The sequence below is a fragment of the Methylobacterium ajmalii genome, from assembly GCF_036448855.1.
Lineage (GTDB): Bacteria > Pseudomonadota > Alphaproteobacteria > Rhizobiales > Beijerinckiaceae > Methylobacterium > Methylobacterium ajmalii.
In genome coordinates this window covers 56,028-166,216 of sequence record NZ_JAZFXT010000006.1, presented here as the reverse complement: position 1 = coordinate 166,216, position 110,189 = coordinate 56,028, and the positions used below count along the sequence as shown (strand labels likewise).

Annotated in this window: 110 protein-coding genes, 1 tRNA gene and 1 pseudogene (2 of these 112 cut by a window edge); 47 read left to right on the top strand and 65 right to left on the bottom strand. The window is 72.3% G+C overall.

Annotation, left to right across the window (positions count from 1 at the left end):
- Positions 1 to 2,302 carry the 5' portion of a caspase family protein gene (locus V3T34_RS02460; RefSeq protein WP_305078954.1) on the bottom strand. It extends 173 nt beyond the left edge of the window, so only the first 2,302 of its 2,475 coding nucleotides appear in the window; the start codon lies at positions 2,300 to 2,302; its stop codon lies off the left edge, out of view.
- 172 nt (positions 2,303 to 2,474) lie between these two features.
- Here V3T34_RS02460 and V3T34_RS02455 point away from each other — a divergent pair, with 172 nt between their 5' ends.
- Entirely contained in the window at positions 2,475 to 3,725 is a 1,251-nt protein-coding gene (locus tag V3T34_RS02455) for a NupC/NupG family nucleoside CNT transporter (RefSeq protein WP_060848969.1), read from the top strand.
- A 127-nt stretch (positions 3,726 to 3,852) separates the two neighbouring features.
- On the opposite strand, the gene acmB is transcribed toward V3T34_RS02455, so the two are convergent.
- Positions 3,853 to 5,031, bottom strand: coding sequence for a methyl acetate hydrolase AcmB (gene acmB, locus V3T34_RS02450; protein ID WP_305078953.1), 1,179 nt, complete (start codon positions 5,029 to 5,031; stop codon positions 3,853 to 3,855).
- Positions 5,032 to 5,226: 195 nt separating this feature from the next.
- Here acmB and V3T34_RS02445 point away from each other — a divergent pair, with 195 nt between their 5' ends.
- Positions 5,227 to 6,459, top strand: a complete 1,233-nt coding sequence (locus V3T34_RS02445) for an oxalate decarboxylase family bicupin (RefSeq protein WP_305078952.1) — start codon at positions 5,227 to 5,229, stop codon at positions 6,457 to 6,459.
- 43 nt (positions 6,460 to 6,502) lie between these two features.
- Here V3T34_RS02445 and V3T34_RS02440 read toward each other — a convergent pair whose 3' ends face one another.
- A complete protein-coding gene (locus V3T34_RS02440; protein WP_060848966.1) occupies positions 6,503 to 7,108 on the bottom strand; it encodes a GNAT family N-acetyltransferase in 606 nt (201 codons plus the stop codon).
- Positions 7,108 to 9,453 carry an Orn/Lys/Arg family decarboxylase gene (locus V3T34_RS02435; protein ID WP_060848965.1) on the bottom strand — a complete coding sequence of 782 codons (2,346 nt, stop codon included), beginning with the start codon at positions 9,451 to 9,453 and terminating at the stop codon, positions 7,108 to 7,110. The genes V3T34_RS02440 and V3T34_RS02435 overlap by 1 nt, the downstream gene beginning before the upstream one ends.
- Before the next feature lie 450 nt (positions 9,454 to 9,903).
- Here V3T34_RS02435 and V3T34_RS02430 point away from each other — a divergent pair, with 450 nt between their 5' ends.
- The gene (locus V3T34_RS02430; protein WP_060848964.1) at positions 9,904 to 10,398 is read left to right on the top strand and encodes a Ros/MucR family transcriptional regulator; all 495 of its coding nucleotides are present in this window, start codon (positions 9,904 to 9,906) and stop codon (positions 10,396 to 10,398) included.
- 146 nt (positions 10,399 to 10,544) lie between these two features.
- Here the strand turns inward: V3T34_RS02430 and V3T34_RS02425 are convergent, their stop codons facing one another.
- Both V3T34_RS02425 and V3T34_RS02420 read right to left on the bottom strand, forming a co-directional pair.
- Entirely contained in the window at positions 10,545 to 11,576 is a 1,032-nt protein-coding gene (locus tag V3T34_RS02425; RefSeq protein ID WP_331369092.1) for an AraC family transcriptional regulator, read from the bottom strand.
- A gap of 56 nt (positions 11,577 to 11,632) precedes the next feature.
- Positions 11,633 to 12,931, bottom strand: coding sequence for an MFS transporter (locus tag V3T34_RS02420; RefSeq protein ID WP_060848962.1), 1,299 nt, complete (start codon positions 12,929 to 12,931; stop codon positions 11,633 to 11,635).
- A gap of 334 nt (positions 12,932 to 13,265) precedes the next feature.
- Here V3T34_RS02420 and speB point away from each other — a divergent pair, with 334 nt between their 5' ends.
- The gene (speB, locus tag V3T34_RS02415) at positions 13,266 to 14,309 is read left to right on the top strand and encodes an agmatinase (protein ID WP_305077033.1); all 1,044 of its coding nucleotides are present in this window, start codon (positions 13,266 to 13,268) and stop codon (positions 14,307 to 14,309) included.
- 22 nt (positions 14,310 to 14,331) lie between these two features.
- Here the strand turns inward: speB and V3T34_RS02410 are convergent, their stop codons facing one another.
- A complete protein-coding gene (locus V3T34_RS02410; protein WP_305077032.1) occupies positions 14,332 to 15,267 on the bottom strand; it encodes an SMP-30/gluconolactonase/LRE family protein in 936 nt (311 codons plus the stop codon).
- Between the two features lie 166 nt (positions 15,268 to 15,433).
- Here V3T34_RS02410 and V3T34_RS02405 point away from each other — a divergent pair, with 166 nt between their 5' ends.
- The gene (locus tag V3T34_RS02405) at positions 15,434 to 16,267 is read left to right on the top strand and encodes an NAD-dependent epimerase/dehydratase family protein (protein ID WP_244537618.1); all 834 of its coding nucleotides are present in this window, start codon (positions 15,434 to 15,436) and stop codon (positions 16,265 to 16,267) included.
- Positions 16,268 to 16,598: 331 nt separating this feature from the next.
- Here the strand turns inward: V3T34_RS02405 and puuE are convergent, their stop codons facing one another.
- Positions 16,599 to 18,041 carry an allantoinase PuuE gene (gene puuE / locus V3T34_RS02400; RefSeq protein ID WP_305077031.1) on the bottom strand — a complete coding sequence of 481 codons (1,443 nt, stop codon included), beginning with the start codon at positions 18,039 to 18,041 and terminating at the stop codon, positions 16,599 to 16,601.
- Positions 18,042 to 18,452: 411 nt separating this feature from the next.
- Positions 18,453 to 19,733, bottom strand: coding sequence for a glycosyltransferase family 4 protein (locus tag V3T34_RS02395; RefSeq protein ID WP_305077030.1), 1,281 nt, complete (start codon positions 19,731 to 19,733; stop codon positions 18,453 to 18,455).
- Positions 19,734 to 19,980: 247 nt separating this feature from the next.
- Between V3T34_RS02395 and V3T34_RS02390 the strand changes: the two genes are divergently transcribed.
- The 5 genes from V3T34_RS02390 (at position 19,981) to V3T34_RS02370 (ending at position 27,050) form a co-directional block, all read left to right on the top strand.
- On the top strand, positions 19,981 to 20,301 hold the full coding sequence (locus V3T34_RS02390) for a rhodanese-like domain-containing protein (RefSeq protein ID WP_060848957.1): 321 nt from the start codon (positions 19,981 to 19,983) through the stop codon (positions 20,299 to 20,301).
- A 201-nt stretch (positions 20,302 to 20,502) separates the two neighbouring features.
- Positions 20,503 to 21,636 carry an efflux RND transporter periplasmic adaptor subunit gene (locus V3T34_RS02385; protein WP_091888094.1) on the top strand — a complete coding sequence of 378 codons (1,134 nt, stop codon included), beginning with the start codon at positions 20,503 to 20,505 and terminating at the stop codon, positions 21,634 to 21,636.
- Positions 21,637 to 21,742: 106 nt separating this feature from the next.
- Positions 21,743 to 24,931, top strand: a complete 3,189-nt coding sequence (locus tag V3T34_RS02380; protein ID WP_060848955.1) for an efflux RND transporter permease subunit — start codon at positions 21,743 to 21,745, stop codon at positions 24,929 to 24,931.
- A gap of 142 nt (positions 24,932 to 25,073) precedes the next feature.
- The gene (locus V3T34_RS02375; protein WP_060849607.1) at positions 25,074 to 26,105 is read left to right on the top strand and encodes an SDR family oxidoreductase; all 1,032 of its coding nucleotides are present in this window, start codon (positions 25,074 to 25,076) and stop codon (positions 26,103 to 26,105) included.
- A gap of 81 nt (positions 26,106 to 26,186) precedes the next feature.
- Complete coding sequence (locus tag V3T34_RS02370) at positions 26,187 to 27,050, top strand: MBL fold metallo-hydrolase (protein ID WP_305077029.1); 864 nt, start codon at positions 26,187 to 26,189, stop codon at positions 27,048 to 27,050.
- A 7-nt stretch (positions 27,051 to 27,057) separates the two neighbouring features.
- Here the strand turns inward: V3T34_RS02370 and V3T34_RS02365 are convergent, their stop codons facing one another.
- Both V3T34_RS02365 and V3T34_RS02360 read right to left on the bottom strand, forming a co-directional pair.
- The gene (locus V3T34_RS02365) at positions 27,058 to 28,038 is read right to left on the bottom strand and encodes a ferredoxin reductase domain-containing protein (RefSeq protein WP_060848953.1); all 981 of its coding nucleotides are present in this window, start codon (positions 28,036 to 28,038) and stop codon (positions 27,058 to 27,060) included.
- Between the two features lie 56 nt (positions 28,039 to 28,094).
- Entirely contained in the window at positions 28,095 to 28,448 is a 354-nt protein-coding gene (locus V3T34_RS02360) for a hypothetical protein (RefSeq protein ID WP_305077039.1), read from the bottom strand.
- Between the two features lie 222 nt (positions 28,449 to 28,670).
- Here V3T34_RS02360 and V3T34_RS02355 point away from each other — a divergent pair, with 222 nt between their 5' ends.
- Positions 28,671 to 29,051 carry a response regulator gene (locus V3T34_RS02355; RefSeq protein WP_060848952.1) on the top strand — a complete coding sequence of 127 codons (381 nt, stop codon included), beginning with the start codon at positions 28,671 to 28,673 and terminating at the stop codon, positions 29,049 to 29,051.
- A gap of 326 nt (positions 29,052 to 29,377) precedes the next feature.
- On the opposite strand, the gene V3T34_RS02350 is transcribed toward V3T34_RS02355, so the two are convergent.
- A tRNA-Ser gene (locus tag V3T34_RS02350) sits at positions 29,378 to 29,467 on the bottom strand.
- 320 nt (positions 29,468 to 29,787) lie between these two features.
- On the opposite strand from V3T34_RS02350, the gene V3T34_RS02345 reads away from it, so the two are divergent.
- Positions 29,788 to 30,177: a response regulator gene (locus V3T34_RS02345; protein ID WP_060848942.1), complete on the top strand. Its 390-nt coding sequence runs from the start codon at positions 29,788 to 29,790 to the stop codon at positions 30,175 to 30,177.
- 10 nt (positions 30,178 to 30,187) lie between these two features.
- Here V3T34_RS02345 and V3T34_RS02340 read toward each other — a convergent pair whose 3' ends face one another.
- The 5 genes from V3T34_RS02340 to V3T34_RS02320 form a co-directional block, all read right to left on the bottom strand.
- On the bottom strand, positions 30,188 to 30,409 hold the full coding sequence (locus tag V3T34_RS02340) for a hypothetical protein (protein ID WP_060848941.1): 222 nt from the start codon (positions 30,407 to 30,409) through the stop codon (positions 30,188 to 30,190).
- A gap of 139 nt (positions 30,410 to 30,548) precedes the next feature.
- Positions 30,549 to 30,755, bottom strand: coding sequence for a hypothetical protein (locus V3T34_RS02335; protein ID WP_060848940.1), 207 nt, complete (start codon positions 30,753 to 30,755; stop codon positions 30,549 to 30,551).
- Positions 30,756 to 30,876: 121 nt separating this feature from the next.
- The gene (locus tag V3T34_RS02330) at positions 30,877 to 31,893 is read right to left on the bottom strand and encodes an ABC transporter substrate-binding protein (protein WP_060848939.1); all 1,017 of its coding nucleotides are present in this window, start codon (positions 31,891 to 31,893) and stop codon (positions 30,877 to 30,879) included.
- A gap of 189 nt (positions 31,894 to 32,082) precedes the next feature.
- Entirely contained in the window at positions 32,083 to 32,937 is an 855-nt protein-coding gene (locus V3T34_RS02325; protein WP_244533590.1) for an ABC transporter permease, read from the bottom strand.
- 92 nt (positions 32,938 to 33,029) lie between these two features.
- Positions 33,030 to 33,800 (bottom strand): ABC transporter ATP-binding protein, encoded by a 771-nt coding sequence (locus V3T34_RS02320; protein ID WP_091887611.1) that lies wholly within the window; start codon positions 33,798 to 33,800, stop codon positions 33,030 to 33,032.
- A 141-nt stretch (positions 33,801 to 33,941) separates the two neighbouring features.
- Between V3T34_RS02320 and V3T34_RS02315 the strand changes: the two genes are divergently transcribed.
- From V3T34_RS02315 to V3T34_RS02300, 4 genes are all read left to right on the top strand, one after another.
- Entirely contained in the window at positions 33,942 to 34,619 is a 678-nt protein-coding gene (locus tag V3T34_RS02315; protein WP_305077027.1) for a response regulator transcription factor, read from the top strand.
- A complete protein-coding gene (locus tag V3T34_RS02310; protein ID WP_305077026.1) occupies positions 34,616 to 36,001 on the top strand; it encodes a sensor histidine kinase in 1,386 nt (461 codons plus the stop codon). The genes V3T34_RS02315 and V3T34_RS02310 overlap by 4 nt, the downstream gene beginning before the upstream one ends.
- Positions 35,998 to 37,128, top strand: coding sequence for an ABC transporter substrate-binding protein (locus V3T34_RS02305; protein WP_305077025.1), 1,131 nt, complete (start codon positions 35,998 to 36,000; stop codon positions 37,126 to 37,128). The genes V3T34_RS02310 and V3T34_RS02305 overlap by 4 nt, the downstream gene beginning before the upstream one ends.
- A 114-nt stretch (positions 37,129 to 37,242) precedes the next feature.
- A complete protein-coding gene (locus V3T34_RS02300) occupies positions 37,243 to 37,398 on the top strand; it encodes a hypothetical protein (RefSeq protein ID WP_165602118.1) in 156 nt (51 codons plus the stop codon).
- Positions 37,399 to 37,441: 43 nt separating this feature from the next.
- Here V3T34_RS02300 and V3T34_RS02295 read toward each other — a convergent pair whose 3' ends face one another.
- From V3T34_RS02295 to purM, 3 genes are all read right to left on the bottom strand, one after another.
- On the bottom strand, positions 37,442 to 37,798 hold the full coding sequence (locus V3T34_RS02295) for a VanZ family protein (protein ID WP_305077024.1): 357 nt from the start codon (positions 37,796 to 37,798) through the stop codon (positions 37,442 to 37,444).
- Between the two features lie 172 nt (positions 37,799 to 37,970).
- Positions 37,971 to 38,630: a phosphoribosylglycinamide formyltransferase gene (gene purN, locus V3T34_RS02290; RefSeq protein ID WP_305077023.1), complete on the bottom strand. Its 660-nt coding sequence runs from the start codon at positions 38,628 to 38,630 to the stop codon at positions 37,971 to 37,973.
- Positions 38,627 to 39,703, bottom strand: a complete 1,077-nt coding sequence (gene purM / locus V3T34_RS02285; RefSeq protein ID WP_305077022.1) for a phosphoribosylformylglycinamidine cyclo-ligase — start codon at positions 39,701 to 39,703, stop codon at positions 38,627 to 38,629. Before purM ends, purN begins: the two co-directional genes overlap by 4 nt.
- A 91-nt stretch (positions 39,704 to 39,794) precedes the next feature.
- On the opposite strand from purM, the gene V3T34_RS02280 reads away from it, so the two are divergent.
- Positions 39,795 to 40,376, top strand: a complete 582-nt coding sequence (locus V3T34_RS02280; protein WP_060848931.1) for a CDP-alcohol phosphatidyltransferase family protein — start codon at positions 39,795 to 39,797, stop codon at positions 40,374 to 40,376.
- On the opposite strand, the gene V3T34_RS02275 is transcribed toward V3T34_RS02280, so the two are convergent.
- The 4 genes from V3T34_RS02275 to V3T34_RS02260 form a co-directional block, all read right to left on the bottom strand.
- Positions 40,369 to 40,692 carry a hypothetical protein gene (locus V3T34_RS02275; RefSeq protein ID WP_060849604.1) on the bottom strand — a complete coding sequence of 108 codons (324 nt, stop codon included), beginning with the start codon at positions 40,690 to 40,692 and terminating at the stop codon, positions 40,369 to 40,371. The two genes, V3T34_RS02280 and V3T34_RS02275, sit on opposite strands and share 8 nt — an antisense overlap.
- A 104-nt stretch (positions 40,693 to 40,796) precedes the next feature.
- Positions 40,797 to 41,642 (bottom strand): class I SAM-dependent methyltransferase, encoded by an 846-nt coding sequence (locus tag V3T34_RS02270; RefSeq protein ID WP_305077021.1) that lies wholly within the window; start codon positions 41,640 to 41,642, stop codon positions 40,797 to 40,799.
- Positions 41,639 to 42,703, bottom strand: a complete 1,065-nt coding sequence (locus V3T34_RS02265; RefSeq protein WP_060848929.1) for a lysylphosphatidylglycerol synthase domain-containing protein — start codon at positions 42,701 to 42,703, stop codon at positions 41,639 to 41,641. Before V3T34_RS02265 ends, V3T34_RS02270 begins: the two co-directional genes overlap by 4 nt.
- Positions 42,704 to 42,852: 149 nt before the next feature.
- Complete coding sequence (locus tag V3T34_RS02260; protein WP_305077020.1) at positions 42,853 to 43,740, bottom strand: alpha/beta hydrolase; 888 nt, start codon at positions 43,738 to 43,740, stop codon at positions 42,853 to 42,855.
- A gap of 201 nt (positions 43,741 to 43,941) precedes the next feature.
- Here V3T34_RS02260 and V3T34_RS02255 point away from each other — a divergent pair, with 201 nt between their 5' ends.
- Positions 43,942 to 44,559, top strand: a complete 618-nt coding sequence (locus V3T34_RS02255; RefSeq protein WP_305077019.1) for a GNAT family N-acetyltransferase — start codon at positions 43,942 to 43,944, stop codon at positions 44,557 to 44,559.
- 36 nt (positions 44,560 to 44,595) lie between these two features.
- Here the strand turns inward: V3T34_RS02255 and ppx are convergent, their stop codons facing one another.
- From ppx to V3T34_RS02215, 8 genes are all read right to left on the bottom strand, one after another.
- Entirely contained in the window at positions 44,596 to 46,131 is a 1,536-nt protein-coding gene (ppx, locus tag V3T34_RS02250; RefSeq protein ID WP_060848927.1) for an exopolyphosphatase, read from the bottom strand.
- A gap of 64 nt (positions 46,132 to 46,195) precedes the next feature.
- Positions 46,196 to 48,406 carry an RNA degradosome polyphosphate kinase gene (locus tag V3T34_RS02245; protein WP_244537605.1) on the bottom strand — a complete coding sequence of 737 codons (2,211 nt, stop codon included), beginning with the start codon at positions 48,404 to 48,406 and terminating at the stop codon, positions 46,196 to 46,198.
- Between the two features lie 220 nt (positions 48,407 to 48,626).
- Positions 48,627 to 49,340, bottom strand: coding sequence for a P-loop NTPase family protein (locus V3T34_RS02240; protein ID WP_060848926.1), 714 nt, complete (start codon positions 49,338 to 49,340; stop codon positions 48,627 to 48,629).
- A gap of 23 nt (positions 49,341 to 49,363) precedes the next feature.
- Positions 49,364 to 50,497: an AI-2E family transporter gene (locus V3T34_RS02235; RefSeq protein ID WP_091754112.1), complete on the bottom strand. Its 1,134-nt coding sequence runs from the start codon at positions 50,495 to 50,497 to the stop codon at positions 49,364 to 49,366.
- A gap of 185 nt (positions 50,498 to 50,682) precedes the next feature.
- The gene (locus V3T34_RS02230) at positions 50,683 to 50,955 is read right to left on the bottom strand and encodes a hypothetical protein (protein ID WP_305077018.1); all 273 of its coding nucleotides are present in this window, start codon (positions 50,953 to 50,955) and stop codon (positions 50,683 to 50,685) included.
- 91 nt (positions 50,956 to 51,046) lie between these two features.
- Positions 51,047 to 51,895: a hypothetical protein gene (locus V3T34_RS02225; protein ID WP_305077017.1), complete on the bottom strand. Its 849-nt coding sequence runs from the start codon at positions 51,893 to 51,895 to the stop codon at positions 51,047 to 51,049.
- Positions 51,896 to 52,197: 302 nt separating this feature from the next.
- Positions 52,198 to 52,584, bottom strand: coding sequence for a phasin (locus V3T34_RS02220; RefSeq protein WP_305077016.1), 387 nt, complete (start codon positions 52,582 to 52,584; stop codon positions 52,198 to 52,200).
- Between the two features lie 131 nt (positions 52,585 to 52,715).
- Entirely contained in the window at positions 52,716 to 53,987 is a 1,272-nt protein-coding gene (locus V3T34_RS02215; RefSeq protein WP_305077015.1) for a TadE/TadG family type IV pilus assembly protein, read from the bottom strand.
- A gap of 255 nt (positions 53,988 to 54,242) precedes the next feature.
- Between V3T34_RS02215 and V3T34_RS02210 the strand changes: the two genes are divergently transcribed.
- A complete protein-coding gene (locus V3T34_RS02210; RefSeq protein WP_091887597.1) occupies positions 54,243 to 54,656 on the top strand; it encodes a hypothetical protein in 414 nt (137 codons plus the stop codon).
- A gap of 58 nt (positions 54,657 to 54,714) precedes the next feature.
- On the opposite strand, the gene V3T34_RS02205 is transcribed toward V3T34_RS02210, so the two are convergent.
- From V3T34_RS02205 to V3T34_RS02195, 3 genes are all read right to left on the bottom strand, one after another.
- Positions 54,715 to 55,065 carry a hypothetical protein gene (locus V3T34_RS02205; protein ID WP_305077014.1) on the bottom strand — a complete coding sequence of 117 codons (351 nt, stop codon included), beginning with the start codon at positions 55,063 to 55,065 and terminating at the stop codon, positions 54,715 to 54,717.
- Between the two features lie 242 nt (positions 55,066 to 55,307).
- A complete protein-coding gene (locus V3T34_RS02200; RefSeq protein WP_060848920.1) occupies positions 55,308 to 56,192 on the bottom strand; it encodes an HpcH/HpaI aldolase/citrate lyase family protein in 885 nt (294 codons plus the stop codon).
- A 154-nt stretch (positions 56,193 to 56,346) separates the two neighbouring features.
- Positions 56,347 to 57,237, bottom strand: coding sequence for an N-formylglutamate amidohydrolase (locus V3T34_RS02195; protein ID WP_305077013.1), 891 nt, complete (start codon positions 57,235 to 57,237; stop codon positions 56,347 to 56,349).
- Between the two features lie 215 nt (positions 57,238 to 57,452).
- On the opposite strand from V3T34_RS02195, the gene cpdR reads away from it, so the two are divergent.
- The 4 genes from cpdR (at position 57,453) to V3T34_RS02175 (ending at position 59,703) form a co-directional block, all read left to right on the top strand.
- Entirely contained in the window at positions 57,453 to 57,809 is a 357-nt protein-coding gene (gene cpdR, locus V3T34_RS02190) for a cell cycle two-component system response regulator CpdR (protein WP_048427828.1), read from the top strand.
- Between the two features lie 94 nt (positions 57,810 to 57,903).
- On the top strand, positions 57,904 to 58,161 hold the full coding sequence (grxC, locus tag V3T34_RS02185; protein WP_060848918.1) for a glutaredoxin 3: 258 nt from the start codon (positions 57,904 to 57,906) through the stop codon (positions 58,159 to 58,161).
- 63 nt (positions 58,162 to 58,224) lie between these two features.
- Positions 58,225 to 59,064, top strand: a complete 840-nt coding sequence (locus V3T34_RS02180) for a carbon-nitrogen hydrolase family protein (RefSeq protein WP_305077012.1) — start codon at positions 58,225 to 58,227, stop codon at positions 59,062 to 59,064.
- A 153-nt stretch (positions 59,065 to 59,217) separates the two neighbouring features.
- Entirely contained in the window at positions 59,218 to 59,703 is a 486-nt protein-coding gene (locus V3T34_RS02175) for a DUF1178 family protein (protein WP_305077011.1), read from the top strand.
- Between the two features lie 369 nt (positions 59,704 to 60,072).
- Here V3T34_RS02175 and V3T34_RS02170 read toward each other — a convergent pair whose 3' ends face one another.
- Together V3T34_RS02170 and V3T34_RS02165 are read right to left on the bottom strand one after the other, a co-directional pair.
- A complete protein-coding gene (locus V3T34_RS02170; protein WP_407942642.1) occupies positions 60,073 to 62,292 on the bottom strand; it encodes a cation:proton antiporter domain-containing protein in 2,220 nt (739 codons plus the stop codon).
- A gap of 73 nt (positions 62,293 to 62,365) precedes the next feature.
- Entirely contained in the window at positions 62,366 to 62,662 is a 297-nt protein-coding gene (locus V3T34_RS02165) for a hypothetical protein (RefSeq protein WP_305077009.1), read from the bottom strand.
- A 210-nt stretch (positions 62,663 to 62,872) separates the two neighbouring features.
- Here V3T34_RS02165 and V3T34_RS02160 point away from each other — a divergent pair, with 210 nt between their 5' ends.
- Positions 62,873 to 63,223: a hypothetical protein gene (locus V3T34_RS02160; protein ID WP_305077008.1), complete on the top strand. Its 351-nt coding sequence runs from the start codon at positions 62,873 to 62,875 to the stop codon at positions 63,221 to 63,223.
- A 9-nt stretch (positions 63,224 to 63,232) separates the two neighbouring features.
- Here V3T34_RS02160 and V3T34_RS02155 read toward each other — a convergent pair whose 3' ends face one another.
- Positions 63,233 to 63,757: a disulfide bond formation protein B gene (locus V3T34_RS02155; protein WP_305077006.1), complete on the bottom strand. Its 525-nt coding sequence runs from the start codon at positions 63,755 to 63,757 to the stop codon at positions 63,233 to 63,235.
- A 10-nt stretch (positions 63,758 to 63,767) separates the two neighbouring features.
- Entirely contained in the window at positions 63,768 to 64,349 is a 582-nt protein-coding gene (locus V3T34_RS02150; RefSeq protein ID WP_060848912.1) for a YqaA family protein, read from the bottom strand.
- A gap of 305 nt (positions 64,350 to 64,654) precedes the next feature.
- Here V3T34_RS02150 and V3T34_RS02145 point away from each other — a divergent pair, with 305 nt between their 5' ends.
- The gene (locus V3T34_RS02145; protein ID WP_060848911.1) at positions 64,655 to 64,951 is read left to right on the top strand and encodes a hypothetical protein; all 297 of its coding nucleotides are present in this window, start codon (positions 64,655 to 64,657) and stop codon (positions 64,949 to 64,951) included.
- A gap of 125 nt (positions 64,952 to 65,076) precedes the next feature.
- Here the strand turns inward: V3T34_RS02145 and tyrS are convergent, their stop codons facing one another.
- On the bottom strand, positions 65,077 to 66,351 hold the full coding sequence (gene tyrS, locus V3T34_RS02140; RefSeq protein WP_060848910.1) for a tyrosine--tRNA ligase: 1,275 nt from the start codon (positions 66,349 to 66,351) through the stop codon (positions 65,077 to 65,079).
- Between the two features lie 129 nt (positions 66,352 to 66,480).
- Between tyrS and V3T34_RS02135 the strand changes: the two genes are divergently transcribed.
- From V3T34_RS02135 to trhA, 3 genes are all read left to right on the top strand, one after another.
- Positions 66,481 to 67,620 carry an anhydro-N-acetylmuramic acid kinase gene (locus tag V3T34_RS02135; protein WP_175539984.1) on the top strand — a complete coding sequence of 380 codons (1,140 nt, stop codon included), beginning with the start codon at positions 66,481 to 66,483 and terminating at the stop codon, positions 67,618 to 67,620.
- A gap of 62 nt (positions 67,621 to 67,682) precedes the next feature.
- The gene (locus tag V3T34_RS02130) at positions 67,683 to 68,777 is read left to right on the top strand and encodes a COX15/CtaA family protein (RefSeq protein ID WP_305077005.1); all 1,095 of its coding nucleotides are present in this window, start codon (positions 67,683 to 67,685) and stop codon (positions 68,775 to 68,777) included.
- A 199-nt stretch (positions 68,778 to 68,976) separates the two neighbouring features.
- Positions 68,977 to 69,597, top strand: coding sequence for a PAQR family membrane homeostasis protein TrhA (gene trhA, locus V3T34_RS02125; RefSeq protein WP_305077038.1), 621 nt, complete (start codon positions 68,977 to 68,979; stop codon positions 69,595 to 69,597).
- A gap of 151 nt (positions 69,598 to 69,748) precedes the next feature.
- On the opposite strand, the pseudogene V3T34_RS02120 reads toward trhA, so the two are convergent.
- Positions 69,749 to 70,841 (bottom strand): annotated as a pseudogene (locus tag V3T34_RS02120) (IS630 family transposase).
- 581 nt (positions 70,842 to 71,422) lie between these two features.
- Positions 71,423 to 71,671 (bottom strand): hypothetical protein, encoded by a 249-nt coding sequence (locus V3T34_RS02115; protein WP_048427839.1) that lies wholly within the window; start codon positions 71,669 to 71,671, stop codon positions 71,423 to 71,425.
- Positions 71,672 to 71,857: 186 nt separating this feature from the next.
- Between V3T34_RS02115 and V3T34_RS02110 the strand changes: the two genes are divergently transcribed.
- Entirely contained in the window at positions 71,858 to 72,073 is a 216-nt protein-coding gene (locus tag V3T34_RS02110; RefSeq protein ID WP_060848908.1) for a hypothetical protein, read from the top strand.
- A 31-nt stretch (positions 72,074 to 72,104) separates the two neighbouring features.
- Here the strand turns inward: V3T34_RS02110 and V3T34_RS02105 are convergent, their stop codons facing one another.
- Together V3T34_RS02105 and V3T34_RS02100 are read right to left on the bottom strand one after the other, a co-directional pair.
- Entirely contained in the window at positions 72,105 to 72,590 is a 486-nt protein-coding gene (locus tag V3T34_RS02105; protein WP_060848907.1) for a DUF192 domain-containing protein, read from the bottom strand.
- Between the two features lie 113 nt (positions 72,591 to 72,703).
- On the bottom strand, positions 72,704 to 73,333 hold the full coding sequence (locus V3T34_RS02100; protein WP_060848906.1) for a cold-shock protein: 630 nt from the start codon (positions 73,331 to 73,333) through the stop codon (positions 72,704 to 72,706).
- Positions 73,334 to 73,638: 305 nt separating this feature from the next.
- On the opposite strand from V3T34_RS02100, the gene V3T34_RS02095 reads away from it, so the two are divergent.
- A complete protein-coding gene (locus V3T34_RS02095; protein ID WP_305077037.1) occupies positions 73,639 to 74,628 on the top strand; it encodes a DUF1624 domain-containing protein in 990 nt (329 codons plus the stop codon).
- Positions 74,629 to 74,645: 17 nt separating this feature from the next.
- Here V3T34_RS02095 and efp read toward each other — a convergent pair whose 3' ends face one another.
- Positions 74,646 to 75,215 (bottom strand): elongation factor P, encoded by a 570-nt coding sequence (efp, locus tag V3T34_RS02090; protein ID WP_060848905.1) that lies wholly within the window; start codon positions 75,213 to 75,215, stop codon positions 74,646 to 74,648.
- Between the two features lie 166 nt (positions 75,216 to 75,381).
- Here efp and epmA point away from each other — a divergent pair, with 166 nt between their 5' ends.
- The 5 genes from epmA (at position 75,382) to V3T34_RS02065 (ending at position 79,815) form a co-directional block, all read left to right on the top strand.
- Positions 75,382 to 76,449: an EF-P lysine aminoacylase EpmA gene (gene epmA / locus V3T34_RS02085; RefSeq protein ID WP_091887584.1), complete on the top strand. Its 1,068-nt coding sequence runs from the start codon at positions 75,382 to 75,384 to the stop codon at positions 76,447 to 76,449.
- On the top strand, positions 76,446 to 77,567 hold the full coding sequence (locus V3T34_RS02080) for a lysine-2,3-aminomutase-like protein (RefSeq protein WP_331369091.1): 1,122 nt from the start codon (positions 76,446 to 76,448) through the stop codon (positions 77,565 to 77,567). Before epmA ends, V3T34_RS02080 begins: the two co-directional genes overlap by 4 nt.
- Positions 77,543 to 78,160: a glutathione S-transferase family protein gene (locus V3T34_RS02075; protein ID WP_305077003.1), complete on the top strand. Its 618-nt coding sequence runs from the start codon at positions 77,543 to 77,545 to the stop codon at positions 78,158 to 78,160. The genes V3T34_RS02080 and V3T34_RS02075 overlap by 25 nt, the downstream gene beginning before the upstream one ends.
- A 118-nt stretch (positions 78,161 to 78,278) precedes the next feature.
- Positions 78,279 to 78,983 (top strand): ribonuclease activity regulator RraA, encoded by a 705-nt coding sequence (locus tag V3T34_RS02070; protein WP_060849595.1) that lies wholly within the window; start codon positions 78,279 to 78,281, stop codon positions 78,981 to 78,983.
- A 43-nt stretch (positions 78,984 to 79,026) separates the two neighbouring features.
- On the top strand, positions 79,027 to 79,815 hold the full coding sequence (locus V3T34_RS02065) for a YdcF family protein (RefSeq protein ID WP_305077036.1): 789 nt from the start codon (positions 79,027 to 79,029) through the stop codon (positions 79,813 to 79,815).
- Positions 79,816 to 79,822: 7 nt separating this feature from the next.
- Here V3T34_RS02065 and V3T34_RS02060 read toward each other — a convergent pair whose 3' ends face one another.
- The 4 genes from V3T34_RS02060 to V3T34_RS02045 form a co-directional block, all read right to left on the bottom strand.
- Complete coding sequence (locus tag V3T34_RS02060; protein ID WP_091754059.1) at positions 79,823 to 80,086, bottom strand: DUF3253 domain-containing protein; 264 nt, start codon at positions 80,084 to 80,086, stop codon at positions 79,823 to 79,825.
- Entirely contained in the window at positions 80,076 to 80,783 is a 708-nt protein-coding gene (locus tag V3T34_RS02055; RefSeq protein ID WP_060848901.1) for a DUF599 domain-containing protein, read from the bottom strand. The genes V3T34_RS02060 and V3T34_RS02055 overlap by 11 nt, the downstream gene beginning before the upstream one ends.
- Before the next feature lie 11 nt (positions 80,784 to 80,794).
- Entirely contained in the window at positions 80,795 to 81,082 is a 288-nt protein-coding gene (locus V3T34_RS02050) for an acylphosphatase (RefSeq protein ID WP_305077002.1), read from the bottom strand.
- A 94-nt stretch (positions 81,083 to 81,176) separates the two neighbouring features.
- On the bottom strand, positions 81,177 to 81,584 hold the full coding sequence (locus V3T34_RS02045; protein ID WP_305077001.1) for a hypothetical protein: 408 nt from the start codon (positions 81,582 to 81,584) through the stop codon (positions 81,177 to 81,179).
- Positions 81,585 to 81,787: 203 nt separating this feature from the next.
- Between V3T34_RS02045 and V3T34_RS02040 the strand changes: the two genes are divergently transcribed.
- From V3T34_RS02040 to V3T34_RS02030, 3 genes are read left to right on the top strand one after another with little or no spacing between them, the layout of a single operon-like run.
- Complete coding sequence (locus V3T34_RS02040; protein ID WP_236012488.1) at positions 81,788 to 82,132, top strand: hypothetical protein; 345 nt, start codon at positions 81,788 to 81,790, stop codon at positions 82,130 to 82,132.
- Positions 82,129 to 84,096 (top strand): AAA family ATPase, encoded by a 1,968-nt coding sequence (locus V3T34_RS02035; RefSeq protein WP_305077000.1) that lies wholly within the window; start codon positions 82,129 to 82,131, stop codon positions 84,094 to 84,096. Before V3T34_RS02040 ends, V3T34_RS02035 begins: the two co-directional genes overlap by 4 nt.
- Positions 84,093 to 85,094, top strand: coding sequence for a hypothetical protein (locus V3T34_RS02030; protein ID WP_305076999.1), 1,002 nt, complete (start codon positions 84,093 to 84,095; stop codon positions 85,092 to 85,094). The genes V3T34_RS02035 and V3T34_RS02030 overlap by 4 nt, the downstream gene beginning before the upstream one ends.
- 25 nt (positions 85,095 to 85,119) lie before the next feature.
- Here V3T34_RS02030 and V3T34_RS28525 read toward each other — a convergent pair whose 3' ends face one another.
- On the bottom strand, positions 85,120 to 86,052 hold the full coding sequence (locus tag V3T34_RS28525) for a glyoxalase superfamily protein (RefSeq protein ID WP_407942641.1): 933 nt from the start codon (positions 86,050 to 86,052) through the stop codon (positions 85,120 to 85,122).
- A gap of 13 nt (positions 86,053 to 86,065) precedes the next feature.
- Complete coding sequence (locus V3T34_RS02020; protein WP_305076998.1) at positions 86,066 to 86,746, bottom strand: hypothetical protein; 681 nt, start codon at positions 86,744 to 86,746, stop codon at positions 86,066 to 86,068.
- Positions 86,747 to 87,089: 343 nt separating this feature from the next.
- On the opposite strand from V3T34_RS02020, the gene V3T34_RS02015 reads away from it, so the two are divergent.
- On the top strand, positions 87,090 to 87,830 hold the full coding sequence (locus tag V3T34_RS02015) for a hypothetical protein (protein ID WP_060848894.1): 741 nt from the start codon (positions 87,090 to 87,092) through the stop codon (positions 87,828 to 87,830).
- A 135-nt stretch (positions 87,831 to 87,965) separates the two neighbouring features.
- Here the strand turns inward: V3T34_RS02015 and V3T34_RS02010 are convergent, their stop codons facing one another.
- The 6 genes from V3T34_RS02010 to V3T34_RS01985 form a co-directional block, all read right to left on the bottom strand.
- Positions 87,966 to 88,847: a 3-hydroxybutyryl-CoA dehydrogenase gene (locus tag V3T34_RS02010; protein WP_091754051.1), complete on the bottom strand. Its 882-nt coding sequence runs from the start codon at positions 88,845 to 88,847 to the stop codon at positions 87,966 to 87,968.
- Positions 88,848 to 88,993: 146 nt separating this feature from the next.
- A complete protein-coding gene (locus V3T34_RS02005; protein WP_060848892.1) occupies positions 88,994 to 89,944 on the bottom strand; it encodes an electron transfer flavoprotein subunit alpha/FixB family protein in 951 nt (316 codons plus the stop codon).
- Between the two features lie 40 nt (positions 89,945 to 89,984).
- Positions 89,985 to 90,734, bottom strand: coding sequence for an electron transfer flavoprotein subunit beta/FixA family protein (locus V3T34_RS02000; RefSeq protein ID WP_091754049.1), 750 nt, complete (start codon positions 90,732 to 90,734; stop codon positions 89,985 to 89,987).
- 263 nt (positions 90,735 to 90,997) lie between these two features.
- Positions 90,998 to 91,573 (bottom strand): cob(I)yrinic acid a,c-diamide adenosyltransferase, encoded by a 576-nt coding sequence (locus tag V3T34_RS01995; RefSeq protein ID WP_305076997.1) that lies wholly within the window; start codon positions 91,571 to 91,573, stop codon positions 90,998 to 91,000.
- Between the two features lie 150 nt (positions 91,574 to 91,723).
- Positions 91,724 to 92,314 (bottom strand): acyloxyacyl hydrolase, encoded by a 591-nt coding sequence (locus V3T34_RS01990; RefSeq protein WP_060848890.1) that lies wholly within the window; start codon positions 92,312 to 92,314, stop codon positions 91,724 to 91,726.
- A gap of 135 nt (positions 92,315 to 92,449) precedes the next feature.
- Positions 92,450 to 92,635: a twin transmembrane helix small protein gene (locus tag V3T34_RS01985; RefSeq protein ID WP_060848889.1), complete on the bottom strand. Its 186-nt coding sequence runs from the start codon at positions 92,633 to 92,635 to the stop codon at positions 92,450 to 92,452.
- A 406-nt stretch (positions 92,636 to 93,041) separates the two neighbouring features.
- On the opposite strand from V3T34_RS01985, the gene V3T34_RS01980 reads away from it, so the two are divergent.
- Positions 93,042 to 93,797: an outer membrane protein gene (locus V3T34_RS01980; protein WP_060848888.1), complete on the top strand. Its 756-nt coding sequence runs from the start codon at positions 93,042 to 93,044 to the stop codon at positions 93,795 to 93,797.
- Positions 93,798 to 93,903: 106 nt separating this feature from the next.
- Here V3T34_RS01980 and V3T34_RS01975 read toward each other — a convergent pair whose 3' ends face one another.
- The 4 genes from V3T34_RS01975 to lptM form a co-directional block, all read right to left on the bottom strand.
- Positions 93,904 to 96,522 (bottom strand): TIGR02302 family protein, encoded by a 2,619-nt coding sequence (locus tag V3T34_RS01975; protein WP_305076996.1) that lies wholly within the window; start codon positions 96,520 to 96,522, stop codon positions 93,904 to 93,906.
- A gap of 98 nt (positions 96,523 to 96,620) precedes the next feature.
- The gene (locus tag V3T34_RS01970; RefSeq protein WP_060848879.1) at positions 96,621 to 96,836 is read right to left on the bottom strand and encodes a hypothetical protein; all 216 of its coding nucleotides are present in this window, start codon (positions 96,834 to 96,836) and stop codon (positions 96,621 to 96,623) included.
- An 86-nt stretch (positions 96,837 to 96,922) separates the two neighbouring features.
- Complete coding sequence (lysA, locus tag V3T34_RS01965; protein ID WP_305076995.1) at positions 96,923 to 98,194, bottom strand: diaminopimelate decarboxylase; 1,272 nt, start codon at positions 98,192 to 98,194, stop codon at positions 96,923 to 96,925.
- Positions 98,195 to 98,306: 112 nt separating this feature from the next.
- On the bottom strand, positions 98,307 to 98,657 hold the full coding sequence (lptM, locus tag V3T34_RS01960) for an LPS translocon maturation chaperone LptM (protein WP_060848877.1): 351 nt from the start codon (positions 98,655 to 98,657) through the stop codon (positions 98,307 to 98,309).
- 349 nt (positions 98,658 to 99,006) lie between these two features.
- On the opposite strand from lptM, the gene V3T34_RS01955 reads away from it, so the two are divergent.
- Positions 99,007 to 101,115, top strand: a complete 2,109-nt coding sequence (locus tag V3T34_RS01955; protein WP_060848876.1) for a hybrid sensor histidine kinase/response regulator — start codon at positions 99,007 to 99,009, stop codon at positions 101,113 to 101,115.
- 57 nt (positions 101,116 to 101,172) lie between these two features.
- Here V3T34_RS01955 and V3T34_RS01950 read toward each other — a convergent pair whose 3' ends face one another.
- From V3T34_RS01950 to V3T34_RS01940, 3 genes are all read right to left on the bottom strand, one after another.
- Entirely contained in the window at positions 101,173 to 101,421 is a 249-nt protein-coding gene (locus tag V3T34_RS01950) for a 3',5'-cyclic-nucleotide phosphodiesterase (protein WP_091887559.1), read from the bottom strand.
- A 256-nt stretch (positions 101,422 to 101,677) separates the two neighbouring features.
- Positions 101,678 to 102,577: a hypothetical protein gene (locus tag V3T34_RS01945; RefSeq protein WP_060848874.1), complete on the bottom strand. Its 900-nt coding sequence runs from the start codon at positions 102,575 to 102,577 to the stop codon at positions 101,678 to 101,680.
- 175 nt (positions 102,578 to 102,752) lie between these two features.
- On the bottom strand, positions 102,753 to 103,385 hold the full coding sequence (locus tag V3T34_RS01940) for a DUF1134 domain-containing protein (protein ID WP_091754039.1): 633 nt from the start codon (positions 103,383 to 103,385) through the stop codon (positions 102,753 to 102,755).
- 100 nt (positions 103,386 to 103,485) lie between these two features.
- On the opposite strand from V3T34_RS01940, the gene V3T34_RS01935 reads away from it, so the two are divergent.
- Positions 103,486 to 103,971, top strand: a complete 486-nt coding sequence (locus V3T34_RS01935; protein WP_091887555.1) for a YHS domain-containing (seleno)protein — start codon at positions 103,486 to 103,488, stop codon at positions 103,969 to 103,971.
- 16 nt (positions 103,972 to 103,987) lie between these two features.
- Here V3T34_RS01935 and V3T34_RS01930 read toward each other — a convergent pair whose 3' ends face one another.
- Entirely contained in the window at positions 103,988 to 104,857 is an 870-nt protein-coding gene (locus tag V3T34_RS01930; protein ID WP_305076993.1) for a 3'(2'),5'-bisphosphate nucleotidase CysQ family protein, read from the bottom strand.
- Positions 104,858 to 105,032: 175 nt separating this feature from the next.
- Between V3T34_RS01930 and chpT the strand changes: the two genes are divergently transcribed.
- The 5 genes from chpT to V3T34_RS01905 form a co-directional block, all read left to right on the top strand.
- Positions 105,033 to 105,743, top strand: a complete 711-nt coding sequence (chpT, locus tag V3T34_RS01925; protein ID WP_305076992.1) for a histidine phosphotransferase ChpT — start codon at positions 105,033 to 105,035, stop codon at positions 105,741 to 105,743.
- A gap of 191 nt (positions 105,744 to 105,934) precedes the next feature.
- Entirely contained in the window at positions 105,935 to 108,685 is a 2,751-nt protein-coding gene (locus V3T34_RS01920) for a hybrid sensor histidine kinase/response regulator (protein ID WP_200649663.1), read from the top strand.
- A 78-nt stretch (positions 108,686 to 108,763) separates the two neighbouring features.
- Positions 108,764 to 109,264 carry a chemotaxis protein CheW gene (locus tag V3T34_RS01915; RefSeq protein WP_060848869.1) on the top strand — a complete coding sequence of 167 codons (501 nt, stop codon included), beginning with the start codon at positions 108,764 to 108,766 and terminating at the stop codon, positions 109,262 to 109,264.
- Positions 109,265 to 109,279: 15 nt separating this feature from the next.
- A complete protein-coding gene (locus V3T34_RS01910; protein ID WP_060848868.1) occupies positions 109,280 to 109,645 on the top strand; it encodes a response regulator in 366 nt (121 codons plus the stop codon).
- Between the two features lie 240 nt (positions 109,646 to 109,885).
- A protein-coding gene (locus V3T34_RS01905) for a protein-glutamate methylesterase/protein-glutamine glutaminase (RefSeq protein WP_305076991.1) crosses the window boundary here: on the top strand, positions 109,886 to 110,189 show its 5' portion. 893 nt of this gene lie beyond the right edge of the window; the window shows 304 of its 1,197 coding nt (coding positions 1-304); it begins with the start codon at positions 109,886 to 109,888; the stop codon falls past the right edge of the window.

Here is a 110,189-nt window from a genome sequence, read left to right as displayed (position 1 = left end):
TCTGCTGCTGCTGGCGCTGCATCATCTGCTGCGCCTCGCCCCGCTGGCGCGCCTGGGCCTGGGCTTGAGCCTGCTGGGCCTGCTGGCGGATCGCCTGATCCATCCGCATCCGGCGCAGGGCGTCGTCGGCTTGCGGCTCCCGGCCGGCCGCGCGGGGCGGTTGCGCCATGCGCTGCGGCGCCATGCGCGGCTGGGGCTGGGCGAGCCGGGGCGGCATCGACGGGGGCAGGCCGGCTTGCGGCGGCACGGTGGGTCGCGCCCCGGGCGGCATCCGCTGCGGCTGGGCGCTGCGCAGGGGCTGCACCGGGCGCAGCGGCGTGAGCGGCGGGCGCACGCCCTGTGCCAAGCCGGCTGCAGGCCCCTGAAGCACGCCGGCCGCAGGTCCCTGCGGCGCCCCGGCGGCATTCCCCGGCGGCGGTGTCGTACCGGGGTGGTTCACCGGGGGCCGCGCGCCGGCCTGGGCGCCGGCCCGCCCTGCGGCGGGCGGGATCTGGTTGAGACCCGCCCGGCCGTCGGCCGGGGCGTTGGGCAGTCCCGGTCGTCCGGCGACGGCGGGCAGCGGCGTGCCGCCGGCACCCGGCAGGGCTTGGGCCGGGTTCGGCGCCCCAGGGCGCGGCCCTGCGGCGGGTGCGATCTGCCCGGGCAGGCTCGGCCGCAGGGCAGCTGGGCCGCCAAGAGGACCGGCGAGTGGTGCGGTGGGCGTACCCGGGATCGGGCCGGGAGACGGGTTGTCGCGGCGCGGGATCTGTCCCGGGGCGCCGAGCGGGGCATCCATCTTCCGGGCGAGGGCGGGCGGCAGGGCGACGCGGGCTGCCGCGGCGCCGATCGCCGCGCCCACGGCGGCGCCGGCGACCGGCGCGAGGCCGGTCCCCCCGGGGGGCGCCCCATGGAATTCCGGTCCCGCCGCGACCGGGGCGTGCAGGTTGTGGAACAGCCCCGGGTTCGGCGGGGCCACCACCGCGGGCGGGGCGACCACGTAGGTCGGCACTGGGACGTAGGCGGGCACCGGCAGCAGATAGGCCACGGGCGGCGGCGGGGGCGGGGCCAGATCCACCAGCACGACCGGGCGCGGCGGCAGGAAGACCACGGGCGGCGGCGGAAGGGCGTAGACCGGGTCGTCGAGGACGAGGGCCGGGCGCTCGACGTAGACGATCTCGTCGGGCGGGGGCGGCGGCACGTCGTAGGCGAGGGCCCGGTAATCCGGCGGCGGCGCCAGCGCGGCGGCGAGCGCCGACAGGCGCCGGCGGGCGTCCCAGGCATGCGGCCCGCGGGGATAGCGGCCGAGGTAGGACCAGTAGGCCTCCGGCGTGTCGGCCATGGCGCTGGTGCGCCAGGTCAGGGCCTCGCGCCGCGCCGCGATGATCGCCCGCACGCGCTTGGCCAGCGGATCGCGCGGATAGGCGGCGGCGAACTCCTCGTAGGCCGGCAGGGTGTCGCGGGCGAGGCAGGCGGCGTAGGCCTCCCGCGCGCCGATCTCGCCGAGCGGCTTTCGCGGCGGCTCGAAGCCGGCGAGGGAGGGCGCGCCGGCCTCCCGCTCCAGGAACACGAACGGCGCCTCGATGCGGGAGGCGCTCCACGGCACCTCGGCGCCGCGGGTCGTCTCGGCCACCCGCAGGCGCACCCGCTCGAACAGGGCCGCGGGGGCGAGGCCGCCCTCGCGGATCATCTCGACGAGGGCGAGCGCGTAGGCGCCGTAGGGGCCGGTCTCGGCCGGGCCGACGGTGCCGGGCGCCGCGTTGGTGGCGATCAGGCTGCCGGGCCCGGCCTCCATCAGCGGCAGGCCGCCGGCGAGCGGATCGCCCTTCAGGTGGAACGGCGAGGCCCGCGCGGCGTCCAGCACCACGAAGCGCGCCCTGAGCGGCAGGGCGGCGAGGCGCGAGACGTAATCCGAGATCCGCAACGCCCGCACCGGTACGTCGCTGGCGGTCTCGATCCGCGCGTCGACCGGGGCGAAATAGGCCTCGTTGGCGAGCTGCAGCCCGGAGCCGGAGAGGTAGAGGAACGCCACCGTGTCCGGCCCCGACGCCGCTGCCTTGTCGGTGAAGTCGCGCAGGGTGCGGCGCAGCGACTCCTCGTCGAGGTCGCGGGCGCCGACGACGTCGAACCCCGCCGCCTGCAGCGTCTGGGCGACGAGGCCGGCATCGTTGGCGGCGGTCGCCAGCGCGCCGCCCGGATAGGCGCCGTTGCCGATCACGAGGGCGATGCGCCGCTCGGCGGGCGCGGCCCCCGCCGGCAGGGCGGCGACGAGGCTCGCCAGCGTCGCGAGGGCGATGGCGAGGACGAGGTGGCGGAGCGGCGGCATGGCGTTGCCCTCCCGTGGGTGGCGGGCCGCGTCCTTGCGCGGCGGATCGCATGTGGTCGCCCGTTTTCCGGGCAGGACGAAGGCGCGCCCCATCTCGTCCCCCGGCCCTTGAACCGGCACTGAACGATGCGGCATCACCCTTGCTGCGGCGATTGCCGAAGAGGGAGCCTCGATGCCGGACAGACTGATCCACGCCGCCGCCAGCATCGCGCTGATGATCGCCGTCGCGGTGCTGTTCTCGACCAACCGGCGGGCGATCCGGCCTCGGGTGGTGCTCTCGGCGCTCGCCGTGCAGGTGACGCTCGGCGCCCTGGTGCTGTTCTGGCCCGCCGGCCGCACGGGCCTCGGCGCCGTGGCCGACGCGGTCCAGGCGGTCCTGTCCTACGGCGACAAGGGCGTGGCGTTCCTGTTCGGCGGCCTCGTCGAACCCAAGATGTTCGAATTGTTCGGCGGCGGCGGCTTCGTGCTGGCCCTGCGGGTCCTGCCGCAGATCATCTACGTCTCGGCGCTGATCGCGGTGCTGTACCATTTCGGTGTGATGCAGGCCCTCGCCCGGGGCTTGGGGGCGGCGTTGCAGCGGGTGCTCGGCACGTCGCGCATCGAGACCTTCTCGGCGGTCATCACCATCTTCATCGGCCAGAGCGAGATCGCGGTGGCTTTGCGCCCCTTCCTGGCGCTGCTCACCGGGGCCGAGCTCTTCGCCGTGATGACGAGTGGGGCGGCCTCCACCGCCGGCTCGATCCTCGCCGGCTACGCCGCGCTCGGCGTGCCGATGCCCTACCTGCTCGCCGCCTCGTTCATGGCGATCCCCGGCGGGCTCCTCTACGCCAAGATCCTGGTCCCCTCGACCGAGCCGAGCCGGGTGACGACGATGCAGGTCACCTTCGGCGAGACCCGGGCCGTCAACGTGATCGAGGCAGCCGCCGACGGCACCCAGAAGGGTCTCGCGGTGGCGGCGGCGGTCGGCGCCATGCTGATCGCCTTCGTGGGGCTGATCGCGCTCCTCAACGGTCTCGTCGCCTATGCGGGCGGCCTCGTCGGGATGCCCGGCGCCTCGATCGAGGGCGGGCTCGGCTTCGTGCTCGCGCCGCTCGCCTGGCTCCTCGGCGTGCCGTGGGACCAGGCGATTCTGGTCGGAGGCGCCATCGGCCAGAAGCTCGCCTTCAACGAGTTCCTGGCCTACGCCAACCTGTCGCCGGTCCTGAAGAGCGGCGAGCTCGGGGCCCGGACCACCGCGATCCTGTGCTTCGCGCTGTGCGGCTTCGCCAACCTGTCGTCGATCGCGATCCAGCTCGCGAGCTTCGGCAGCCTGGTCCCCGAGCGCCGCTCCGAGGTCGCGGCCTTCGGCCTGCGGGCGATCCTCGCCGGCACCCTGTCGAACCTGACGAGCGCGGCGATCGCCGGGGTGTTCATCGGGGCGTGAGGGCTTTTGGTTTGCTCCAAAACCCATCCTGTCCCACTGGCGAACCGCATCCTGAGGGTTGGTCGATCTTCGATCGACCAACCCTCAGGATGCGGTCGTGGATGGAAGGATCAGGGTCCGGTAGGATTCAGGACAGGCTCCTGTACACCGCCGTCTCGAACTCCAAGAAGTTCTCGACGGAGGCCGGGTCGGCGAAGGGGAAGAGCTGGGTGCCCCAGAACCCGCCGACCCCCTTGGCCCGGTCGATCCAGAAATACAGGTTGGCGAGGCCCGCCCAGGCGAGCGAGCCGGCGGAGCGCCCGGTCGGCGCCTCCTCGTCGTTGATCATGAAGCTCAGACCCCAGGATTTCGGCATCCCGGGGAAGAACTCGGCATCGTGCGAGAGGTGGCTCTTCACCCCCGGCAGGGCGCGGATCTTGAGATCCGGCCCGAGGCCGTTCGTTGCCGCCATCGCGACCGTCTCGGGGCGTAGAACCGGGCCGTGCGGCCCCGCGCCGTCGTTGAGCCACATCCGGACGAAGCGCAGGTAGTCCTCGGCGGTGGAGTAGAGCCCGTGGCCGCCCATCTCGACCTCGGGGGCCTGCGGCAGCTCGAAGCCGGCGATCTCGGTCGGCGTGCCGTTCGCGCCGCGCTGGTGCATCCGGGCGAGGCGGCTGCGCATCTCCTGGGTCAGCACGAAGCCGGTCGAGTCCATGCCGAGCGGCGCGAAGATCCGCTCCCGCATCACCGCCCCGAGGCGCTCGCCCGCCACCGCCTCGACCACCTGCCCGGCCCAGTCGATGCTGCTGCCGTACTCCCACGACTCGCCGGGATCGAACAGCAGCGGGGTCATCAGCGCGGCGCGGGTGCCGCTGGTGACGGTGGCCTGCTTGCGCGCGCGCAGGAGGCGGGCATAGCGCTCGTTGAAGATGTCGTAGCCGAAGCCTGCGGTGTGCAGGAGCAGCATCCGGGTGGTGACCGGGCGCGCCGGCGGGCGCAGGCGCGGCGTGTCGTCGTCGGACAATCCCTCGAGCACCTGGATCTCGCCCAGGGCCGGCACGTAGGTGGCGGCCGGGGCGTCGAGGTCGAGCCGGCCTTCCTCGGCGAGCTGCAGCACGGCGGTGGCTGTCACCGCCTTGGTGGTGGAGAAGATCGCCATCACCGTGTCGGGGGTCATCGGCGCGTCGGGCGCGCGCAGGCCTGCGGCGCCGGCATAGAGGACCCGCTCCCGGTCGGTCGCCATCGCGACCACGCCGGCGAGCCCGGGGGACCCGGCCACCGCGCGCCGCAGGATCGCGTCGGCCGCGGCCGTCAGATCGTCGCCCATCCGTGTCCTCCCGGCATTCGTCGTTGGGCGGCAGACTATCCCGCCGCCGCCGCCCTGTCAGGCGGGAGCCCGGACCGGCCCGGGATGCCGGCGGCGCAGGCCTGACCCGAGGGAACGTCGCGGCCGGACGCGCGATTGAACCGGCGCCGAGCGGAGGCCTCGAGTCCTTGTTTCCGCCGGAGCAGGAGACCGCCCGTGACCCTCATCTCCCGCCGCGACACCCTGGCCGCCGCGGCCGCCGGCCTCGTCGGCACCGCCGCCACTGCCCAAGCGCAGGCTCCGGCCGCCCCGTCGGGCCCGCAGCCGATCCGCGGCCGGGACGGCGCCGACATCCTCGGACCGGTGAACCCGGCCCGCCAGGCGCAGGAGCCCTTCACCACCCTGCCGCCGAAGACCGACCACGGCACGATGCCGAACCTCAAGTGGTCGTTCACCGACAGCCACATGCGGATCGAGGAGGGCGGCTGGGCCCGCCAGACCACGACCCGCGAATTGCCGATCTCGACCGCGATGGCCGGCGTGAACATGCGGCTCAAGGCCGGCGTCGCCCGCGAGATGCATTGGCATAAGGAGGCCGAGTGGGCCTACATGCTGAAGGGCCGCGCCCGCATCACGGCGGTGGACCAGGCGGGCCGCACCTTCGTGGACGACGTGGGCGAGGGCGACCTCTGGTACTTTCCCTCCGGCATCCCGCACTCGATCCAGGGCCTGCCGGGCGAGGTCGACGGCTGCGAGTTCCTGCTCGTCTTCGACGACGGGCACTTCTCCGAGGATTCGACCTTCCTCATCACCGACTGGCTCGCCCATACCCCGCGCGACATCCTGGCGAAGAATTTCGGGGTGCCGGAATCGGCTTTGGCCGGGCTGCCCGACAAGGAGAAGTACATCTTCCCGGCCCCGATGCCGGGGCCGATCGCTGGCGACAGGACCGGCGGCGCCGGGCCGGTGCCGGAGGGCTTCAGCTACCGGATGCTGGCGCAGGAGCCGATCCGCACCAAGGGCGGCTCGGTCCGCATCACCGACTCCAAGGTATTTCCGGCCTCGAAGACCATCGCGGCGGCCCTGGTCGAGCTCGAGCCCGGGGGCCTGCGCGAGCTGCACTGGCACCCGAACGGCGACGAGTGGCAATACTACCTTTCGGGCGAGGGCCGGATGACGGTGTTCGGCTCCGAATCGAAGGCCCGCACCTTCGACTACCGGGCCGGCGACGTCGGCTACGTGCCCTTCGCCATGGGCCATTACGTCGAGAATACCGGCTCGACGCCGCTGCGCTTCCTCGAGCTGTTCCGCAGCCCGACCTACGCCGACGTGTCGCTGAACCAGTGGATGGCGCTGACCCCGCACGCCCTGGTGCGAGCGCACCTCAACGTCGACGAGACGGTGCTCGCCGGGCTGCCCACCGCCAAGACGCCGGTGGTGAAAGGGTGAGCCCGCGCCGGGACGGGGCGATCGGCCCCGTCCCGGCGGTACGTCATGCCAGCGGCAGCGGCGCCCGCGCGTCCTGCACCACCGCCTCCTGGCGCCAGGTCGAGGGCTGGTCCGACGCGCCGGTGCCGAGCGCGCATTGCACCATCACGCTGTCGGCCCAGCGGCCGTGGCGGTAGGCCACGGCCGGCAGGTGGCCGACGCGCGTGAAGCCGCAGGTCTCGTGCAGACGCAAGGACGCCTCGTTCTCGGCGTCGATGTAGCCGATCATCTGGCGGTAGCCGCCTGCCGCGCAGGCCTCGATCAGCGCCGGCAGCAGGCGCCGGCCGATGCCGGCATGCAGGTGGCCGGCATGGACGTAGATCGAGTGCTTGAGCGTGTAGCGGTAGGCCGGCCGCTTGCGGAACGGCACCGCGTAGGCGTAGCCCGCCACCATCCCGTGGCGCTCGGCCACGAGGTGGGGCAGGCGCTTCGAGCGCATGTTCTTGCGCCGGCGCTTGAGGTCGTCCGGCCGGAGCCGGTCCTCCTCGAAGTCGCCGGTATCGCCGACGCCGTGGCGGATGTGGTGCTCGTAGATGTCGATCATCGCCGCGACGTCCGCATCGGTCGACGGCCGGATCACGATCCCGGGTTGCGTGGGCGCCGAATCCATCAGCGGCCCTCCCGCAGCACGTAGGTGTAGAACCGGATGCGCCCGTCCGGCTCGACCTGGCGGTAGACGCCTTGGATCTCGGCCTCGAAGCCCGGAAACAGGTTGGCGGCGGCCTCGAACATCTTGAAGTAGTCGAGCATGGGCTTTGCCCGCTCGTCGAGCCGCTCGCCCGGCAGCACCGTGCCGATGCCGGGCGGGTAGACCAGCATCAGCGTCGTGGCGATGCGCCCCTCGGCTTCCGCGATCGGCACGAAGTCGACGTTGTTGCGGGTCAGCATCTGGGCCGCGGCCTTCGGCGGCATCACCATCTCGGGCAGGTGCTCGGGCATGAACTGCTTGCGCTGCAGCCCCGAGGTCCCGGCCTGCCGGTGGAAGGCGTGGTAGTCGGCGCAGAGGTCGCGCAGGCGCACGCCGCCGTAGCGCTGCGGCCGGCGCCGGACGAATTCCGGCATCGCCTCCTCCAGGAGCACGTTGTCGTCGTGCAGGCGCTTGAAGGCGACGAGCCCCGAGATCAGCGTGCCGGCCTTTGAGGATTCGACGCCCGGCGTCAGCAGGAAGAGCAGCGAGTTGAGGTCGTTCTTCTCCGGGACGATGCGGTTCTCGCGCAGGTACTGGGCGACGATCGGGGCCGGCACGCCGTGCTCGGTGTACTCGCCGGTCTGCCGGTCGAAGCCGGGGGTCAGCACCGTGAGCTTGTTCGGGTCGGTGATGGCGTAGCCCGGCGCGACATGGGTGAAGCCGTGCCAGCCGGCCCCGGGCTTCAGCTCCCAGTGGCGCGCATCGGAGGCGAGCTCGTCGGTCGGCAGGCTCTCCCACGGCACCTCGGCGCCGCCCGCGCCCGTCGCCGTGTCGGGCACGAAGGGATCGAAGAACCAGCGGCGCTTGGGATCGCGCTCGTTCTCCTCGAACTCCTTGCGGATCGCCCGCACCTTCTTGCGCCACTCGATGCCGAGTCGGATCGTGTCGTCCCACAGGATCATGCCGGAGCGCCCCTTCATCATCTGGGCGCCGACGTCGAGCGAGGCGAAGAGGGGGTAGAACGGCGAGGTCGAGGCGTGGACGAGGAAGCTCTCGTTGAGGCGCCGGTGCTCCACCCGCCGGGTCTGGCCGCGGATATGGCCGTCCTTGGTGTGGATCTGCGAGGCCTGGGAGAAGCTCGCGAGCTGCTTGTGGGTCGATTGCGTGGCGATGATGCCGGGCGAGGTCTCGTCGAGACCCGTCAGCCCCATGGCGTAGCGGCCCTGGAACAGGGGATGGAACTTCATGAAGCCGGCCCAGGCCTCGTCGAACAGGATGTAGTCGCAGAGGTGGCCGATCCTGGCGACGATCTCGCGGGCATCGTAGATCGTGCCGTCATAGGTGCATTGTTCGATGACGGCGACGCGGAACGGCCGCTCCTTGCGCCACGCTTCCTTGTCCTTGACCAGCGGGTTGTCGCGGATCTTCCGGCGGATCTTCTCCTCGTCCAGCGCCTCGTGGAAGATCGGGCCGATCAGCCCGTAGGCGTTGCGGTCGGTCTCCAGGAAGATCGGGATGCCGCCGCCGAGGAACAGCGCGCCGTGATGCGCTGCCTTGTGGTTGTTGCGGTCGAACAGCACCAGGTCGTCCTCGGCCACCAGCGAGGACAGGACGATCTTGTTCGAGGCCGAGGTGCCGTTGAGCACGAAGTAGGTCTTTTCGGCCCCGAAGATCTGGGCCGCTTCCTTCTGCGCCTTGAGGGCCGGGCCCTCGTGGGTCAGGAGGTCGCCGAGATCGAGGACCGAGTTGTCGAGGTCGTCGCGAAAGATCGCCTCGCCCAAGTGCTCGACGAAGATGCGGCCGATCGGCGAGCGGTTGTAGAAGATGCCGCCGTTGTGGCCGGGGCACGTCCAGAGCTGGTTGCCCTTCTCGGCGTAATCGACCAGCGCCCCGAAGAACGGGGTCTTCAGGGTCTCGGCGTATTGCGTCACGCGGCTGACGAGGCCGCGGGCGATGAATTCCGGGGTTTCCTCGGCGAGGAAGATGTAGCCGTCGATGAAGTCGAGCAGCTCGACCGGGATGTCCTCGAGCCGCTTGCGCCGGACCATGATGACGATCGGCATCTCGAGGCCGCGCTTGCGCATCATGTCGATGAGCGCCGCCGCCTTGCCGTCGAGGCCGCGCTTGCCCCAGTCCACCACGAGGCAGCCGACCGCCGCGTCGGTCTGGACTGCGATCGCCGCGTCCTCGACCCGCCGCGCCCGCACCACCTCAAAGCCGCGATGCTCGACCGCCGCCACGATCTGGTTGACGCGCACGCCCTCCAGGTCGTCCGGATCGAAGGCCGGCGTGCACATCAGCACGGTAAAGCGGCGGTGGAAATCCATCGGGCGGGGCTCCTGTCCGTAACGGTATGGCCTGCGTGTCGGCCCCTCTCATGACGTTCCGATGACGGTCCCGGCCCTGCGGCGAATCCGCTCGGCCACCGTCGGCGGCATCCCGGCCCGTCGATGGACGGCCGTACCGCGTCCCGCTGAGCGCAAGCCTGCCATGCACCGGCCAAGCTTGGACCTTCGTCGGGAGGACCCGGCCGCGTCGTGGCCCACCCTGGCCGGATTCCTAGAGTTTGCCGGGGATTAGCCGTCGCCGGGCGCAAGGCTTGGGTGCATCTGCCCCGCGGGATGAAGCCGTTGCGCGACATCATTTCCGGACGATTACAAAAAGCATCTGTGGGTAATTCCGCGCTGACCGTGCGACGGTGGGTTGAAACTGTGGGGGGGTGCCCGATATCGGCACCATGCCCGTTAATCGGGCGCGTAGATTCAGGACGAATATCCGTGTCGCAAGAAAACTTGGTCCATGACGTCGACTTCGTCGCCCTCGCCGCCGACGTCGTGTCGGCCTACGTCGCCAACAACTCGGTTCCGGCCGCCGATCTGGCCGGCCTGATCGGCACCGTGCACACCGCCTTCCTGTCCCTCGGCCAGCCCGTCGCCAAGGAGACCGAGAAGCCGACCCCGCTGATGCCGATCAAGAAGACGGTGACCCCGGACTACCTGATCAGCCTCGAGGACGGGAAGCAGTACAAGTCGCTCAAGCGCCACCTCTCCACCCGCGGCCTCTCCCCCGAGGAGTACCGCCGCAAGTGGGGTCTGCCGCACGATTACCCGATGGTCGCCGCCAACTACGCCGCGCAGCGCTCCGAGCTGGCCAAGAGCATCGGCCTGGGCCGGGGCCGCACCGTCGCGGCGGCCGCCAAGCGCGCCTCGTCGGATGCCGTCGTGACGGCGCCGGTCGCCGACGCGAAGCCGGCCAAGCGCCGCCGCGCCTGAGGCCGCGGGCCGTCCCGTCCGGGACTGTACTCGTTACATCGCCGCGAGACCGCCCGGCAGCTCCGCGCTCCGGGCCGGACCGCGGATCTCGAGGGCGACCGGCGGTGGCCGGTCGCCCTTCGCCTGTCAGGGCACCCCGATTCCGGTCACATCAATTCGCCGTGCCAGGGCATGAAGCCGAGCGGCGGGACGCCGGCCCGAGCGATGTGCGCGAGCCGGAGCGGACCGGCCCGGTCCGGGTCGGCAGGGCCGCGCGCGCCGCGCCGGTACTCCCCGGGCGGCACGCCGAAGGCGTCGCGGAACAGCCGACCGGCATGGCTCGGCGAGGTGAAGCCCGACGCGGTCGCGAGCTCGTCGACGGTGCGGTGCTCGTCGGGGCGCGACAGGGAGCGGCGCAGCTGCGCCACGCGCCGCTGCTGCACGAACCGGGTGACCCCGCCTGCGGGCTCGAACAGGCGGTAGAGCACGCTGCGCGACACCCCGATCCCGGCTGCGACCGTCGCGGCAGAGAGGTCGCGGTCGCCGAGATGCCGGTCGATATAGGCGGTGGCCCGGGCCCGGGCGCGCCCGGCGGCCACCGGAGGCGGGACCGATCCGGCCCGGTCGCGCAGCGAGGCCAGGGTCGCCCCGAGGAGCAGGCACAGCGAATCGGTCGCGACGCCGGCGAGGTGCGGCGTCAGCCCCGCGGCATGGGCGGCGAGCGAGCCAAGGAAATCGATCGACAGCCCCGCGGCGCCCGGGCCGAGCACCAGCCCATGCAGGTCGAGACCGTCGATCACCGCCGGATCGAGGCGGTCGCGGGCGATCGACGCGGTGACGATGTGCGCGCCCTCGGTCCAGGTGCGCTGCGGCCGGGTGAGGTCGAACAGCGCGAGGCTCCCGGCCTCGACCGCCCGGATCGCGCCGGGCACCTCCAGCATCATGCGCCCGGCGAGCACCAGGTGGAGCGTGACGTGGTCGAACCCGTCGCGGGCGACCCGGCGCGGCCCGCGGGCGTGCGATACCCCGGCGAGGCGGCGGTCGAAGACGAGCATGCGCGGCAGCCGGTGGGCGACGACCTCGGTCCGCAACGGGCCCGGCAGGCGATCGACGTCGGTGCCGCTGCTGTAGAGCGCGCGGTACGCCTCGAAGGCATCGTCGGCGGCGGGCATGTCGGGGCCGAGGGTGATCGTGTCCATCGCCGCGCGGGGGGCTCCCTGGTCGGAGCGGACGGGGTGCTTCGGCCCCCGACCTCTCAGCGGCGATCTTCTTCCGTTACGGCCGCCGGTCCGCGGAGGTAGCGCGCACCGAGCAGGAGGGCAATGATCCCGGCCGCATAGGCCGGCAGGCTCGCGGCCAGCAGGGCCTGGCCGAGCCCGGCCTCGCCGAAGACGCGATCGGCCAGGAGCCCGACCAGGGGCGGGCCCAGCCCGAACCCCGCGAGCGTCGTGCAGGCCACGAACGGCGCGGTGACGCGGCCGCGCAGCGCGCGCGGCGTCATGAGCTGCAGCCCCGCCAGCGTCGCGACCGAGCCGATGCCGAGGCCGAAGATCAGGGCGGCCAGCGCCGTCAGCGCGAGCCCGCGATCGTCCGCCAGCCCGACGGTCGCGGCGAGCGGCAGTGTGCCGAGGAGCGCGCCGAGCACCAGCCGCCCGCCGGGCAGGCCGCGCCGGGCCGTGCGGTCGAGGAGGCGCCCGCCCGCGACCTGGCCGAGCGGAGCGGCGACGGCGACGATCGCCCCGAACACCATCCCGGCGGAGGGCAGGGGTAGGCCGAAGCGGCGCACGAGCAGCGTCACCGCCCAGGCGTTGGTGGTCTGCACCACCAGGGTGACGGCGACCCCGGCGACCGCGAGGACGGCGTAGCGCCCGGCATGCCGGGCGAGCCAGGGCGCGAGGGCCTGCCGACGCGCCGGGCGGCCGCCGCCGCGCCCGGGATCGGGCAGGCGCAGGAGAAGGACCGCGAGGACGAGGTTCGGCACGACGCTGAGGGCGAACAGCACCCGCCAGGCCGCGACCGGGGCGCCGGGGCCGAGGGGGACCATCGCCGGCAGCAGGGCGAGGAGCCCGCCGCCGAGCCCCATCGCCGTCGCCCGGCCCAGGGTGGCGCCGGCGACGTAGAGCGAGACGCCCTGACCGATCCGGTCCCGCGGCTGGCGCGCCGCGATGAGCGCCAGGGCGGCCGGGGTGAGGACCGCCTGGCCGAGGCCCAGGGCCGCCCGGCCGAGGACCAGCTCCCCGAGGCCGGTCGCCAGCCCGCAGGCCAGGGAGGCCAGCCCCCAGACCAGGACCCCGGCGGCGATGAGGCGCGGGCGGTGGAGCCGGTCGACCAGGGGTCCGGCCGCCAGCGAGGCGACCGCGTAGGCCGCCACGAAGGCGGTGCCCTGGACGAGTCCGAGCTCGAAGTCGCTCAGGCGCAGGTCGGCCTTGATCGCCGGGGCGACCAGGGCGGCGATGAACCGGTCGGCGAAGGCGAGGAGGTGGGCGCCGGCCAGCAGCCATACGCCGGGCCAGGCCGGCGCGAGGGCGAGGCGCCCGGGGCGGGGACGTCGCATCGGCTCAGGCCCCGGCGGGCGCGGGTCCGGACCCGGCGGCGTGGTTCTCGCCCATGCGTGGCGGCTCTCCGGGCTGGGTGTCGCGCGAAGGCGGGCGCGGCGGCGGGGAAGCGGGCCTCGTCGCAGAAAACGCCGCCGACCGGAAGCCCGTCGGCGAGGCCCCGGCGCGATCGGGGCGGGCTTGCCAGCGCGGCCGGCCTGCGCTTCAGTCGCGCCCGGGCGGCGCGGGCCGAGGGCACGCCGGGCGCGCCGGGGCTCCCTTCGCGGAAGCCGACCCCCCGAGTGCTGCGCCCGGCCGGCGGCGACCGACGGGCCCTTCCTCCCGGATTGTTCCATGGATCAGGCCAAGCTCGCGGCCCTTCGCGCCCGCTACCTCGACGCGACCGGCGGCGACATCGACGACCCGGATTTCGCCAAGGCGGCGCGCCAGCAATTCAGCGAGAGCGACCGGCGCAAGTGGCCGTTCGCCGACGTCGCGACCTTCCTCGACCTGCCCTACCGCCCCGACGCCGCGACGCTGCCCGATTTCGGCGGCCTCGACGTGGCGCTGATCGGCGTGCCGATGGATCTCGGCGTCACCAACCGGGCCGGCGCCCGCCACGGGCCGCGGGCGGTGCGGGCGGTCGAGCGCGTCGGCCCCTACGAGCACGTCCTGCGCATGACCCCGGCCGCCGAGCTGAAGGCGGCCGATATCGGCGACGTGCCGTTCCGCAGCCGCTTCTCCCTCGAGAGTTGCCACGAGGACATCGAGGACTTCTTCGCCACGGTCGTGAAGGCCGGCGTGGTGCCGCTCGCGGTGGGCGGCGACCACTCGATCAGCCGCGCGACGCTGCGCGCGGTCGGCGCGTCGCGCCCGGTCGGCATGATCCACATCGATGCCCATTGCGACACCGGCGGCGTCTACGAGGGCTCGAAGTTCCACCACGGCGGGCCGTTCCGCCAGGCGGTGCTCGACGGCGTGCTCGATCCGGCGCGCACGATCCAGATCGGCATCCGCGGCGGCGCCGAGTACCTGTGGGAGTTCTCCTACGTTTCCGGCATGACCGTGATCCATGCCGAGGAGGTGCCGCAGCTCGGCCTTCCCGCGGTGATCGCCCGGGCCCGCGAGGTCGCGGGCGACGGGCCCACCTACCTCTCCTTCGACGTCGACAGCCTCGATCCGGGCTTCGCCCCGGGCACCGGCACGCCCGAGATGGGCGGGCTCACCCCCCGCGAGGTGCTCGAACTGCTGCGCGGGCTCGCCGGCCTGACCATCGTCGGCGGCGACGTGGTCGAGGTGGCGCCGCAATACGATCCGACCAGCAACACGGCGCAATGCGCCGCGCAGGTGCTGTTCGAGTTGCTGTGCCTGGTGGCGGCGGGGCGGAAGGTCGGTTAGCCGCCCTTCCGCGGGCCGGGGCTCACCCCCCGGCCACGCCCTGCGCATCGACGTAGACCGCATAGAGCGACTGGCTCGCCGCCATGAACAGCCGGTTGCGGTGGCGGCCGCCGAAGCAGAGGTTGGCGCAGCGCTCCGGCAGGCGGATGCGGCCGATCAGCTGTCCTTCGGAGTTGAACACCATCACCCCGTCGAGGGCGTCGTCGCCCATGCCCCAGCCGCACCACAGGTTGCCGTCGGTGTCGCAGCGGAAGCCGTCCGGCGTGCCGGGGCCGGCATCGATGTGGACGCGCTGGTTGCTCAAGTGTGCCCCCGAGACGTCGAAGGCGAGGATGCGGCGGTTCGGCTGCGCCCGCGACTCGACGAGGTAGAGGATCGATTCGTCGGGGGAGAAGCACAGGCCGTTCGGCCCGGCGAGGTCGGTCGCCGCGGCTTCCAGCACCCCCGTGACCGGGTCGAGCCGGTAGACGTTCTGCGGCAGTTCGGGCTCGGCCCGCTCGCCCTCGTAGTTGCCGAGGATGCCGAAGGGCGGGTCGGTGAACCAGACCGCGCCGTCACGGGCCACCACCACGTCGTTGGGCGAGTTGAGGCGCTTGCCCTCGAAACGGTCGGCGAGCACCGTGACGGCGCCGTCGTACTCGGTGCGCGTCACCCGCCGCCCGCCATGCTCGCAGGTGACGAGGCGGCCCTGGCGGTCGCGGGTGTTGCCGTTGGCGAAGTTCGACGGCTTGCGGAAGGCCGAGACCGCGCCGGTCTCCTCGTCGTAGCGCAGGATGCGGTTGTTGGGGATGTCGCTCCACAGGAGGGCGCGCGTATCCCCGAACCAGACCGGGCCCTCGCTCCAGCGGCACCCGGTGGCGAGACGCTCGACCCCGGCGCTGAACACCCGGTAGCGGGCGAAGGACGGATCGATGACCTCGATGGCGGGGTCGGGATACCGGATCGTCGGCGTCCACACGGGGGCGTTCCTCCCTTGTCGTCGTTGTCGGCGCGGACCTTCGCGGGCCGCGGGCGCCGACGCAACCCGCGATCCGCGGCCTCGACGCTCGACGCCGGGCGCGCCCTCCCCGATGATGGCGCCCGAGGTGCCCCGTCCGAAGGGCGCCGGCACGGGAGGAGCGCGTATGGGCGAGGCAACGGGGATGCGGGTCGCGCTGTCGGGAGCGGGCGGGCAGATCGGGGCGGTGCTGCGGCCGCGGCTCCTCGCGGCCGGGATCGTCCTGCGCTCCGGCGGCGGGCCGACGGCGCTGACGCCGCTCTCGGAGGCCGAGACGGTGACGACCGGCGACCTGCGCGACGCCGACGCCGTCGACCGGCTGCTCGAAGGCACCGAGGTCCTGGTCCACATGGCCGGCACCAGCGTCGAGAAGCCTCTGCCGGAGGTGATCGAGAACAACCTCGTCGCGCTGCACGCGATCTATGAAGGGGCGCGGCGCCACGCCTTGCGCCGGGTGGTGTTCGCCAGTTCCAACCACGCCTTCGGGATGCACTCGGTGGAGTCGCGCCTCGATCCCGACGCGCCGTTCCGGCCCGACGGCGCCTACGGCCTGAGCAAGGCCTGGGGCGAGCTGATGGGCCGGATGTACTGGGACCGCCACGGCATCGAGGGGGTGGCGCTGCGCATCGGCAGCGCCCTGCCGCGGCCGACGGAGTTCCGCCACCTCTCGACCTGGCTCGGCCACGACGACCTCGCCCAGCTCGTCCTGCGCAGCATCGCGGCGCCGGTGCCCGGCTACGTCGCGGTCTGGGGCGCCTCGGACAACCCGCGCAGCTACTGGAACAACGCGGACGCCGCCGCGGCGATCGGCTACCGCCCGACCCAATCGGCGGAGGACTGGGCCGAGGAGATCCTAGCGCAGGAGAACCCCCTCGACCCGATCGCCCGCACCCTCCAGGGCGGCAGCTTCACGACGATGGACTACACGCCGCAGGCCGGGCGGCCGAAGCGAGGCACTTAGAGCATTTTCCGACGAAGTGGAAACCGGTTCGTCGCAAAAAATGCGCCAAAACAAAGACTTAGAGAGCTTCGCGATTGCAACGCGATCGTGAGGTGCTCTGGCGCGCTGCGCTCCCCGCGCGTGAACCCTCCTCTATTGGGGGAGGGGGGACCCGGCGCCTGCAGGGGCCGCGCGAGCGAAACGCCGATCGAGGCCTGTCGCAGCTCACGGGGCGCCGAGATCCCGCGCCGCGGTGGAGGGTGTCCGCGCGGCGGCGTGAGGGCGCGGCCGGGCGGCGGTCGAGCAGGTTGTCCCGGAGACGGCAGCCGTCCCCGGGGCGAGGCCGCTCCCGTCAGGCCGTGGCCGAGAAGACGTCCGGCAGCGAGGGCAGCCGCTGGCGCAGGCGCAGGAGCGCGATGGTCTCGATCTCCTGCAGCGCCCGGGCCCGCTCGTCGTCGGCGGAGTTGTCGAGGCGCTCTTCCAGCTGGGCCAGGATCTCGTCCGGGCTCCTGCCCCGCACCGCCATGATGAAGGGGAAGCCGTGGCGGCTGCGGTAGCGCTCGTTGAGATCGAGGAAGCGGGCGCGGCCCTCGGCGTCGAGGGCGTCGAGGCCGGCCGAGGCCTGCTCGGCGCGTGATTCCGGCGCGAGATCGGCCGCCGCCACCCGGCCGGCGAGGTCGGGATGGGCGTGGATCAGGGCGAGCTGCCGGGCCGGCTCGGCCGCCCGCATCACCGCGACCATCGCGGCGTGCAGCCCGTCGGCCGAATCCTGCATCCCCGAGAGCCCGGCGGCATGCGCCCCGTCCGCCACCCAGGGGGAGTGCTCGAACACGTCGCCGAAGCTCTCGACGAACAGGGCGCGGCCCATCCGGCTCGGGGTCAGGCCGGCGGGCGGATGGGTCTTGGTCCAGTGCCGGGCGATGTCGATGCGGCGGGTCACCCACACGTCGTCGTGCGCCGCGACGTGGTCGAGGAAGCGCGCGAGCGCCGCGATGCGGCCCGGCCGGCCGACGAGGCGGCAATGCAGGCCGATCGAGAGCATCCGGGGCGTCTCGGCGCCCTCGGCGTAGAGCACGTCGAAGGAGTCGCGCAGGTAGGCGAAGAACTGGTCGCCGGCGTTGAAGCCCTGCGGGGTGGCGAACCGCATATCGTTGGCGTCCAGCGTGTAGGGCACCACGAGCTGGGGCGCGCGCGGGCCCTCGACCCAGTAGGGCAGGTCGTCGGCGTAGGAATCCGCCGAGTAGAGGAAGCCGCCTTCCTCCATCACCAGCCGCAGCGTGTTCTCCGAGGTCCGGCCCGTGTACCAGCCGAGCGGGCGCTCGCCCGTCGCCTCGGTGTGGATGCGGATCGCCTCGTTCATGTGGGCCTTCTCCTCCTCGTAGGAGAAGTCGCGGTAGTCGATCCACTTGAGGCCGTGGCAGGCGATCTCCCAGCCGGCCTCGCGCATCGCCGCCACCGCGTCCGGGTTGCGCTGGAGCGCGGTGGCGACGCCGTAGACCGTCACCGGCAGGGCGCGCTCGGTGAAGAGCCTGTGCAGGCGCCAGAACCCGACCCGCGAGCCGTACTCGTAGATCGATTCCATGCTCATGTGGCGCTGGCCCGGCCAGGCCTGGGCGCCGACGATCTCCGACAGGAACGCCTCGGACGCCCGGTCGCCGTGCAGCAGGCAGTTCTCGCCGCCCTCCTCGTAGTTGATGACGAACTGCACCGCGATGCGGGCCCCGTCCGGCCATTGCGCGTGCGGCGGGGTGCGGCCGTAGCCGACGAGGTCGCGGGGGTAGGGGGAGTCGGTCATGGGTTCTGCGTCCGGTGGAGGCCGACGCCGCCCCAAGCGGTGCCGGGCCCGGCGTGGGATCTCCTTTCCCGCCGGGTAGCGGCTTCACACGTTGCCTTTGAAGGCCAACCCCTTGTTGATGCGCGCGCTTTCCCCTCCCCCTTGTGGGGAGGGGGCAGGGGTGGGGGTGGTGCCGCGTTCAGCGCGAGGCCTCTCCGGCACCACCCCCACCCCCATGCCCCTCCCCACAAGGGGGAGGGGAGGCGCGCTACCTTCAAAAGGAGAGCACTCGGACGATGTGTGAATACGCTGGCCCACTCGGGAAAGGGGACCCGCGTCCGACCCGGCACCCGGAGGAGCGGGACGGCTTGAGGGCAATCGTGCCGTAACCTTAGCCTTGCGGCAGCCCGGGCGCAAAACCGGGACGGACCGTCACCCCGCCAGCGCCGCCAGCACCGGATCGACCCGGGCGAAGTGGTCGGCCCAGGTCGGCGCCCGGTAGCCCGAAAGGCGTCCCGCCATCTCGCCCCGGAGCCCCGAGCCGGGCGCGGCCAGGTCCTCCACGGCCCGCATCCAGCCCAGGCCGTCGAGGGGATGCAGGAATTCCGCGAACTCCGCCGCGATCTCGCGATGGACCGGGATGTCGGAGGCCACGACCGGCAGGCCGGCGGCGGCGGCCTCCAGCACCGGCAGGCCGTAGCCCTCGGCGAAGGAGGGCATCAGCAGCGCGGTGGCGTGGCCCATCAGCCGGACCAGCCCGGCGGTCGAGAGGCCCGAGGCCTCGGTGACGTGGGCGCGCACCGCCGGGCAGCGCTCGAGGAGGTCGATGACGTTCTCGCTCTCCCAGCCCCGGCGCCCGACGACGACGAGACGCGGCGTCGCCGCTCCGTGGCGCGCGGCGAGCTCGCGCCAGGCCGACAGCAGGGTGATCAGGTTCTTCCTCGGCTCGATCGTGCCGCAGACCAGGAAGAACGGCCGTGCCGGGGGCGGCGAGGGGGCGGCCTGGAACGCCGCCTCGATCCCGAGCGGGCCGACGGTGACAGGCGGCGGCCGCCGCCCGAGCCCCGCGACATGGGCCGAGAACCGCCGGCCCACGTCGGCCGAGTTCACCACGACGGCCTGGGCGTGGCGGGCCACCGTCTCCATCCGCACCCGGTGCCGGTCGGCCTCGCCGTCGCGCCCGTACTCGGGATACTCGATCGGGATCAGGTCGTGGACGAAGAAGACCGGTCGCACGTCCGGCCGGTCGTAGAGCCAGTCGAACCGCGCGGGCTTGTCGAGGCGCAGGTGCGAGGTGTGGAGGTAGAGCGCGTTCAGCGGCAGCGCCTCGGGTCCGGGCGCCCGCAAGGCCGTGAGCCAGGCCTGCAGCTGCCGCTTGCGCCGGTCCCGCGCGCCCTCGGGTGCCGCCGCGCCGGTGCCCGCCCCCGGAACCGGCAGCCCGAGCCGGGCGGCGAGGTCGCGGTAGACCGGGTCGTCGCCGGCCGTCACGTCCTCGGTCCAGGAGGCGGTCGCGCCCTCGACGAGGGCGGTCATCCGCGCCCGGTCGAGGACCTTCGGGCCGAGCGGCGTCGAGACGAGGCCGAAGCGCGGTCCGGCCTGCCCCAGGAGGTGCCGGGCATAGGCGAGGTCGACCCGGTCGATGCCGGTCGGGCTCGCATGGCGCAGGCGGGTGACGAGACGGGTGAGGTCGAAGGCGACGGGATGCGGGCGCATGCGGTCCTGAGGCGGCTCGGCGAAGGTGACGCGGTTGCCCGCGTTCCTATACCTGCGGCGCGGACCCGCCGAATCCACCTTGTGCGGCAGCGCACAAGACGCGCCCCGACGCGTGGATGGTTGCCCTTGCAACCCTGAGCGATGATGATTTATCGCATTCGTCAGCCTCCGGCGCGTCGCGGTGACAAGAGCCGGACGCGGCGGCTATGATCGTGGGTCGGCGGCGTGCCGACGTTCGGGTGAGACCATGGCGATCGTCGATCTGGATCGGGAAGCGGTGAAGAACGGCCTGGCGGACGGCTCCGTCCTGCTCATCGACGTGCGCGAGCCCAACGAGTTCGCCTCGGGCCACATCCCGGGCTCGGTGTCGTTCCCGCTCTCGGATTTCGACCTCGAGCGCCTGCAGGCCTTGATCGCCGCGGACGGCCGCCGGCCGGTCCTGTCCTGCGCCGCGGGCGTGCGCTCGGCGCGGGCGCTGCACTACCTTCAGAGCGAGGGCATCCCCCTCTCGGAGCACTACGTCGGCGGGTTCAAGGACTGGGCCAATGCCGGCGAGACCGTGGAATAGCCGATCCATGGAATAGCCGATTCATCCGCTCCTCGCAGGCATTGCCCGCGAGGGCGGCCGAGACGTTCACGGCCCCGGGAGGGCCGCGCCGGTGCCGGCGCGGTTCCCGTGACGGCCAAGCCCCTCGACGCGGATGCGCTCCGGCCCATCTTCCTGCGCGTCCGGCGGGGCCGCATGCACAAGACGAACGGGAGAACGAGTATGCGCAGGCTGAGGCTGGCGGCGGTGATCCCGGCGCTGCTGCTGCTGGCCGGGGTGCCGGCGCGGGCCCAGGCTCCGGGCGGTCCGCCCCCCACGGTCACGGTCGCCAAGCCCGTGGTCAAGGAGGTGGTGGAGCACGACGACTTCACCGGCCGCTTCAACGCCATCGAGTACGTCGAGGTGCGGGCCCGGGTCACCGGCTACCTGCAGAAGATCCACTTCCAGGACGGCGCCGTGGTGAAGAAGGGCGACCTGCTCTTCACCATCGACCGTCGGCCCTACAAGGCCGCCCTCGACCAGGCGACCGCGGCCCTCGACTCGGCCAAGGCGCGGCTGAACTTCAGCCAGACCGACCTCGAGCGCGCCCAGACGCTGAGCCGGTCGGGCAACATCTCCGAGCAGGTCACCGACCAGCGCCGGCAGAACTCCCAGACCGCCCAGGCCGACGTCGACAACGCCACCGCGGCCCTGCGCCAGGCCCAGCTCAACTACGACTTCACCGAGGTGCGCTCGCCGATCGACGGGCGGATCTCGCAGCGCAACGTCACCGAGGGCAACATCGTCATCACCGACCAGACGATGCTGACCACGATCGTCTCGCTCGATCCGATCTACTTCTCGTTCACGGTCGACGAGCGCTCGTTCCTGGCCTACCAGGGCACGCTCAAGATCGGCATGGGGGCGACCCAGAACGAGCACACGGTGCCGATCCTGGTGGCGCTCACCGGCGAGGCCAAGCCCACCCGCAAGGGCGTGCTCAACTTCGTCGACAACCGGGTCGACGAGGCCACCGGCACGGTGCTCCTGCGCGCCACCGTCGAGAATCCCGACCGCTTCATCAAGCCGGGCCTGTTCGGCATCGTCAGCATGCCGGCCTCGAAGCCCTATCGCGGCGTACTGATCCCCGACGAGGCGATCGGCGCCAACCAGGACAAGCGCCTCGTCTACGTGGTCGGCGAGGACAACGTGGTCCAGCCCCGCAACATCCGCCCCGGACCCAAGATCGACGGCTACCGGGTGGTGCGCGACGGGCTCAAGGGCGACGAGACCATCGTGATCGTCGGCCTGACCCGGGTGCGCCCGGGCGCCAAGATCACGCCCGAGCGCAAGGACCTGCCGCCGGTCCGCGAATAGCCAGCCGCGCCGCCCGCCCCGGGCGGCGCGCCCGTCAGGATGCCACGGCCCCCGCCCGCGCGGGGGCGCCACGCCCGACTAGCCGAAGGGCGCGAGAGGCCCACCGATGCGTTTTGCCCACTTCTTCGTCGACCGGCCGATCTTCGCCTCGGTGACCTCGATCGTCATCCTGATCATCGGCTACGTTTCGTACATCTCGCTGCCGGTCTCGCAATATCCCGAGATCGTGCCGCCGACCGTCGTCGTGCGCGCCTCCTACCCGGGCGCCAACGCCGAGACGGTGGCGGCCACCATCGCGACGCCGATCGAGCAGGAGATCAACGGCGTCGACAACATGCTGTACATGTCGTCGCTGTCGACCAACGACGGCAACATGCAGCTGACCGTCACCTTCGCGCTCGGCACCAACCTCGACATCGCCAACGTGCTGGTCCAGAATCGGCTCTCGGTCGCCCAGCCGCGCCTGCCCGGCGACGTGCGCAACCTCGGCGTCACGGTCCGCAAATCCTCGCCCGACCTGATGATGGTCGTGCACGTGCTCTCGCCCGACGGCACCTTCGACCAGAACTATCTGGCCAACTACATCTATCTTCGCCTGCGCGATCCGCTGCTGCGCCTCAACGGCGTCGGCGACATCACGGTGTTCGGCGGCTCGGAATACGCGCTCAGGCTCTGGCTCGACCCGAACAAGCTCGCCTCCTACCAGCTCTCGACCACCGACGTGATCAACGCGCTGCAGGAGCAGAACGTCCAGGTCGCCTCGGGTGCGCTCGGCGCGCCGCCGGCACCCGCGAGCCAGGCGTTCCAGCTCACGGTCCAGACGCAAGGGCGGTTCCAGGACCCGAGCGAGTTCCGCAAGGTCATCGTCAAGGCGTCCGACGGGCGGCTGGTGCGGGTCTCCGACATCGCCCGGGTCGAACTCGGCCAGAAGGACTACACGACGAAGTCGTTCCTCAACGGCCAGCCGGCGATCGGCATCGGCGTGTTCCAGCGTCCCGGCACCAACGCGCTCGAGGCGGCCGAGCAGGTCCAGGCCTTGATGAAGACGCTGGCCAAGGACTTCCCCCCCGGCCTCGAATTCAAGATCGCCTACAACCCGACCGAGTTCATCGCCGAATCGGTGCACGAGGTCTACAAGACGCTCGGCGAGGCGGTCATCCTCGTCGTCGTCGTCATCCTGATCTTCCTGCAGAGCTGGCGCACCGCGATCATCCCGATCATCGCGATCCCGGTGTCGCTCGTCGGCACCTTCGCGGTGATGGCGCTGCTCGGCTTCTCGCTCAACAACTTGACGCTGTTCGGCCTCGTGCTCGCCATCGGCATCGTCGTCGACGACGCGATCGTGGTGGTGGAGAACGTCGAGCGCAACATGGCCGAGGGGCTCTCCCCCGGCGAGGCCGCCCACAAGACCATGGACGAGGTCGGCGGCGCCGTCGTCGCCATCGCGCTCGTTCTGTCGGCGGTGTTCATCCCGACCGCCTTCATCCCGGGCATCTCGGGCCAGTTCTACCGGCAGTTCGCGCTCACCATCGCGGCCTCGACCATCATCTCGATGTTCAACTCGCTGACGCTGTCGCCGGCGCTCTGCAAGCTGCTGCTGAAGCCCCATTCCGAGCACCACCGGCCGCGGTTCTTCCTCGCCCGGTTCGGGTCGTGGGCGGCCAACACCTTCAACCGCGCCTTCGACGCCACCGCCAACGGCTACGCGGCGGCGATCCGGTTCCTCACCGGGCGGCTGGTGCCGCTGCTCGCCATGCTGCTGCTCTATGCCGGCGTGATCTACGGCGTGCTGCACCTCGTGCGCACCACGCCGACGGGCTTCATCCCGCTCCAGGACCAGGGCTACCTGCTGGTGGTGGTGCAACTGCCGCCGGGCTCGTCGCTCGAGCGCACGACCGCGGTGGTGCAGGAGGTCTCGCGCCGCTCCCTCGACATCGACGGCGTCGGCAACACCGTCGTCATCGCGGGCTTCGACGGCGCGACCTTCACCAACACCACCAACGGCGCGGTGATGTTCCTGCCGCTCAAGCCGTTCAAGGAGCGCCTGGAGAAGGGCCTGACCGCCGGCAAGATCCTCCAGGCCGTGCTCGCCAAGACCGCGCCGATGCAGGAAGCCCGGATCATCGCGATCCCGCCGCCGCCGGTGCGGGGCCTGGGCAATGCCGGCGGCTTCAAGATGCAGGTCCAGAGCCGCGAGGGCTCCGACATCGCCCGGCTACTCCAGGTCTCGGGCGATCTCATCGGCGCGGCCAACCGCGACCCGGCGCTGACCCGCGTCTTCACCACCTTCGGCAACGACACGCCGCAGATCTACCTCGACATCGACCGCACGGTGGCGCGGATGCTGAACGTGCCGCTCGCCAACGTGTTCTCGACGCTCCAAGTCAACCTCGGCGGCGCCTACGTCAACGATTTCAACACCTTCGGCCGCGTCTACCAGGTCCGCGCCCAGGCCGACGCCAAGTACCGGATGGAGAAGTCCGACATCGAGCGGCTGAAGGTCCGCTCCTCCACCGGCGCGCTCGTGCCGATGGGGACGCTCGCCAGCATCCGCGACATCTCGGGCCCCCAGATCGTCCAACGATTCAATCTGTTCTACTCGATTCCCGTGCAGGGCGACGCGAAGCCGGGCATCTCCTCGGGCCAGTCCCTCGACGCGATGGAGAAGCTCGCCCGCCAGACCCTGCCCGACGGCATGAGCTTCGAGTGGACCGACATCGCCTTCCAGGAAAAGGCGGTCGGCAACACGGCGATCTACGTCTTCGCGCTCGGCGTGCTGCTGGTCTTCCTGGTGCTCGCCGCCCAGTACGAATCCTGGGCGCTGCCGCTCTCGATCCTGCTGGTGGTGCCGACCGGCGTGCTCGCGGCCCTGGCGGGCGTGCAGTTCCGGGGCCAGGACAACAACATCCTGACCCAGATCGGCCTCATCGTGCTGATCGGTCTGGCGGCCAAGAACGCGATCCTGATCGTCGAGTTCGCCCACCAGATCGAGGAGAGCGAGCGCCGGGGCCCCGTCGCGGCGGCCGTCGAGGCCTGCCGGCTTCGCCTGCGCCCGATCCTGATGACCGCCTTCGCGTTCATCCTCGGCGTGGTGCCGCTCGCCTTCGCCACCGGCCCGGGCGCCGAGATGCGCCAGGCGCTCGGCACCGCGGTGCTGTTCGGCATGCTGGGTGCCACGATCTTCGGCCTGTTCCTGACCCCGGTCTTCTACGTCGTGATCCGCAACATCCTGATCCGCATCAATCGCTGGCGCGGCGTCGAGGAGCATCCCGGCGAGCCCGAGCCGGCGCGGTGACCGGATCCACGGCCTGACGCGAATCGACGCCCCCGGACGGCACCGTCCGGGGGCGTCGTCGTCTCGGGTGCGGCATCGCCGCCCCCGAACCGCCAGCCCGGCTCCCGCATTGCCGGCCTGATTCGAGGTTCGGGAGGTGCGCGTGGCACGGGTGGCGGTGGTGACGGGCGGTACGGCGGGGATCGGTCTGGCGACCGCCCACGCGTTTGCCAGGGACGGGTGGTCGGTCGGGATCGTCGCCCGCGACGAGGGCCGCCTGCGCGACGCCGAAGCGGCCCTGCGCCGGCACGGCGGCGCGGTCCTGGCGATCTCCGCCGACGTCGCCGACGTGGAGGCGGTGAACGATGCCGCCGACCGGTTCGAGGCCGAGCTCGGGCCGATCGACACCTGGGTCAACAACGCGATGTCGTCGATCGTCGCGCCCGCCCCCGAGATCGCGCCCGAGGAATGGCGGCGGGTGACCGAGACCACCTATCTCAGCCAGGTCTGGGGCACGCTCGCCGCGCTGCGGCACATGCGCGGGCGCAACCGCGGCACCATCGTGCAGGTCAGCTCGGGCCTGGGGCTTCGCGCGATGCCTCTGCAGGTGCCCTACTGCGCCGCCAAGCACGCGGTGACCGGCTTCACCGACGGCCTGCGCTCCGAGTTCCTGCACGAGGGCGTCGAGATCAACCTGACGGTCGTCTACCTGCCGGCGGTGAACACGCCGCAATTCGGCTGGGCCCGCACCCGCACGGGTGCCGAGCAGGACATCCCGGCCCCGGTCTTCGACCCGCGGCTCTGCGCCGACGCGATCCGGTTCGCGGCCGACCATCGCCGCCGCGACATCTATGTCGGCCGCTCGACCATGCAGATGGGCCTGATGCAGGTTGTCTCGCCGGCGCTCTCGGACCGGTTCATGGCGCGCGGCTGGGACGCACAGATCGGCGAGGCGGCCCCGGACAAGCCCGGCAACCTGTTCGCGCCGGCGCCCGGTCCGGCCGCGATCGACGGGAAATTCGCCGACAAGACCACGCCGACCCGCAGCGAGTTCGTCACCGACCGCCAGCGCGACGTCCTCGTCGCCGGTCTCGCGGCGCTCGCCGTCGGGGGCGTGGCGGCCCTCGCCCTCGGGGCCGGGGCGGCGCGCCGCCTCGGGCGCCGTCGTCGCCGGCTCCTGCCGCGGGTGTTCTGACGCGGCGCCCCCGCGTCGACGGTCCGGCGCGCTCGCCCTATCTCCGGCGGCATCCTCCCGCTTCGCCCCGATAGGTCTCGCGTGCCCGGTTACCTGCCCTTCGCGGGCGCCCTCAAGCTTCCCAGCTTCGTCTGCGACAATTGCGGCTTCTGGCAGCGCCACTTCGCGGCGCCGCCGAGCTGCCCGCTATGCCTCGACGCCCGCCACGTCGTGCCCCAGGACGGCTGGCGCTTCCGCGACGTGGCGGAGGCGCAAGGATCGTTCCCGTGCCACTGGGAGGAGGTCGAGGCCGGCGTGTGGAAGTTCTGGAACGAGCCGGTTACCGGCATCGGGCCGAGCGCCTACCTGATCGTCACGCCGGACGGCAACATGGGCTTCGAGGGCTGCCCGGTCTTCAGCGAGGCGGCGCTCGACCACATCGAATCCCTCGGGGGCATGACAATGCTGTCGGCCTCGCACCCGCACAGCTACGGCGCGCTGCCCCAGCTTCAGGACCGCTTCGACCCCGAGCTCTGCCTGCCCGCCGCCGACTTTACCTGGAGCGCGGCGCTCCAGGTGTCCTGGCCGTACGACGACGTATTGGAGCCGCTGCCGGGCCTGACCCTGCATCGCACCGCCGGCCATTTCGACGGCCACGCCGTGCTGCACGACCGCGCCCGCGGCATCGTGTTCTGCGGCGACGCGCTGAAGTTCGAGCTGAACCCGGACAACCCGCGCGAGGCCCTGACCATCTCGGCCCACAAGGCATTCGTGCGCGGCGTGCCGCTCACCCACGCGGAACTCACGCGCTACCGCGACGTCTTCGCGGCGCTCGACTTTCACCAGACCTGGACGCCCTTCGAGCAGGCGGCGAATGTCGGGCGGGCGGAGGTGCTCGCCCTGATCGACGCGATGCTGGCCGGGCGGCCGCACGCCTACCCGGTGCCGGTCTCCGACCTGCGCTGACGGCCAGTCAGAGCCCGAACTGCGCCCCGGTATCCCCCGGGGTGACCAGGCTGCGGGCGCGGCTGCGCGACGGCAGGAAGGGAAGGGCGGCGCAGGTCGCGCCGACGCTGTCGCACAGCCGCTCGACCGCCCGCACGATGTCCGGCGGGCCGGCGACGTGGACCGTGTCGCTGCCGCGCAGGGTCGGCAGGTGGGCGGTCACGGGCCCGTGGCGCACGTCGGCCTGGCCGCGGCGGTCGCGGCTCGCGGCGAGCGTGATCTGCTGCACGCCGGTGGCGCGCAGCCAGTCGAGGCCGGGACGCATGTAGAGGTCGTCGGCATCCGCCGCGCCGGCCACCACCACCATCTCGCGGGCGATCTCGCGGTGGCGCGCCGCCCGGGCGATCGCCCAGATCGGCGCGAAGCCGGTCTCGGCCGAAACCAGGATCAGGCGGCCGGGCCCGGGACGGTACGGGATGCCGCCGGCCGGTCCCTTGATGCGCACGACGTGGCCGGGCTGCACCGCCCCGCCGAGGGCGGGACCGAGCGCGCCGGCGTCGCGGCGCAGGTGGAAGACGAGCTCGTTGAGCTCGGTGTTGCCGTCGATGCGCTGGGTCGGGCAGTAGGGCCGCGCCGGCACCCCCGCGAAGGCGACCTCGACCGCCTGGCCGGGCGCCACGTCGAGATCGCGCGAGACGGTGACCACCACCTCGACCACCGCGCCCGAGAGCGGGGTGACGGACAGCAGCGTGCCGGCGCGCTTCACCGTGCGCAGCACCGCGAGCGGCGAGGGGGCGGGGCCGGGCCGGGTGGCGGCGCCGTCGCCGAGGCGAGGCCTGGCGCGGCTGGTGTTGCGCAGGCGCGGTAGGGCGTCCGGAAGCTGCGCGTCCTGGATCACCCCGTCGCGGCCGGCCGCCACGTTCCGGGGCAAGGCGGCATCGAGGGGCGTGTCGCCGGTCGCCACACGGACGGGCTTGCCGTTGACGACGAGCGAGCAGCGGGGGCTCATGGCCGTCTCCGTGCGACTGCGGGGTCCCGCGATCTCGGGTCGATGAGGGGGGCGCCTCACCGGGAGGCGAACAGCAGGCGCTCGACCAGGGAGGCCCAGCGGTCGCGGTCGGCCCGCAGGTCGTCCTGGATCGTGTCGTCCTGGGCCTGCTGGGTGGTGAGCGCCGCGACCTGCGCCCGCAGCTCGGCGGCCGCCTCGCGCTCGGAGCGGATCACCGCCTTCATCACCTGGTTCTCGGCCTCGAGCTGGGCGACCAGCTCGTCGAGGTCTTCCTCGGGCGCCTCGTCGGGCTCGGGCAGCCGGTAGGGCCGGGGGCCGAGCCAGCCCGGCGGGAGCAGCAGGCGCCGCACCAGATCGAAATCCGGGCTGCCCCGCTCCTGGCCCGCGATGTTCAACGCCGCCTCGCCCATCGCCGACACTCCGCCCCTCGTCCCAGCCGTCCGGACCGCGCCCCGATGGACGCGCCGTTGCCGATCACGGCTCGGCAAACCATGCCGGCAACATGGTTAAGGAGCCTTTAATCCCATGCGTCGCATCCGCCCGATTGACCGGGCCCGGCCTCCGACACACTCTCGCCGCGGATCACGGGGACGGGCACCGATTCGCCCGGCTCCGAACCGACGGAGATCGCGATGCTGGACGGACGACGGGTGCTGATCGTCGAGGACGAGGCGCTGGTCGCCCTGGAGCTGACCGAGATCGTGACCGGCGCGAACGCCCACGCCGTCGGCCCGGCCCGCACCAACCGCGAGGCCCTGGCGCTGATCGACCTCGAGGCGATCGACGTCGCGATCCTCGATCTCAACCTCGCCGACGGCGAGGCTACGCCCACCGCCGAGGGCCTGATCGCCAAGGGCATCCCGGTCCTGATCTGCACCGGCGGCGTGCTGCCGCGCGCGATGCGGCTCCTGTGGCCGGACCTGCCGATGCTGAGAAAACCCCTGAACCCTGAGCGCCTGGTCGAGGCCCTGGGCGCGCTGTGCGGGGAGCTCACCGGGGGCGAGCGGGTCTAGGTGTCTCTCACAAAACTCCCGATCACCGCCTCGGCTTGCTGTGGCAGCGACATTGCGGCGGGAGTTTTGTGAGGTGCACTAAGGGGGAGGGCCGGGGCGGTACCGGGCGATCGGCGTGACGATCGACCCGGACGACGGGATCCAGGGCACGCCGGGTTACGGCGCGTCGAGGCCGTGCCCCCCTGTCCGCCCCACCGATCCACGTCGGCCGGACCCGGGCAAACAATAAGTCTTTTTTGGAAATTGGGCCAGTCAGCGCACAGGCCCGAACTGCGACGGCCTTGGGGACTGATCTGTATTCATGGGGACCGCCCTGGACTGGCGGTTGGCGGAGAGAGAGGGATTCGAACCCTCGATACGGTTGCCCGTATACACGCGTTCCAGGCGTGCGCCTTCAACCACTCGGCCACCTCTCCGGGCCAGATCTGCGGGGCGCTGGGCGCCCGTGCAGGTCGGGTGCCGTCCTCTAGCGGGGCTGGGGCCGCGGCGCAAGCGCGAGATCGTCGGGGCGGCGAATTCCTGTCGGGCCGGGGAGGGGAAGATCGGACGCCGGACGAAGGGCCGCTGCAACCTGTGCAGGGTATCGGCCGTTTCGATCAACGGCCGGCGCGTCCGCGGCGGCCGGCCGAATCGGCCGAGCGACACCAGGAGACAGCCCCCGGACCCCGCGCCCATCCCGGGCGGGCGTCCGGATCGGGCCCGACCGGCAAGGACAGGCGACGTGAGAACGGGCGACATGGGAAACGACACCGTGACTGCCAAGGACGAGCGGCCGGTGGTCCTGGTCGTGGAGGACGAGGCGCTGACGATCATGGATCTCAGCGACGTCCTGGACGCGGCCGGCTACGAGGCGCTGCAATCGGCCTCGGCCGAGCGGGCCCTCGGCCTCCTGACCGCGCGAACCGACATCGTCGCGCTGATCACCGACGTGGAACTGTCCGGCAAGACCGACGGCTTCGACCTCGCCCGCGCGGCCGAGCAGATGCGGCCCGACCTGCCGATCGTCGTCGTCTCGGGGCGCAGCAAGCCGGATCCGGAGCGGATGCCGTCCCATGCCCGCTTCGTCGCCCGGCCCTGCCGCGGCGACGACATCCTCGACGTCCTCAGGACCCTGATGAAGCCCTGAGCGGGCCGCGTCAGGTCGGGGCGACGGCCGGGCCAGGCTGCGGCGGCTCGGCCAGCCAGACCTCGACCGGGGCGCAGGCCGACCCGAAATCGAGGATCAGGTTGCGCAGCCGACGCGCCGGATGGCCCGCCTCGGCGGGCATGTCGACGGTCTCGCCCACGGCCCGCAGGACGCCCTCGATTTTGCATCGACCCAGGGTCAGGCTGACGGGCGTCCCGCTGCAGGTGTCCACGCTTCCTCTCCTCTCACTGTCAACTGGATAACGCAGAGCGGGAGGGCGCGGTCCATCCTCAAGTCGATCACGGTTACGGCTTGGTCACCGGCGTGCACGACTCGCGTGGGCGCACTTCTTGGTTGAATCGCTCCCCGCGTCAGGCGCCGCCGGCCTTGAGGGCGCGCAGGCGCCGAGCCCCCGTCTCGGCCGGGCTGCCGGGCGGGGAGAGGCGGCGCTCGATCGCCTCGAACTGGCGGCCCTGGGCTTTCAGGAGAAGGCGCAGGGCCGCGATGCTGGCCTGGAGATCCCGGGCATCCTCGAGCGGGTCGAGGGTCGGCGAAGCGGTCGTCGCGTGAGTCGGCATGGCCGCCATCACGGGCGGACAGGCTTAACGGTTGGTTAAAAAACCCCGCCGCGCGGTGGCGCGGCAGGGCTCCGTTATGAAAATATTCCGCCATCGCCCGGAGGGGCCGGGACGGCGGGGCTCAGCTCCCGGCGCGCTCGCGCAGGGCCGGGATGAACAGATCCTGCCAGGTGGCGGGCTTGGTCTTCATGATGCCGGCCCGGTTCATGAAGGTGACGAACTCCATGATGCCGTGCGGGGTCGCCGAGAACTTGCTGTCGGGATCCTCCAGGATCTGGGCGACCTCCTGGGGCGACACCTTCACCTTCGAGGCACGGGCGAAGATCTCGGCGGTCTCGGCCTTGTTGGTGGTGATGAAGTCGCAGGCCTCGTCGAGGGCGGCCAGGAAGGCCAGGGTCGTCTTCGGGTTCGCCTCGGTGAAGCGTTTGAGCGCGAACACCACGTCGAGGGTGATGTTGCCGAAGATCTGCGACGCCTTGAGGATCGTGCGCACCTTCGGGTCGGCCCGCTCGACGTTGGTGAAGGGCGGCGAGGCGAAGTGGCCGACGATCTCGGTCCGGCCGGACAGCAGTGCGGCGACCGCCTCGGGGTGGGGCAGGCCGACGGTGCTCGAATCGAGCTTGGTGTAGTTCTCGGGCCCGAACTGCTTGGCCACCGCCATCTGCAGCACCACCGCGGCGAGCGAGGTCTTGATGCCGGGGATCGCGATCTTGTCCTTCGGGGTGAAGTCGGCGAGCGACTTGATCTCCGGCTTGTTGACGTTGAGATCGAGGGCGGTGGCCGACATGCCCGAGACGCCGATCACCTCGGTCTTCGGGCTGCCGCGGCCCTTCGACCACAGCGCCAGGAAGCCCGGCGCGCCGGTGCCGGCGATGTCGAGCGAGCCGGCGATCATCGCGTCGTTGATGACGTTGCCGCCATCCAGCGTCAGCCAGGTCACCTTGACGTCGCCGAGCCCCGCCTTGGCGGCCTGGGACTCGAGGAACTTCTTCTCCTGCATCACGAAGAGCGGCAGGTAGAGGACGCCGTAGCCCTTCGAGATGCGGATCTCCGACACCTCGGCGCGGAGCGGGCCGAGGCCCATCGTGAGCGCCAGGGCGGCGCCGGCGGCGAGGCCGAGGAGCTTGCGTGCGAACATGGGATCCTCCCGTTTTCGTCGTTCTTGCCGTGGTTCTTGCGGGTCGTCTTTGCCCCCCGGACCGCGCCGGGTCCAGGGGGCATGGGCGCGGGAGCATTTTCCGACGGACCGGATGCCGGTTCGTCTTGGAAATTGCGATGAAACAAAGACTTAGAGAGCTTCGCGATTACAAGGCGATCGTGAAGCGCTCTAGTGCTGCATGCCCCAGCGGCGGATTGTCTTCTTCTCGATGTTGGCGAAGATCACGTTCTCGACGAACAGGCCGATCATGATGACGGTGAACAGGCCGGCGAAGACGTTGGTGGTCTCGAGCGCGTTGCGGTTCTCGAAGATGTACCAGCCGAGCCCGCCCGAACCCGAGGAGACGCCGAAGACCAGCTCCGCGGCGATCAGCGTGCGCCAGGCGAAGGCCCAGCCGACCTTGAGGCCGGTGAGGATCGACGGGAAGGCCGCCGGGATCAGGATCGCCCGCACCAGGGACAGGTTGCGCAGGCCGTAGTTCAGCCCGACCATCCGCAGCGTGTTCGAGACCGAGCGGAAGCCCGCATGGGTGTTGAGCGCGATCGCCCACAGCACCGAGTGAACGAGAACGAAGACCACGCTGCCCTGGCCGAGGCCGAACCAGATCAGCGCCAGCGGCAGGAGGGCGATCGCCGGCAGCGGGTTGAACATCGCGGTCAGCGTTTCGAGCAGGTCGGTGCCGATCCGCGAGCCGATGGCCAGCGTGGTGAGCAGGGCGGCCAGCACGATGCCGATGCCGTAGCCGATGGCGAGCGTCTGGAGCGAGACCAGCGCCTTGGTCGGGATCTCGCCGCTCAGGATCGCGGCGGCGAAGGCCTCGACGGTGGCCGAGAAGGTCGGGAACAGCAGCGGGTTGTCGAGCCAGCGGCCGTAGGCCTCCCAGATCACCGCCAGGACCGCCAGGACGGCGGCCTTGCGCAGCCAGCTCTGGCGGTAGGCGAGCTCGGCGAAGGACAGGCGCTGCTCGACGCTGATGGCGCCCGAGGCGGAGGTCTCGCGCACGATCTCGGGCCGCTGCGTCAACAGAGGCGAGGCGAGGGGCGGCGAGGCGAGGGACGGTGAGGAAAGCGGGGCCAGGGTGGCGGTCACGGCGTGTCTCCCGGATCGTGTGATTGTCAGGCGAACAGCATGTCGTTGATGCGGGTCTCGAGGGCGCCCTGCGCGGCGGTGCCGAGCTCCGAGGCCGGCAGGCTGTTGAGCTCGGCCTTGACCTGGCCCGGATGGGGCGATAGCAGCAGGATGCGGGTGCCGACCTTGATCGCCTCCTCGATCGAGTGGGTGACGAACAGCACCGTGAAACGGGTGTCGTCCCACAGGCGCAGGAGCTCGTCCTGCATCTTGCGCCGGGTCAGCGCGTCGAGGGCCGCGAAGGGCTCGTCCATCAGCAGGATGTCGGGCTCCATCGCCATGCCGCGGGCGATGGCCACGCGCTGCTTCATGCCGCCCGACAGCATGTGGGGGAAGGAATCGGCGAACTTCGCCAGGCCGACCTTCTCGATGTAGGACATCGCCCGGTCCATGGCCTCCGTGCCGGTGGCGCGGCCGCTGGCGGTCAGCGCGAAGGCGACGTTCTGCTTGACCGTCTTCCACGGCAGGAGCTGGTCGAATTCCTGGAAGACCATCATCCGGTCGGGGCCGGGTTCGGTGACCTTGCGGCCCTTGAGCTTGATCTCGCCCTCGACCGGGGTCATGTAGCCGCCGATCGCCTTGAGCAGCGTGGACTTGCCGCAGCCCGACGGCCCGAGAAGGATGTAGCGGTCGCCCGGCATCACCTCGAAATCGACCCGGTAGGTCGCGGTGACCAGATGATCGGTCGTCTTGTACTGGAGCGTGACGCCCTCGACCTGGAGCAGCGGCTCGGGAATGATGGTCGGACGTGCGTTCATGGCGGTGCCTCCCCGGATCTTCGTCGCTTGGCCCGGCTTCCTCGCGGCATGCGCTTGGCCGGGCGTTGGAGCGTGGGGTAGGGTCCGAACCTGTCGCCGACCTGACGGATATCTCCACCGGCCCGACGAAGAGGAACTTTTGTGCGCATCCTGCTCGTCGAGGACACGCGGGACGTCGGCGAGGCCATCGCGGTGCGCCTGCGCGGGCTCGGCCACGCGGTCGACTGGGAGGTGGACGGGGAGGCCGGCGACGCGCTGCTCGCGGTCCAGGCCTACGACCTCGTGATCCTCGACGTGAACCTGCCGGGGCTCGACGGCTTCTCGATCCTCAAGCGGCTGCGGGCGCGCCGCGGGCCGGTGCCGGTGCTCGTCCTCACGGCCCGTTCGGAGGTCGACGACCGGGTGGGCGCCCTCGATCTCGGTGCCGACGACTACCTGGTGAAGCCGTTCGACTTCCGCGAACTGGAAGCCCGGGTCCGTGCCCTCCTGCGCCGCAACAGCGGGCACGCCGACAACGCGCTCGTCCTCGGCAACCTGCGCCTCGACCGGGAGGCCCGCGGCGCCAGCGTGGCGGGCGAGGCCCTCGACCTGACGCGGCGCGAATGGACCCTGATCGAGATCCTGGCGGCGCGGCCGGGGCGGATCTTCCCCAAGGGCGAATTGCTGGAGCGGGTCTTCGCCCTCGAGGAGGAATCGAGCGAGAACGCCGTCGAGCAGATCGTGGCGCGGCTGCGCCGCAAGCTCGTCGCCGCCGGGGCCCAGGCGGAGATCCGCACCCTGCGGGGGCTCGGCTACCAGGTCGTCGGCCCGGAGGCATGATCCTGCGCGGCTCCTCGCTGTTTGCCCGCCTCGTCGCGGTGCTGGCCCTGGTGCTCGCGGTCGGCGCCGGGCTGCTCCTCGCCGCTGCCTGGGCCTCGGCGCGGCTCGCCGCCGACGAGGCCTACGACCGGCTCCTCGTCGGAGCGGCGCTCCAGATCGCCGAGACCATCGCCAGCGACGGGCGCGAGATCTCGGTCGATCCGCCGTTCTCGGCCTTCGAGACCCTCGGCCTCAGCCCCCGCGACCGGATCTTCTACAAGGTGGTCGATCCCGCCGACGGCCTGCTCACCGGTGACGCCGACCTCGCGGTGCCGGTGGACCGGGCCCGCCTCGCGGCGGGACCCGTGCTGCTCGACGCCGAGCATCGCGGCCAGGCGGTGCGGGCGGTGGTGGCCGGGCGCTACGTGCCGGACGCCGCGAAGGCGGGCTTCGCCGCCGTGGTGGTGGCCCAGACCCGCGAGGCGCGGAGCGGGCTCGCCCGGGCGCTCACCGTCAAGGCGAGCCTGATGGTGCTGGCGATGAGCGCGCTGGCCCTCGGCGCCGTCGCGGTGGCGGTGCGCGCGGCCCTGCGGCCGCTGCGTGCCATCGAAGGCGTGCTGGCGGCCCGCGGGCCCAACGAACTCCAGCCGCTGGGCCTCGCCGCCCCACGGGAGATCCATCTGCTCGTCGCCTCGATCGACCACTTCATGGGCCGGCTGTCGGGCCATGTCGCGGTGATGAAGCGCTTCATCGCGGATGCGGCGCACCAGATCCGCACGCCGCTGACCGCGCTCTCCGCCCAGCTCGACCTCCTGTCGCGCGAGACCGACGAGGGGCGCCGGCGCGACCAGCTCGCCCGCATCCGCGCGCGTACCGCCGAGCTCGGCCACCTCACCAACCAGCTCCTCAACCACGCCATGGTGATCCACCGCGCCCGCTCCGTCGCCTTCGACCCGGTCGACGTGGCGGGGCTTGCCCGCCGCACCCTGATCGAGGCGGTGCAGCAGCAGCCCGGCGACCGGGCGGTCGATGTCGGCTACGAGGGCCCCGAGGAGGCGGTGACGATCCCGGGCGACGCGATCGCACTGCGCGAGGCTGTGTCGAACCTGATCCACAATGCCTACAAGCACGGCGCCCGCCGCCGGCTCACCGTCCGGGTCGGGCGCGAGCGCGGCCGGGTGCTGCTGGCGGTGGAGGATGACGGGCCCGGCATCCCGAGAGGGGAATGGGCCCGGGTGCGCGAGCCGTTCCGGGCCGCCGCCGGCGGCGCGGTCGGGTCCGGCCTCGGCCTCTCGATCGCCGCCGAGGTCGCCGCGGCCCATGGCGGCGAGATGCGCTTCGAGATCCACTCCGAGCGGGGCTTCTCCGTGGTCCTGTCCCTGCCCGACGGAGCCGAGGCATGATCGGCCGCCTCGCCCGCGCGGTAGTCCCGCTGCTTGCTCCGCTCTTCGCCCTGCTGGCCGCCGGGACGGCGGGAGCCGAGGAGGTGAGCCGCTTTCCGGCGAGCGAGCACGAGCGCACGGTGCTGACGATCCGCGCCGCGGCGGATGCCGACGCGATGGCGCCGCTGATCCGCGACTACCAGCAGCTCTATCCGGACGTGACCGTGGTCTACCACGAATACGTCACTGCCGACCTGTTCGGCGAGGTGGCGGCGGCCTGCGCCGCGGGCCGGGCGGCGCGCGACTACCCCGCAGACGTGGTGATCTCCTCCTCGGTCGACCACCTGATCAAGCTCGCCAACGACGGCTGCGCCCGGGCCCACCGCTCCTTCGAGACCGCCCGCCAGCCCGACTGGGCGGCCTGGCGCGATGAGGTGTTCGGCTTCACCACCGAGCCGGCGGTGATCGCCTACCGGCCCGACCTCGTGCCGCCAGAGGACGTGCCGCACAGCCGCGTCGCCCTCGTCGACCTGCTGCGGCGCAAGCCCGAGGCCTATGCCGGCAGGATCGGCTCCTACGACATCACCCTGTCGGGCATCGGCTACCTGTTCGCCGCCTACGACGCCCGCGCGGCCGCCACCTACGGCCGCCTCGTCGAGGCCTTCGGCCGGGCGGACCTGCGGGTGCGGTGCTGCACCGGCGACCTGATCGCCGACCTCGAGGCCGGGCGGATCGCGATCGGCTACAACCTGCTCGGCTCCTACGTCTACCGGGCGATGCGGCGCGGCGCCCGGATCGGCCTCGTCGTGCCGCGGGACTACACCCTGGTGCTCAGCCGCGCCGTCCTGGTGCCGGTCACCGCCCGGGCGGTGGGCGACGCCTTCGCGTTCGTGGACTACCTGCTGTCGGCCCGCGGCCAGAAGGTCTCGCGCGAGGAGGCGTTCTTCTTCGACCGCACCGGCCCGCTGCCCGCCGGGGTCGAGGGTCCGCCGAGCCTCGCCACCGCCGGCATCCTGCGGCCGATCACCGTCGGGCCGGTGCTGCTCGCGGTGCAGGACCGGGCCAAGCGCGCCCGCTTCCTCGCCGAGTGGCGCCAGTCGATCGGCGCGGAGGCGCCCCGCGGCGGGCCGCGACGGGAGGAGCCGTGACGTTGCCGGCACCGCCCCGAATCGCGCCTCTTCGCGCCCGGGCCGAATCGGCTTAGCATCGTTGCCCGTGATCCGGCCCCGTCACGAGAGGCCGGACATCGGAGGAAGCATCGGATGCAGGACCCGGTTCGCATCACCGTGCGGCCCGATGGCCGCTACACGCTCTATCGCGGCGAGACGCCGCTGATCTTCGGCCTCAGCCGCGACATGGCGTTCAGCCTCGCCGAGAGCTGCGGCGTCGTCATCGAGCGCGCCTACAGCATCAACTGAGCGGAAGGCTCGACGAGCCGCGGCGCCTCCGGGGCGCCGCCCCTCACGCTTCGTCGCGGGGGCTCAGCGGCGGCCAGACCAGGCCGGCGGCGAGAGAGGCCGCGGAGCCGAAGCCGCAGCCGACGACCTTCACCATGAAGTCGGCGATCCGGCCGTGACGGGTCGGCTCGAGGAGCTGGAACGCCTCCAGGGCGCCGGCAGCCGCGATCGTCAGCAGCAGGACCCGCCAGCGGTGGCGCGGATAGCCGACCGCGAACAGGAAGCCGAGGAGCGCGAAGGCGCCGAACCGCTCGACCGAGACCGGCGCGCCGCTGACCGGCCGGTAGCCGATCGGCGCGACGGTCGCGGCCACGATGGCGGCCAGGATCAGCCAGCCGAGAATGCGAGACGCTCGGGACATGGGACGGAAGACCCGTGCGGGCGCGGACGGCCCGGTTAGCGGAAGGACGCGCTGGGCCCGGTGCCGGACCGCCCCGGGCCGCGCAATCCTGGCTCGAAATGGTTACGATCCCGCCCGAGGTGTACGCGTCGCCGTGTCGGGCTAGGCGAGGCGCGGTCGGGCAGGGGCCCGGTCACCGGAGGCTCGGCGCCACCAGCGCGCCCTCGGCGCCACCGCTGCCCGGCGCGAACGCCACCCGGTCGCCGTCGAGGCGGGCCCGCCCGCTCGCCACCAGGGCGAGGGCCGCCGGGTAGAGCCGGTGCTCCTGCACCAGCACCCGGGCGCTCAGGGCGTCCTCGTCGTCGTCGGGCAGCACCGGCACGGCGGCCTGGGCGACGATCGGGCCGGCATCGAGTTCCGGCACCACGAAGTGGACCGTGCAGCCGTGGACCCGCACGCCCGCCGCGAGCGCCTGGGCGTGCGTGTGGGTGCCGCGAAACAGCGGCAGCAGGGAGGGGTGGATGTTGAGCATCCGCCCGGCCCAGGCCTCGACGAACCACGGCGTGAGCACCCGCATGAAGCCGGCGAGCACCAGGAACTCGACGCCGTGCTCGCGCAGGGCCGCGTCGAGCGCCCGCTCGAAGGAGGCCCGGTCGGGATGGGCCCGGTGGTCGACCGCCGCGGTGGCGATCCCTGCCTCCGCCGCCCGGGCGAGGCCCGGCGCGTCGGGCCGGTTCGAGGCGACGAGGACGATTTCGGCCGGGTAGTCTGGCGCGCGTGCGGCCTCGAGCAGCGTCGCCATGTTGGAGCCGCGGCCCGAGATCAGGATGCCGACCTTGGCCCGCGCGCTCATAGGGCGAGGCGCCCCGTATAGGTCACCGGGCTCTCGCCCCGCTCGGTGATCCGCCCGAGGCGGACCGGCGCCTCGCCGGCCGCCTGGAGCGCCTGCTCGACCGCCTCGGCCCGCGCCGGATCGACCACCACCACCATGCCGATGCCGCAGTTGAAGGTGCGCAGCATCTCGGCCTCGGCGACGTTGCCCTCCCGGGCGAGCCAGCCGAAGACCGGGAGCACCCTCACCGCGTCGAGGTCGAGCGCGATGCCGACGCCGTCGGGCAGGACGCGGGGCAGGTTGTCGGGAAAGCCGCCGCCGGTGATGTGGGCGAGCGCCTTGATGGCGCCGTGACCGGTCGCCTTCAACGCCGCCAGAAGCGGCTTGACGTAGATGCGGGTCGGCTCGAGCAAGGCCTCGCCGAGGCTCTTGCCCTGCGCGAACGGCGCGGGCGCGTTGTAGCCGAGCCCGGAGGCCGCCACGATCCGGCGCACCAGCGAGAACCCGTTCGAGTGCACGCCCGAGGAGGGCAGGCCCAGCACCACGTCGCCCGGCGCGATGCCGGCGACCGGCAGGAGCGCGCCGCGCTCGGCGGCGCCGACCGAGAAGCCCGCGAGGTCGTAGTCGGACCCGTCGTAGAGGCCGGGCATCTCGGCGGTCTCGCCGCCGATCAGCGCGCAGCCGGCCTGGCGGCAGCCCTCGGCGATGCCCTTCACGATGTCGGCGCCCACGCCCGGCACCAGCTTGCCGGTGGCGTAGTAGTCGAGGAAGAACAGCGGCTCGGCGCCCTGCACGATGATGTCGTTGACGCACATCGCCACGAGGTCGATGCCGATCGTGGCGTGGCGCCCGGTCTCGATCGCGATCTTCACCTTGGTGCCGACGCCGTCGTTGGCCGCGACCAGGATCGGGTCCTTGAAGCCCGCGGCCTTCAGGTCGAACAGGCCGCCGAAGCCGCCGATCTCCGCATCCGCTCCCGGCCGGCGGGTCGCCCGCACCAGGGGCTTGATCGCCTCGACCATGGCGTTGCCGGCATCGATGTCGACGCCCGCCTCCGCGTAGGTCATCCCGTTCTGGCGCTCGCCCGTCGTCATCCCTCGACCCTTCGCCTCGATCCTTGCCATGCTGCGACCGCTCTTAGCCGCTCTTGCCCGCGACCGCGAGTCGGGGCAGCCGTGAGGAACCATGACGCCGACGAAGAGCCCGTTCCGATCGCTGCCGAACCTGATCACCGCCGCCCGCCTCGCCCTGGTGCCGGTCGTCGTCTGGGCGATCGCCCGCGAGGCCTGGGGCGCGGCGTTCCTGGTCTTCGCGGCCGCGGGGATCTCGGACGGGATCGACGGGTTCCTCGCCCGCCGCTACGCCTTCGCGAGCCGCCTCGGCGCGATCCTCGATCCGCTCGCCGACAAGGCCCTGATGCTCGCCGTGCTGGTCGGCCTGACGCTCGCCGGGCTCGTGCCGGCCTGGTTCCCGGCGGTGCTCGTCGCCCGCGACGCCGTGATGGTGGCGGGGGCCGGTCTCGCCCGGCTCGCCGGACGGTCGCTGGCGAGCCCGCCGCTCCTCGTCGGCAAGCTCAACACCGCCTGCCAGATCGCCTTCCTGGCCTGGCTCCTCGGCAGCCGGGCGCTCGGCATCGCCGCGACGGGGGCGGAGGCGGTCGCGATGCCGGCGCTCGCCGGGCTGTCGGTCGTCTCGGCCCTGGTCCAGGGCGTGCACGCCCTGCGGGGAGGGGACGCCGGTCGGGATCCGGGCGAGCCCCTCAGTTGATGGCGCAGAACCCGGCGCCCGAGCCGAAGACCCGGCCGGTGGTGCACCACGGCTTCGCTGGTGCCGGGCTCGGGGCGGGAGCCGGGGCGGCCACGCGCGGAGCGGGCGGTGCGGTGGTGCCGGTCGTCATCGGTTCCGGCCCATCCGCAGAGGCCGTGCGCAGGCGCGGCGCCTCGGCGGCCGCGGGTGCCCCCGCCGGAGCGGCGTGACTGCGGGCGATGAAGGAGAAACCGCCGCGCCGGCCCTTGGCCTCGGCGGGCGATGCCGCCGCGAGAATCCCGAGGGCGGTCAGCCCCAGCATCAGACCCGCACGCATGACCTCGCCCTCCTGTTCGATGGGCGGCATCGTCCCAGGCAAGCGTTAAGGCGCCGCCCCATCCGGTCGGCGGCATTCGAGCGATCCCGGAAATCCCCATCGGTTCAGCGCTTGCGCAGCCACAGGCTGGTCTCGAAGGCGCCCTCCGGCAGGGGCAGGCGCGCCAGGATGCCGTCGAGGGACCGGCCGGCCCGGGTCGCGACGTAGCGGCTGGCGAAGAGCGGCGCGTAGGGGCCGCCCTGGAGCAGCGCGCCGACCAGCAATTGCTCGTTGTAGCCGCGCCAGGCCCAGGAGGCTGGGTAGGCGTCCGGCAGGAAGATGTCGTGCAGGTGCACGATCACGCCGGAGCGAAGGCGCGGCAGCACGTCGAGGATCAGCCGGTCGACGTCGGTGCCCGGCATCGCGACGTGGCTCGAATCGATGAACAGCATGTCGCCGGGGTCGAGGCCGGCCGCTCCCTCCGCGTCCGCCGGTCCGAACAGCCGCGCCTCGTGGCGCAGGCCGAGGCCCGCCAGCGGTGCCCGGGGCGCGGGATCGATGCAGATGATCGCGGTCGGGAGGCCACCGTCGCGGACGGCCTGCGCGAGGAAGCGGGTCGAATGGCCCGAGCCGATCTCGACGATGCGTGCCGGCCGCTCGCGCCGCACCAGGGCGTAGGCGGCGGCCGCGTCGAGGCGGGGGAACCAGTCCTGGGCAAAGCGCGCCGGCCGCTCGCCGACGAGGCCGGGGCCGCCGGCCGCGATACGGGCGAGATCCGGCGCGTGCGCCTCGATCTCGGCCAGCACCGACCGGAAGGCCGGCTCGGCCTCGCAAAAGAGCGGGCGGAGGGCCGGGTAGCCCTCCGCCCGTGCCGCGCCGGCATGCCGGTACGGGATCAGGAAGCCGCCCGCCGGCAGGCCGAGCAGGGCGCGGAGACCGAGCCCGGCGCGGCGCAGGCGGGTGCGGGTCATACCGCCTTGCGCACCTTCAGGTCGCGGCCCTGGACGTCGCGCAGGTCCGGGGTGATGCCGGGGCCGTCGACAGGCGGCGGCGGCACGTTCGGGGGCGACTTCGCCTTGCTGCGCAGGGCGTCGGCGAGGCGGCCGCGCTCGAACAGCAGCACCACGCCGATCGCCAGGGCGAAGGGGATCAGCAGGTAGAACAGGCGGAAGATCAGGACGGCGGCGAGCACGTCGGTCTTCGGCAGGTCCGGCATCGCCGTGATGAAGACGAGCTCGAACACCCCGATGCCGCCCGGCGCGTTCGAGACCAGCGCCACCGAGAACGAGGCGAGGAAGACCGCGAGCACCACCAGGAAGCCCGGGTTCCCGGCCTCCGGCAGGGCGAAGTAGATGATGCCGGCAGCGCCCAGCAGCTCGAGCGGCGCGGCGATCAGCTGGCGGCCCATGATGTTGGGGCGCGGATACTCGATCTTGAACGAGCGGATGTGCAGCGGCCGGAAGTGCAGGATCGAGCCGATGACGTAGAGCGCCACGAAGCCGAGGAGCCCGAAGCCGACGAGGCGGGCGGTGGTCGGGCTCGCCAGCACCGGCGGCAGCAGGCTCGCCACGCGCTGCAGCAGCTCGGGTTCGAGCACCAGCACCAGGCCGCCGAGGAACGCCGTGCCGAGGCCGAAGGTGAAGGAGCAGAGCGCCACGAGCACCGCCACCTGGGCGGTGGAGAGGCCCTTCGACGTGTAGGCGCGGTAGCGAACCACCGCGCCGGAGAACACCGAGGCGCCGATGTTGTGCGACAGCGCGTAGGTGGTGAAGGAGCACACCGAGACGAAGAGCCAGGAGATGCCCTTCACGCCGAGATGCAAGAGCGCGATCCGGTCGTACCAGGCCAAAGCCGCGTAGGCGACCAGGGTCGAGAGGACGGCGAGCGCGTAGCGGTGCGGCGGGATCGCCGCGAGGCTCGCCTTCACGTCGGCGAAGGACAGGCCCTTCAGCAGGTGCCACAGCAGATAGACGGAGACCACGACGGCCCCGAGGCCGATGACCGGCCAGATGAAATCCTTGATCTTCTTCATCGCGGTCCCGTCGCGTCCCCGTTCTCGCGCGCGCTTCTGCCCGACCCTGCGGAGGACCGCAAGAACGGCGCAGCGCCGACGGCCCCTCCTTTCATGGGATCGTGACGGTTTCGTGCCGGTCCCGCGGCCGCGTCGGTCCGTCGCCGGCGTCAGATCCCGCTTGCGTCGAGCCAGTCGAGGAGCAGGCGGGCGACGCCCTCCGAGCCGAGATCGAGCTGCAGGAAGTGGGCGATCCCCGGCACCGAGCGGTGCTCGGCCCCGTGGTAGAGCGCGGTGCGCCAGGTCGTCGCCGGCCAGATCATCCGGTCGTCGGCGCCGCCGAGGACCAGCGCCGGCACGCCCGCGAAGGCCGCCGAGAGCGGCAGCATCGGCCAGTGCGCCTCGGCCAGCGCCGTCGGGCTCTCGGCCGACATCCGGGCGGCGTAGTTCTGGGCGCGCTCCAGCGGCAGGCCTTCCGAGAACAGCCAGTGCCGGGCGAGCGCCACCGCGGGCTCGCGGCCGGGCAGCAGCGAGCCCGCCAGCGCCTCGACCCAGAAACCCGCATCCGTCATGGCGATGCGCGGCCCGACCATGCCGAGGCCCTCCGGCGGCAGGGACGCCATCATCACGAGGCCGCGCAGCGGCACCCGGCCGAGCAGCCGCTGGGCCAGCAGCCCGCCGAGGGAATGCCCGACGAGCACCGGCGGCTCGCCCCATTGCGCCAGCGCCAGGCTCACGTCGGCGAGGTAATCGGATAGGGTGGCGTCGCGCAGCTGCCGCCCGCCCTGGCTGCGGCCGTGGCCGCGCAGGCTCACCGCGGCGGCGCGGCGGCCGCGCCGGGCGAGGTGGGGCAGAAAGATCTCCTCGAACATCCAGGCGCCGCCGAAGGCCCCGTGGACGAAGAGCAGGGGGGCGCCGCGGGGCTCGCCCGCCGGCTCGGCCTCGATCCATTCGAGGGCCGGACCGTCGCGGCGCTTGATCAGGCGGTGCGAGATCCGGGCCCGGGGCTCGGTGACGACGGTGAAGCGGCGTCGATCCCGCGCCTGTGCCTCGTGCATGCCCGTGCCTTCTTCGACGATGCGATGGGCGGTCCGCCGCCAGGGGCCGCGGTCAGATCCCGGATCACCTAACGGCCGAGCCCGGTTCGCCCAGCCTCGCCGGAGCGAATCGCTGCCCTGCGCCAGCCTCGCACGAGAAAGCTTGACACAAGGGAAACGAGTCCGCCCCCTCCCTGTATCAGCGACAGGAGACGCCCCGCCGTGAGCGACGCCCCGACCGACGATCCCCGCCTGCGCCTCGACGGCCACACCCCGATCCCGCCGACCCACGTCGCCGCGGTGGTGACCTACCTGGAGATGACGGCGCCGCCGTCGCGCCCCGGGGCGGAGCGGGAGCCGCTGCCGCTCTCGCCGATCGGCGCCGACCTCGCCCGCTACCGGGCCCTCTACGCGGCGATCGGCACGCCCTGGCTGTGGTTCGGCCGCGCCGGCATGACGGACGAGGCCCTGACGGCGATCCTCGGCGACCCGGCGGTGGAGGCCCTGGCGCTGACCGAGGACGGGCGCGACGTCGGCCTGCTCGAACTCGATCGGCGAAAACCCGGCGAGGTGGAGCTCGCCTATTTCGGCCTCGTCCCGGAGGCGGTCGGCAGCGGGCGCGGCCGGCGGCTGATGGACGAGGCGGTGCGCCGGGCCTTCGCGGAGCCGATCCGCCGGTTCTGGGTCCATACCTGCACCCTCGACCATCCGGGCGCGGTGGCGTTCTACCAGCGCTCGGGCTTTCGCCCCTACGCGCGGGCGATCGAGGTGGCGCCCGATCCGCGCCTCACCGGCGCGCTGCCCCGCGAGGCCGGGCAGGTGCCGCTCCTCGCCAGGTGAAGCGAGATCCGGGCGGTCTCCCGCCCGGGCACTCGCTTACGCCGCGATCTCGATCCGCGCCTCGACCCCGAGCAGCCGCCCGAGGCCGCGCAGGCGGTTCGACAGGCGGTCGCTGGCGAGGTCCTTCAGGTCCTGCGGCAGGGTGAGGACGATCACGCCGTCGCGCATGGCGAGCGGCGTGCGCGGCAGGATGCCCTCCATCGCCACCGAGACCGGGAAGGCGACGCGCAGGACCGCACCCAGCAGCCGCGCCTGCTCGAAGAGACGCGGGCCGGCGAGCTGGCGCAGCAGCGGGCTCGCCTTCTCGGGGGCGACGCCCTCGTGGCGGAAGAACACCGCCACGGCGAGGTAGGCCCGGCCCGGATGGTCGATGCCCACGAAGGAGGCGTGGGCGATGACGTTGAGGCTCTGCTCGCCGCGATAGTCGGGATGGGTGCGCCAGCCGACATCGGCCAGCAGGCAGGCGGCGTGGCGCAGCCGGCGCTCGTCGGCGGTCTCCGGCGTCGACAGGCTCGCCATGAAGGCATCCGTCCAGGCCTGGAGTTCGGGCCCGTGGCCGGGGCTGCGGCAGCGCAGGCGGTTGAGCTCGGCGGCGGCGAGCAGCAGCGGGTCGCGGGCGCGGGCCGCGTCGTCGAGCTTCTCGAACAGCAGGCCCTCGCGCACGCCGGTGGCCGAGATCGCGATCTCGCGCGGGCGACCCGAGCGGATCACCTCCTCCAGCACCACCGCCCCGTAGGCCAGCAGCGGCCGGCGGGCCTCCGACACGCTCTCGACGGCGGCCAGCGTCGCGGCGTCGGATTGCTCGACGACCTGCAGGAACGACAGCTCGTCGTTCGGCTCGATCGAATAACCGTGCATGACGTGCAGGCGGTAGTCCCGCGCCGCCTGATGCAGGCGGGCGAGCGCCCGCCAGGTGCCGCCGACGGCGTAGAAGGTGCGGCCCTTCAGGGTGTCGAGCTGCGGGCCGGCCTTCTTGAGGGCTTCGGCGGCGATCTTGCGGGCCTTCTTCAGCGAGCCGCCGCTGAGGTCCTGCAGCGCCAGCCCGCCGAGCGGCATGGTGACGCCGCTGCCGATCGCCGAGCCGCGCACGTCGACGAGCTCGAGGCTGCCGCCGCCGAGGTCGCCGACCACGCCGTCCGGCGCGTGGAAGCCCGAGATGACGCCGTAGGCCGAGAGTTCCGCCTCGCGCCGGCCCGACAGGAGCTCGATCGGGTGGCCGCAGGCGGCCGCGGCCGCCTCCAGGAAGGCCGGGCCGTTCTCGGCGTCGCGGGCGGCGGCGGTGGCGAGCACGAAGACCTGGCCGACATGCATCGCCTCGCACAGCACCCGGAACCGGGCGAGCGCCTGGAGGGCGCGGCGCACCGCCTCCTCGTTGAGGCGGCCGGTGGAGAGCACGTTGCGGCCGAGGCCGCACAGGACCTTCTCGTTGTAGAGCGGCGTCGGCGCCCGGCTGATGCCCGAATAGGCGACCAGCCGGACGGAGTTCGAGCCGATGTCGATGATCGCGACGGGGGCGCCGGGCTCGATCCGGGCGAGCGCGGCTTCGTTGAGGGCGGTCTGATCCAGGCCCATCCAGGTCCTCATGACGGGAGCGCCGCCGGACGGACGGCCCCGGGGACCGGCCCCGGCGGCCGCGTCAGGCGCGCTGGGCGCGCCGGCTGAGCGCGCGCGGACTCGATTTCTTCGATGCCTTCCCGCGGCCCGACAGGCTCGGGTTGGTCATGAAATACTTGTGCGCGTTGAAGGGCTCCTCGCCCTCGGCGGGCTCGATCCGCTCGCTCGCGCCCGACGCCAGTACACGCCAGCTCTGCTGGTTGTCGAGGAGATTCGCCATCATGATCTGGTCGAGCACCTGCTGGTGCACGGTCGGGTTGAGGATCGGCAGCATGGCCTCCACCCGACGATCGAGGTTGCGGCTCATCAGGTCCGCCGACGAGATGTAGACCCGGGCCTTGGGGTGGGGCAGCCCGGCGCCGTTGCCGAAGGCGTAGACCCGGCCGTGCTCCAGGAAGCGCCCGACGATCGACTTGACCCGGATGTTCTCCGACAGGCCCGGCACGCCGGGGCGCAGGCAGCAGATGCCCCGCACGACGCAGTCGATCGGCACGCCGGCGGCGCTGGCGTCGTAGAGCGCGTCGATGATCTGGGTGTCGACGAGCGAGTTGCACTTGATCCAGATCGCCGCCGGGCGGCCCGCCTTGGCGTGGGCGATCTCCTCGGCGATGTGCTCGAGGAGGCGCGCCTTCAGGGTCAGCGGCGAGACCGCCATCCGCTCCAGCTCCGCCGGCTCGGCGTAGCCGGTGATGAAGTTGAAGATCCGCGAGACGTCGCGGCCGATCACCGGGTCGGCGGTGAAGAACGACAAATCGGTGTAGATGCGCGCCGTGATCGGGTGGTAGTTGCCGGTGCCGACGTGGCAGTAGCTCACCAGGCGGTCGCCCTCGCGGCGCACCACCATCGAGAGCTTGGCGTGGGTCTTCAGCTCGATGAAGCCGAACACCACCTGGGCGCCGGCCTTCTCGAGGTTGCGCGCCCAGCGGATGTTGGCCTCCTCGTCGAAGCGCGCCTTCAGCTCGACGAGCGCCGTCACCGACTTGCCGGCCTCCGCCGCCTCGGCCAGAGCCGCGACGATCGGGGAGTTCGACGAGGTGCGGTAGAGCGTCTGCTTGATCGCCACCACGTTCGGGTCGCGGGCGGCCTGCGACAGGAACTGCACCACCGAGTCGAAGGACTCGTAGGGATGGTGGACGATGAAGTCCTTCTGGCGGATCGCCGCGAAGCAATCGCCGCCGCTCTCGCGGATGCGCTCGGGGAAGCGCGGGTTGTAGGGCTTGAACTTCAGGTCCGGCCGGTCGATCCCGACGATCTGCGACAGCTCGTTGAGGGCGAGCATCCCCTCGACCACGAACACGGCGTCGGCGGCGATCTCCAGCTCGTCGGCCACGAAGGTGCGCAGGTCCTCCGGCATGGTCGCGACGACCTCTAGCCGGATCACCACGCCGCGGCGGCGTTGCTTCAGCGCCGTCTCGAAGTGCCGCACCAGATCCTCGGCCTCCTCCTCGATCTCGAGGTCGGAATCGCGCACCACCCGGAAGCCGCCCTGGCCCTTGACCAGGTAGCCCGGGAAGAGGCGGCTCGTGAACAGCACGATCACCTGCTCGATGGCGATGAACCGGGCGGTGCCGGTCTGGCCGAGATCGGGCAGGCGCACGAAGCGGTCGATGATCGAGGGCAGGCGGATCAGCGCCCGCAGCGCCCGGGCGTCCCGCGGCCGCACCAGGGTGAGGGCGATGGTCGAGCCGAGATTCGGGATGAACGGAAAGGGATGGGCCGGATCGATGGCGAGCGGCGTCAGCACCGGGAAGATATGCTGGAGGAAGTAATCTTCCAGCCAGGCCGCCTCTTCCGCCGAGAGGTCCATCGCCTCGACGAGGTCGATGCCCTCGTGGTGCAGTTCCCCGCGCAATTCGCTCCAGCGCCGCTGCTGGTCGCCGGCGAGCCCGGTGACCTCGGCGTCGATGCGGGCGAGCTGCTCGGCCGGGGACAGCCCGTCGGCCGACGGCGCGGTCAGCCCGGCGCGGACCTGGTCGTGCAGGCCGGCGACCCGGACCATGAAGAACTCGTCGAGATTGTTGGCCGAGATCGACAGGAAGCGCAGCTGCTCCAGCAGCGGGTGGCCGGTATTCGAGGCCTCCTCCAGCACCCGGCGGTTGAACTGCAGCCAGGACAATTCGCGGTTGACGAAGCGCCCGGGCTCGTGGCGCAGCGCCAGGCCGGCCTCGACCGCCTCGGCCTTGGCCAGGCGGGCCGCCTCCTGCGCCGCCTGCGCCTCGTCGGCGACCCGCACGGCATCGGGGGCGGTCAGCCCTTCCCTCACCTCGTGGCGGACATCTCCGTTCGTCGCAGGCGTCGCCTCGGTCTCGTCGAGGACCGGGATGGCACTGGCTCCGGCTGCGGTGTCCGACACGATGGTACCTCCTTGACGGGATGGATGCCGGGTCAGGGCTTCGAGCCCTTCCCGGTGACAGGACAGTTTGACAATTGCGTGAACGGTGCGACGGCTTGCCCTATTCCTCGTCCTCCTCGCCGTCCTCCGGCGCCTCGCCCTCCAGGGCCGCCAGCGTCGCGAGGGCGAGCGGCCGGGTGATGCGCCGGCGCCGGCTCAGGCCCTCGCGGTCGAGGACCGCCACCACGTCCCGGGCGCGGGCGAGCGAGCGGTCGAGGCGCAAAGCCAGGGCGTCGACCACGCTGGTGTCGACGACGAGCTGGCGGTCGAGGAACAGCTTGACCAGCACGACCTTCAGCAGCGCCTCGTCCGGCGGGTCGAGCGCGACGCCGGGAGCGAGCCGCAGGCGCGAGCGCAGGTCGGGGGTGGCGAGGCCCCAGGCCTCGACCGGGCCGGAGCCCGTCACCACGACGCTGAGGCCCCGCTCGCGCACGAGGTTGAGGAGGTGGAACAGGGCGGCCTCGTCGCGGCCCGCCTCGCGGTCGGCATCCTCGATCACCAGGGCGTCGGCACCGGCGATCTCCGGCACCGCCGCCGCGGTCACGGCGGCGACCGGCAGGACGAGGGCGCCGGCGCGCTCGGCGAAGATGGCCGCGAGGTGGCTCTTGCCGCTGCCCGGCGGGCCGGTGAGCACGAGCACCCGGTCCGGCCAGTCGGGCCAGGCCTCGATCCGGGCGTAGGCCGTCTCGTTCGACGGGCTGACCAGGAAGTCCTCGGAGCCGAAGCGGGCGTCGACCGGCAGGTCGAGGGCGAGCTGGCGCGGCTGATCTGGCATGCGGGGCGGAAGGTCTCGCGGGTTCACGGCTTGGAGAGGGCGGGCGGGGCGGCCTCGGCCGCCGCGACCCTCGCCACCGTCGCGTCGGCGGCCAGGATCGGCGTGCCGTCGTGGTAGAGGCGGCTTTCGAGATAGCGCTTCACCCCGAAGCGCGCGACCACGCCGATCGCCGCCGCCACCGGCACCGCGAGCAGCAGCCCGAGGAAGCCGAACAGCGAGCCGAAGGCCAGCAGCGCGAACATCAGCCAGACAGGGTGCAGCCGCACCGCGTCGCCGACGAGCTTGGGCTGGAGCACGTTGCCCTCGAGGAACTGCCCGACTAGGAAGACCCCGACCGTCAGCACCACCGAGACCCAGTCGGGCGAGAACTGCACCAGGGCGACGCCGGTAGAGAGCAGGAAGCCGGTGAGCGAGCCGACATACGGGATGAAGGTCAGGAGGCCCGAGATCAGGCCGATCAGCACGCCGAAATTGAGCCCGACGCACCACAGGCCGACGGCGTAGAAGGTGCCGAGCAGGAGGCAGACCAGGGTCTGGCCGCGGATGAAGGCGGTGATCGCCCCGTCGATCTCGCGGCCGAGGGTGCGGGCGGTATCGCGGTGGCGCGGCGGCACCCAGCGGTCGAGGGTGGCGATCATCCGGTCCCAGTCGACCAGGAGATAGAACGCCACCACGGGCGTCACCACGAGCAGCGAGACGATGCCGACCACCGCCTGGCTGCCCGACCACAGCGAGCGCAGGAAGCCGAGGAGCCAGGCCACCGCCTGCCCGGTCAGGTTGCCGACGGAGGATTGCAGTTCCTGGAACGCGCCGGCACCGCCGGCCCGTTCGATCAGCGGGCCGGCCCGCTCGGCGATGATCGCCTGGAGCTTCGCGATCATCGCCGGCAGCGAGGCGACGAGGGCGGCGATCTGGTTGGCGGCGAGCGGCACCACCAGGATCAGCGTCAGGATCAGCCCGCAGACGAAGCCCGCCAGGATGAGCAGCGTCGCGGCGAGCCGCCCGAGCCCGAGGCGCTCCAGCCGGTCGGCGACGGGATCGAGGGCGTAGGCCAGGGCCGCGCCCGCCACGAAGGGCAGCAGCACGTCGCGCAGCTGGTAGAGCAGGAAGACAAGCAGGGCGAGCACGGCCAGGGTGATGGCGGCCCGGCGTTGGATCGGCATCTGTGCGGCAACCCGTCCCCCACGCGAATCCGTCGCGCCCCGGCCGGCCCGAGATGGAAGCGGCGCGCCGCAGGGTCAAGCGTGGCGTGAGGCGAGGGCGCTCCCGCGCGGTCGTCCGGGGGGCCGTCAGGCCCGGGCCCGGGCCCGGGAACGGGGCGCGGGGCTTGACCGCGCCGCCGTCAGTGGCCGACGGCCCGGTCGCCGGCCGGGGCCGACAGGCGCGCGACGTTGTTGCGGACGTGCTCGCGGTAGCGGTCGATCACCGCCTCCGGCGTGCCGCCGCCCAGCAGCGTGCCGGTCGCCTCGAGGGCGGCACCGATCTTCTCGCTCACCATCCGCTGCGCCTCGACCTGGCCGGCGACGCCGCCCCAGGCGAGCTTCATCATGCGCAGCTCGATGACCTTCTGGGATTCCATCGCGAGCATCGCGGTCGCGTACCAAGCGTCGAACATCCCGGTCTCCTTCTGCGGTTGCGGTTCGCGGTCCGGGCCGTCGCGGCCCGGACGGGGCGGCCGGCATCGGGGATGCCGGCCGGGCGCGCGCTCAGGCGGCGCGGGACCGCGGCGGCACCGCGATCGCCAGGCGGCCCATGCGGCGGGCGAGGTCGGTCCAGCAGGCGAGCGCGGCGTCGATCGCCCGGCTCACCTCGGCGGCCTGGAGCTGCGCGAGGTCGCCCGGCGAGCGGACGGTCAGGGCCGCCTTCCAGAACGCCACGGCGGCCTGGCCCTCGCCCTGGAGGAACGCCACCAGCCGGCCGTTGATCTCGATGAAGCCCTGCATGGCGGCCAGCGGCGGCTCCTGCTCCGCGCCGGGCCGCCCGGCGGCCTCGGCGGCCGAGGCCGGCTCGGCGGCGGCCGGTATCACCGGTGCGTCCTGCGACGCCGCGACCGGCTCGGGCGAGGCCGCCGCGTCGGTCGCGATGTCCTTGGCCTCGACATCCTGGGTCCCGGTATCCCGAGCGATGGCCTCGTCTTGCGCGACCGTCCCGTCCCGGGCTGCCTCGACGTCGGCCGGCACCTCGTCGGACGCGGTCGTCGGAGCCTCGGCCGTCTCGGCGACGGGTTCGGCGGGGATCACGTCGTCGGCCCCGGCCGGCTCCGTCTCGGCGACGGGCTCGGGCGCGGCCTCCCGGACCGGCTCCTCTTGGACCAACTCCTCTTGGGCGCGGGCCGGCTCGGCCTGATCGGCGAGCGCGGTCTCGGCGGCGGCGGCCGTCTCGGCCACGGTCTCGGGAGCCGTCTCGATCGCCTCGGGGGCGGAAGCCACCGCGACGGCGTCGACCGGGGCGGTCTCGCCCTGGACGGACTGGGATGCACCATTCGTCCGCGCGGCCGTCCGGACGGGTGGGCGGCGGGGCGGCTTGCGGGTCTTGTCGCTGCGGCGCGTGGTCATGGCTCGGCCTCCTCGAGGTAGCGGACGCGCCGCCCTCGACCCGATGCGGGGGGGCGAACGCGCGGCAACCGGCGCGCCGGCAGGCTCGTCCGGGGCACCGGCGGATCCGGATCGACGTGTCGGAGGGACCTGTCGGATCGGCTTTGGCGGATCGCCGCGGCGATCGGGGCGGACGCGCCCGGCCGCGGGCCTTGCAGGCGGGCGGAGGCGCGGGGCCCGGTCCGCCGGGGGTGGGGTGAGGCCGGGGCCTCACCCGCGGGGCGTCAGGCCCCGGCCTCGGACAACGGTCCGAGACCTCGGTCTCAGGCCTTGGCCTGGGCCTTGGTCATGTCGGCCTTGATCGACTCGGACAGGGTGGCGAACTCCTTCGCCTGGGTCTGCAGCGCGCTCATCTGGTTGCGCATGTACTCGCCCTGCAGCTCCAGGGCCTCCTTGACGTCGCGGGTGCGCACGAGCTTCTCGGCGAGGTCGAAGGTCGCGGTAGCGTGCTGCTCGGTGTAGTCGAAGCCGCGGGCGACGGCGGTGCCCATGCCGGTCTGCGAGGTCTGGGTCGAGGTCTCCACGGTCTCGGCGAGCTTGCGGGCGGAGCCCAGGAAGGTGCCGAACGCGGTGCGGGCGTTCTGCACGCCCTTCTCGGCGAAGTCGCGCATCTCGGACGGGATCTCGAAGGGCTTCTGGGTGCTGCTCACGGGCGTGGCCTCCGGCTTGTCGCTACGCGCGCCGCCCTGAGGATTTGTGCGACGCAGCAATCACGATGCTGCAACGCAATGCAAGAGTCAACGGGTCGCCCCCGGCCGGCTTGCTCCGGACGGAGCCCGCCCTACTGCGTCAGCCGGAATTGCGCGATCGAGCGGCCGATGCTCTGGAAGGCCGGTTTCAAGTCGTCGGCGGTGATCACGTTGTAGAAGAACCCGTCCTTGCTCGCGCAGGACCGCAGCATGTCGGCATTCCCGTCGATCACCCGCACCGTGTAGATGACGATGCCGGCGGTCTTGGCGGCCGTGCAGGCGCTGAGCGTGCGGGCGTCGATGACGCTGTCGTCGACGCAGCCGGGGAGGGCGAGGAGATCGTACAGGAAGTTGCCCGTGCAGGCGACCTTCCAGCGGTTCTGCGTGTTCAGCCCGTCGGTGAGCACGATCATGACCTTCGTGACCGTGTCGTCGGCCAGACTCGCCGCGGTGGCGAGCGGCCCGTAGGGCGTGAGCGCCTCCAGCCCCCACGCCACCCCGACGGTGACGTTGGTGGCGCCGCCCGCGCTCATCGCGTCGATGGCGGCGTTGAGCGTCCCGTAATCGGTGCCGAGGGGGCGGATCGCCGCCAGGGTCGGCTTGCCGTTCTGGAGCGAGGCGCAGCGGTCGGCCGGGTAGGCGGCGGCGCCGGACGGCTCGGTGGTCGGGGCCTGGACGTCGTAGGGCTGGTCGCGGTCGGCGATGCAGCCCTGCCAGCTCGCCGGGCCGACGGTGCCGAGCTTGGCGTAGCTGAGCCAGCCGGCGCTCGTGACGGCGGTGCCGAGGTTCACCTGCGTCGAGAACGGGACCAGGGCGACCTTGGCGTCCGCGCGGGTGGTCACGACCTTGTCGAGGTAGGCCAGGAAATCCTTCGCCGCCTGCTTCAGGGCCGGCAGCTTGCCGGCGTCGTTCATCGAGCCGGTGTTGTCGAGCACCAGCGCCACCTCGAGTGACCGGCCTCCCGACATCGCCTGCGAAGTGCCGCCGACCACGAGCGGGGCCGGGTGCATCAGGCGCCCGAGGGTCATGTCGATCCGGGCGGTGGCGCTGACCGTCACCTGCGTGCCGGCCCGGGCCGGGGTGAAGCCGGTCACCGTCACGCCGGCCTGGGGCGGGAAGCTCGCGTCGAAGAAGGCCCGGGCGCGGGCCTGGAACGCGGCCTCGGACGCCAGGGTCGGCGCCTCGCGGATCACCGCCAGCACCGCCGCGTCGGTGGCGGTCTGGAGCTTTGCCCGGACCGCGGCCGCGCGGGCGTAGTCGATCCCCGCCCCGACCAGGAAGAGCACCGGGATCATCGTCAGCGCCATGATCACCGCGATGGCGCCGCGGCGGTCGGATCGGAAGCGGGCGAGCAGCCCCATCATCGCAGGTTCGCCCTCCCGGCGCCGCTGGTCATGGCCTAACGGGCCTAGGCCTAACGGCTGGGAGGTTAAGGCTTCGGCCGGTGATCTCACGGCTCCGGCGAAGGTGGAGTAATCCTCTGTCAAGGTTTCCGGGCCGGCCGCCGTGCAAGGCGGCGTTAACGAAGATCCGTCATTGTTGCGGACAGTCGTGTTCCCGGGTTCGGGACATCCTCGGCCGCCGCCGGCGGCCCTACGAGTATCTGACGAGGACTGCCGATGCGCGCCCTGCGGTTCCGCCCCACGCCCGCCCTTCTCGCGGCCGGCATCCTCGGTCTCGGCACCCTGTCGGGCTGGGGGGCGTACGGCGTCTCCTCGTCGGGCAAGAGCGCGCTGCGGGCCCAGCTGGCCGAGACCGAGGGCCAGCGCGACGCGCTCGCCGCCCGCTTCAAGCAGTTCCAGGACGTCGAGGCCGAGCTGCGCGACCGCCAGGCCAAGATCGCCGCCGCCCGCGACGAGATCGCCCAGATGGGAGCGACCCGCGAGAAGGCCAAGGCGCAGCTCGCCGCCACGCAGCGCGACCTCGCCGCCCTGACCAAGCGCCTCGACACGGCGCGCGACAAGGTGAACCAGACCGGCAGCATCACCCCGGCGGCGCCGGCGGCCGAACCGGCGAAGAAGCCGGCTCGGTGAGGGAAAGCCGCCGGCCGGGGGACGGCCGGAGCTTCCGACGTGTCGACGGTCCGGCCGCTCAGGCCGGGACGCCGTCGAGCACGATGCCCTGCGGGTGCTGCAGCGCCGTCTCGGCCTCGCGGCGCGACAGGCTCTCGACCAGGGCGGCCCATCGCATCCCGACCTCGTGCCGCAGGGTGAGGCGGCCCGCCTCGTCGTAGCGGCGCCAGCCGCAGCGCGACGCGCCGTCGGCGCCGACCTCGTCGTAGGTCTCGTAGCGCGCCACGAGGCGGTCGCCCGGGTCGTATTCCCGGTGGAACCAGGACAGCCCGAACACCCGGCCGCCGCGGCCGATCATGCCGTCGCTCTCGAGGCGGTGCTCGCCCGGAATACGGAAGATGGTCTCGAAGGGCGGGGGATCGCAGCGCATGGGGAACTCCATCGCGGGGGTGACGAGGGAGCGGCGCCATGAGGGCCGTGGGCGCCGAGTCGGGCCCGGGCCGACGGCCGGGCCGTAGGAGCCGCGCCGAGCCTGTACCATCCCGAGACGGTCCGGACGCTCGCGCGTTTAACGTTGATTAAGAATTTGTGCGCCGCAAAAGCCGGTGGGTCAAGCCCGGCGCGCCGCCTCGTTCCCGGGTGGCGCGCCGGCTCCGGCCGCAGGGCCGTCGCTTACTGTCCCTTGGCGGCGATGGCCTCCGACCAGGCGACGGAGCGCCGGGCCATCGGGATGTGCTGGCGCTCGAACATGCGGCCGTTGATCTGGATCGCGCCGCGTCTGGCGTTCTCGGGCCGCTCGAAGGCCTCGATCACGGTGCGGGCCACCGCGACCTCGGCCTCGGTCGGGGCGAAGGCGGTGTTGGCGAGCGCCACCTGGCTCGGATGGATCAGGGTCTTGCCGTCGAAGCCGAGGATGCGGGCCTGCTCGCATTCCTCGCGGCAGCCGTCGAGGTCGGAGAAGTTGTTGTAGACGCCGTCGAGGATCGTCAGGCCCTCGGCGCGGGCGCCGGCGAGCGCGGTCATCAGCCAGGGCATCATCGGGGCCCGGCCCGGCACGATCTGCGTCCAGGTGTCCTTGGCGAGGTCGTTGGTGCCCAGCACGAAGCAGGTCAGACGGGTGCCGGGGTTGCGCCGCGCCGCCGCGATCGCCTGGATGTTGAGGATCGCCGCCGGGGTCTCGATCATCGCCCAGATCTTGATGCCGGCCGGCGCGTCGAGGGCTTCCAGCCGGTCGGCGATGTTCTCCAGCACCGCCGGGGAGGAGACCTTCGGCATCAGGATCGCGTCGGGCCCGGCCTCGATCGCCGCCCGCAGGTCCGCCTCGCCCCACGGGGTCTGGGGGGCGTTGACCCGGATGATCAGCTCGCGGTCGCCGTAGCCGCCCTGGCGCACCGCGGCGCAGACCTGCTCGCGCGCCACGTCCTTGGCGTCCGGGGCGACCGCATCCTCGAGGTCGAGGATCAGCGCGTCGGCCGGCAGGCTGCGCGCCTTCTCGAGGGCACGCAGGTTCGAGCCCGGCATGTAGAGCACGCTGCGGCGGAGGCGGAGATCGATCATCGCGGGCTTCCCCAGGGTTCGCGCAAGACTGTCACGCAGGAACGTCGCGCCCCGGATCCGCGAGGGAAGCCGCGGGGCCGCGTCGCTGCCCTGCTTAGCCGATCGGACCAGCCGCGCCAGCCCGGCGATCGTCGGACGGAGAAGGGGGGGCGACCTACTCGGCGGCGATGCGCCGGGGGCCGAGGTCGAGCGCGGTGTGGCCCAGCGTTCCCGCCACCGCGGTCAGGACCCGCGACAGCGCCTCGAAACCGGGACGGGGCAGGAGCTTGCGCTCGTCCATGTAGAGGGCGCGGTTGACCTCGATCTGCAGGGCGTGGCGGCCTTGCGCCGGCTCGCCGTAATGCTCGGTGACGAAGCCCCCCGCATAGGGCTTGTTGCGCACCACCCGCAGGCCGTGGGCGCGGAACGCGGCTTCCGCGCAGTCGATCAGGTCGGGCGCGCAGGCGGTGCCGAACCGGTCGCCCAGCACCACGTCGACCGCCTGACCCTCGTCGCGCGACAGGCTCGTCGAGGGCATCGAGTGGCAGTCGATCAGCACCGCGTGGCCGAAGGTCCGGGCGGTGCGGGCCACCAGCTCCTTCAGGGTGCGGTGATAGGGCTTGTACAGCTCCTCGATGCGCGCCAGCGCCTCCTCGACGGGAAGCCGGCCGCGATAGATCTCCTGGCCGTCCGCCACCACCCGGGGCACCGTGCCGAGGCCGCCGGCCACCCGCATCGAGCGCACGTTGACGAAGGGCGGGAGCCGGCCCTCGAACATCCGCGGATCGAGTTCGTAGGGCTCGCGGTTGACGTCGAGATAGGCGCGCGGGAACGCGGCCCGCATCAGCGGCGCGCCGAGGCCCACGACGGGCGCGTAGAGCCGGTCGACGAAGGCGTCCTCGGAGCGGCGCAGGGCCACCGCGTCGAGCCGCGAGGCGGCTACGAAGGAGGCCGGGTACACCGCGCCCGAATGGCCCGTGTTGTAGACGAACGGCAGGGTCTGCCGCTCCGGCTCGTCCACCTGGAAGGGCGGGGCGAACAGGCTCGCGGGGGAAGCTCGGCTCATCCGGACGCGCCGGGGCGGGGGGCGGGACGCGATCGCACCATCATCATCCGGCTAATCTGGCGCCCCGGCCCGGGCCTGTCCACTGCCGGGCGGCCCCGTCGGGGCACGATTCCGCCGGGGATGGACGTCCCGGACGGCGCGGCGTCAACACTCTGTTTACCACGACGCCGCTTTATGGAATGAACGCTCCGAATCGGTATCCGGGACTTTCGTTCATGAAGATCCTCCTCGCGGAAGACGACAACGACATGCGTCGCTTCCTCGCCAAGGCGCTCCAGAACGCAGGCTACGACGTGGCCTCGTTCGACAACGGGCTCTCGGCCTACAACCGCCTGCGCGAGGAGCCGTTCGAGCTCCTGCTCACCGACATCGTGATGCCCGAGATGGACGGCATCGAGCTGGCGCGCCGCGCCACCGAGCTCGACCCCGACATCAAGGTGATGTTCATCACCGGCTTCGCCGCGGTGGCGCTCAACCCCGATTCGAAGGCCCCGAAGGACGCCAAGGTCCTGTCGAAGCCCTTCCACCTGCGCGAGCTGGTGACCGAGGTCGAGAAGCTGATGGCGGCCTGACAGGGCCGTCCGGAGGCGGGCCGTTCACGCGCCGCTGGCGCGCGGGTCCGCCCGCGCCTATATCGGGTCATCCCCCAGCAGCGCGAGCCGTCGGATGCAGCCGGTCACGATCTACACCACCAGCTGGTGCCCCTATTGCTCGGCGGCCAAGTCGCTGCTGCAGGAGAAGGGCGCGGCGTTCACCGAGGTCGACGTCGAGGCCAAGGCCGGCGCCCGCACCGAGATGGTCGGGAAGGCCGGCGGACGCACCAGCGTGCCGCAGATCTTCGTCGGCGAGACCCATGTCGGTGGCTGCGACGACCTCTACGCCCTCGATCGCGCCGGCCGCCTCGACCCGCTGCTGGCCGGCTGACCCTCTGGCGGTGCGGGGGCGTTGCGGCGTAAGCTCCCCGGACCGTTCCGGAGTCCGCTGCCCATGACTGCTCCCCGCTTCGTCGCCGCCTGCGTGCAGATGCGCTCCGGCCGCGACCCCGCGCTGAACCGCGACGCCGCGGTGGCGGGAATCCGCGAGGCGGCCGAACGCGGCGCGCACTACGTCCAGACGCCCGAGATGACCTCGCTCCTCGAGCGCGACCGGGCGAGCCTTTTTCGGAAAATCCGCGCGCCGGAGGACGATCCGACGCTGGGCGCGCTGCGCGACGTCGCCCGCGAGCGCGGGGTGGTGGTCCATGTCGGCTCGCTCGCGGTGAAGAACGGCGACAAGGTCGCCAACCGCGCCTTCGTGATCGACCGCGAGGGCGCGATCACCGCATCCTACGACAAGCTCCACCTCTACGACGTCGATCTGCCGAACGGCGAGAGCTACCGCGAATCCGCCACCTATACGGGGGGGGCGAGGGCGGTCGTCGCCGACCTGCCCTGGGGCCGGCTCGGCGTCGCGATCTGCTACGACGTGCGCTTTCCCGCCCTCTACCGGGCGCTGGCCGAGGCCGGGGCCGAGATCCTGTCGGCGCCGGCCGCCTTCACCCGCCAGACCGGCGAGGCGCATTGGCACGTGCTGCAGCGCGCCCGGGCGATCGAGACCGGCTCGTTCATGATCTCGGCCGCGCAGGGCGGCCGGCACGAGGACGGGCGCGAGACCTACGGCCACTCCGTCATCGTCGATCCCTGGGGCCGGGTGCTGGCGGAGGCCGACGGCAACGAGCCGGGGGTGATCCTGGCCGAGATCGACATGGCCCTCGTCGCGGATGCCCGCGCCCGCATCCCGGCCCTGCGCCACGCCCGGCCGGTGGTGGTGGAGGTGGCCGGCGCCTGACGCCGGACCGTCGTTCCCGCCGCCTCGTCGGCGACGGACCGGTCTTCGGTGTCGTCGCGAACGAGGCGTCCGGGCCGCACTTTCGCCCTACGGCGCGTCTCAAGCGTCGCATCGCCCTCGCAACGGCGCCCCCGCCCCCCGATATCCGGTCCCATGATCCGCTACGCCCTGTCCTGCGATTCCGGCCACAGCTTCGAGAGCTGGTTCCCGTCGAGCGATTCCTACGACGCCCAGGCGCAGGCCGGCTTCGTCACCTGCCCGTTCTGCGACAGCGCGAAGGTCGTGAAGCAGATCATGGCGCCGTCCCTCGGCCGCGCCGCGGCGCTGCCGGCCCCGGCCGGCGTGCCGGCCCGGGCGGAGGCCGCCCCCGCCGTCCCGGCGCCCGCCGAGACGCCGGTCAGCCTGGTCTCCGAGCCGGAGCGCCAGCTGCGCGCGATGATCCGCGCCCTGCACGAGCAGGTCGCCCGCTCCGCCGACCATGTCGGGGCGAACTTCGCGACGGAAGCCCGGCGGATGCATTACGGCGAGGCCGAGCAGCGAGCGATCTACGGCGAGGCGAGCCTCAGCGAGGCCCGCGCCCTCGTCGACGAGGGCATCGCCGTGCAGCCTCTGCCGGCCCTGCCGGACGACCGGAACTGAGGCTCCAATCAGATTTCGCCGAAGTGGTTACCGGTTCGGTGCCGAAAATCTGCGACAAAACAAGAAAATGAGCGGGCGGAGCGTTGGTCTGCCCACGGTACACGGCCGGGGCGTGAATCCTTTCTGCGTCAAGGCTTTCCCATGCACCGCCTCATCCTGAGGTGTTGGCGATCGAAGATCGCACGTGATCGACGATCGCTGAGCCTCGAAGGAGGGCTCCAGAAATCGCAGCGACATCTGGAGGCCTCCTTCGAGGTCAGTCGGTCTTCGATCGACTGACACCTCAGGATGAGGTCGCGGGTGTGAGAGATAATCATCGCGGATTCACGTCGCTGTCGTGTACCGCGTGGCCTGCCAACGCAGGTCTGCTTAGCTCGCCAGGAACAGCACCGAGCGGTCGGAGGCCTCCAGCACCGTCTCGGCGAGGGGGCCGAACGACGCGACCTCGCCGGTACGGCGCGTGACACCCATCACGATCAGGTCGTGGTTGCCGGCCCGCGCCTGGCGCAGGATCTCGCGCTCGGGCGAGCGGGTCGCCCGGACATGGGTGCGTACCCGCAGCCCGGCCCGCTCGGCGAGATCGACCACCTCGCGCAGGGCCGCGGCGTCGCCCTGGCGCATCCCGGCGAGACGCCGGCCGGCGCCGTCGGCGAGGAAGAGCACGCAGAGTGCCGCATCCGCGCCGCGGGCCAGGGTGACGGCGATCTCGGCGCCGCGGCGGGCCGCCTCGGTGCCGTCGATCACCGCCAGGATCGCGAGCGGCGCGTCGGGGTCGTCGCGATGCGCGCCACGGGCGGCCGCGATGGCGAGCGGCCCCTCGAACCGCTCCGCCGCGCCGGCCACCGCGTCGGCAAGGCCGCCTTCCGGTGCGACCGTCGGGTCGATGCCGACGATCAGGAGGTCGTAGCCCTTGGCGGCCTCGTCGCCCACGGCTTCGGCGGCGGGCGCGGGGCTGGCGTGCTCGGTCACCTCGACCGGCGCGGCCTCCTCGCCCCGGGCGGCCTCCGCGGCCGCCGTCACCGCGCCCGCGAGACGGGTCTCCTCGGTGGGCTCCCCGAGCCGCACCACGGTCACCGGCATGCCGCGCGAACCGGCGACGAGGCCGGCGATCCGCGCGGCGAAGCGGCCCTTCGCCCCGTCGTCGGCGGCGACGAGCAGGCGTTCGAGCCGGGCGACGAAGCCGGTCTCCTCCGCCGCCTCGCGCGCGAGCCGCGCCTTCTCCTCGCCCGCGAGCGGCAGGCGGTGGAGGGCCCAGCGCAGCATCGGCGGCATCGCCAGGGTGGTGATCAGCGCCATCGCGACGATCATCGTGAACAGGTCCTGGCTCAGCGCCCCCATGCCGAGCCCGATCGAGGCGACGATCACCTCGGTCGAGCCGCGGGCGTTCATCCCGCAGGCGAGCGCCAGGGATTCCGGCCGCCGCAGGCCCCCGATCAGCCCGCCCGCGAAGGCGCCGGCGAACTTGCCGAGGCTCGCCACCGCGATGAGCCCGAGGGTGAGGAGCAGCAGGCGCGGGTCGCGCAGGATGGTCAGGTCGGCGCTGAGGCCCGCGAGCCCGAAGAAGATCGGCGCGAACAGGGCGGTGACGACGCCGCGCAACTGCTCGTCGATCCGGCGCGTCAGGATTGGCGACTGGCCGACCAGCAGCCCGGCCACGAAGGCGCCGAGTACCGTATGGACGCCGATGGCCTGCGTGATCAGCGCCAGCACCCCCATCAGCACCAGGATCGCGGTGATCACCGCGGCCTCGCTCCTCAGCGAATCGTTGGCCCAGCGGATCAGCCAGAAGACCGGGCGGCGCCCGACCGTCAGGCTGATCCCGAGGAAGACCAGGGTGCCGGCGAGACTGCGGCCGACCTCCCACGGATCGATGGTGCCGGCCCGCGCCAGGCTGAAGATCACCGCGATGATCACCCAGCCGATCGTGTCGTCGATGATCGCCGAGGCCACGATCACCTGGCCGACGTTGCGGCGCAGGAAATTCATCTCGCGCACCACCATGGCGACGATCTTGACCGATGAGATCGCGAGCGCGGTGCCGAGGAAGAGCGAGGTGACGAGGCGCAGCTCCGGGTGCGGCAGCATCGCCTCGGGCAGGAACCAGCCGAGGAGGAAGCCGCAGGCGAACGGCACCGCGACCCCGGTGACCGAGACGCTGACCGCCGCGCGCCGGACCTTGCGCACCAGGGCGAGGTCGGTCTCCATCCCGGTCATCAGCAGGAGCAGCAGGATGCCGAGCTGGGCGATGCCGTCGAGGAGCGCGCGCTGGTCGCGTCCGGGCGGAAACAGCCAGTGCTGCGCCTCCGGCCAGACCGCCCCGAAAAACGACGGCCCGAGCAGCAGGCCGGCGAGCAGCTGGCCCATCACCGCCGGCTGGCCGACCCGCAGCATCGCCTCGCCGAGCAGGCGCCCGAGGCTGAGGAGCAGCACGATCTGGATCAGCAGCACCACCTCGGACGGGCCGCCGCCCGAGCCGATTCCGGCGGCCTGGGCGCTGCCGGCGAGGACGAACGCGGCAGTGGCCAGGGTCAGGGCGGGGAGAGCTCGCCTCACGCGGCAGGTCCCGGAGCGGGCCGGGAAGAAGGGCATTGCCACGCGGATCGCTCGGGTCCTCGCCAGGGTGCGGCCGTCAACCGGGCCGCAATGCCCCGGTTCCGGGGGATCAGCGAGCGGGGGCGAGAATCCCGTCCTCCGGGTGGCAGCGGCGCGCGAAGCGCCGCAGAACGGAGCGGCGGCGGCGGGGCAGGCGCGGGAGGTCGTCGGGCTGCCGGGTCGCGGTGGCGGCCGGCTCGCCCGTCCCGGACCGGCGGTCGAGCCACGCGAGAAGGGCCGCGGCCACTGCCGCGCTGACGGCGCCGGCGATGGCGCCCGCCGAGGCCGCCACGGCGGGACCGTCCTGGATCAGCCAGGTCGCGGCCGCCATCCCGCCGCCGATCGCCGCCGTCATGATGAAGAACATCTATCGCGTCCCCTTTGGGCGAAGACGTTCTTGGGGGCCGGCAGGTTCGCGCGCTGCTGCGGACAAGGTTCACAAGTCCTGAATCCCGCCGAGGTCGGAGCCACCAGCCGCGATAGGCGAGGTTGACCGGCAAGATCGACCGGCAAGGGGATCATTAAGGGTCGCCGCCTAGGCTCCGGGATGGTCAACCGTTCCTTGAGTACCCGGCCCGTGTCCCTGCGTACCAATCTCTTCCTCGCGACTGTCGCGAGCCTCGGCTTCGCCACGGTCTGTGCCGTCTGCTCGGCGCAGCTCGACCGCGAGCCGCCCCGCCCGCAGCTCGTCGCCGCCGTGAAGCCCGTGATGCCGCTCGACGAGCCGGTCACCACCGGCTCGATCGTGCCGACGCCGCCGATCGCGAAGGCCGCCCGGATGGCGCGGCCCGAGAAGATCGAGGCCAAGAAGGCCGAGGCGGCGAAGGAGGCCCGCAAGGAGGCGAAGCCGAAGCCCGAGCCGGCCCTCGATTCCGAGCGGCTGGCCGCGCTCCTGGCCGAGCCGACGGTGATGAAGCCGAAGCGCTGAGGCGGCCCGTCAGCCGCGGCGCAGCGCCCGCAGGGCCCCGGTGCCGGCGAGCGCCGCGAGGGCGAGCGCGATGAGGGCGTTGTAGCCGGCGAGCGAGATCCCCAGGAAGCGCCAGGCGGCTGCGGTGCAATCCACCGGGTGGGTCGCCTGCAGGGACTTGAGGAAGTCGTCGACGCCGGCCGGCGCCGGGCCGGCGCCGCCGCCGCAATCGCTGGGTCCGGGCCAGAAGCCCCACTCGGCCCCGGCATGGTAGGCGCCCAGGGCCGCCCCGACGAGGAAGATCACCGCCACCAGGGCGAGGAGCCCGCCCGCGAGCCGGCGCGGCAGCAGCAGCGCGGCGGCGAGCAGCGGCAGGGCGAGGTAGTAGGGCTGGCGCTCGGTCAGGCACAGCTTGCACGGCACGTAGCCGAAGCCGTGCTGGAAGATCAGCGCCCCGCCGACGGTGGCCGCGGCGCCGACGAGCACCAGCAGGGCGGCCGGCCGGGGCGCCGTGAGCCGCGTGGCCAGGGAGGGAGCCATGGGAGTGCCGGCCATGGGCCAATCCTCAGATCAGGTAGCGGAAGGCGACGAAGCCGAGCACGGCGACCGCCACGCAGATCGCCGCCACGGCGTTCAGGTGCCGGTCGAGGACGGTGCGGATGCCGACGCCGTAGCGGCGCACGAGCCCCGCCAGGATGAAGAACCGCGCGCCCCGGGTGATCAGCGACAGGACGACGAACCAGAACAGATCGTAGCCGGCAAAGCCCGACGTGATGGTGACGAGCTTGTAGGGAATCGGCGTGAGCCCCTTCAGCAGGATCACCCAGTGGCCGTAATGGGCGTAGGCCTCGCGGAACTGGTCGGCGCCCTTGTCGAGGCCGTAGAGGTGGAAGAGCCAGGCGCCGAGGGAATCGTAGAGCAGCGCGCCGATCGCGTAGCCGGCGATGCCGCCCGCCACCGAGGTCAGCGTCGCCACGAGCGCGTAGGTCCAGGCCTTCTCGGGCCGGGTCACCACCATCGGCACCAGCATCACGTCGGGCGGCACCGGGAAGAACGAGCTCTCGGCGAAGGAGACCGCGCCGAGCGCGTAGGGGGCCGAGGGGCGCGCGGCGAGCGCGAGGATCCACTCGTAGAGGCGGCGCAGCATCGTGGGGATCAAGCCCGTCAGTCGTCAGGTGGCGCCCTTTGAGCACAGCTTCGCGGCGCTGGCGAGGGTTCCGGCCGCCACAGCCGGGCGGGAAGCGTCCGCCCCGGCGGGGCACCGGCGCGCTGCCGATCCACCGCCGCCCGGCAGGCCGAGGTCTCCGCCGGTCTCGTCCAGTCGGCCTAGCTCTCTTGGCGATTCGTCTTGGCGGCATCCGGTTTCTGCTTGACGAGACTGCGCCGCTCCGCCCGATCCACGCCACGATCGTCTCTCATCGATCGGCCCGGATCTACCGAAGGCCCCGCGTGATGTCGTTCCTGCGTCCGTTCCTCGTCCTCGCCCCGCTCCTTGCCGGCACCGTCCCGGCCGCCGCGGAGGACCTCGTCGCGCGCTGGCAGCGGGCCGACGCGGCCTGCGCCCTGCCGGCCTCGCCGCTGGCCAACCAGGCCTGCGAGGATCGCGACCGCTTCGCCACGGCGCTCCGCCACCAGGGCTGGTGCGAGGCCCGCGCCTCGACCGCCTACGACCATTGGGGCTGGCAGCGCTGCGCGCCGGTGGCGACGGCGCGGGCCGTGACCCGCCGACGGGCCCGGCCGCACGCCTGATCCGGCCCGCGCAGCGTCCCCGAAGGCTCGGGTCCGAACCCTCCCCCGCAAAGCGGGGGAGGGTTACCCGCGTCGGACCGGGACACGCGCCGGCATCGGCAGGCGCGGGTTCCCGCGCGACGGCCCTACACCACCCGCAGCAGCACGTGCTTCTTGCGGCCGAAGGACAGCTTCACCACGCCCTCCGGCGTCACGTCGCCGGTGCCGATCACCGCGCGCTCGTCGGTGACGGGGGCGTCGTTGACCTTGAGGCCGCCGCTCTTCACCTGGCGCCGCGCCTCGCTGGTCGAGGGGACGAGGGCCGCGTGCTCGGGCCCGAAGGCCGAGAGCACGCCCAGCCCCGCCTCGATCGCGGCCCGCGGCACCTCGACGGTGGGCAGGCTCTGGGCCAGCGCCCCCTCCTCGAAGGTGCGCCGCGCCGTCTCGGCGGCGGCCTCCGCCGCCTCGCGGCCGTGCAGCAGGGCACATGCCTCGGTGGCCAGCACCTTCTTGGCCTCGTTGATCTCCTGGCCGCCCAAGCCCGCGAGCCGGGCGACCTCGTCGAGCGGCATCAGGGTGAACAGGCGCAGGAAGCGGCCGACATCGGCATCCTCGGTGTTGCGCCAGAACTGCCAGTACTCGTACGGGCTCAGCATGTCCGGGTTGAGCCAGACCGCGCCCGACGCCGTCTTGCCCATCTTGGCGCCCGACGCCGTGGTCATCAGCGGGCAGGTCAGGGCATGGAGCTGCGGCGTGCCGAGGCGCCGGCCGAGATCGATGCCGGTGACGATGTTCCCCCACTGGTCCGAGCCGCCCATCTGCAGCGTCACGCCGTAGCGGCGGTTCAGCTCGGCGAAGTCGTAGGCCTGCAGGATCATGTAATTGAATTCCAGGAACGACAGCTCCTGGTCGCGCTCCAGCCGCAGCCGCACGCTGTCCATCGACAGCATCCGGTTGACCGAGAAATGCCGGCCGATGTCGCGCAGCATCTCGATGTAGTTGAGGGTGGTCAGCCACTCGGCGTTGTCGGCCATCACGGCGGCGTTGGGAGCCGTTCCGAAATCGAGGAAGCGCGCGAAGGTCTTGCCGATCTCGGCCTTGTTGGCCTCGATCTGGTCGAGCGTCAGGATCTTGCGGGTCTCGTCGCGGCCGGACGGGTCGCCGACGCGGGTGGTGCCGCCGCCCATCAGCGCCACCGGCTTGCCGCCGGTCGCCTGCAGCCAGTGCAGCATCATGATCGAGAGCAGGTGGCCGATATGCAGCGACGGCGCCGTGCAATCGTAGCCGACATAGGCCGTCAGCCGGCCCTCGCGGGCGGCCTCGTCCACGCCCGCGAAGTCGGAGCATTGGTGGACGTAGCCGCGCTCCAGGAGGACGCGGAGGAAGTCGGAACGCGGCGCGAAGTCGGTGGGCGCGGCCATGGAACTCTCGATCAGTCTCGCGGGTGGGCGACGGCGCGACAGCGCGGTGCCGCCATGCTAGCTCCGTCGGATTCGGAACGGGTCGGTCCATAGCAGTGCCGGCCCCGAAAGGCACGGGGGCGATTCGGGATGACGATGCGGCGCGCGATCGGGCTGATGAGCGGCACCTCCCTCGACGGCGTCGACGTCGCCCTGATCGAGACCGACGGCGAGACGGTCCGGGTCGAGCGCAGCCCCAACGGCTACCTCGAGCCGCTGGGACCCACGGGCTACCGCGCCTATTCCGACGACGACCGGGCGCTCCTGCGCCAGGCCCTGATCGACGCCGAGGCCGTGACCGAGCGCAGCGAGCGCCCCGGCTGCCTTGCCGCCGCCGAGGAGCTGGTGACGCGCCTGCACGCCGAGGCGGTCGAGAACTTCCTCTCCGAGAACGGGCTCACCGCGGCGGACATCGACGTGATCGGCTTCCACGGCCAGACCGTGGTGCACCGGCCCGACCAGAAGATGAGCGTGCAGATCGGCGACGGCCGGGACCTGAGCCGCCGCCTCGGCATCAAGGTGGTGTCGGACCTGCGCCACGCCGACATCGAGGCGGGCGGGCAGGGGGCACCGCTGGTGCCGGTCTTCCACCGGGCGCTGGCCCAGGCTTCGGGCTTCACCGAGAGCCTCGGCATCCTCAATATCGGGGGCGTGGCCAACGCCACGCTGATCGCCCGGGACGGACGCATCCTCGCCTTCGACACCGGGCCCGGCAACGCGCTCATCGACGACTGGATGCGCGAGCGTACCGGCCACGCGCTCGACGACAACGGCCGCACCGCCGCCCGCGGCCGGCCCGACGAGCAGCTGCTCGCCTGGCTCCTCGTCCACCCGTTCTTCGCCCGCCGGCCGCCGAAGTCGCTCGACCGCAACTGGTTCTCGCACAAGCTCGCCGGCCAGCTCTCGACCGAGGACGGCGCCGCGACGCTGACCGCCTTCACGGCGAGGGCGGTCGCCCGCGCCCTCGACCACGCCTCCGACCCGCCGGTCCGCTGGATCGTCGCCGGCGGCGGGGCCCGCAACGGCGAATTGCTGCGCCAGCTCAACTACCACCTGCGTGCCGAGATCACGACGGCGGACGCCATCGGCTGGTCCTCGGCCTTCCTGGAGGCCCAGGCCTTCGCCTACCTGGCGGTGCGCTCGGTGGAGGGCTTGCCGATCACCTTCCCGTCGACCACGGGCGTGCGGGAGGCGATCAGCGGCGGCGTGCTGGCGCGGCCGGAGGATTAAGAGGGCAGTGCGGCACCGCAGGACGTTGCGCGAGGCCCGTCCCCGCCGGTAAGCCGTCGCGCATGAGCAGCACGTCCTCGATCGGCCTCGTTCCTCCCGCGGCACCGGCCGCCGCGGCGCCCCGGTCCCGCCGCGCCGTGCGGACCTGGCTCTTCGTCATGGCCGCCCTGGTGGTGGCGATGGTGGCGGTGGGCGGCGCGACGCGGCTGACCGGATCCGGCTTGTCGATCACCGAGTGGAAGCCGGTGACCGGCGCGATCCCGCCGCTCTCGGGGGCGGCCTGGGCCGAGGAATTCGCCAAGTACCAGGCGACGCCGCAATACCGGCTGCTTAACCAGGGCATGACCCTGTCGGAGTTCCAGTTCATCTACGGCTGGGAATGGGGCCACCGGCTGCTCGGCCGGATCATCGGGCTCGCGTTCTTCCTGCCGCTGCTGGTGTTCTGGCTGCGCGGCCAGCTCGACCGGCGCCTCGGCGCGAGCCTCCTCGGCCTCGGCGTGCTCGGTGGCCTTCAGGGCGCGGTGGGCTGGATCATGGTGGCGTCAGGTCTCCAGCCCGGCATGACCGCGGTGGCGCCGATCAAGCTCGCCCTGCACCTGACGCTGGCGAGCGGGATCTATGCCGGCCTCGTCTGGATCGCCGCCGGCCTCGACCGACGCCGTGACGAGGTGCTGCCGGCGCGGCTCTCCCGCACGGCGCTCGCCCTGATGGTGCTGGTGCTGGTGCAGATCGCGCTTGGCGGCCTCGTCGCCGGCTCGAAGGCGGGGCTCACCTACAACACCTGGCCGCTGATGGATGGCGGCCTCGTGCCCGGCGGCCTGTTCGCCGGCACGCCGTGGATCGAAAACTTCGTCGACAACGTCGCCCTGGTGCAGTTCAACCACCGGCTCGTCGCCTACGCGCTGCTCGCCCTCGCGATCGTCCACGCCCTCGATGCCCGCCGCACGATGCCCGGGACCGGCGCGGCGCGGCGCGCCACCGCGCTTGCCGGCCTCGTCGTCGCCCAGGCGACGCTCGGCATCGTCACGCTGCTGCTGGCGGTGCCGCTCTGGGCCGGCCTCGCCCACCAGGTCGCCGCCATGCTGGTCCTCGGCATGGCGAGCGCCCATGCCCGGCTCGGCCGGGCGCCCGCGCCGGTGGCGCTGCGGGCGGCTTGAGGCGAGGAGGGATCGTTCGTCCCACGTTCATGCTCGCGTCTTAACCTCGACGGATCGGGAGGCCGTCTCCCGGCCCCGAGGAGCGGAGGTCCGATTGTCCGCGCAGGAGCACTCCCTGGAACTGTCCTCAGCCCCCGCCCCGCGCTTCGCGCCGGACGGCCGGCCGCTCGGCCTCGTCTGGACCTACACGCCGCGCGAGATGCTCGCCGACAGCATCGTGCACGTGGTCGGGGTCTCCCTCGGCGTGATCGGCGCCGTGGCGTTGACGATCAGCGCCGTCCTCTCGAAGCTCAGCCCCGCCGAGACGGTGGCGGTCGGCGTCTACGCCGCCGGCCTCGTGGCGATGCTGGGGACCTCGGCGGCCTACAACATGTGGCCGATCGGCCGGACGAAATGGCGGCTGCGCCGGTGCGACCACGCCACCATCTTCCTGATGATCGCCGGCACCTACACGCCCTTCGTCATCCTGGTCGGCACCGACGGCATCGCCATCGGGCTGCTCGCCGGGATCTGGCTCGTCGCCGTCATAGGCGCCGCCGTGAAGCTGACCCTGCCGGGCCGCTTCGACCGCCTGGCGATCGCCCTCTACCTGGCGCTCGGCTGGAGCGGGATGATGGTCTACGATTCGGTGATCGCCGCCCTGTCGCCACCGGCCCTGTGGCTGCTCGCCGCCGGCGGCCTGCTCTACTCGCTCGGCGTCATCTTCCACGTCTGGCGCCGGCTCCCGTTCCAGAACGCGATCTGGCACGCCTTCGTGCTGGCGGCCGCCGCCTGCCATTACGGCGCGGTGTTCCGCAGCATGCTCGACGTGGGAGCGTGAGACGGCGGAACTCGGGCGATTCGGCGATCGGACCGGGTAGTCCGATCGCCGGTCCGATCGGTTTTGCGGATCGTTCCGGGGCTGCGGCGGGCCGGCGACCGTTCGGGTTGATGATCCAGCGATCAAGGCTTTCGATTCCTAGTGCACTGACTCAAACGGATGGTGCAGCGTTGTCGTTGACGGCATCGAGGATGGCAGCGGCGGGCTTGGTCCAGATGAAGGGCTTCGGCCTGTCGTTGTGCTCGGCGATGGTGCGGTTGATCGCAGCCTGAAGGTCGACGATCCCGCTGAAGTTGCCCCGCTTCAGCCTGCGCCGGGTCAGGGCGGAGAAGAAGCCCTCGACCGCGTTCATCCACGAGGCCGAGGTCGGGGTGAAGTGGAAGATCCAGCGTGGGTGCCGAACCAGCCAGGCCCGCACCTTCGGGTGCTTGTGCGTGCCGTAGTTGTCCAGGATCACGTGGATCAGTTTGCCGGCCGGCACCGCCGCCTCGATCGTGTTGAGGAAGCGCAGGAACTCCTCGTGGCGGTGACGCTGCATGCAGCGGCCGATCACCGTACCCTCCAGTACATCGAGCGCGGCAAACAGCGTCGTGGTGCCGTGGCGGATGTAGTCGTGGGTCTGGGTCTCGGGGCGACCTGGCGTGACGGGTCGGCTTGGGCGGGTGCGCTCGAGAGCCTGGATCTGGCTCTCCTCATCCTGAGCCTGTCGAAGGATCGTCGAGCGAGAGCACGACGGCGTGGCGCGGCGGATCCATATAGAGCCCGACGATGTCCTCGACCTTCTCGGCGAAGGCCGGATCGTTCGAGCGTTTGAAGCTGCGGACCCGATGCGGCTGGAGGCGATGGGCATCCCAGATGCGCTGGACCGACCGCAGGGAGATCCCGACGGCCTGCGCCAGGGCGCGGCCGGTCCAGTGGGTGACCTCACCGGGCGGTTCGGAGCAGGTGAGGGCGAGCACCTCGGCGACGGTGTCGGTGGAGTGAGGCGGCTTGCCGGGCGGACGGGTCTTGTCGCGTAAGAGGCCCTCGACGCCTTCCTCGGCGTAGCGCTGTTGCCAGCGCCAGACGGCCGGCCGGCTGACGCCCGCCTGCTGGGCGACGTCGAGGACGCAGAGGCGTTCGGCCGAGAGCAGGACGATGCGGGCGCGCTGGATGTGCTTGAGGGGCCGCCCCCGATCGGCGACGATGGCGGACAAGCGCGCCAGGTCGGCGGCGCTGGGGATTACGCAGACAGTCTGAGCCATCCCTCAGACTCGCATACCTCACGCCTACCGTGAATCCTCTGAATGCGTCAATGCACTAGTTCCGCTTATGCGGCCCTGGACTGATGTGGTGGACATACTATCAAGTGTGTCAAACAGGCTCTGACAGGCCTCAACAGCCGGAATAATTTTTGGATATCAATCGATACTCGATCGAATTGGAGAATATTTGATTCGAGCGGGAGATTTTGTCCCACTCTAGACTTCATCCTGAGGTGTCGGCGATCGGAGGGCGCACTCCATCGAAGATGGCCCGACCTTAATGGAGGGCTCCAGGGATCGCTGCGCCAGATGGAGATTTCCTTCGAGGTCAGTCGATCTTCGATCGACTAGAGCACTTCACGATCGCGTTGCAATTGCGAAGCTCTCTAAGTCTTTGTTTTGGCGCATTTTCTGCGACGAACCGGTTTCCACTTCGTCGGAAAATGCTCTAACACCTCAGGATGAGGTCGCGTGTGGGAGGCAAGATCGTCCGTTGATCTATTGCGTGTATCGAACAGGCTCTGACGCTTCAGGGTCAGGTCGAGAGCGGGGCGCGATCTCCGAATAAGCCGGCCGAGCCCTCAGAACGGTGTGTAGTCCCCGCCATCCGTAATGGTGTCGAGCGCGCGCTCGATCGAGGTCACGGCGTCCAGCACCATCTGCACCGTGCGCTCGGCCTCCGTGCGCGGCCGGCCCAGGGCGGCGGCGCGGGCGCCGATGTCGTGCAGCTGCTCGGCGATCGTCACGAGGTCGGAGACGACCATCGCGGTGGCGCGGGCGGCGGCATCGGGCGCCGGGCGCGGGCGCAGCAGGGGAACGACGTTGCTCATCGGCCGGGACTCTCGCGCAAAGCGCGGCACTCCGCCAGCCGGAGAATCGCGGCCCTCCACACATTCCATCGAGCGCGGCCCGGGAGGCACAGGCGCCGAACTTCGCCGCCGCGCGCCGGTCCGGCGCCTTGACGGGGGGGCGGCAGCCGGGCACCCCGGCCCGACTGTCAGAGCCCAGGATCCCCCATGCGTCTCCTTCGTGTCGCCGCGGCGCTCACCCTCGCGGGCCTCGCCGCCGCCTGCACCAGCTCCGGCGATTCCCGCGGCACCGGCCTCGCCGAGACCTTCGACACCAAGAACTACGTGCGTTCGAACGACACCAACGGGACGCAGCGCCGGCCCGACGTGAACCGCGCCTTCACCCAGCCGTCGATCCCGAGCATCTCGAACCGCGGCTTCTGACGCGTTCCCGGCGGCCTCGGCCGCCGGGCCCTCAGCGCTTGCGGAAGAGCGGGTGCTCGACCTTGTCGCCCGGATGGATCCCGAGTCGCGCGGCGGTGCCGGCGTTGAGTTCGAGCACGCCGAGCACCGGCTCGCCGGAGGCGATGGTCCGGGTCGAGAGCGGCTCGGTGTCGGCCGCGATCCGCGCCACCGTGCCGTCGGCGCGGATGAACAGCATGTCGAGCGGCAGGTAGGTGTTCTTCATCCACATCGTCACCGGCTCCATGCGCTCGAAGTCGAACAGCATGCCGCGGTCCGGCGCCATGGTGCGGCGGAACATCAGGCCCTGGGCCCGGCCCGCATCGTCGCGCATCACCTCGACCTGGAAGGCGTGGCGGCCGGAGCGGGAGGCGATCGTCAGCGGCTCGAACGGGCCGTCGGCCAGGGCGGCCGAGGGCGCGAGCGCCAGGAAGAGGAGGAACGCGGCGAGGAGCCGGCGCGGCGAGGCGGCGAGGGGCCGTGCGAAGCGAAGCGACATGACGGTGAGCTAGAGCGCCGTCCGGCGAAGGGGATGGGCGCCCGCCGCCGGACATGCGCGGGAAACCAAAATCCGGAGGGGAGAGGTCTCGTGGCCGGACCCGGACCTGCGGGTCAGTGCGACGACGGAGGGCCGGCCTCGGTCAGGAGGCGCACCTCGGCGGCCATCAGCCCCTTCGAGCCGTCGCCGTAGCGCACCTGGACGTACTCGCCGGGCTTGAGCTCGGCGATGCCGTAGCGCCGCAGCGTCTCCATATGGACGAAGATGTCCGGCGTGCCGTCGCCGCGGCTGAGGAAGCCGAAGCCGCGCAGGCGGTTGAACCACTTCACCACCGCGGTCTCGAGGCCGCTCGTCGGCACCACGGTGACGTGGGTGCGCGGCATCGGCAGCTCGGCCGGGTGGGTCGCGGTGGTCTGGTCGAGGGAGACGACCCGGAACGCCTGCCAGCCACGGGAGCGCTGCACCGCCTCGACCACGATCCGGGCGCCCTCGCTGGCGCTCTGGTGGCCGTCGCGCCGCAGGCAGGTGACGTGGAGGAGCACGTCCGGCGAGCCGTCGTCGGGCACGATGAAGCCGAAGCCCTTGGCGACGTCGAACCACTTGATGCGGCCGCTGACCTCGACCAGTTCGACCGGGCGCTCGATCGCCGCGGCGTCGAGCCCGGACCGGGTGTCGCGTGCGTCGTCCCCGAACGCGCCCCCTCGCCGCTCCCCGGCGAGACCTGAACCGAACTCGTCCGACATCGTAAGCAACCCACTCGAATCGCGTCGCGCGCTTCACCTGCAGATTAACAAAGTCATGACTCCGGGGAAGCCCAAATCCGCCGAGTTGAGACACCGAGGCGGCCACGTCCCGCGTCGATGTCGCTTCGCGGACGCACAATCTGCAATCCCGGGAGGCAGGGTGCGAGGCCGATGCCCTGCGGTTGCGCCCGTCGCCCGCAATCCCACCCCGAAACTGCGCGTTTTCGCCGCAGGCATGGCGGGGGTCCCGGACCCCGTGCGGGCTCGGCTATGACGGCGCCCATCCGCCGTCCGGGAGAGCCGCGATTCACACCCCATCTTCCACGCCCACGCCCACGCCCATCCGGCGCCTCGCGGTCGTCGACCTCGCCCGCGGCGTCGCGCTCCTGGCGATGGCGTTCTACCACCTGACATGGGATCTCGGCTTCCTGCGGCTGACGCCCGAGAACCTCGCCCTGACGCCCGTGGGCCGGGCGGCGGCGCACGGCATCGCCGGGAGCTTCCTGGTCCTCGTCGGGATCAGCCTCGTCCTCGCCCGGCCGGGGCGGGCCGGCCGGTGGCGGCCCTACCTGCTGCGGCTCGCCCGCATCGCCGCGGCGGCGGGAGCGATCTCGCTCGCGACCGCCTTTCTGTTCCCGGATTCGTGGATCTTCTTCGGCATCCTGCACTGCATCGCCGTGGCGAGCGTGCTGGCGCTGCCGGCCCTCGTCGCGCCGCTGCCGCTCGTCGGGCTCGCGGCGGCTCTCGTCCTCGCCGGTCCCCACCTCGCGGCCCTGGCAGGGTCCCCGGCTCTCCTCGATGCGCCGGGCTTGCTGTTCCTGGGGCTCGGCGCGACGGTGCCGACCACCAACGACTACGTGCCGTTGTTTCCCTGGTTCGGCTTCGTGCTGGCGGGGATCGGGCTCGGCCGGGTGGCGCTGCCGCGGCTCGCGGCCTCGGCGATCGGCACGATCGCGCCGCGGGGCCGGGCCGGGCGGCTCGCGACGGCGGCCGGGCGGCACAGCCTCGCGGTCTACCTGATCCACCAGCCGGTGCTGCTCGGGCTGCTCTACGGGGTGGCGGCGCTCGCCGGGCCGCATCCGCGGGCGGGGGAGGCGCAGTTCCGGCGCGAGTACCGGGCGAACTGCGCCGAGGCCGGCGGCGGCGAGGCGGCCTGCCGGGTGGCGGCGCGCTGCGTCGTCGAGCGCCTGCGGGCCGATGGCCTATGGCGGGCCGGCGGCGGCTTCTCGGCGCAGGAGCAGGGCCGGGCGATCGCGCTGTCCCGGACCTGCTTTCGGGAGGCGGGCGGCGGGTAGCCGCCCGCGCGTCCGGCTCAGTCCTTGGCGCGCTCGACGTAGGCGCCGTCGGCCGTCATCACGACGATGCGGGTGCCGGTGCCGATATGCGGCGGCACCAGGGTGCGGATGCCGTTCGAGAGCGTGGCGGGCTTGTAGGACGAGGAGGCGGTCTGGCCCTTGGTCACCGGCTCGGTGTCGGTCACCTCGAGGGTGACGCGCTGGGGCAGCTCGAGCGCCAGCGGCACGCCGTTATGGGTCGACAGCATGACCGCCATGCCCTCCTGCAGGTAGGGGGCCTGGTCGCCGATCACGTCCTGCGGCACCGCGAGCTGCTCGTAGGATTCCGGGTTCATGAAGTGGAACCCCTCGGCGTCGCTGTACAGGAAGGTGTGCTCCCGGTCCTCGACGTAGGCGCGCTCGACCTGCTCGGTGGTGCGGTAGCGCTCCGAGACCTTCACGCCGTCGGTGATCCGGCGCATGTCGAGCTGGGTCACCGGCGTGCCCTTGCCGGGGTGGATGTTCTCGGCGGAGAGGATCACGTAGAGCCGGCCGTCCTTGTCGACGACGTTGCCCTTGCGGAGTGAGCTGGCGATGACCTTCGGCACGGGGCGAATCCTGGACTTGAAGCGTTGACAGAAAGCGGCGGCGTCCGCCAAGCCGCGGGCGTCGCGCGCCGCGCCGGCAGAGGATGCCTTCGGCCCGCCCTATCGCATCTCAGGCGCGACCGCCAGTCGCCCCGCCCGCCATGACCTCGCCGATGATCCCCACCGCATGACCTCCGCCTCGCCCTGGTGGGCCCCCCACGTCCATGCCGACCGCCGGCCGCGGCTGATGGCCCGCAACCGCATCGCCGCCGCGCTCCGGGCGTGGTTCTCCGCCCGCGACTTCGTCGAGGTCGACGCCGCCATCCTCCAGGTCTCGCCCGGCAACGAGGCGCATCTCTCGGCCTTCGCCACGCAGGCCATCGCCCCCGACGGCACGACGCATCCGCTCTACCTCCACACCTCGCCGGAATTCGCCTGCAAGAAGCTCCTGGCGGCGGGCGAGCCCCGGCTGTTCAGCCTCGGCCCGGTCTACCGCAACCGCGAGCGCGGGGCCCTGCACCACCCGGAATTCACCATGCTCGAATGGTACCGTGCGGGGGAGACCTACGACAGCCTGATGCACGATTGCGCCGCGCTCCTGCGCCTCGCCGCCGAGACGGCGGGCGCGACGACCTTCTCCTGGCGCGGTGTCGAGGCCGACCCGTTCGCCGAGCCGGAGCGGCTGAGCGTGGCGGAGGCGTTCGACCGCCATGCCGGCATCGACCTCCTGGCGAGCGTGGCGCCGGATGCCAGCACCGACCGGGCCGGGCTCGCCGCGGCGCTCGGCGCGGCCGGCATCCGCACCGCGCCCGACGACACCTGGGCCGACCTGTTCAGCCGGGTGATGGTCGAGCGGGTCGAGCCGGCGCTCGGCCGCGGCCGGGCGACGATCCTGTGCGAGTACCCGATCCCCGAGGCGGCGCTCGCCCGTCCGAGCCCGGCCGACCCGCGGGTGGCGGAGCGCTTCGAACTCTATGCCTGCGGCGTCGAGCTCGCCAACGCCTTCGGCGAATTGACCGACGCGCCCGAGCAGCGCCGGCGCTTCTGTGCCGAGATGGACGAGAAGGAGCGCGTCTACGGCGAGCGCTACCCCGTCGACGAGGACTTTCTGAGCGCCCTCGGCCAGATGCCGGAGGCGAGCGGCATCGCGCTCGGCTTCGACCGGCTGGTCATGCTGGCGACCGGGGCGCGCCGGATCGAGGATGTGATCTGGACGCCGGTCGCCGAGTATCCCGGCACGGGACCCGCCCGGTGAGCGGACCGATCCGCAGCGCCCGCGACCTCGCCGCGGCCGGCCTCGTCCTGGCGGAGCAGCTGCCGGCGCTGGAGCGGGTGGCGGCGCGCTACGCCGTGTCGATCACCCCGGCGATGGCCGAGCTGATCGCCGACGCCGAGGACGGAATCGGCCGCCAGTTCGTGCCCCGGGCCGAGGAACTCGTCACCACGCCCGAGGAGCGGGCCGACCCGATCGGCGACGAGGCCCACGCGCCCGTCCCCGGCATCGTCCACCGCTATCCCGACCGGGTGCTCCTGAAGCCCCTCCACGTCTGCCCGGTCTATTGCCGCTTCTGCTTCCGCCGCGAGGTGGTCGGCCCGGAGGGGCAGGGCAGCCTGACCGAGGCCGAGCTCGACGCCGCGCTCGCCTACATCGCCGCCCGCGACGAGGTCTGGGAGGTGGTGGTCACCGGCGGCGACCCGCTCGTGCTCTCGCCCCGGCGGCTCGGGCGCATCGCCGCGGCGCTGCGGGCGATCCCGCATGTCCGGGTGCTGCGGCTGCACACCCGCGTGCCGGTGGTCGATCCGGCGCGGGTCGACGCGGAGTTGATCGGGGCGCTCAAGCGCTTCGAGGGCGCGGTGTTCGTGGCGCTCCACGCCAACCACCCGGCGGAATTCTCGGACGCGGCGCGCGCGGCGATCGCGCGCCTCGTCGATGCCGGGATCCCGATGGTGAGCCAGTCGGTGCTGCTCGCCGGCGTCAACGACGACCCCGACACGCTGGCCGCCCTGATGCGGGCCTTCGTCGAGAACCGGATCAAGCCGTACTACCTGCACCACGGCGACCTCGCCCCCGGCACCGGCCACCTGCGCACCACCCTCGATCGCGGCCAGGACCTGATGCGCTCCCTGCGCGGGCGGGTCTCCGGGCTGGCGCAGCCGACCTACGTCCTCGACATCCCCGGCGGATACGGCAAGGTGCCGGTCGGGCCGGGCTACCTGGCGTCCGCCGGTCGGGCCGGCGGCGGTCTTGCGGGCTGGACCGTCACCGACCCGACCGGCGGACGCCACGCCTACCCGCCCGAGGTCGGTCCGTCCGAGACCGGCCCGTCCAAGACCGAGGAGGACACGCCATGCGCAGGCTCTGGGGACGGCTGAGTTCCGTCAACGTGCAGAAGGCGGTGTGGGGGCTCGAGGAGCTCGGCCTGCCCTACGAGCGTGTCGAGGCCGGCGGTGCCTTCGGCCGCGTCCGCGATCCCGACTACGTCGCGATGAACCCCAACAGCCTCGTGCCGGTGCTGGAGGAGGACGGCTTCGTCCTCTGGGAATCGAACGCGATCCTGCGCCACCTCGCCCGCGGGTATACCACGCACGGTTTCTGGCCCGAGGATCCCCGCGCGGCGGCTTTGGCCGACCAGTGGCTCGACTGGCAGGCGACCCGCTTCACGCCCGCGACCCGGGACGCGTTCTGGCAGACCGTGCGCACCCCGGCCGACCAGCGCGACCAGGCGACGATCGACCGTTCGGTCGCGGCGTCCGAGGAGTGCGCGGCGATCCTCGACGCACACCTGATGGGCCGCGCCTACATGGTCGGCGAGCGCTTCACCGTGGCCGACATCGCGGTCGCCGCCGCCGCCCATCGCTGGCTCCACCTCGACGTGCCGCGCATCGAGCGGCCGGCCCTGCGGGCCTGGTACGCGCGCGTCCGGGAGCGCCCGGCGGCCTCGGTCGCGCTGCCGCCCCTGAGCTGACGCCGGGCCCTCGAAGCCGAGCCCTGCCGGAGCGCGGCCATGCGCTGACGGCGTGGCCGCCTTCCGCCGGATCGGCTACGTCTCGACCCGTCCCTCTCCCCACGCCCCCGAAGGCCCGATGCCGCTCGACAAGACGCTCCTCGACGCCCTGCAGGCCGTCACCACCGCCACCCTGACCACGGTGCTCCTGAAGAAGGGCATCCGCCGCTGCTGGATGCGCGGGCCGATGCCGCGCTTCGCCGCCGGGCAGCGGATCGTCGGCCCGGCCTTCACCCTGCGCTTCGTGCCGGCCCGCGAGGACCTGGCGACCCCGGAATCCTGGTCGAGCCCGACCTCGACCCGCGCAGCGATCGAGGCGATGCCCGAGGGCTGCATCGCGGTGGTCGACGCCATGGGGGTGCAGGATGCCGGCATCTTCGGCGACATCCTGTGCGCCCGGATGAAGAAGCGCGGCGTCGCGGCGCTGATCACCGACGGCGTCGTGCGCGACGGCGAGGGGGTCGAGGGCACCGGCCTGCCGGTCTGGTGCTCCGGCGTCGCGGCCCCGGCCTCGGTGTCGGGTCTCACCTTCGTCGGCTGGGGCGAGCCGGTCGGCTGCGGCGGCGTCGCGGTCTATCCGGACGACATCGTGGTGGCGGACGGCGACGGCGCGGTGCTGATCCCGGCGGCTCTCGCCGAGGAGGTCGCGCTCGCCGCCGTCGAGCAGGAGCGCCTCGAGCTCTGGATCATGCGCGAGGTCGACAAGGGCCTGCCGCTGCCGGGCCTCTACCCGCCGAACGCCGAGACCCGCGCCCGCTACGAGGCCGAGACCGGCAAGGCTTGATGACCGGCAAGGCCTGACCGACCGCTTGGCCGGGACCGCCCCGGTGTTCTTCGTGCTCTCGAAGGTGCTGTGGTTCCTCACGGCGCCTTCGAACCTGCTCCTGCTCCTCGTCGTCGCCGGGGCGGGGCTCTCCCTGCGCTGGCGCCGCCTCGGCGCCGGTCTCGCGGCCCTGTGCGGCCTCGCGCTCCTCGCCGGCGGCGTCTCGCCGCTGGCTTCCCTGGTCTTCGGGCCGCTCGAGAACCGCTTTCCGGAATTCCGCGACGACGGCGGCCCGGTCGCCGGAATCGTGGTGCTGGGCGGCGCGGTCGAGACCGGGCTGTCGGCCGCCCGCGGCCAGCTCGTCGTGAACGATGCCGGCGAACGGATGATCGCGCTCGGCGACCTCGCCCGGCGCTACCCCGCCGCGACCGTCGTCTTCGCCGGCGGCTCCGGCCGGCTCACCGGCGACGGGGCGGTGTCGGAATCCGCGATCACCCGGCGCCACGCCGCATCCCTCGGCGTCCCGCCCGAGCGGATCACCTACGAGGACCGGTCCCGCAACACCCACGAGAACGCGACCTTCAGCGCCGAATTGGTCAAGCCGAAGCCCGGCGAGCGCTGGCTCCTCGTCACCTCGGCCTGGCACATGCCGCGGGCGGTCGGCTGCTTTCGCCGCGCCGGCTTCACGGTGACGGCCTACCCCGTCGATTACCGCACCGGCCCCGGCACCCTGGCGATCCACGCCACCGCCGGCGACGGCCTGTTCGAGCTCGACATCGCGGTGCGGGAATGGCTCGGCCTCGCGGCCTACCGGGCCTCGGGCTACACCGAAGCGGTGTTCCCGGGACCGTGATCCCGGCTCACCGCGGCAGGGACAGCCGGTAGATCCCGCGAAAATCGTCCGGGTCGTCCACCACCTTGCCCTTGCGCAGGATCGCGATGCGGCCGGCCTTCATCAGGCGCACCGCCTGGCGGCGGACCGGCTGCATCAGCGGACCCCAGCCGTCCGGGTGGGGGCCGCCGAGCGCCCGGGCGACCTCGGAGGGGCAGACGGTCTTGTCCGCGCCGCGCTCGGTGACGAGGCGCACCAGGGTGAGCTCGATCTCGTAATCGTCAGGGATCATCGTGGTCCTGCAGGGCCCGGCGGGCGTCGGAGGCGAACTGGCGCTGCCACATCACGGTGAGCACCATCGCGGTGGTGGCGAACAGCACATAGGCGCTGACGAACCACCCGAGATACGCGAGCGCGAAGAAGAACGCACGCTGCCCGCGGTTGAAATGGCCGCCCGCCACCACGTTCATCGCCGCGGCCCGCCGCGCCGCGCGCTCGATCCGGACCGGGTCGCCTTCGCGCGGTGGCACGGCGCCGATCAGGATGGCGCCGTAGTTGAACAGCCGGTAGGCCCAGGCGAACTTGAAGAAGGCGTAGACGAAGATCAGGGCGAGGCCCGCCACCTTGATCTCCCACACCGCCCGGGTCATCGGCGCGCCGAAGGGCAGGGTCGAGAACAGGGTCAGGGCGTCGTCGGCCGACCGCGACAGGGTGAGGGCGCTGCCGAGCGCGATCAGCGCCGTCGAGGCGAAGAAGGCGGTGCCGTTCTGCAGCGAGGCGTTGATGGTGGTGTCGACCACCCGGTTCTCGCGCACGATCTGCTGGTCGGCCCAGGCGTGGCGGTAGCGGTTCATCATGCCGTTGAGGCTGCGCTTGCCGCCCGACAGGTGCTCGACCGCGTAGGAATAGCCCCACCACGCCGAGAGGAAGCAGACCAGCGCGGCGAGGTCGAGGAACGAGAAGCTGCTCAAGCCCAGATCCGGGTGCATGCCGGGTCCCGTCAGGCCGTCGGCAGGATCTGCACGCCGCGTGCGCCGGCGGGCTCGGGTGCCTCGCTCACGGCGAGGTCCGAGACCCGCGCGCCCGGCGGTCCCTCGCGGCAGGCCTCGATCATCGCGCCGACCGCCTCGGCCGGACCGGCGATGCGGGCCTCGACGCTGCCGTCGAGCCGGTTGCGCACGGTGCCGAAGAGGCCCTTGGCCTCGGCCACGCCCTTGGTCCAGGCCCGGTAGCCCACGCCCTGGACGCGGCCCTGGACGACGATCTCGACGCTGCGCTGTCCGCTCACGCTCGCCCACTCCCCGTACGGCGTCTCCCGGGGCGGGCTCTAGAGCAAATTTCGCCGCGAGGGGAGAGCGGGAACGCGAGGGGCCGCCGCGCCGTCAGGCGCTCGCGGCGACGAGGGGGCGGGCGAGGACCGGGCGGAGGTCCGGCGCACGGGGGCGCACGAGGTCGGCGAGCGGCACGAAGGCGTCCGGCGCGGCACCCCCGACCCGCGTGCCGAAGCCGAGGGCGAAGGACAGGGTGAGCTTGCGGTCGGGGACGATGCCGAAGGCGCCGAGCGCGGCCGAGAACGCCTCGCGGAAGCTGCGCACCCCGCACCAGCTCTTCTCCGAGAGGTGCAGCGGCCATTCCCAATGGCCGTCCGGCCGACGCGCCGCGAGGGCGTCGCGGTCGATGAAGTAGCCGGTGTCGCGGTGCTCCAGCCCGTCCGCGTGGAGGCGCCAGTCCCGGTTCTCGAACAGCGGGGCAGCCTCGGCCGCGACGTCCTCCAGGCGGGTGGTCTCCATGCGGGTCTCCCACGGTTCCCCCGCGACGCCGCGCCGCCTCCCGGGCCGGCTCGTCGCATGGAACATTTACGGAACACTGGTCTGATTTGCACAGGTCGTCAACAGGGACGGACGAACATTTCTCGAACGCCGCGGCTGTTGCCAAAGTCCGGTCCGGGTGCCACCTCGGGTCCATCGATCCTGCCACGACGACCAATCCTGCCATGACCACGAGGAGCGAGATGGAGCGCAGCCGCAAGGGGCAGGAGAGTGGCCCGCGCGAGGCCGGCCCCGACGTCGAGGCCCTGCGCCGCCTCGAGGCGCTGCAGCCGGCCTACGAGCGCCTGCGCGCCGACCGGATCCGCGCCGAGAGCGACGTCGAGCGCCTGACCGCGGAACTCGCTGCCGCCCGCGCCCAGGCCCGCGAGGAGCTGGGCACCGACGACGAGGCCGAGATCCGCCGGATGATCGAGGAGGCCCGGGCCGAGAATGCCCGGCGGGTCGAGGAGTTCGCCCAGGCCCTGCGGGCGGTGCAGGACCGCCTCACCGCTCTCGATCCCGCCCGTTGACCATCGCCGCGACGACCGCCCCGGCTCCGGCCGACCGCCTGGGGGCGCTGACCCGCGCCGGCCGCCTGCTCGCCCGCCTGGAGGCGGCCCGCGACCGCGACCGCGAGACCCTGGCCGCCCGCACCCGCGAGGTCGCCGCCGCCAAGGGCCGCCTCGCCCAGCGCGACGCGGTCGATACCTACCTGCGCGAGCTGCAGCAAGAGGCCAACCGGCGCAGCGTCGCGACCTTCGAGACCCTGCTCACGGCCCTCGTCCAGGAGGTGCTGCCCGGCGAGAAGCCGGTGCGCCTGGATCTCACCACCGAGCGGGGTCTGCCGGCCCTCGACATCGGGGTCGAGCGCCCGGATGGCGGCCGCGAGGACGTGCTGGAGGACAATGGCGGTGCCATGACCAACGTGGTCGGCATGGCGTTGCGCCTGATCGCCGTGGTCAAGGCCGGGGTCGGGCGCTTCCTCGCCCTCGACGAGGCCGATTGCTGGATCGCCCCCGATCGGGTGCCGGCCTTCTACCGGGTGCTGGAGGAGAGCGCCGCCAAGCTCGGCGTGCAGTGCCTGGCGATCTCCCACCACGACGTGGCGGGGTTCGGGACCGACCTGACGGTCAGCCGGATCGCCGGCCGGCCCGAGACCGGCGTCGCCATCGTCGGGCCGGCCGCGTCCTGCGCGGCGGCCTGGACGCCGGAGAGGCCGGGTTTCCGCTACCTGCGCCTCGTCGACGTCCAGGGTTTTTCCGATGCGACCCTGCCGCTCGCCCCCGGCGTCAACGCGCTCGTCGGCCCCAACAACCATGGCAAGTCGACGGTGATCCGGGCCCTGCGGGCGGTCTTCTACGGCGAGGTGCGCGACAGCCTGGTGCGGGCGGGCGCGAACGCCGCGCGGGTCGAGATCGGCGTCGCCGACGGGCGGGTGCTGCGCTACGCCCGCCAGCCGAAGCGCACCCCGGTCAACCTGTGGTCGCTGCACGAGGCCGACGGGTCGCTGGTGCGGGAGAACGGCACCACCCTGGAGACCGGCGGCCGCGAAGTGCCCTCCTGGGTCGAGCGCCTGTTCGGCATCACCCGGGTCGAGGACCTCGACGTCCACGTGGCGCACCAGAAGTTTCCGGTCTTCCTGCTCGGCGAGAAGCCGGCCCGGCGCTCGGCCGTGCTGTCGATCGGCCGCGAGGCCGGGCTGGTGCGCGACATGCAGGCGCTGCAGCGCGAGCGGGTGACGGAGGACCAGCGCACCATCCGCGAGGGCGAGCGCGAGATCGCCCGCCTGCGCGAGGCGTTGAGCGCCCTCGACGATCTCGACGCCCTGGAGGAGTCCCTGGCCGGGCTGCGGGGGCAGGCCGACGCGCTCTTAGCGGCGGAGGCGCGCCTGCGCGACCGCGAGGCCCTGGCCGACCGTCTCGCCCGGTCCGGGCGCCTCGCCACCGGGGCCGCCGCCCGCGCCCGGGTGCTGGCCGACCTGCCGGCGCCCGAGACCGGTGCCGAGATCGGCCGCGCGCTCGCCGAGGCGCGCCACCGCGCCGCCCTCGGCCGCCGTGTGCTCGCGGCCGCCGGCGATCTCGCGGCGGCGCGCGAGCGGGTCGCGGCGCTCGCCGGACTGCCGCCGGAGGCGCCGCAGCCGCGCGACACCACCCGGGCCGGCACCCATGCCGCGCGGCTGCGGCGCCTGCGCGCCGGCCTCGCCGATGCGCGGGACCGTGCTGCGGTGCTCGCCGGGCTGCCGGACGAGGCGCCCCGCCCGGTGCTCCGCCCCGATGCCGCCGCGACGGCGCAACGCCTCGCCGAGACCGGCCGGCGCCTCGCCGCGGCGCGGGGACGCGCGGCCGCGGCCCGGGACGGGCTCGCCGTCGCCGAGGCCGAGATGGAAGTGGTCCTCGCCGCGACCGGGGGGCGCTGCCCGGCCTGCGGCACCCCCGTGGCACCCGCCTCCCTTCTCGTCGGCCACCGCCATTCCGGCACGGGGGACGCCGCATGATCCTCGGACGCGAGCGGCTCGACGCCGCGCCGGTCGCCTGCGCCGGTCTCCTCGTGATCGGCGATCCCCACGTCTCGTCGCGCCGGCCCGGGCGGCGCAGGGACCCGGACTGGCCGGCGCCGGTCCTGAACAAGCTCGAGCATTGCGTGGCATTGGCGAATGCCCGCGACTTCGCGCCGGTGCTCCTCGGCGACCTGTTCGAGCGCCCGGTGGAGCCGGACGAGAGCCTGAAGTCGCGGCTGATCCGCATCCTCAAGGGCTTCCGGCACCGGCCGCTCGCCAATGTCGGCAACCACGACATCCGCCATACCCGCCTGTCCGACGGCGACAGCCTGGCGATGCTGGCGGTGAGCGACGTCCTCGACGTCGTGCCGGAATCCGGCCCGGCGGCGCTCTACGCCGTGAACGACCGCCGCCTCGGCTTCGGCGCGACGCCGTTCGGGCAGGCGATCCCCACGGATGTCCGCGGGCTGATCCCGCAGGCCGATGCCGTCCTCTGGCTCACCCACCACGACCTCGCCTTCGGGGCGGGCTATCCGGGCGCGGTGCCGCCCGAGGCGATCCGTGGCTGCGTGCTCGCGATCAACGGCCACGTCCACAAGCGCCACGCCCCGATGCAGGTCGGGGAAACGCGCTGGTTCAACCCGGGCAACATCACCCGCGGCTCGGTCGACCTGATCGCCCACATCCCCGCGGTCTACGTGCTCGCCGGCGACCTCTCGCTCACCGAGGAGCGCCTGCCCCACGTCGCCGACGTGTTCGACCTCACCGGCCGCCAGGTCGCCGCCGATGCCTCGCCGGAGGCGATCGGCCGGATCGAGAGCGCCTTCGTGTCGCTGCTCCAGGCCGAGACCGCCACCGACCTCGCCCGCAGCGACGACGGCGCCCTGATTCGCGAGGAGATCGAGGCGAAGTTCGTGCGCGACGCGACGCCGGAGCCGGTCCAGGCGGCGATCCGCTCGCTGGTCGAGGCGGCGGTGGCTCGGCGCGGAGCGTGACGCTCCGCGCATTTGTCCCCGACGCTCAGGTCCGGATGACCGATCGCCCGGAGGATTCGGCGAAGTCGAGGTTGACCGGCACCGGGCTGATGCGGGCGCGGGCGGCCTCCCCATCCTCGGGCGAGGCCTCCCGTAGATCGAACCCGCTGGCCCAGGCCTCGCCGCTGCCGCGGAGATAGAACCCGAAATGCAGACTCTCCGCCGTCTCCGGGACGTCGAGCACGATGCGCCGGCCGGTCCAGCCCTGCGTGCCCGTGAGCGGCCCGTCGACCGAGCGCTCCTCCATGTTGTCGAAGGCAACGCTCCGCCCGGTCGCGGCGTCGGCCCGTAGCCACAAGGTCGCGGCGCCGACGATGTCGCGGCTCCGTAATTCGGCGCTCAAGCAGACCCGCCTCCCGCGGTAGGGCGAGGCCGCGACGCTCTGCATCATAGTGGCGAATCCCTTTTCCATCGCGGCGTAGACGGGATCGCCTTCGGCATAACGGCAGCGAATTACCGCGGTGCGACCGTCGCCGTGGGGCGTGGCGGGGTCGATGCCCGCCTCGTAGAGATGCGGCTTCGAGCCGGAGACGATCCAGCCTGCGGGCCGTTCCAGCGGGACGGCCGGCACCGAATCGGCCGCAACCGTCAGGTGGGCGGACAGAACGTTCCAGTTGTCGAGGCCGAGGAGCCGCGCCACGATCTCCAGGCATTCGCCATGAGAGAGCGCCGTGCCCCGCCGCCCGAGTTCCTCGCGAAGGCTCTTGGCCATCGCCTTGGCGTCGCGAAAGGTGCGCATGATCCCATCCCAGCTCGCGGACAAACCAGCGGGATCAGTGCCTGCCTTGCTGACCGGTTCGCCCGACGGACGGGGAAGGACGGATGCGCCTCGCGGAATGCATTCACCGAACCCCGAACGGGGCGCAGGCGGCAGGCTGCATCGGCCTTGGGATAGGATCAAATCGCGGACCGGCCCCACCGTCAAGACGGTCTCAGAACCCGAACGGATCGGGATAGGGCAACGGCCGCCGGCGCACTGCGGTCTCGGGCAGGATCGGCCGGCCGATATCGACCGCCAGCAGACCCTCGACGGCGAGCGCCAGCACCGCCGCGACGCCGTCCTGGGCGTTGATCGCCATCCCGGCGCAGTCGACCAGCCGGCCGGTGCCGCATTCGTCGAGGTGGTGCAGGATGCGCACCCGGTCGCCGGCCGAGACGTAGGTGCGGCGGCAGGCCATGATCAGCCGCACCGTCGAGATCCGGGGCTCGGCCCGCAGCGAGGCCGCGCTCTCGATAACGAAGCGCCGCCCGTCCTCGGCCACCACCGGCTCGCCCGCCACGTAGGCGGTGCGGAAGGGATGGCGGCCGAGGTCGGCCTCCGCCACCACGTCGACGAGGAGGCCCGGCTCGTCGGTGCGGACCTGCTCGAAATCGGCGGCGTGCTCGATCATTCTGTCGCCCAGCGGCAGGCGGATCGGCGTCGGTGCCGCCTTCAGCCGCTCCACCCCCGGATCGAGGGCCGCGATGGCCAGGAAATCCGCGACCAGCGCCTGGCGCGGCACCGCCGCGACGAGCGGCGCGCCGCGTCGGGGCGAGGGGCTGCGCACGGCGCTGCGGCGCTGGCCCGGCCGCTCGAGCAAGGCCGAGGAATCGAGGAGGGCGGGCGTGCTCATGCGGGGCTCCGGGCGGGTGGCGGCGCGCGCCACGCGATCCGCTACAGTCGAGGTGGTGTCTCTCTATAAGAACATTTAGCGAACATAATCCGGTTCGGCAACGCGACCCAATCCTCGTGCTCCGAGAGTCGTGGCGCTATGGGGTGACCGATCCGGCGGCAGCTTGGCTCTGGGACGATCATCGGGCGACGCTGCGACGAAAAATCCCGCGCCGCAGCGATCTCGTCTCACCGCACACGCGCGAAAACCCTCGCGAACCGGATGGCGGCGTGCTAGAGAACAAATACGGAACGCGCGAACCGGTCCGCCGGGCGCCCGCCGTCAGCAGGTGAGATCGATCGAGATGAGCGCAACCACCGACAAGCAGATCGCCGACATCCTCGCCACCTACGGCGAGCCGCTCGCCGGCAACGTCTGGCGCGTGCAGGGCACCGCCGTGATCTACCACAAGGCCCTGGAGCGGATCGCCGTGCAGGCCCGCATCCGCTTCGATGCGCCGGTGATCGTGCGGGCGGAGCGGGACGAGGCGGTGATCCTGGTGACCGGCCACATGCCGGGCCCGAACGGCGACCGCACCGAGTGGTCGATCGGCGAGGCGCTGATCGGGGTGAACTACCGCGTTTCGGGCCGCCAGGCGGCCTACGTCTTCGCCATGGCGGAGAAGCGGGCCAAGGACCGGGTGATCCTCAAGCTCGCCGGCCTGCATGGCCTGCTCTATTCCGAGGACGAGGCCGACGAGTTCAAGGCGAGCCGTCCCGACCTCGTGGCCGCCAACGCCCCGGCGCGCCGGGCCGGTCCGGCGCCGGAGGAGGACCGCAACGCCGGGCCCGCGAACGATGCCGACCTGCCGCCGGCCGAGACGGGCGGCAGCGCGACCGACGCCGACCTGACGGCGCGGATCGACGAGGCGCAGTCGATCAACGCGGTTACCGACCTGATGCTGGCGCCCGAGACCCAGGCCGCCCTGGCGGCGATGGCGCCGGGCCTGCGCGACGAGGTGCGCGAGCACGCCAAGGCGCGGCTCGTCGCCCTCGGCTGGCCGGCCCGCAATACGGCCAAGTCCCGCAAGGCCGCGGTGGCGTGATCCGCCTAGAGCATTTTCCGACGAAGTGTAAACCGGTTCGTCGCAGAAAATGCGCCAAAACAAAGACTTGGAGAGCTTCGCGATTGCAACGCGATCGTGAAGTGCTCTAGGCGAGCGGACGGGGAGCTCCGGCCCTCAGCGGGTCGGCACCGGCTCCGCGCCGCGGTAATCGTAGAAGCCGCGCTTGGTCTTGCGGCCGAGCCAGCCGGCCTCGACGTACTTCACCAAGAGCGGGCAGGGGCGGTACTTCGAATCGGCCAGGCCCTCGTAGAGCACCTGCATGATCGACAGGCAGGTATCGAGGCCGATGAAGTCGGCGAGCTGGAGCGGGCCCATCGGGTGGTTGGCGCCGAGCCGCATCGCGGTGTCGATCGAATCGACCGAGCCGACGCCCTCGTAGAGGGTGTAGATCGCCTCGTTGATCATCGGCAGCAGGATGCGGTTGACGATGAAGGCCGGAAAATCCTCCGACACCGTCACGATCTTGCCGAGGCGCCGCACGAAGGCCTTGGCCGATTCGTAGGTCGGGTCCTCGGTGGCGATGCCGCGGATCAGCTCGACGAGCTGCATCACCGGCACCGGGTTCATGAAGTGGATGCCGATGAACCGCTCCGGCCGGTCGGTCGAGGCGGCAAGGCGCGTGATCGAGATCGACGAGGTGTTGGTCGCCACCATCGTCTCGGGGCGCAGGGACGGACAGAGCGCGCTGAAGATGCTGCGCTTGATCACCTCGTCCTCGGTGGCCGCCTCGATCACCAGGTCGCAGGGACCGAAATCGTCGAACGAATCGACCGCGATGATGTGCTCGATCGCGTCGCGGCGCTGGCTCTCGGTGATCGCGCCCTTCGAGACCTGGCGCTGCAGGTTGCCGTTGACGGTGGCGAGGCCGTTCTTCAGGCGCTCGGGATCGCGGTCGTTCATCCGCACGTCGAGACCGGCCAGGGAGCAGACATGGGCGATGCCACTGCCCATCTGGCCGGCCCCGATGATCCCGACCGTCTTGATCTCGATGCCCATCACACCCTGCCTTCCCGCCACGCGGTCCAGACCGTTCATATCATCGCGCCTTCGCAGATGCGAAGGGTTCCAGCGGAGCCCGGAAGGGTCTCGATGCCGCCCCCCGCGCGATCGGCACGGGGGGCGGGTGTTTCAGCTTCGGCCAATCAGCCCTTGGCCTTGGCGATTTCCTGCTGCAGGTCCGGCACGACCTGGAAAAGGTCGCCGACGAGGCCGTAATCGGCGACCTGGAAGATCGGCGCCTCCTCGTCCTTGTTGATCGCGACGATGACCTTCGAGTCCTTCATGCCGGCGAGGTGCTGGATCGCCCCCGAGATGCCGACCGCGACGTAGAGGTCCGGCGCCACGACCTTGCCGGTCTGGCCGACCTGCCAGTCGTTGGGGGCGTAGCCCGCATCGACCGCCGCGCGGGACGCGCCGACCGCGGCGCCGAGCGTATCGGCGAGCGGCTCGATCAGCTCCTTGAACTTGTCGGCCGAGCCGAGCGAGCGTCCGCCCGACACGATGATGCGCGCGCCGGCGAGCTCCGGACGGTCGGACTTGGCGATCTCCTCACCCTTGAACGACGACTTCGCCGCGGGCGAAGCGGCGGCCGACACCGCCTCGACCGGGGCGGCGGAGCCGCCCTCGGGGGTCGCCTGGAAGGCGGCGGTGCGCACCGTGATCACCCGCTTGGCGTCGGTGGCCTGCACGGTCTGGATCGCGTTGCCGGCGTAGATCGGCCGCTCGAACGTGTCGGGACCCGCCACCTTGATGATGTCGGAGACCTGCGCAACGTCGAGGAGGGCGGCAACGCGCGGCAGCACGTTCTTGCCCTCGGTCGAGGCGGCGGCGATCACGGTGTCGTAGTTCGCGGCGAGCTCGGCGACCAGCGACGCGGTCGGCTCGGCGAGGAGGTGGTCGAGGGCGGCGTCGGCGGCCACCAGCACCTTCTCGATCCCGTCGAGCTTGGCGGCGGCCTCGGCCGCGCCTTGCGCATCGGCGCCGACCACGAGGGCGTGGACCGGGGCGCCGAGCTGCTTGGCCGCCGTCAGGGCCTTGGTGCTGGCGTCCTTCACGGCGCCGCCGGCATGCTCGACCAGCAGGAGGGTGGTCATGGCGTGTCGTTCCTTCCTTTCGCGGGAAGCGCGGCGATCCTCAGAGGACGCCCGCCTCGACCTTCAGCTTGTTGACGAGCTCGGCGGCGCTGGCGACCTTGACGCCGGCCTTGCGGCCGCCCGGCTCGACGGTCTTGAGCACCTTGAGGCGCGGGCTCACGTCGACGCCGAGCGCCTCCGGCTCCACGGTGTCGAGGGGCTTCTTCTTCGCCTTCATGATGTTGGGCAGCGAGGCGTAGCGCGGCTCGTTGAGGCGGAGATCCGTGGTGACGATCGCCGGCAGCGTCAGGTTCAGGGTCTGCAGGCCGCCGTCGATCTCGCGCACCACGTCGAGGTTGCCGTCCGCGACCTCGAGCTTGAACGCGAAGGTGCCCTGCGGCCAGCCGAGCAGCGCGGCGAGCATCTGGCCGGTCTGGTTCGAGTCGTCGTCGATCGCCTGCTTGCCGAGGATGACGAGATCCGGGCTCTCCTTCTCGACCAGTGCCTTGAGGAGCTTGGCGACGGCGAGCGGCTCGACGGCGGCGTCGGTCTTGACCAGGATGCCGCGGTCGGCGCCCATGGCGAGCGCGGTGCGGATCGTCTCCTGCGCCTGCTGCGGGCCGATCGAGACGGCGACGATCTCGGTGACCTTGCCCTTCTCCTTGAGGCGGATCGCCTCCTCGACGGCGATCTCGTCGAAGGGGTTCATCGACATCTTGACGTTGGCGAGCTCGACGCCGGAGCCGTCCGGCTTCACCCGGATCTTCACGTTGTAGTCGACCACCCGCTTGACGGGCACCAGAACCTTCATGATCGTCGCATCCTTCAGGACGAAGGGACGATGGTGGCCGGGCCCTCCCTCGGCCGGCCAGCGATCATCCCCGATGGAGCACGGTGGCGCGGACCGTAGCGGCCGATTTTCGCAATTGTCAACGCGCGCCGGCGGGCGGCCGCCCCACCGTTAGGTGCACCCCCGGCGCCACTCGCCGCACCGGCGCGACGGGGGCCGACGGGACCGGTTGTGAGAGCCCGGAACCCGCACCGGCCGGAGCGTGCCCCGGATTGCGTCCCGTCTCAGGTGCGGGTCTTGCCCGGCACCCAGAGCACGTTGGCGGCGCCGCCGTCGTTGGCGACCCGGGCGGCGACGAACAGGAAGTCCGACAGCCGGTTGAGGTACTGGATCGCCACCGGCGAGACGGTCTCGCCCGGCGTGGCGGCGAGCGCCACCGCCAGCCGCTCGGCCCGGCGGCAGACCGTGCGGGCGAGGTGCAGGGCGGCCGCCGCCGCCGACCCGCCCGGCAGCACGAAGGAGCGCAAGGGCGACAGGCCGGCATTGAGCGCGTCGATCTCGCGCTCGACCCGCTCGACCTGGGCGGCGACGATCCGCAGCGGCTCGTAGGAGAGGGGCTCCCCGGTCTCCGGGGTGGCGAGGTCGGCGCCGAGATCGAACAGGTCGTTCTGCATCCGCCCGAGCATCGCGTCGAGCTCGCCGGTGGTGTGCAGGCGGGCGAGGCCCAGGCAGGCATTGGTCTCGTCGACGGTGCCGTAGGTCTCGACCCGCAGGTCGGCCTTCGAGCGGCGTTCTCCGCTGGCCAGAGCCGTCGTGCCGGTATCGCCGGTGCGGGTGTAGATGCGGTTGAGGACGACCACGGTCAGGCTCCCTTCGGCAGGCCGCCGGCCCGCCGTCATGAGCGACGTTGTAGCGGGCCCGCGCCGAGGCGCCAGGGCCACCATCGTCGGGCCGGCCCGGATCCCGGATTCATCGCCAACGCCGCGCCGGGCGCTGGGCCGTGTCGGCGATCAGAAGGTATAAGCGATCTTGCCGCCGAAATTCGTCAGGCCGCGATTCGTGACGCAGAGGCCTGCATTCGACATGTGCTCGATCGTCGCCATCACGCTCCAGTGCTCGGTGAGCCGGAAGCCGACGGCCGCCGCCTCGCGGAACAGCGGGTTGCAGCCGAGCGCGTTGAAGGTCTTGGGCACGCCGGCCTTCGGGCCGGTATAGCCGTCGTGGAAGCCGGCGCCGAAGAAGCCTTCGACGAAGATCCGGTCGGTGATGTCGGCGGTCCAGGTCGCGCCGAGATAGGCGTAGCTGGTGCGGCCGTCGACGTTGTAGCTGCCGCCCACCGTCGGGCGCGGCACGAAGGCGGCCCAGAACCGGTCGAGCCCGGTGACCGGCTTGGCGAACAGAATCTCGCCGTTGATGTTGCTGGTGTTCTTCTCGTTGCTGCCCGGATCCTGGGCGGAGCCGCCGATGCGGAACTCCGACACGATGCTGAGCGGCTGGACCGGCGGCCGGTAGGACGGGACCAGCGCCGAGGGGTCGGCGGCCTGGGCGGCCGGGGCGGCCAGCATGATCGCCGCGGCAAGGCTCGGAAGGGTTACGCGCATCTGTCGAACGGTCCACCGCCCCGTGGCTGGGGCGGAATCCACCCTAGTCCTCGCGCTCGCGTCCCGTCTCGCCGCACAATCCGTGCGGGCATGGTTTTCCACCCCGTGCGACCGGCCCGCCACAGTCTCGCAAGGTCACCCGCCGCGCCACCACAGCACCCCCATGATCACCACGATCGCGACGAGCTGGAGCAGCACCCGCAGCCGCATCAGGCGCTGCGAGAGGTTGGCGCTGCCGCCGCGCAGCATGTTGCCGAGGCCGAGGAGCAGCACGGCGGCGACCGCCAGGCAGGCGACGAGGACGAGGGTGTTGCTGGACATCGGGATGATCGCTCGGGGCCGGGCTCGCGGGAGGTCGATGGCCTGATAGGGCGTATCGGGCGCATCCGGGGAGGCGGCCCCGCGCCGCAGGAGCGGGGCACGATGCCGGAGCGGGTTCGGCAGGCTGCGATCGGTCGCCGGCGAAAAGATGGCGCTCGACCATATGTTCGGTCATCGGCGGACTGCCCCAAAGTCACCGCCATAATTATGGCAACGGATTCACCTTCGCTTCACCTTTGACTGTCGCCTTCGGTGTTGCACAAATGCGATAGCCTCGAACAGCCCATCATGATTGTGTGCCGGCGCCGGGTTGCTGCGGCGCAACGATGCGTCCGCCCGGCACGAGATCCGAACCGGGCGGCGACCGCATGATCGGGCCGGCCCGACGACCATGGGGGTTGTTCACGTGAAGTCCTACCTGCTCGCCACCGCCGGCCTCCTCGCGCTCGCGGGTGCCGCCCAGGCCGCCGATCTGCCGCGCCGCGTCGCGCCGCCGCCGGTCTACCCGGTGGCCCCGCCGGCCTTCACCTGGACCGGGTTCTATGCCGGCGTGAACGCGGGCGGCGCCGTCGGCGGCGACTTCCGCGCCTCGACGACCTCCCCGCGCCCGGCCGCCCTGCCGGCCGCCCGCGGCGAGGCTTCGGCCGCCGGCTTCGTGGCGGGCGGCACCGTCGGCTACAACTACCAGTTCACGCCGAACAACGGCTTCGTGGTCGGCGTCGAGGTCGACGCCAACTACGCCGACATTCACAACGAGTTCCGCGCCTCGGCCGGCACCGCCAGCGCCAACGGCGCCCTGAAGACCGACACCTACTTCGTCACCGTCCGCGGCCGCGTCGGCTATGCCTGGGGTCCGCTGCTCGCCTACGCCACCGGCGGCTGGGCCTTCACCGAGATCGGCGCCCGCGGCATCGCCACGGGCCCGGGCCTTGTCCTGCCGGCCTCCTTCAATGCTTCGCTCCCGGTCGACGGCTACACCGTCGGCGCCGGCCTCGAATACATGATCACCCCGACCCTGTCGGTGAAGGGCGAGTACCTCTACGCCGACCTCGAGCGCGACGTCCGCTTCCGCGCCCTCGGCACCCAGTTCGGCATCCGCACCGGCCTCGACGCCCACCTGCTGAAGGTCGGCATCAACTACCACTTCAACCTGTTCAACTGAGCGCGTGGGGCCGCAGCGGCGGTCCCCTCGCTTCACCGAACGACCACGACGAGAAACGGCGCGGCTCCCATCGGGGCCGCGCCGTTTCTCGTTGCCGGGACGCCGCTCAGTTACGGCGCAGCAGGCGCTCGAAATAGTCGAGCTCTTCCGTCGGGCGGCTCGGGTCGCCGAGCTTGCGCCGCAATTCCTCCAGGATGCGCCGGGCCCGCTCGACGCCGGATTCCTCGGCGGTCGGCACCCGCACGCGGCCGTCGGAGAAATCGCGGCTGCGGGTCGGCCGACCGAGCGGGTCGCTGTCGCGGGCGCCCTGGCGGCCGGGCTGGTTGGGGTTGCCCTGGCCCTGCTGCCCGTCGGCCTGCTGGCCCTCGCCGTCCTGGCCCATCTGCTGCATCTGCTGGGCCATGCCCTGCGCGCCGCGCTGCAAGCCTTCGAGGGCGCGGCCCTGCGCGTCGACGGCGGAGCCGTCCTGGCCCTGGCCGATCGCGTTCTCGGCGTCCTTCATCGCCTGCTCGGCATCGGCGAGGCCCTGCTCGCCCTGCATGCCGAGTTCCTTCATCTTGCGCTGCATGTCCTCCAGGCGCTGACGCAGGCCCTGCTGGCGGTCGCCCAATCCTCCCTGCTGCTGCCCGCCCTGCTGGCCGCGCTGGCCTTGCTGCTGACCGTCGCCTTGCTGCGGCTCGCCGCCACGCTGGCCTTGCTGGCCGCGCTGACCCGGCTGGCGCTGTCCCTGCTGGCCCGGCTGCTGCTGACCGCGATTGCCGAAGCGGCGCTCCTGGCCCTGGCGGAAGGTTTCGTCGCGCAGGCCCTGCTGCTCGCGGGTCATCGCCTCGAGATCCTGCATCTGGCGGTTCATCTCGCGGGCGGTCGGGTCCGACATGCGCGAGTTCGGCTGGGCCGTCTGCAGGTTCTCCAGGATGCCGCGGAGCTGGTCGAGCAGGCGCTGGGCCTCGGCGGTGTCGCCGCGCTTCATCGCCTCCTGCATCTGGTCGAGCATCTTGGCGAGGTCGTCGGGCGTCACCGTGCGGTCGGCCTGCTGGCTCTGCTGCCCGGGGTTCTGCGGGTTCTGCTGCTGGCGCTCGGCGAATTCCTTCAGGAAACGGTCCATCGCCTGGCGCAGCTCGTCGGTGAGCTTGGCGATCTCCTGGTCGGAGGCGCCGCGATCGAGCGCGTCCTTCAGCCGGTCCTGGGCGGCGCGCAGCGCCTTCTCGGCATCCGAGAGGTCGCCCTCCTCGATCTGCAGCGCCATCGTCCACAGGAGGTCGGCGACCTCGGTGAGCGCCTCGTCGGTGCGGGCCGCACGCAGGCGCCGTGCCGCCTCCTTGAGGCCGAGGAAGACGCCCCATTGCGGCGTGAAGCGCTCGGGCGCGATCAGGAGGGCGTCGAGCGAGGTCTCGACCCGTGCTCGGCTCCCGTCGGGATCGAGGACGAGACGGCGGCGCTCCTCGGCCAGCGAACGCGCCAGGGGCTTGGTGAAGAACCGCCCCGGCAGCGTGAAGGCGAGGGGAGCCGAGCGTCCCTCCTGGCCCGCCTCGTCCTTCGCCACCAGGGTCAGCAGCACCTTGGCGCCGGCCCAGGGGTTGTCGGTGAGGTCGACCAGGGTGCGGGTGTCGGTGGTCCCCTGCGGGTCGGAGGGCAGGGTCAGGGCCAGGCGCGGCGGCGGCACCAGGCTGCGCCCCTTCGTCTGCGGCTCGACGGTGCCCTCCGCCGAGGCGAGGCCGTAATCGTCCTTGGCCCGGTAGGCGAGGGTGAAGGTGCCGCGCCCGTTGGTCTCGGGGTTGCCCGAGAACGCGATCTCCGGCGGCCGGTCCGGAATGGTCTCGACGGTGAGGCGATGGCTCGAGGCGAAGCCGGTCTGCACCGACACCTCGGCGGTGCCGCCGGTGAGCGTGAAGCGCTCCTCGCGCAGGTCGGGCCGGGCCGGGGCGGTGGCGGGCAAGGGCTTCAGGCCGGCCCCGGGCGTCACCGTGGCGGCGCCGGCGCCGGCGATGCGCACCACGAGCGTCGAGTTCACCGGCGCCCGCAGGTGCTGGCCCGCCTCCGCCAGGGACACGATCAGGGGCGGCATCCGGGTGTAGAGCGGCGGGTCGATCCAGCCGTCGACCCGGAAGGACGGCGCGGCCGCGACGGGCCCACGCCAGTCGAAGGCGGCGCGCAGGCGCTCGCCGGCCTCCGGGCCGGCCACGAAGGCGCCGGCCACGGCGGCGAGGATCGCGCCGGCGCGCAGGGCGTAGGGGTCGCGCCGGGCCATGCCGGGCCGCGGGCCCGAAACTTTGAGACGGGTCAGCGCCGCGGCGGCGCGCCTCCGGTGCAGCTCCCACAGGGCCAGCGTGCCGGGATCGTCGCGCCCGAGCGCAAGGCTGTCCTCGATCGTGCGGGCGGGGCGGTGGGCGAGGCCCGCGTCGCGGTCGATTCGCGCCAGCGCCTGCGGTCGGGCGATCCGGCGCAGGCGCAGGAGCGGCAGGAGGGCGCCCAGGAGCGCCAGCCCGAAGACCGCGACCCCGGCCATCCGCAGGAGCGGGCCGGCATCGAGCCACAGGCCGAGCCACGACGCGGCGAGGAAGACCAGCACGACCGCGAGGCCGCGCCACAGGATCGGCCAGGCCTGCTCCCACAGGGTCACACGACCGGCCCGGGCCACGAGCCGGTCGAGCCCGGCGCGCACCGGATCGGCCCGGTTCTCCGGGGCCCCGGCGCTGCGCGCGGTATCCGGCTCGGCCTTCGTCATGCCCTGCTCCCGCTCGCGCTCCGTCGCGCGGCAGCCGCGCGGGAGCGAAGCGGGCAGGCTACCACGCCGGCCCGAGCGGGCCAGCGGGTCAAATCGGCTCAGGCCTGGCGGCCGGCGCGCTGCCGGTCCGCGTCCTGCGGCGCGCCGCCCGACAGGCCGACCGGTACGCCGCCTTCCTGCCGCGCCGCCGCCTCGCGCAGGGGCTGCACGGCGCTGCGGGCATGGGCGAGTGTGACCTCGTGCTCGGCCGCGATGCGGAACGCACGCGCGACCACGGCTTCGGCACGGGCGAGCAGGTTGCCTTGGGGCGCCATCGCTTCACGTCCTCCCGGTGACTGGCCGGGACGTTAGCGTGCGGGGACTGGCCGACCGGTTCGAAAAACCGGTCGCATTTTAGCAATCAGGCCGCGAGCCACTCCGGCACCCGGTCGAGCCCGATCAGATCCTCGTAGCTCTGTCGCGGCCGGATCACCGCGTGGTCGGCACCCCGCACCAGCACCTCGGGCACCAGCGGCCGGGTATTGTAGGTGCAGGCCTGCACGGCGCCGTAGGCGCCCGCCGACATCACGGCGATCAGGTCGCCGGGCTTCACCTCGGGCATCTCGCGGGCGAGCGCCAGGTAGTCGCCGCTCTCGCAGACCGGGCCGACCACGTCGGCGGTGATCCGGCCCGCCTCGGCCTTCGGCTCGGCCACCGGGCGGAGCGCATGGTAGGCCTCGTAGAGGGTCGGGCGGATCAGGTCGTTCATCGCCGCATCGACGATCACGAAGGTGCGGCCCTCGCCGTGCTTCACGTAGAGCACGCGGGTGACGAGCACGCCGGCATTGCCGGCGATCATCCGGCCGATCTCGAAGACGGGCTTCAGGCCGAGCGGCTTGAAGTGCGGCCGCAGCACCGCCGCGAAGGCGGCCGGGTCCGGCGGCGGGGCGTTGTCGTCGCGGTAGGGGATGCCGAGGCCGCCGCCGAAATCGACGTGGTGGAGCCGGTGGCCCGCCGCCATCAGGTCGCGGGCCAGCCCGCAGAGCAGGGCGGCCGCGTTGTCGTAGGGCGCCAGATCGGTGATCTGGCTGCCGATATGCATGTCGACGCCGACGAGCGACAGGCCCGGCAGGCGCGCCGCCCGGTCGTAGACCTCGCGGGCGCGCGAGATCGGGATGCCGAACTTGTTCTCCGACTTGCCGGTCGAGATCTTGGCGTGGGTGCGGGCATCGACGTCCGGGTTGACCCGGATCGAGACCGGCGCCGTCGCGCCCTTGGCGGCGGCCACCCGCGACAGCTGCTCCAGCTCCGGCTCGCTCTCGACGTTGAAGCACAGGATGCCGGCGTCGAGGGCGGCCGCCATCTCGCCCTCGGTCTTGCCGACGCCCGAGAACACGATCCGCTCGCCCGGCACCCCGGCGGCCAGCGCCCGGCGCAGCTCGCCCTCCGAGACGATGTCCATACCGGCGCCCAGCCGCGCCAGGGTGGCGAGCACCGCCTGGTTCGAGTTCGCCTTCATGGCGTAGCAGACCAGCGCGTTGTCGCCGGAAAACGCCTCGGCGAAGACCCGGTAGTGCCGCTCCAGAGTGGCGGAGGCGTAGCAGTAGAACGGGGTGCCGACCGCGCCCGCGAGTCGCGACAGGTCGACGTCCTCGGCGTGGAGCATGCCGTTGCGGTAGGTGAAGTGATGCATGGCGAAGTGACCGGGAGAGGGACCGACGCCAAGGGGCGCTGCCGCGCCGCATCCGGCGCGACGCGCCCTCTACACGAAACCGGACCGCCTTTGCACCCTCACGTCGGCGCGGTCACAGCAGCGGGTCGAGCGGGAACGGCCCCTGGGGCACCGTGAAGCCCTTGCGCCGGCGCGAGGACGACTCGGTCGGGGCCGGGAGCCCGGTCGGCGGAGCGATCGCGGCGGCGGGCAGCTCGTCCTCCTCGTCGGGGGCGGAGCCCCCCGCGGAGAGCCCGACGCCGCCCGGCAGCGTGTTGACCGCCGCCGCGCCCGTCTTCGGCCGCGCGGTCCCGGCACCCGGGCTCGCCTTCGGCTGGGCCGCCGGCACCGCGGCGGGCGGCGGCTCGAGCGGCCCGCGCCGGCCGCAGGCGGCGACCGAGAGGGCGATCAGGCCGAGGAGGACGAGGAGGCGGGGACGGAACACGGGCGAGATCCGGGGACAAGCGTGGCGGCGGCACCATAGCGGCCCGCGCCGCGCGAGGCGAGCCCGCCCGGCGCTGTGGTTGCACCGCATTCGAGCGTGGCCGTTAAGGGAGCGTTGGAGCCCGGGCCGGAAGAGTGCGGCCGGGCCCGCCCGCGGCGGCTCCCGCCGCAGGGAATGTCCTGCAGGGATCCCCGGAGGGTTCGCGGCCGATGCCCGGGCGCCACACCGCCCGGGAAGCCGCGGGCCGGCAGGACGGGGCGGCGATCGTTTCGCTCGCCTTTCCGTTAATGAACGGTTAAGCTTCTCGCCGATCGCCGCGTCGGCTCCCCGTCGCGTTTGTGAGTGTCCCGTGAGCCTTTCGACGGTGCGGCTGCACCAGCTCCTCGTCGCTGCGGCTTTCCTGGTGCCGTGCGTCGTCCTGGTGGGTGCGGCGTGGTGGAACCGGGCCGAGGTCCTGCGGGAAGAGGACAGCGCCGTCGTGCGCACCGCCGCGGTGATGCACGAGCACGCCTCGAAGGTGTTCGACACCGCCGAGCTCGCGATGGACCGGGTTGACGACTACGTCTTCGACCGCAGCTGGACCCAGATATCGGCCCCGGCGACCGGCGGCTTCCTCGCCAGCCTTAAGGCGCCGCTGGCGCAGGCCCGGGCGGTCTGGGTGGTGGATCCGCAGGGACGGATCCGCGCCTCGAGCCGCGAGGGCGACCTCGGCCGCGAGCTCGCCGAGCGCGACGTCTTCTCGGTCCACCGCCCGAAGGATATCGGCATCTATGTCAGCCCGGCCCTGCGCGAGCCCGACGGCTCCGCCGCCTTCATGGTCAGCCGGCGGCGCTCGACCGAGGACGGGCGCTTCGACGGGGTGATCGTGATCGCGCTGGGTACCGAGTACTTCGCCCGCTTCTACGCCGAGATCGCCGCCCCGACCGCCCACCGGGCGACGCTGCTGCGCGCCGACGGCGCCGTGCTGGTGCGCGAGCCGCCCGGCCCGGAGGCCGACGAGCGGCTCGGCCCGGCCGATCCGCTGCTGCGGGCGATCCGCGCCAGGCCCCAGGGCGGCGCCATCACCGGCACACCGCCCGGCGAGGCCGAGCGGCTCTACGCCTGGCGCAGGATCGGCGACTATCCGGTCGACGTCGCCTTCTCGGTCGAGACCGTCGTCGCCCTCGACCGCTGGTACGACAACCTGCGGATCTACGGCCTCGTCGCCACGGTCTCGGCCCTGACCCTGGTGCTGATGGCCTGGCTGGCGCTGGCCCGCGCTCGCGCCGAGGAGCAGGCGCTTGCCGACCTCAAGCGCGAGCACGCCCAGCGGCTCTCGGCCGAGAGCCAGCTGCGCCAGTCGCAGAAGATGGAGGCGGTGGGCCAGCTCACCGGCGGGATCGCGCACGACTTCAACAACCTGCTCGCGGTCATCACCGGCTCGCTCGAGCTGGTGCAGCGCCGCATCGCCCGGGGCGACACCGATGTCGGCCGCTTCATCGCCGGCGCCCTCGACGGCGCCGATCGGGCGGCGAAGCTCACCCACCGGCTCCTCGCCTTCGCCCGGCAGCAGCCGCTGGAGCCGCGCCCGACCGACCCGAACCGCCTCGTCGCCGGCATGGTCGACCTGCTTCGCCGCACGCTGGGCGAGACCGTGCAGGTCGAGACCCGGCTGATGGCCGACCCGCCGCCGGTCTTCGTCGACCAGAACCAGCTCGAGAACGCGATCCTCAACCTCGCGGTCAACGCCCGCGACGCGATGCCGGGGGGCGGGCGCCTCACCCTGGAGATCGCGCAGGGCAGCCTGGAGGACGGCGCGCAGGGGGTGTCGATCACCGTGCGGGACACCGGCACCGGCATGCCGCCCGAGGTGGTGGCACGGGCCTTTGAGCCGTTCTTCACCACCAAGCCGCAGGGGCGGGGCACCGGGCTCGGCCTGAGCCAGGTCTACGGCTTCGTCACGCAGTCGGGTGGGCGGGTGCGGATCGACAGCCAGCCGGGGCGGGGCACCGCCATCACGCTGACCCTGCCGGTGAGCCGGGACGCGTTGCCGGCCGAGGATGCCGGGCGGGCGCGGCTCGCCGCCCCCTCGCCCGACCGGGCCCGGCGCACGATCCTGGTGGTCGAGGACGATGCCGCGGTGCGGCTCGCCAGCGCCGAGACGATCGGCGAGCTCGGCTATCGCACAGTCACGGCGGCGGACGGAGCCGCGGCGCTCGCGGTGCTCGACGGCGAGCGCGAGGTGGCGGTGCTGTTTACCGACGTGGTGATGCCGGGCATCGATGGGCCGACGCTCGCCGCCGAGGCGCGGCGGCGGAGGCCCGCCCTGCGGGTGGTCTTCGCCACCGGCCACCCGCCGGACAGCGACCAGGAGGGGCCCCGCCCGGCTCCCGGCGAGACCGTCCTGCGCAAGCCCTTCAGCATCGAGGACTTGGCGGAGGCCCTCGAAGCCGCGAACCGGGAACAGGCCTCGGCCTGAGCCCGGCTCGCGCCCGGAACACGGGCCCGTGCGTGCCGCGGCGAGCCCGGGTCCGCCTTACTTCTTCTGCGTCTGCTCGTAGAAATCGATCGCGCGCTTGCAGTTGACCGAGATCTTCTTCATGTTCTTCTCGAAGCAGCGATCGACCTCGGGGCTTTCCGGCGGCAGGTTGCCGCAATAGGTCATGTAATCGCCGGTGCAGTACTTCTTCAGGTTGGGGTCGTCCCGCTGGGCCGAAGCCGGGCCGGCGAGCAGCATCAGGCTGCCGGCAGTCAGGAGGGCGAGCGACATCGGCCTGAGCATCATGTCTGTCGAAGCCTTGCAAAACGTGGGAAGTCGCAGCGAGATGGCCCGAAACCGGCGACCTGACAAGGGTCGCGGGGTGCCGCAGGCCGCGCCGCAACGGGCCGAGGTGGCGCCGCGGCGGACCGGACCGGACGGAAAGTTCGAGCGCTGGCAAGGGCTTGCCCGATGTTTCCGGGCCATTTCCGATCTCGCGCGGTCGGTCGGGGGACCTGCCGGGGCGACCGCGATGTGCCGCACGGCACACCGCGTCGGGCCGTCAGCCGGCCGTCGCGGGCGCGGTGCGCGGCGCGGACGGGGATAGCGGCGTCGCCGGCGGCATGCGCGGCTCGGGCCGGCCCTGCACGATCTCGCGCCCCTGCATCAGGGCGTCGGCCACCTCGGCGATCCGGCGTTCGAGGAGCGCGTTCTGGTTCGCGATCTCGGCCGGCGGCGTGCCGGCCGTCCGCACGGCCTCCTGCAGCCGCGCGATCTCGGCGCGCGCACCCTCGATCTCGGCGGCGTGGCGGGCGGTCAGGTCGGCGAGCGCGTCCTCCAGGGCCTGGACCTGCCCGCGGGCGGCGGTGGCGACGCTCTCCCCCGCCTCCGCGACGCGGCCGCGGGCGGCCCGCACCTGCTCCTCCGCGATGCCCCGGGCGGTCTCGGCCTCGGCCTGGCCGCGGCTCACGGTCTCGAGCTCCTGGCGCAGGGTCGCGAGGTCGGACAGCGCCCGCTGGTAGGGGCCCTCCAGCGCCCGCATCGCCTCCTCGGCGGCGGCCCGGGCGGTGCGGGCCTCGGCCAGCTCGCCCTCGCCGCGGGCGAGGCCACCCCGGGCCTCGATGAGGTCGCGCTCCAGCTCGGCGAGCCGGGCGTCGCGGCGCTCGATCTCGGCGGTGAGCGCGCCGAGGCGCACGGTGCGCCGGCCGGTCTCCTCCATCTCGGCCTGCCGGGTCGCCTGCGCCTCCTCGACCCGGCGCTCGAGCTGGCGCTCGCGCACCGCGAACTCGGCCCGCAGGTGGTCCTTCTCGGCGGTCAGCTCGACGATCGACATCGGGTAGAGCGCCTCGAGCCGGCGGCGCGTCAGGCGCTCGGCCCGGGCGTTGAGCGCCGGCAGGACCAGGAGGGCGCACAGGCTGGCGCCGAGGAACCCCAGCGCCACGAACATCAGGGACTCGATCACCCGGGCGATACTTTCTCGGCGTCCGGGCGGGGCCCCGCACGGACGGTTGCAACGGATCGACGCGCCCCGGCGCAGCAGGACCGGCGTCGCGGCCGGACCCTGCCACGGGACGCTCCCGAGGACCAGCGCGGCCCGGCCGGCGCGTCGCGCGCGGTCCGGACCCTCCGCCGGATCCTCAGAAGGGGTTCCAGGTCGGCGAGTCGGTGAACTTCAGATAACCGATATTGATCCCGAACCGGGCGCCGACGCCGGCCCGGATCGGTACCACCACGATGTTGTCGGCGGTCACCGCCGACATGCCGAAGCCGCCCACCACGTAGGCCGAGCCGTCCATGCCGACGAAGCGGCGGTAGAGGGCGTTCACCCGCGGCAGGTTGTAGACCAGCATCATGCTGCGGGCCCCGTCGCCGCCGACGTCGAAGCCGAGGGACGGGCCCTGCCAGTACACCTTGCGCTGGCCGGCATTGCGGGTGAACAGCGTGCCCTCGCCGTAGCGCACGCCGCCGATGATCGCTCCCGAGGCCTCCTGGCCCAGGATGTAGCCGTTCGGCTCGCCCCAGCGGCGCGTCGCCTCCTGGACCGTCAGGGCGAGCCCGCGCGAGACCGAGCCGAAGAACTGGTGGCCCGAATCGACGATCTCCTGGGGTTGGAACGTGCCCGGATCGCCCGGGCGGCGGCCCTGCGCGGCGGCGGGCCCGGGCAGGCCCGCGGGCAGGGCGGCGGCGGCGAGCAGCAGGGCCGCGAGGGCGCGCCGGCGCGACACTCCGGCGCTCTGCCGGGCCGAGGAGGCGGAGGAGGCTGAGAGCATTCGTTAGGCATCCCGGCTTAAAGGAGGTCGTGACCGGCCCGGCCGATTCTCGTCGGAGGGCCGGCGCGGACGGCGGCGGGATGCCACGAATGCTGCGGATATGGGCAAGATCTGGTTAACGCGCCGCGGCCTGCTGTCGCTTCTCCCCGCCGCCGCGATCCTCGGGCCGGCCCGGGCCGAGACGCCGCTCGGCGTGCCGTCGCTCTACGCGGCCGATCCCCTGACCGGGCTCGCCCTCAGGGGCTACGACGCGGTCTCCTACCGGCTCGGGTCCGAGCCGGTCTCCGGGGCCGATGGGCACGACCACGTCTGGTCGGGTCTCGTCTGGCGCTTTTCCAGCGCGGCGAACCGGGGCGCCTTCTCGCGCGCGCCGGAGGTCTACGCGCCGCGGCTCGGCGGCTGCGACCCGGAGGGCGTCGCCGCCGGGCGCCTCGTCGACGCCGATCCCCTGGTGGCGAGCCTGTACGACGGCCGCCTCTACCTCTTCCGGGACGCGCAGCGCCGGGCGCGGGCCACGCCCGAACTGCTCGACGCGGCCGAGGCGCGCTGGCCCGACCTGCGGCCCGCCGCCGCGATCGGCGGCTGAGAGCCGGCGCTCCCGGTCAGGCGCCCCGTTCGGGGCAGCGCTCCGGCAGCACGGCGCGTCCGGCCTGCGACGGGTCGCCGAAGGCAGCGAACGGGCCGTTGCGGTACTGGCCGGGCCGGCGGCCATAGCCGAAGGGGCGCCCGTCCGGGCCGACGAGGCAGCCGCCGGCCTGGGTGAGGATGTGGTCCCCGGCCGCCGTATCCCATTCCATCGTCGGGCCGCAGCGGACGTAGACGTCGCCCTCGCCGCAGGCGAGGAGCCCGAACTTGAGCGCCGAGGAGACCCCGCGCCGCCGGCCGATCGGCAGGCCCGCGAGGCAGGCCTCGTCCGCCGCCTCGCCGTGGCTGCGGCTGACGAGCGCCGTCATCCCCTCCGGCGGGAGCGGCCGGGCCGAAACGGGGCGGAACGGACCGGGACGGCCCTCGACGAGCGCGGCCTCCGCGGCCCCGGCGCCCGCCGCCCAGACCCGGCCGAGGGCGGGTGCGGCGAGGGCGGCGGCGACCGGCCGCTCGCCGGCCACCAGGGCGATGTTGACCGTGTACTCGCCGGTGCCCTTCAGGAAGTCCTTCGTCCCGTCCAGGGGATCGACCAGGAAGAACAGGGCCGCCGGTGCGGCCTCGGCCGCGGTCTCCTCGGCGATCACCGGGATGCCCGGCCAGGTCTCGCCGAGCGCGGCGACGATCAGCGCCTCGGCGGCGAGGTCGGCCTGGCTCGTCGGCGAGCCGTCGGCCTTGAGGCGGTGGCTGCACCCGCCCCGCTCGAATTCCCGCAGGATCTCGCCGGCCGCCGCGGCGATCCCGGCGAGCCGGGCCGCGACGACGTCGCGCTCGGAAGGCGTGGGCAGACGGTCGAGGGCGAGGGCGGGCGTCATGAGGGCGGACGTCATGCGGTTGTCATGCCCGCAGCCGGCGGCTTTGTCGATGACCGCGCGGCCGGCCGCGGCGTGATCGCCTTTTCAAACCGGCGCGCGGCGGCTATCCGTGCCGGCAAACCGTGGCGGGAGCCGCCGCGATCCACGCCTTCATCCGACTGCCCCATCTGCCGGCCCCGCGGAGCGCCCCATGACCACCGTCACCCTCGACGCCCTCGATCTCTCGGCGCTGCTCTGCTCGCGGGTCTGCCACGACGTGATCAGCCCGGTCGGCGCCATCGTCAACGGCCTCGAGGTGCTGGAGGACGAGGACAGCGCCGAGATGCGCGACTTCGCCCTCGACCTGATCCGCAAGAGCGCCAGGCAGGCCTCGGCCCGGCTGCAATTCGCCCGCATCGCCTTCGGGGCCGCGGGCTCGGCGGGGGCCAGCATCGACCTCGCCGACGCCGAGAACGTCGCCCGCGGCATGTTCGGCGACGAGAAGACCAAGCTGACCTGGAGCGCGCCGCGGGCGCTGTTTCCGAAGAACAAGGTGAAGCTCGTCCTCAACCTCGTGGTCATCGCCGTGACGGCGATCCCCCGCGGCGGGGTGATCGACGTCTCGATCACCGGCGAGGGCGACGCCCCGGTCTTCGTGCTGACCGCCAAGGGCGCCTACGCGCGCATCCCGCCCCACGTCGAGAAGCTGATCGCCGGGACGCCGGAGAGCGGCACCGTCGACGCCCACGCGATCCAGCCCTTCTATGCCGGCCTCGTCGCCCGCGCCGCCGAGATGGACGTGCGGTTCTCGATCGAGGGCGACACGGTCACGATCCGGGCCGAGCCGGCCGCCGCCCCGGCCGGGGATGTCGAGGACGTCCGGGATTCCGACGACCACCGGGACGGCGGTAACGGCATCTAACCCTAGGGCCGGCGGCCAGTTCGAGCCCCGGTCTCTTCGCGGTTCTCTCCGGCGAGCCGGATTTTCCCCCGATTCCGGGCGGTTATGCCCGGAGCGGGTACAGTATGAGGATTGGCGGCAACGGATCATAAAGGCTCCCGTGGCAGCGTAGGCCTGCGCAGAGATCCTGCGTGGATCGACGAGTGGCCGCGATGGACGATTTGTTGCGTGAGTTCCTGACGGAGTCCGGTGAGCACCTGGACACTGTCGACCTCGAGCTCGTCCGGTTCGAGCAGGATCCGAACAACCAGACGATCCTGCGGAACATCTTCCGTCTGGTGCACACCATCAAGGGCACCTGCGGGTTCCTCGGCCTGCCGCGCCTCGAGGCGCTGGCGCATGCCGCCGAGACCCTGATGGGCAAGTTCCGCGACGGGATGCCGGTGACGAGCCCGGCCGTCAGCCTGATCCTCCAGACCCTCGACCGGATCAAGGTGATCCTGGCCGAGCTCGAGCGCACCGGCGGCGAGCCGGCGGGGGTCGACGAGGACCTGATCGGCGCCCTCGAGCGCATGTCGGAGGAGCCGGTTCCGGCGCCCGAGCCGGTTCCCGTCGCCGCCCCGGCGGCCTCCGGCACCCTGGTGCCCCAGGTGCTCGAGCGCGCCCTGAAGCCCGGCGAGGTCTCCCTCGACGATCTCGAGCGCGCCTTCCGCGACACCGCCGTCGAGATCGAGGCACCCGCCCCCGAGGCCCTCGCCCCGATGCCGGCGCCCGAGCCGGTCCGGCCGGCGGCACGTCCGGAGCCAGTCCGGCAGGAGGCCGCTGCCGCCGCGCCCGCCGAGGCCCGCCGCGCCGAGCCGGCGCGGTCCGAGCCGCAGCCCGCCGCCGAGAGCGAGAGCGGCCCGGTCAGCAAGGTCCAGACGATCCGGGTGAACGTAGACACCCTCGAGCACCTGATGACGATGGTGTCCGAGCTGGTGCTGACCCGCAACCAGCTCCTCGAGATCGCCCGCCGTCACGAGGACGGCAACTACAAGGTGCCGCTGCAGCGCCTGTCCCACGTCACCGCCGAGCTGCAGGAAGGGGTGATGAAGACCCGCATGCAGCCGATCGGCTCGGCTTGGCAGAAGCTGCCGCGGGTGGTGCGCGACCTCTCGTCGGAACTCGGCAAGAAGATCGACCTGGTGATGCAGGGCGCCGAGACCGAGCTGGACCGCCAGGTCCTCGAGGTCATCAAGGATCCGCTCACCCACATGGTGCGCAACTCGGCCGACCACGGCATCGAGTCGGGCGCGGAGCGCAAGTCCGCCGGCAAGCCCGAGAAGGGGACGATCCGCCTCAACGCCTTCCACGAGGGCGGCACGATCACGATCGAGATCGCCGACGACGGCAAGGGCCTCGACCTGTCGGCGATCCGCCGCAAGGCGGTCGAGCGCGGCGTCGCGACCGAGGCCGAGGTCGAGCGGATGACCGACGCCCAGGTGGCGAAGTTCATCTTCCACGCCGGCTTCTCGACCGCCAAGGCCGTCACCTCGGTCTCCGGCCGCGGCGTCGGCATGGACGTGGTGAAGACCAACATCGAGCTGATCGGCGGCACGATCGACATCCAGACCCAGCTCGGCGCCGGCACCACCTTCACGATCAAGATCCCGCTGACGCTCGCCATCGTGGCGGCGCTGATCGTCTCGGCCCGCGAGCACCGCTTCGCGATCCCGCAGGTCTCGGTGCTGGAACTGGTGCGGGTGCAGCCCGGCACCGACCACGCGGTCGAGCGCATCAACGGCTCGCCGGTCCTGCGCCTGCGCGACCGCCTGCTGCCGATCGTCCCGGTGGCGGCGATGCTCGGCCTCGACGCGCCCGACGCCCCGGCCTCGACCGACGAGGGCTTCGTGGTGGTGAGCCAGGTCGGGCGCCAGCGCTTCGGCATCCTGGTCGACGGCGTCTTCCACACGGAGGAGATCGTCGTGAAGCCGATGTCCTCCAAGCTGCGGCACATCCCGCTCTTCTCCGGCAACACCATCCTCGGCGACGGGGCGGTGGTGCTGATCATCGACCCCAACGGCGTCGCCCGGATGGTCGGTTCGGGCACGGCCAGCGGCCAGCCCGGCGAGATCGAGGCCGAGGCCGAGGGCGACGAGAACGCGGGCGATCAGGCCGTGACGCTGCTGGTGTTCAAGGGCGGCGGCGACGCGCTCAAGGCGGTGCCGCTCTCGCTGGTCACGCGCCTCGAAGAGATCGACGCCTCGAAGATCGAGTGGGTCGGCGGGCGCCCGCTGATCCAGTACCGCGGCCGCCTGATGCCCCTCGTCCCGGCCGATCCGGCCCAGGCGATGAAGCGCGACGGCGCCCAGGCCCTGGTGGTGTTCTCGGACGGCGAGCGCTCGATGGGCCTCGTGGTCGACGAGATCGTCGACATCGTCGACGAGGTGCTGGATGTCGAGCTGGTGACCGAGCGCTCGGACCTGATCGGCTCGGCGGTGGTGCGCAACCGGGCGACCGAGATCGTCAACATCGCCCACTACCTGCCGCTCGCCCACGACGATTGGGGTCAGCCGACCCACCGCGCGGTGCCCAAGGCGCCGAGCCTGCTCCTCGTCGACGACTCGGCGTTCTTCCGCGAGATGCTGACCCCGGTGCTCAAGGCGGCGGGCTTCCGCGTCGCCCAGGCCGCCGATGCCGAGGAGGCGATGCGCCATCTCCTCGGCGAGGCCCGGACCGACCTCGTGGTCTGCGATCTCGAGATGCCGGGCCGCTCGGGCTTCGACCTGATCGAGGCGATGCGCAAGGCCGGCGGCCGTCTCGCCGAGATGCCGGTGGTGGCGCTCGCCGGCACGATGGCGCCGGACTCGATCGCCCGTGCCCGGGCGCTGGGCGTCGCCGACTGCGTGGCGAAGTTCGATCGCTCCGGCCTGGTGGCGGCGGTCAACGAGATCGCCAGCGCCCCCCTCGACGCCGCGGCGTGACCCGCTGACCGCGATCGCCCGGACGCGCTCACGCCGCGTCCGGGCGCCCGATCCCCCTCACACGCCCGAGCCCCGCCCATGATGGCCGCCAACACGAACACCGCCGGCACCCCCGCGCAAGCCACCGGCGAGACCACCGACTACGTCACCGTGCTCCTGGGCGACGAGCTGTTCGGCTTGCCGATCGACCGGGTGCACGACGTCTTCATCGCCACCAACCTCACCGACGTCCCGCTGTCGCCGCCGGAGATCAAGGGCCTGCTCAACCTGCGCGGCCGCGTCGTGACGGCGCTCTGCCTGCGCCGGCGCCTCGGCCTGCCCGACCGGACCGGCGACGGCCGCAACATGGCGGTCGGCCTGGAGCATGGCGGCGAGGCCTACGGCCTGCTCGTCGACCAGGTCGGGGAGGTGATGAAGCTCGCCAACGACACCTACGAGCCGAACCCGGTCCACCTCGACACCCGCTGGCGCGCGGTCTCGCGCGGCGTGCACCGTCTCGACGGACGCCTGCTGATCATCCTCGACGTCGAGGCGGTCCTGGCCTTCGGTGACGAGCGGCCCGCCGCCACCGCCGCCTGACGCGGGGACGGCCGGATGAGAACGTTCCTGATCGTCGACGACTCGGCGGTGATCCGCAAGGTGGCCCGCCGGATCATCGAGGGCCTGGGCTTCCGGGTGGCGGAAGCCGAGGACGGCCGCGAGGCGGTCGAGCAATGCCGGTCGGCGATGCCCGACGCGGTGCTCCTCGACTGGAACATGCCGCACATGGACGGGTACGACGTCCTGCGCGCCCTGCGGCGCCTGCCGGACGGCGACCACCCGAAGGTTCTGTTCTGCACCATCGAGAACGACGTCGCGTCGATCGCCCGGGCGCTGCAGGCCGGGGCCGACGAGTACATCATGAAGCCCTTCGACAAGGACATCATGACCGCCAAGCTCCAGGCGGTCGGCCTGGCCTAGAGCATTTTTCGACGAAGCGGATACCGGTTCGTCGGAGAAAATGCGGCAAAATCAAAAACCTAGAAAGCTTCGCGATTGCAACGCGATCGTGAGGCACTCTAGGGCCGTCCGCGCCGTCGGCCTCGCCCGAGGCCGGTCGTACCGTCGGCCTTTCGCGAGGCCGGCCCGACAAGAAGCCCCGGCTCGACCCGGGACCGATCCCCCTGGCCCGCGCCTGCGCGGCGCCGACCGAGAAACGCCATGGCCGCCTCCGCCGCGCCTTCCAACCCGTCCCCGAGCGCCGGACCGCGCATCCGCGTCCTGGTGGCCGACGATTCCGTGGTGGTGCGCGGCCTGGTCTCGCGGTGGCTCGAGGAAGCCGGGTGCGAGATCGTCGGCACCGCCGCGAACGGCCGCATCGCGCTCGATGCCCTCGACCGGGTCCAGCCCGACATCGTGCTCCTCGACATCGAGATGCCGGAGCTCGACGGCACCCAGGCGCTGCCCAAGATGCTGGCCAAGCGCCCCGGGCTCCAGGTCGTCATGATGTCGACCCTGACCCAGC

Bases quoted from the DNA above. Each gene is read 5' to 3' on its own strand.
- V3T34_RS02455 (WP_060848969.1), top strand. From the start codon at position 2,475: ATGCCGGACAGACTGATCCACGCCGCCGCCAGCATCGCGCTGATGATC.
- acmB (WP_305078953.1), bottom strand. From the start codon at position 5,031: ATGGGCGACGATCTGACGGCCGCGGCCGACGCGATCCTGCGGCGCGCG.
- V3T34_RS02440 (WP_060848966.1), bottom strand. From the start codon at position 7,108: ATGGATTCGGCGCCCACGCAACCCGGGATCGTGATCCGGCCGTCGACC.
- V3T34_RS02435 (WP_060848965.1), bottom strand. From the start codon at position 9,453: ATGGATTTCCACCGCCGCTTTACCGTGCTGATGTGCACGCCGGCCTTC.
- V3T34_RS02425 (WP_331369092.1), bottom strand. From the start codon at position 11,576: ATGGACACGATCACCCTCGGCCCCGACATGCCCGCCGCCGACGATGCC.
- V3T34_RS02420 (WP_060848962.1), bottom strand. From the start codon at position 12,931: ATGCGACGTCCCCGCCCCGGGCGCCTCGCCCTCGCGCCGGCCTGGCCC.
- speB (WP_305077033.1), top strand. From the start codon at position 13,266: ATGGATCAGGCCAAGCTCGCGGCCCTTCGCGCCCGCTACCTCGACGCG.
- V3T34_RS02405 (WP_244537618.1), top strand. From the start codon at position 15,434: ATGGGCGAGGCAACGGGGATGCGGGTCGCGCTGTCGGGAGCGGGCGGG.
- puuE (WP_305077031.1), bottom strand. From the start codon at position 18,041: ATGACCGACTCCCCCTACCCCCGCGACCTCGTCGGCTACGGCCGCACC.
- V3T34_RS02395 (WP_305077030.1), bottom strand. From the start codon at position 19,733: ATGCGCCCGCATCCCGTCGCCTTCGACCTCACCCGTCTCGTCACCCGC.
- V3T34_RS02390 (WP_060848957.1), top strand. From the start codon at position 19,981: ATGGCGATCGTCGATCTGGATCGGGAAGCGGTGAAGAACGGCCTGGCG.
- V3T34_RS02385 (WP_091888094.1), top strand. From the start codon at position 20,503: ATGCGCAGGCTGAGGCTGGCGGCGGTGATCCCGGCGCTGCTGCTGCTG.
- V3T34_RS02380 (WP_060848955.1), top strand. From the start codon at position 21,743: ATGCGTTTTGCCCACTTCTTCGTCGACCGGCCGATCTTCGCCTCGGTG.
- V3T34_RS02365 (WP_060848953.1), bottom strand. From the start codon at position 28,038: ATGAGCCCCCGCTGCTCGCTCGTCGTCAACGGCAAGCCCGTCCGTGTG.
- V3T34_RS02360 (WP_305077039.1), bottom strand. From the start codon at position 28,448: ATGGGCGAGGCGGCGTTGAACATCGCGGGCCAGGAGCGGGGCAGCCCG.
- V3T34_RS02355 (WP_060848952.1), top strand. From the start codon at position 28,671: ATGCTGGACGGACGACGGGTGCTGATCGTCGAGGACGAGGCGCTGGTC.
- V3T34_RS02345 (WP_060848942.1), top strand. From the start codon at position 29,788: ATGGGAAACGACACCGTGACTGCCAAGGACGAGCGGCCGGTGGTCCTG.
- V3T34_RS02335 (WP_060848940.1), bottom strand. From the start codon at position 30,755: ATGCCGACTCACGCGACGACCGCTTCGCCGACCCTCGACCCGCTCGAG.
- V3T34_RS02330 (WP_060848939.1), bottom strand. From the start codon at position 31,893: ATGTTCGCACGCAAGCTCCTCGGCCTCGCCGCCGGCGCCGCCCTGGCG.
- V3T34_RS02320 (WP_091887611.1), bottom strand. From the start codon at position 33,800: ATGAACGCACGTCCGACCATCATTCCCGAGCCGCTGCTCCAGGTCGAG.
- V3T34_RS02310 (WP_305077026.1), top strand. From the start codon at position 34,616: ATGATCCTGCGCGGCTCCTCGCTGTTTGCCCGCCTCGTCGCGGTGCTG.
- V3T34_RS02305 (WP_305077025.1), top strand. From the start codon at position 35,998: ATGATCGGCCGCCTCGCCCGCGCGGTAGTCCCGCTGCTTGCTCCGCTC.
- V3T34_RS02300 (WP_165602118.1), top strand. From the start codon at position 37,243: ATGCAGGACCCGGTTCGCATCACCGTGCGGCCCGATGGCCGCTACACG.
- V3T34_RS02295 (WP_305077024.1), bottom strand. From the start codon at position 37,798: ATGTCCCGAGCGTCTCGCATTCTCGGCTGGCTGATCCTGGCCGCCATC.
- purN (WP_305077023.1), bottom strand. From the start codon at position 38,630: ATGAGCGCGCGGGCCAAGGTCGGCATCCTGATCTCGGGCCGCGGCTCC.
- purM (WP_305077022.1), bottom strand. From the start codon at position 39,703: ATGACGACGGGCGAGCGCCAGAACGGGATGACCTACGCGGAGGCGGGC.
- V3T34_RS02280 (WP_060848931.1), top strand. From the start codon at position 39,795: ATGACGCCGACGAAGAGCCCGTTCCGATCGCTGCCGAACCTGATCACC.
- V3T34_RS02275 (WP_060849604.1), bottom strand. From the start codon at position 40,692: ATGCGTGCGGGTCTGATGCTGGGGCTGACCGCCCTCGGGATTCTCGCG.
- V3T34_RS02270 (WP_305077021.1), bottom strand. From the start codon at position 41,642: ATGACCCGCACCCGCCTGCGCCGCGCCGGGCTCGGTCTCCGCGCCCTG.
- V3T34_RS02265 (WP_060848929.1), bottom strand. From the start codon at position 42,703: ATGAAGAAGATCAAGGATTTCATCTGGCCGGTCATCGGCCTCGGGGCC.
- V3T34_RS02260 (WP_305077020.1), bottom strand. From the start codon at position 43,740: ATGCACGAGGCACAGGCGCGGGATCGACGCCGCTTCACCGTCGTCACC.
- ppx (WP_060848927.1), bottom strand. From the start codon at position 46,131: ATGGGCCTGGATCAGACCGCCCTCAACGAAGCCGCGCTCGCCCGGATC.
- V3T34_RS02240 (WP_060848926.1), bottom strand. From the start codon at position 49,340: ATGCCAGATCAGCCGCGCCAGCTCGCCCTCGACCTGCCGGTCGACGCC.
- V3T34_RS02230 (WP_305077018.1), bottom strand. From the start codon at position 50,955: ATGTTCGACGCTTGGTACGCGACCGCGATGCTCGCGATGGAATCCCAG.
- V3T34_RS02225 (WP_305077017.1), bottom strand. From the start codon at position 51,895: ATGACCACGCGCCGCAGCGACAAGACCCGCAAGCCGCCCCGCCGCCCA.
- V3T34_RS02215 (WP_305077015.1), bottom strand. From the start codon at position 53,987: ATGATGGGGCTGCTCGCCCGCTTCCGATCCGACCGCCGCGGCGCCATC.
- V3T34_RS02210 (WP_091887597.1), top strand. From the start codon at position 54,243: ATGCGCGCCCTGCGGTTCCGCCCCACGCCCGCCCTTCTCGCGGCCGGC.
- V3T34_RS02205 (WP_305077014.1), bottom strand. From the start codon at position 55,065: ATGCGCTGCGATCCCCCGCCCTTCGAGACCATCTTCCGTATTCCGGGC.
- V3T34_RS02200 (WP_060848920.1), bottom strand. From the start codon at position 56,192: ATGATCGATCTCCGCCTCCGCCGCAGCGTGCTCTACATGCCGGGCTCG.
- V3T34_RS02195 (WP_305077013.1), bottom strand. From the start codon at position 57,237: ATGAGCCGAGCTTCCCCCGCGAGCCTGTTCGCCCCGCCCTTCCAGGTG.
- cpdR (WP_048427828.1), top strand. From the start codon at position 57,453: ATGAAGATCCTCCTCGCGGAAGACGACAACGACATGCGTCGCTTCCTC.
- grxC (WP_060848918.1), top strand. From the start codon at position 57,904: ATGCAGCCGGTCACGATCTACACCACCAGCTGGTGCCCCTATTGCTCG.
- V3T34_RS02180 (WP_305077012.1), top strand. From the start codon at position 58,225: ATGACTGCTCCCCGCTTCGTCGCCGCCTGCGTGCAGATGCGCTCCGGC.
- V3T34_RS02175 (WP_305077011.1), top strand. From the start codon at position 59,218: ATGATCCGCTACGCCCTGTCCTGCGATTCCGGCCACAGCTTCGAGAGC.
- V3T34_RS02170 (WP_407942642.1), bottom strand. From the start codon at position 62,292: ATGCCCTTCTTCCCGGCCCGCTCCGGGACCTGCCGCGTGAGGCGAGCT.
- V3T34_RS02165 (WP_305077009.1), bottom strand. From the start codon at position 62,662: ATGTTCTTCATCATGACGGCGGCGATCGGCGGCGGGATGGCGGCCGCG.
- V3T34_RS02155 (WP_305077006.1), bottom strand. From the start codon at position 63,757: ATGGCCGGCACTCCCATGGCTCCCTCCCTGGCCACGCGGCTCACGGCG.
- V3T34_RS02150 (WP_060848912.1), bottom strand. From the start codon at position 64,349: ATGCTGCGCCGCCTCTACGAGTGGATCCTCGCGCTCGCCGCGCGCCCC.
- V3T34_RS02145 (WP_060848911.1), top strand. From the start codon at position 64,655: ATGTCGTTCCTGCGTCCGTTCCTCGTCCTCGCCCCGCTCCTTGCCGGC.
- tyrS (WP_060848910.1), bottom strand. From the start codon at position 66,351: ATGGCCGCGCCCACCGACTTCGCGCCGCGTTCCGACTTCCTCCGCGTC.
- V3T34_RS02135 (WP_175539984.1), top strand. From the start codon at position 66,481: ATGACGATGCGGCGCGCGATCGGGCTGATGAGCGGCACCTCCCTCGAC.
- V3T34_RS02130 (WP_305077005.1), top strand. From the start codon at position 67,683: ATGAGCAGCACGTCCTCGATCGGCCTCGTTCCTCCCGCGGCACCGGCC.
- trhA (WP_305077038.1), top strand. From the start codon at position 68,977: ATGCTCGCCGACAGCATCGTGCACGTGGTCGGGGTCTCCCTCGGCGTG.
- V3T34_RS02115 (WP_048427839.1), bottom strand. From the start codon at position 71,671: ATGAGCAACGTCGTTCCCCTGCTGCGCCCGCGCCCGGCGCCCGATGCC.
- V3T34_RS02110 (WP_060848908.1), top strand. From the start codon at position 71,858: ATGCGTCTCCTTCGTGTCGCCGCGGCGCTCACCCTCGCGGGCCTCGCC.
- V3T34_RS02105 (WP_060848907.1), bottom strand. From the start codon at position 72,590: ATGTCGCTTCGCTTCGCACGGCCCCTCGCCGCCTCGCCGCGCCGGCTC.
- V3T34_RS02100 (WP_060848906.1), bottom strand. From the start codon at position 73,333: ATGTCGGACGAGTTCGGTTCAGGTCTCGCCGGGGAGCGGCGAGGGGGC.
- epmA (WP_091887584.1), top strand. From the start codon at position 75,382: ATGACCTCCGCCTCGCCCTGGTGGGCCCCCCACGTCCATGCCGACCGC.
- V3T34_RS02075 (WP_305077003.1), top strand. From the start codon at position 77,543: ATGCGCAGGCTCTGGGGACGGCTGAGTTCCGTCAACGTGCAGAAGGCG.
- V3T34_RS02070 (WP_060849595.1), top strand. From the start codon at position 78,279: ATGCCGCTCGACAAGACGCTCCTCGACGCCCTGCAGGCCGTCACCACC.
- V3T34_RS02060 (WP_091754059.1), bottom strand. From the start codon at position 80,086: ATGATCCCTGACGATTACGAGATCGAGCTCACCCTGGTGCGCCTCGTC.
- V3T34_RS02055 (WP_060848901.1), bottom strand. From the start codon at position 80,783: ATGCACCCGGATCTGGGCTTGAGCAGCTTCTCGTTCCTCGACCTCGCC.
- V3T34_RS02045 (WP_305077001.1), bottom strand. From the start codon at position 81,584: ATGGAGACCACCCGCCTGGAGGACGTCGCGGCCGAGGCTGCCCCGCTG.
- V3T34_RS02040 (WP_236012488.1), top strand. From the start codon at position 81,788: ATGACCACGAGGAGCGAGATGGAGCGCAGCCGCAAGGGGCAGGAGAGT.
- V3T34_RS02030 (WP_305076999.1), top strand. From the start codon at position 84,093: ATGATCCTCGGACGCGAGCGGCTCGACGCCGCGCCGGTCGCCTGCGCC.
- V3T34_RS02020 (WP_305076998.1), bottom strand. From the start codon at position 86,746: ATGAGCACGCCCGCCCTCCTCGATTCCTCGGCCTTGCTCGAGCGGCCG.
- V3T34_RS02015 (WP_060848894.1), top strand. From the start codon at position 87,090: ATGAGCGCAACCACCGACAAGCAGATCGCCGACATCCTCGCCACCTAC.
- V3T34_RS02010 (WP_091754051.1), bottom strand. From the start codon at position 88,847: ATGGGCATCGAGATCAAGACGGTCGGGATCATCGGGGCCGGCCAGATG.
- V3T34_RS02005 (WP_060848892.1), bottom strand. From the start codon at position 89,944: ATGACCACCCTCCTGCTGGTCGAGCATGCCGGCGGCGCCGTGAAGGAC.
- V3T34_RS02000 (WP_091754049.1), bottom strand. From the start codon at position 90,734: ATGAAGGTTCTGGTGCCCGTCAAGCGGGTGGTCGACTACAACGTGAAG.
- V3T34_RS01990 (WP_060848890.1), bottom strand. From the start codon at position 92,314: ATGCGCGTAACCCTTCCGAGCCTTGCCGCGGCGATCATGCTGGCCGCC.
- V3T34_RS01985 (WP_060848889.1), bottom strand. From the start codon at position 92,635: ATGTCCAGCAACACCCTCGTCCTCGTCGCCTGCCTGGCGGTCGCCGCC.
- V3T34_RS01975 (WP_305076996.1), bottom strand. From the start codon at position 96,522: ATGACGAAGGCCGAGCCGGATACCGCGCGCAGCGCCGGGGCCCCGGAG.
- V3T34_RS01970 (WP_060848879.1), bottom strand. From the start codon at position 96,836: ATGGCGCCCCAAGGCAACCTGCTCGCCCGTGCCGAAGCCGTGGTCGCG.
- lysA (WP_305076995.1), bottom strand. From the start codon at position 98,194: ATGCATCACTTCACCTACCGCAACGGCATGCTCCACGCCGAGGACGTC.
- V3T34_RS01950 (WP_091887559.1), bottom strand. From the start codon at position 101,421: ATGATGCTCAGGCCGATGTCGCTCGCCCTCCTGACTGCCGGCAGCCTG.
- V3T34_RS01940 (WP_091754039.1), bottom strand. From the start codon at position 103,385: ATGCTCTCAGCCTCCTCCGCCTCCTCGGCCCGGCAGAGCGCCGGAGTG.
- V3T34_RS01935 (WP_091887555.1), top strand. From the start codon at position 103,486: ATGGGCAAGATCTGGTTAACGCGCCGCGGCCTGCTGTCGCTTCTCCCC.
- V3T34_RS01930 (WP_305076993.1), bottom strand. From the start codon at position 104,857: ATGACGTCCGCCCTCATGACGCCCGCCCTCGCCCTCGACCGTCTGCCC.
- chpT (WP_305076992.1), top strand. From the start codon at position 105,033: ATGACCACCGTCACCCTCGACGCCCTCGATCTCTCGGCGCTGCTCTGC.
- V3T34_RS01920 (WP_200649663.1), top strand. From the start codon at position 105,935: ATGGACGATTTGTTGCGTGAGTTCCTGACGGAGTCCGGTGAGCACCTG.
- V3T34_RS01915 (WP_060848869.1), top strand. From the start codon at position 108,764: ATGATGGCCGCCAACACGAACACCGCCGGCACCCCCGCGCAAGCCACC.
- V3T34_RS01910 (WP_060848868.1), top strand. From the start codon at position 109,280: ATGAGAACGTTCCTGATCGTCGACGACTCGGCGGTGATCCGCAAGGTG.